Origin of the sequence: Embleya sp. AB8, assembly GCF_049739465.1 — a bacterium.
GTDB lineage: Bacteria > Actinomycetota > Actinomycetes > Streptomycetales > Streptomycetaceae > Embleya.
The window spans coordinates 173015-284931 of record NZ_JBMHHY010000003.1; the positions used below are offsets into that span (position 1 = coordinate 173015).

Below are 111917 nucleotides of genomic sequence, written 5' to 3' on the forward strand. Positions count from 1 at the left end.
CCGGCGGGCGGAACGCGGCGCGGCATGCGAGCCGCCACCGACAGGCACGACAGCCGAACCACCGACCCCACCCGAGTCCGGGACACCCATCGTGGCCGGGACGCCAGGGATGCCGGGATCGCCGACCGGTCCTGGGCCGCCGACCCCGCTCGGACTGCCCGCTGCGCCCGGCCCGCCCATCAGGCCCGGGTCGCCACCGACGCCCGGCCCGCCAACCGCACCCGACCCACCCATCGAGCCCGTCCATCCGACCGCACTCGCCCCACCACCCGAGCCTGCCCCGCCGACCGCTCCGGCCGCCCCCGCCGCCGACCAACCGCCCCGGGCGACCAGGTGCAGCAGGACCGCAGCCGGTGGCAGCAACGCCAACCCCGCCAGCAGCCCCTCGACCGGGGCCAAGTCGTGGCGGTGGGCGCCGCAGGTGCCGCACGCGCGGGTGTGTCGGGAGATACGTTTGCGCCACAGCGGTGTCGGCCGACCGTCCCAGGCCGCGATCAGCGCGGACAACTCCGCGCAGCGCGGACGCGATTCGGCAGCAAGCGCGCGGACCACCACCCGGGCCGCCGCCAACTGCTCCTTCATCCGCTGGACCCGGACCGCCGCGTGCGGCACGGACAGGTCCAGGGCCGCCGCGAGTTCGGCCCGGGTCAGGGTGCCGGCCGCCTCCAGCCACCACAGGGCGAGCAGTTCGCGGGTGTCCGCGTCCAGCCAGCGGGTCGCCTCGGCGACGTCCCGGCGTTGCCCGGACAGACCCAGGCGCAGGATGGTCAGGTCGGCGAAGTCCGGGCCCGGGTCCGGGTGTTCGGCGATCTCGTGGAGCGGGGTGGTGGCCGCGCGGCGGGTCTGCCGGCGGCGTACCTGGTTGATCGCGATGGCCACCAGCCAGGACCGGAAACGTTCGGGGTCACGCAGCCCGCCGAGCCCGGCCACCGCGGCGATCATGGTCTCCTGCACCACGTCGTCGACGTCCGCGTGCCCGTCGAGCGCGCGACCGACGATGTTGTACACCAACGGCAGCCAGTCGGCCACCAGTTCGTCCCGGGCCCGCAGATCACCGCCCTGGGCCGCGACGACCAGGGCGATGTTGTGCTCGTTGTCCACGTACGTCCACTTTCCTCGACCGGCGTGACGGATCCGCTCCGATACCTCCGCCACCCGGGAGAGCACCGGGATCGGCGCGGATAACGGAAATCGCCGAACGAGTTCCTCGAACCGACGCCCCGCCGAACGACGCCGCCGACCGACGCCGCCGAAGGGTCAGCGCCCCCGCGACGCCAGCAAGCCCTCGACCCGAGCCCGCACCTGCGGGGTGTCCAGGCCGCGGATGGTCACCGTGGTGCGCCGGCGCAGTACGTCGTCCACCGTCATTGCCCACTCGTGGTCGCGGGCGTAGGCGACCTGGGCCCAGATGTCCGGCCCGTCCGGGTGGATGCGCTCGCCCAGCGTGCGGTCGGCGCGCACCAGCGCGGCCAGGTCGTAGGCCAGATTGCCGTAGTGCGAGGCAAGATGCCGAGCCACCACCGGGTCCACGCCGTCCTCGGGTGTGGCCTCGCCGAGCAGCCGGTGTGCCACCGCCTCGGGGTTGGCCGAGCCGGGCAGCGCCACCCGGCGCAGCGGCGTGGCCATGTCCTGCTCCAGGGCCACCACGCCGGCCTTGGCCAGTTTGTCCAGGACGGTGCGGCCGATGTGCCGGTAGGTGGTCCACTTGCCGCCGGCCACCGACAACATGCCGCCGCGTCCCTCGGTGACCACCGTCTCGCGCTTGGCCTCGCTCGTGGCCCCGGCGCCGCCCGGCAGCACCCGCAGGCCGGCGAACGCGTAGGTGATGTCGTCCCGGTTCAGCTGCGCCGGGTCGACCGCGCTGCCCGCCTCGTCCAGGATCTGCGCGATGTCGGCCTCGGTGGGCGAGACCGCGCCGGGGTCGCCCTCGTACGCCTCGTCGGTGGTGCCGAGCAGCAGGTGCTCCTCCCACGGAATCGCGAAGGAGACCCGATACTTGTCGATCGGGATGGTCAACGCGGCGCGCCAGGGCTGCTGTTGGCGCAGTACCAGGTGTACGCCCTTGGACAGCCGGATGCTCGGCTCGGCGGTGGGGTCCTCCATCCGGCGCAGGTGGTCCACCCAGGGGCCGGTGGCGTTGAGCACCACGCGCGCGGCGATGCCGAATTCGGTGCCGTCGAGCCGGTCGCGCAGTTCGGCGCCGGCGATCCGGCCGCCGGCGTCCTTGCGCAGCCCGATCACCTCGGCGTGGTTGAGTACGACCGCGCCGGCCTCGACCGCGGCCCGCACGGTGGTCACCGCGACCCGGCTGTCGTTCATCTGGTGGTCGCCGTAGACCGCGGCGCGGCGCAGGCCCTCCTTGCGTAGCGCGGGCACCAGTTCGAGCGCGTTGTCCGGGCCGATCACCTTGCCCATGCCGTCGCCGAACGCGGACAGGGCGGAGTAGAGGAAGACGCCGGCGCCGAGTTTGGCCGAGCCGTGTGGGCCGTCCTTGTAGACCGGGACCAGGAAGGACAGCGGGCGGACCAGGTGCGGGGCCACGTCGCGGGCCAGGGTGCGGCGTTCGCGGTGGTTCTCGGCGACCAGCTTGAGGTTGCCGGTCTGGAGGTAGCGCAGGCCGCCGTGGACGAGTTTGGAGGATGCGGAGGAGGTGGCGCCGGCGAAGTCGCCGGCGTCGACCATGGCCACTCGCAGGCCGGTCTGGGCCGCGGTCCAGGCCACCGCCGTGCCCAGGATGCCACCGCCGATGACGAGCAGGTCGTGGGTGCCGCGCGAGAGTTCGGCACGGCTGTGGGCGCGAGCGGGGACGGTCGGATCCGTGGCGGTGCTCATCACGCGTCTCTTTCCACTGGGCCGGCTGCGGTGCGCTGGGACGCGGAGTCCCGACTCGAATCTACGTGGTCGGCATTGTCGAACGACGAACGACAGTTTTTCGCTCCGGGTCGCGCACCGTCAAGGGCCCCCGGTCGAAACGGGAGGTCGAGTCGCGTCTCGGCCGGGGCGGTACGGGTCGGTCCGGGCGGTATGGATCGGCCGGTCGGTACCGGTCAGTACGGGAAGGTGGCGCCCAGGTCGCGGGAGATCGCGCGGGCCGCGTCCCGGACCGCGGCCACCAGGGCCGGGCGCGGCACCCCGTCGGCGACGATCCGCTCCACCGCGCCGCTGATCCCCACCGCGCCCAGCGGCGTACCGCGCCGGTCGCGAATCGGCGCGGCGATGCCGGCCAGGCCCGGGACCGACTCCTCGACGTCGCTCGCCCACCCGCGATCGCGCACGAGCACGCTCTCCGCGTCCAACGCGGCCGGGTCGGTGAGCGTGCGGGCGGTGAAGGCGATCGGCGCGGCGTCGGCCAACTCGGCGCGGGCCGCCGGGTCGAGGGCGAGCAGCACCTTGCCCCACGCGGTGGAGTGCAGCGGCAACATCGCGCCGATCTCCAACACCTGCCGGCTGTCGTCCGGCCGGAAGACGTGGTGGATGACCAGTACGCCGCCCTTGTGCAGGACGCCGATCCGGACACTCTCCCCACTCGCCCGGGCCAGGTCGTCGGCCCAGACCAGGGCCCGGGCGCGCAGTTCGTGGACGTCGAGGTAGGAGCTGCTCAGCCGGAGCAGTTCGGCGCCGAGCTGGTACTTGCCGCTCTTCGGGTCCTGTTCGACGAACCCCTCCTGGTGCAGCGTGCGCAGGATGCCGTGCGCGGTGCCCTTGGCCAGACCCAGGGTGGTGGCGACCTCGCTCAGGCCGAAGTGCCGTTCGCCGCCGGCGAGCAGCCGCAGGATCGCCGCCGCGCGTTCGAGCGACTGGATGGGACCGGGCATACCAACTCCTCCATCGAGATCAGGTTGGCAATGTAGAACAGCGGTCGGAAACCGGCCGGCCGGGTGGGCGCCTCGCCCGCCGTCTCGCCCGCCGCTCGGGTACCCGCCGGTTGGGCCGGAAACGAGATGTTCACGGACCCTTGACGACGGCGCAACCTGCGGAGAACACTGCCGGACAGCGGTCGTCAATGTCGAATATGAGTCAGGCAAGTCGAAGACCGGTGACCGGTCGAGGCAACTCGACGGATCGGATCGGGCCGGCCCCGATCCGCGCGCGATCGGCGCCGCCCGGCCGCCACGTGTTCCCCCGGCGCGTCGTCCCGTCCCGATGCCGCCGGCTCCCGCTGCCTGCCGACCAGTGCCATCCACGAAGGGGCCCAGTGGTGACGAGCGACAAGATCTTCATCGGCGAGACCTTGGGTACGGCCATCCTGCTGCTGCTCGGCGTCGGTGTGTGTGCGGCGGTGACGCTCAAGCGGTCCAAGGCACAAAACGCGGGTTGGTTGGCGATCGCCTTCGGCTGGGGCTTCGCGGTCCTGTCCGGCGCGTACGCCAGCGTGTCCCTGTCCGGCGCGCATCTCAATCCCGCGGTCACCCTCGGGATCGCGGTCAAGACCGGCGAGTGGGACAAGGTCCCGGTGTACCTGGCCGGGCAGTTCACCGGGGCGGTGATCGGCGCGGTCCTGGCCTGGGCGACCTACCTGGGCCAGTTCAACGCGCACGGCGAGCCGGTACTGGGGGTGTTCGCCACGTCACCGGAGATCCGCAATCCGGTGCAGAACGTGATCACCGAGACGATCGCCACCACCGTCCTGGTCCTGGTCATCCTGACCGAGGGGCTGACCGACGGACTGGCGCTGTCCGGCACCGGGATCCTGATCACCGCACTGCTCGTGGTGGGCATCGGGTTGTCCCTGGGCGGGCCGACCGGCTACGCGATCAACCCGGTCCGCGACCTGGGCCCGCGCCTGGCGCACTGGCTGCTGCCGATTCCGCACAAGGGCGGCTCGGACTGGGGCTACGCGTGGGTCCCCGTGGTGGGGCCGATCCTCGGCGGGCTGGCCGCCGGCGGGCTGTACCGGCTCGCCTACTGATCCCCGTACGCCACCGTTTCCCTCGGATCCTTCGGAAGAGGAGCCATGTCCGACACCTACATCGCCGCGATCGACCAGGGCACCACGTCCAGCCGATGCATCATCTTCGGCGCCGACGGGCGGATCGTCGCCGTCGACCAGCGCGAGCATCGGCAGATCTTCCCGCGCCCGGGGTGGGTCGAGCACGACGCCGCCGAGATCTGGGGCGTGGTGCAGGCGGTGATCGCCGGGGCACTCGCCCAGGCGGGGCTGCGCCGGGAGCAGATCCGCGCGCTCGGGATCACCAACCAGCGCGAGACCACCGTGTTGTGGGATCGCCATACCGGGGTGCCGGTGCACAACGCGATCGTGTGGCAGGACACCCGCACCGACGCGCTGTGTCGCGAACTGGGCGGCAACGTCGGCCAGGACCGCTTCCGGGTGGAGACCGGGCTGCCGCTGGCCAGCTACTTCGCCGGCCCCAAGATCCGCTGGCTGCTCGACCACGTCGAGGGGCTGCGCGAGCGGGCCGATCGTGGCGACATCCTGTTCGGCACGATGGAGTCGTGGGTGATCTGGAACCTCACCGGCGGCCCGGCCGGCGGGGTGCACGTCACCGATGTCACCAACGCGTCGCGGACGATGTTGATGAACCTGGAGACGCTGGACTGGGACGACCGGATCCTGCGCGCGATGGACGTACCGCGCTCGGTGCTGGCCGAGATCCGCTCCTCGTCCGAGGTGTACGGCACCGCCCGGGGTGTCCTGGAGGGTGTCCCGGTCGCCTCGGCGCTCGGCGATCAGCAGGCCGCGCTGTTCGGGCAGACGTGCTTCACCCAGGGCGAGGCGAAGAGCACCTACGGCACCGGCAGTTTCCTGCTGCTCAACACCGGGCCGCGGATCGTCCAGTCGCACCACGGGCTGCTCAGTACGGTCGGCTACCGACTGGGCAAGGACGCGCCGATCTACGCCCTGGAGGGCTCGATCGCGGTGACCGGCTCGCTGGTGCAGTGGATGCGCGACCAGATGGGGCTGATCGCAACCGCAGCAGAGATCGAGACCCTGGCGCTGACCGTGCAGGACAACGGCGGCGCCTACTTCGTACCGGCCTTCTCGGGGCTGTTCGCGCCGTACTGGCGTTCGGACGCGCGCGGGGTGATCGCGGGGCTGACCGCCTACGTCAACAAGGGCCACATCGCGCGTGCGGTCCTGGAGGCCACCGCGTGGCAGACCCGCGAGGTGGTGGACGCGATGGAGCGCGACTCCGGCGTCAAGCTCGCCACCCTCAAGGTGGACGGCGGGATGACCGCCAACAACCTGCTGATGCAAACCATCGCCGACGTACTGGACGCCCCGGTGGCCCGCCCCTTCGTCGCCGAAACCACCGCCTTGGGCGCCGCCTACGCGGCGGGCCTGGCCGTCGGCTACTGGCCCGACCTCGACTCGCTGCGCGCCAACTGGCACCGCGCGGCGGAATGGACGTCGCGGATGGACGACACGACCCGAGACCGCGGCTACCGCAACTGGCGCAAGGCGGTGGACCGCACGATGGACTGGGTCGAGCAGGGCGAGGCGGGCTGACGGGGCGCCCACGACACGTGCGGCCGGGCCGGGCCGATCCGACCACGGCGGGGTGGACCGGCCGGTCGGTTTACCCCCGCCCGGCGCGGCCACCTTCCCGTCATGGCCGAACGACGCACGCCCCCGTCCCCCGCCCCCGCCGATCCGGTCGCCGCGCTGGATCGCATCGCGTTCCTGCTCGAGCGGGATCAGGCGCCCACCTATCGGGCCAAGGCGTTTCGGACCGCGTCCGCCGTGGTCGCCGGGCTCGGCGCCGAGGAGTTGCGGGACCGGGCGCGGCGGCACACGCTCGGCGAGTTGACGGGGGTCGGGCCCAAGACGGCGGACGTCGTCGAGCAGGCCCTGGGCGGGCGTGTACCGGACTACCTGGCCGACCTGGCGGCCCGGCAGTCGCCCGTGCCCACCGACGGCGCAGCCCTGCTCGCCGCCCAGCGCGGCGACTGCCACATGCACTCGGACTGGTCCGACGGGGGCAGTGCGATCGACGTGATGGCCCGTACCGCGCGCGACCTGGGCCACGAGTGGGTGGTGCTGACCGACCACTCGCCCCGGCTGACCGTGGCTCGCGGGTTGACCGCCGAGCGGCTCCGCGCCCAGCTCGACGTGGTGGCCGAACTCGCCTCCGAATTGGCCCCGTTCCGGCTGCTGACCGGCATCGAGTGCGACATCCTCGACGACGGTTCGCTGGACCAGGACCCCGAACTGCTGGACCGGCTGGACCTGGTCGTCGCCTCGGTGCACTCCAAGCTGCGGATGGAGGGTCCCGCGATGACCCGCCGTTTGCTGGCCGCCGTCCGCAATCCGCACGTCGACGTGCTGGGCCACTGCACCGGGCGGCTGCTCCGCGGCAGCGAGGGCAGGGGAGGCAAGGCACGCCCGGAGTCCGTCTTCGACGCCGACGCGGTGTTCGCCGCGTGTGCCGAGTCGGGCACCGCCGTGGAGATCAACTGCCGCCCCGAGCGCCTGGATCCGCCGATCCGGCTGCTGCGCCGTGCGGTGGCGGCCGGGGTGTACTTCGCGATCGACACCGACGCGCACGCCCCGGGCCAACTCGACTGGCAGGCGTACGGCTGCGCCCGAGCCGAGCAGTGCGCCGTACCGGCCGACCGGGTGCTCACCACCTGGCCCGCCGACCGCCTGCTCGCCTGGACGCGCGGAGCCGAGTGACCCCGCTACTCCTGCACGGCCTCCGGGGCCGCAGCCTCCGGGCCCGTAGTCGCCGAATCCGCAGCCGCCGCCCGCGCCACCGCCTGCCGCCGCCCGATCACCGCGGCCGCCGCCGCGGCGCTCCCGGTGAACGCGAGGCCCACCACCCACGGCCGGTCGAGCAGATGGCAGGTCACGTGGTCGACGGAGAATCGCCCGGGACCGGCGAGCCCGATTCCGGCGGCGACGAAGCCGAGGAAGGCCGGGTATTCGAACCCGCCGGACTGCGCGAAGAAGCCTGCGGGCGCGTGCACCGCGACCGCGCCGGCCATCGCCCCGGCCGCTGCCGCACCGGCCGCCGGGGTGGCCAGGCCCAGCGCGAGCAGCACCCCGCCGCCCGCCTCCCCCGCCCCCGCCGCGATCGCGCTCTGCCGCCCCGGCCGGTAGCCCATGTGCTCCATCGCGGCCCCGGTGCCGGCCAAGCCGTGTCCCCCGAACCAGCCGAACAACTTCTGCGCGCCGTGCGCGAACAACACCCCGCCGGTGCCCACCCGCAGTGCCAGCAGACCCACATCCTTGCGGATCGACAGGCGGGTCCGGGTCAGCGCGAAACCGTGCGGCGCCAACGGACTACGAAGCGACAGGGGGCTGCGAAGCGACAGACACATGAGCAGGCTCTTTCCTGTTTCCGGATCCCGTGGGCGGTTTCCCCAGTCTCGGTGCGGCCTCGGCCGGACCGCCTGTGTTGCTGGGCCGTCGGGAGGACGATCGCACCTCACTGCTCCCGATCCCGCGCCCGACTGGGCTGCACCCGCAGCGGCTCGCCCGGCATCTTCGGGTGGTCCGGCGGATACGGCAGGTCGCCGGCACCATGCTCGCGGGCCTGCCGGTCCGCCAGTTCCAGTGCCGGCCGCAGGTCGAAGGCGTGCTCCGGCATGTCCGCGTGCACGTCGCCGAGCCGGGCGTAGCGCTCGGGCATGGTCGCGATGTCGAAGTCGTCGGGGTGCGCGTCGTCCACCTCGGCCCAGGTCAGCGGCGCCGACACGGTCCCCCGCGCGGTGGGACGCGGCGAGTAGGCCGCGGCGATCGTACGATCGCGGGCCATCTGGTTGTAGTCGACGAAGATGCGCTCGCCGCGCTCCTCCTTCCACCACGCGGTGGTCACCCGATCGGGCATCCGCGCCGCCAACTCCCGGGCCAGCGCGATCACCGCGCGCCGTACGTCGGTGAACGCCCACTCCGGGCGCACCGGCACGTACAGGTGCAATCCGCGTCCGCCGGAGGTCTTCGGCCAGGCGGTCAGTTCGTACTCGGCGAGCACCTCGCGCATCGCGTGCGCCGCGCGGACCGCGTCGGCGAAGTCGGTGCCCGGCTGCGGGTCGAGGTCGATCCGCAGTTCGTCGGGGTGTTCGGTGTCGGCGCGCCGGACCGGCCAGGGGTGGAACGTCAGGGTGCCGAGGTTGGCCGCCCAGACCAGCGCGGCCACGCTGTCCGGCGCCATTTCGTCGGCGTATCGGCCGCTGGGGAAGGTGATCCGGGCGGTGGGGATCCACTCCGGCAGATACTTGGGCACCCGCTTCTGGAAGAACGACTCGCCGGTCACCCCGTCCGGGAAACGCTGGAGCGTGGTGGGGCGATCACGCAGGCCGCGCAGCAGGCCGCCGCCGACCGCGAGCACATAGCGGACCACGTCGCCCTTGGTGAAGCCGCGTTCGGGGTAGTAGACCTTGTCCACATTGCTCACCCGGACGGACCTGCCGTCGATCTCGAACTGCTCGGCAGCGCTCATCCCTCAGGGTAGGCAGATTTGCCCGCGTTCGTCCCGATCGGCTGCGGCCGATCAGCCGCCGGTCGCATGGTGCGCAGGCGACCGCCACACCCCCCGCGCACACTGGGCCGCATGCGCCTTCCCGTGATGCCCCCGGTCAAGCCGATGCTCGCCAAGGCCGCCGCGCGGATTCCCGCCGGCCTGCACTACGAGGCCAAATGGGACGGGTTTCGGGCGATCGTCTTCCGGGACGGCGACGAGGTACTGATCGGTAGCCGGAACACCAAGCCGCTGGATCGTTACTTCCCCGACGTGGTGGACGCGGTACGCCGCCTGCTGCCGCCGCGCTGCGTGCTCGACGGGGAACTGGTGATCGTGCTCGACGGTCGGCTCGACTTCGATCGGCTCCAGGACCGGATCCACCCGGCGGCCTCGCGGGTGAAGCACCTGGCCGAGACGACACCTGCCGCGTTCGTCGCGTTCGACCTGCTGGCGCTCGGCGACGAGGCGTATCTCTCCCGCCCGCTGACCGAACGGCGGGCCGCTCTCGAAGGCGCCCTGGCCGAGGTACCGCCGCCGATCCACCTGGCGCCGGCCACCACCGACCCGGCGATCGCCCAGGACTGGTTCGACCGGTTCGAGGGCGCCGGTCTGGACGGGATCGTGGCCAAGGACCCGGCCGGTCCGTATCTGCCCGACGAGCGGGCGATGGTCAAGATCAAGCACGAGCGCACCGCGGACTGTGTGGTGGCCGGCTATCGCGAGCACAAGTCGGGTCCGGTGGTCGGCTCGCTGCTGCTGGGGCTGTACGACGACCGGGGTCGGCTGCAACACGTGGGCGTCAGCGCCGCGTTCACCGCCGCACGCCGCGCCGAGCTGATCGAGGAGTTGGCGCCCTACAAGATGGCGGACCCGGCCGGGCACCCGTGGGCGCACTGGGCCGAGGCGCAGGCTCACGAGGCGGATCGGCTGCCGGGCACGGTGACCCGCTGGTCCGGCGGGCGGCTCTCGGACTGGGTGCCGTTGCGGCCGGAGCTGGTCTGCGAGGTGGCCTACGACCACGTACAGGGCGACCGGTTCCGGCACACCACCCGGTTTCGCCGGTGGCGGACCGACAAGGAGCCGGCCGACTGCACCTACGAGCAACTGGCCGAACCGGCCCGCTACGACCTCGCCGACGTGCTCGGCACCCGGTAGGCCACCCACCCCGGTTCACGAGGAACGGGGTGGGCGGCGCGGGTTCAGTCGCGGGCCAGGTCCACGAACAGCGCGCTGGACCAGCCGAATCCGGTGGTCGCGCGACCGGCCCGGGCTCCGGTGAGCGGGTTCCAATACTCGTACAGCCCACCACCCTCGGCGACCATCCGGACCGTACGCTCGGTCAACTCGTCGGCGACGTCCGGGTATCCCGACCGGCGCAGGCCCTCGATCAGCAGGTAGTTGACGTTGAGCCAGACCGGGCCGCGCCACATCGCGTCGGGGTCGAAGGTCGGATCGTCGAACGCGACGGTGGGCACCGGGCGTTCGCCCCAGAAGCTCGGCGACCGCAGGTCCGCGACGAGCCGATCGGCGATCTCGCGCGGCAGCCGGCCGGTGAGCAACGGCAGCAGTTCCAGCGGAGTGCGGACCGAGACCTCGCGCCCCGCCGAGACGGTCGTGAAACGTTCGCCGTTCCAGCGCCGGGCCACCAGCAACTCGGTGTGCGCCGCCGCCCGCTTACGCCAGGTCTCAGCTTCCTCGGCGCGGTCCAATGCCTCGGCGATGTCGCCCAGTACGTCGAACTGCAGGGCCAGGTAGGCGTTCAGGTCCGGGGGTTCGGCGCGTGGGCCGTAGTCCCAGACCGGGCTGTCGTCCAGGCCGCTGGAGTAGGGGTGCAGGTATTCGGCCAGCCCGTCGCCGTCGGGGTCGGAGTGGGTCAGCCACCACTCCTGGGAGCGGGCGATCGGCTCGTAGACCTCGGCCAGGAACGCGGGATCGGGGGCCGCCCGGTGGATCTTCCACACGGCCCACGCGGTCAGCGGCGGCTTGGTCACCGGGACCACGTCACCCGCGCCGCCCGCCGCCTCCCCCGGCCCGTCCGCGAGTGCCTGGCCCACGTGCTCGGCCAGTCGGGCCCGGTCCGAGCGGGGCAGGTCGGTGGTCTCGGCCAGGACGCCCTCGTCGTGCACCACGTCCGGGATCAGACCGTCGGGGCGCTGGTGGGCGAGCAGGATCCGGATCTGATCCCGGGCCAGTTCGGGGTCGCCGTGGCGCAGGGCGATGGCGTGGAAGTAGGAGTCCCAGTTCCATACGCCGACATAGCCGAACCGGGACGGAACCAGGCCCTCCCGGCCGCCCGCGCAGCGGATCGGCAGCAGGTTGATCCCCAGCGTCCACCACGCCATCGCGGCCCGCTCGCGCAGTTCGGCGCGCACCGAGGGCATCCGGTCGAACCAGGCGGTCCAGCGCGCCCGGGCGGCGGCGAGCACGGCCGGCGCGTCGACCGCGACCTCCGGGCCGACCAACACCCGGCCGCCGTCCAGGTCGAGCGCCCGCGCGGTGCCGTCCGCGTCCAGCCACTGCGCCCGGGCGCCGGTGCCGGTCAGGACGAGGGTGTCCGGGTCGGCGAAGACCAGGTGCACATCACCCGCGAAGCTGATCCGGTCCGGGCGGGCGGCCCGGATCGGCAGCGGGCCGCCGTCGGCCGAGTGGATCCGCAGACCGGTGAGCACCGTGGTGTCGGTGAGCCGGGTCTCGTACTCGGACCGGGCGATCCACAGGTCGCCGTCGTCGGCGGCCAGCACCAGGAGCCGTGATCCCCGGTCGGTGAACGGCCGTTCGCGCAGGTCGAGCGCCACCAGGTCGAGTGGGGGCGAGGGCATGTCAGCGTCCTCCCATGCCGGATGCCGCCATGCTGCTGATGATCCGCCGCTGTCCGATCACGAACGCGATCAACATCGGCACCACGGAGATCGTCGAAGCGGCGAGCAACATGCCGTAGTCCAGTCCGCCGTGTTGGCCCTTGAACGAGGCGAGCAACATCGGCACGGTGAATTTGTCCTCGGAGTTCAGGAAGATCAGCGGGTAGAGGAAGCTGTTCCAGCTGCTCAGGAAGGTGATGATGCCGAGCGCGGCGATGCCCGGCTTGATGTTGGGCAGCACGATCCGGGTGAAGATGGTCCACCGGTTGGCGCCGTCCAGGCGGGCCGCCTCCTCCAGTTCGATCGGCACCGCGCGGATGAACTGGCGCATCATGAACACCGCGAACGGGTTGGCGATCGCGGGCAGGATCAGCGCCAGGTGGGTGTCGATCCAGCCGAAGTGCGACAACATCACGTAGAGCGGCACCAGGGTGACCTGGGTGGGCACCATCTGGGTGAGCAGGAAGACCACGAACAGCGAGCGGGAGAACGGGAATTCGATCCGGCTGAAGGCGTAGGCGGCCATCGAGGCGGTCAGCAGGGTGGCTGCGACGGTGATCGCGGCGATGTAGAAACTGTTCCAATACGCGCGCCCGAAGGGCATCGCGTCGAAGGCGTCGGGGAAGTTGCTCGCGCGCCAGGGGTCCGGCAGCCAGGCCAGTGGATCCTGGATCATCTGCCCCTCGCCCTTGAACGCGGTGAGCAGCATCCAGATGAACGGGAACGTCATCAGCAGCCCGCCCACGACGAGCAGGGTGTGCAGTGCGACGGTGCCGACGCGTCGGCGGATGGCAGTGACCATCACGACCCTCCTCTCTTACGACTCGTAGTGGACGAAGCGCTTCTGCATGCCGAACTGGACGAAGGTGACCACGATCGTCATCAGGGTGAGCAGCAGTGCGGCGGCGCTGCTGGCGCCGAACTCGAACTTTTGGAAGCCCAGTTCGTAGACCTGGTAGACGATCGTGCGGGCGCCCTCGTTGTGTTTGGGGTCGACCAGTACGTAGATCTGGTCGAAGGCCTGGAACGAGCTGATCACCGCGACCACGAAGGAGAAGAAGATGGTCGGGGACAGCAGCGGCAGGGTGACGTGCCGGAAGATGCGGACCGGTCCCGCGCCGTCGATCCGGGCCACCTCGGTCAGGTGCGCCGGGATGGACTGGAGGCCGGCCAGGAAGATCACCACGTTGAGCCCGAGCGAGGACCAGATGGTCACCGCCGCGATCGCGACCATCACCCAGTCCGGGTCGTTCAGCCAGTCCGGCAGCGTGATGCCGAACCAGTCGTGCACGGTGTTGTTGAGCATCCCCAGATCGCCGCTGGCGAGGAGCATCTGCCAGATCACCGCGACGGCCACCGAACTGGTGACCACGGGCAGGAAGTAGATCACCCGGTAGATGGTCTTGCCGCGCACGTTGTTCAGCGCCATCGCGATCAGCAGCGCCAGTGCCAGGCCCACCGGCACGGTGATCAGGCCCAGGAAGAGGGTGTTGAGCACCGCGTCGCGGAAGGTGGGATCGGACAGCTGGGTGGAGAAGTTGTCGAAGCCGACCCAGGACTTCTCGCCCAGGCCGTCCCACTTCATGAAGGCCAGGATGACCGCGAACCCCAGCGGGATCAGGGTGAACATCAGCAGGGCGGCCAGTTGCGGACCGAGGAACAGGGCGGCCCACCACCGTTCCCGGCGCCGCCGGCCCCGAAGGGTCCGGCGGCGGTCGGGCGTTTCGGTGGCCGGGCGCCGTGCGTCGGTGGTGCGGCTGAGCGTGGACGTGGTCACGGCGAGCCCCCGGTCAGCGCTGTTTGCCGGCGACGAGCGAGCCGAGGTCGTTCATCGCCTGGTCGAAGCCGATCTTGCCGGTCCACAACTTCATCAGCAGTTCGTTGATGCTCGCGGTCAGGTCCGGGACACCCGCCTCCTCCGGGTAGTTGGCGAAACCGCCGTCCCGCGCGTCGATGAAGGTCTGCGCATGCGCCGGGTAGCCCTCCATCACCACGGAATCGGCGCCCTTGACCGAGGGCACCGCGTTGCCGCCGCCCTTGAGCCGCAACGACTGGCCGTCCTTGGAGACGAACTCGGACAGGAACGTCCAGGCGGCCTGCGCGTGCTTGGTGTCCTTGTTCATCACCAGGAACGAGGCGCCCACGGTCTGCGGCATCAACTGGCCGGTCTGCGACGGGAAGGGCACGATGTCGTAGTTGTCCTGCTGCCCCTTCTTGACCGTGTCGATCATCCACCGGCCGCCCGCGGTGAAGCCCACCTTGTGTTTGATGAACTGCACGTCCGCGCCGTTGCCCTCGGGCAGGTTGTCGGCGACCAGGAAGGTCTTGTCCGCGTAGCCGTCGGCCAGCGTCTTCAGTGCCTCGCGCGACTTGGCATCGGTGTTGCCGACGAACTTGCCGCCGTCGTACACCTTTCCGCCGAAGCCGTTGATCATGCTGTAGGTCGAGCCGTACCAGTTGTAGAAGATCGAGCCGGCCTTGTCGGCGGCCTTCAGCTTGCGGTTCATCTCCAGGAACGTGGCCATCGTCCACTTGCCCTGGGCGTTCAGCGCGGCCGGGTCCTCGGTGATGCCGGCGTCCTTGAGCGCCTGCTTGTCGAACCAGAGCACTTCCGGGTTGGCGTCGTTGGGTATGCCGTAGATCTGCCCGTCCTTCTTCGCGCCGCCGTAGAGGCCGTCGAAGAAGTCCGCCTGCTTGGCCTTGCTGTCGGGGGCGGCCATCTTGTCGTTGAGGGGCGTGACGACACCCGCGCCGACGAACTTGCCGATGAAGTCGTCGCCGACGTAGAAGACGTCGGGCGCGGTCTTGGAGGAGAGCTGGGTGAGCAGTTTGGAGTGGTAGGAGCTGTAGGAGGGCACCGCCTGGAGTTTCAGGGTGATGTCGGGGTGCCGCTTGCCGAAGTCCTTCTCGAACGCCTTGAACCGGGCGAGTTCCTCGGGTGAACCCCAGGTCGACCAGGTGACGGTGGTCTTGCCGGAACCTGAGCCGCTGCTGCCGCCACAACCGCTGGTGGCGACGAGCGCGGCGCCGGCGGCCAGCACGGCGACGGTCTTCGCGGTGCGGGAAAATGACACGATGTGCCTCCGGGGGGATGAGTGCGGGGGGACGTGCGCGTGCCGGGAATGGTGGGGCCGGGGTTAGTGCCGCGCCCGGCAACGTTTGCCCCGGCGCGGTGTTCGGTGCGGTGCCTCGGTGCGCCGCCGGAACGTCCTCGTACTGGAGTACTTGGACGTTTCGGCGGTGCGGCGAGGCGCCGTGCCGGGCGCCGTGACGGGGTGAACGTCGCCGGGCGCGGCACTAGGCGAGGCCGCCGCCGTCGACGACCAGGGCGGTGCCGGTGATGTAGCTGGCCGCGTCGGAGGCCAGGAACAACACCGCGCGGGCGATCTCTTCGGGCGTGCCCGAGCGGCCCATCGGGCGGTCCGCCGCGTCCGCCGCGAACGCCGTCCAGTCCTCGGCCAGTTGCCGGGCCTCCTCGCGCAACATCGGGGTGTCCGTGTCGCCGGGGTTGACCGAGTTGACGCGAATCCCCGCCGCCGCGTGGTCGATCGCGAGCGCGCGGGTCATGTTGACCACGGCGGCCTTGGACGCGCAGTAGGAGATCGCGTTGCCGCCGCCCTTGAGCCCCCAGCCGGAACCGGTGTTGACGATCGAGCCGCCGTCGGTCATCGCCGGGATCGCGTGCTTGCACATCAGGAAGACCGAGCGCACGTTGACCGCCATCACCCGGTCCCACTCCTCGACCGAGGTGCCGATCGCGTCGGCGCGCCGGATGATGCCCGCGTTGTTGAACAACACATGCAGACCGCCGAAGGTCTGTACGGCGGCGGCGACCACGTCCACGCAGTCGGCCTCGGTGGACACGTCCGCCTTGACCGCGACCGCTCGGCCGCCCTGCGCGGAGATCTCCTCGGCGGTGCGCGTCGCGGCGCTCGCGTCGATGTCGGCGATCACCACCGCCGCACCCTCGGCGGCGAAGATCAGCGCGGTGGCCCGGCCGATGCCCGAGCCGCCGCCGGTGACGACGGCGACCTTGCCGTCCAGGGATCCGGTCTTCACGTTCATCCGCTCCACTCCTCGCCGACAGGAACTATTCGATAGGGGACGCTCTCGCGGTGGCCGGTGATCACCCGGACGTAGCCGCTCAGGCGTGCGTCGATGACCGGATCCCCGGTGTCGGCCAACAGCGGCCGGCCGCCGAGCGCGGCCAGCTTGGTACGGGTGGCCAGCACGGTCAGGCCCTGTGTCCGGGCCAGTACGCGCGGGCTGATCTGCTGGTTGCCGCGGCCCAGGACGAAGCCCTGGCCGCCGATCACCGACACGATCGGGTGTGTTTCGTGCCCGGCCACCAGGTCGAGCAGGGCACGTTCGCTCAGGTCGGTGCCCAGCGGCACGCCGTCGGCGACCACGTCCACGCCGAGCAGCGTGCCCTCGGCACCCAGCGCCCGGCTCACGGCACGGGTCGTGGTGCCGGGGCCGAGAAGGTAGCGCACGCCCGGTCGCATGCCGGCGACCACCTCGCGGGCGATCCCCTCGACGGTCTCCGGTGCCGCCGTCGAGGACCCGGTCTTGCGGCCGGACAACCGAACCCGGGCCGTGGGCACGGTCAGTGTGCCGTGGAGCCGGGGGCCGACCCGGCCTTCGCGGTAGGCCGCCTCGTCCAGGTCGACCACCTCGGCCTCGCCGGTGGCTCCGGCGAACTCGGCGGCGGCGTGTCCGGCCGCTTCCGGGCCGACCGCGAAGCAGCCCGAGTAGACCTTGACCCCCGCCGGGATGCCCAGCACCGGTGCGCTCGGCCCGGCGTCCAGCACGGCCCGCGCGGTACCGTCCCCGCCCGCGAACAGCAGCAGGTCCACCGCCGCCAACGCCCGGACGCCGGCCCGGGTGTCGGCGGCCGAGGACGGCTCGCCGGGGGCGAACGCCACCAGTTCGGGCACCGCGCCGGCCGCCCGCGCGGCCTGCTCGCCCATCGCGCCGGGCACGGTGACCACGACCGCGTCCGGCCGGGCGGCCAGCAGCGCGCGCACGGCCACCGCCGCGCGCTCCCCCGCCCGGGCGGTCGCGCCGCGCGCGAGCGCCTCGCGCTGTACCTCGACACCGTCGCTGCCCTTGAGCCCCGCGGCGCCGCCGAGTCCGGCGACCGGGTTGACGATCAGGCCGACTCTCACGACAGGTGCTTGCGGACGTAGGCCCGCCAGGTCGGCGCCCACTGCTCCGGGTCGTCCAGGCAGGTCGGGTCGATCTTGTGCACGGTCTGGTGGTACGGCGCGCCCTTGACGAACTCCGGGTCGGTACGCGCCTCTTCGGCGACGTGCGCGAGGATCGCGGCGTATTCGTCCAGGTCCTCCTTGGAGTACGACTCGGTCGGCTCCAGGGTGAACGGCTCGGGCACCACGTAGGGGTGGTGGCTGGTCCAGTAGTGCACGCCGAAGTCCGAGGCGCGGACCCCGATCTCCTCCGAGTGCACCCCGGTGTCCTCGTAGAGCTGCTGCCACGAGTAGCGGACCTGCTCGAGCCGGCCCTTGTCCCACGGCGCGGAGGCGCCGGGGATCTGTAGCACCTTGTGCATCAGGTAGTTGTTGTTCAGCACCGCGGTCTCGGCGACCTGGCGCAGGCCCTCGCCGCCGAGCGTCATGATCCACGCGTAGGCGCGCACCACGTTCGGGGTGACCCCCAGGTAGGGCCGGACCTTGCCGATCGACTGCGGCCGGTCGGCGTCCAGGAAGTAGCGCTCGCCGTCGAACTCGACGGTCGGCCCGGGCATGAACGGCACCAGCTTCTCGGACACCCCGCAGGCGCCCGCCGCCGGACCGCCGCACGCATGCGGGGTGGAGAAGGTCTTGTGCAGATTGAAGTGGCACAGGTCGAACCCGGCCTCGGCGGCCCGGGTGATGCCCAGGATGCCGTTCGCGTTGGCCTGGTCGTAGCAGGCCAACCCGCCCACGCCGTGCACGAGTTCGACGAACTCGGCGATCCGCGGGTTGTAGATCCCGGTGTCCTCCGGGTTGGTGATCATCAGCGCGGCGGTCCGCGGACCCACCGCCGCCTTGAGCGCCTCGATGTCGGGGTAGCCGTCGGCGTCCGGCATCAGGGTGATCACCTCGTACCCGGCGGTCTTGGCGCAGGCCGCGTTCGAGGGGTGCGAGAACATCGTGGTGATCACCTGGTCGCGCTGCCCGCCCTCGCCGCGCGAGTCGTGGTAGGCGCGGATCATCGCGATGTTGGCGTAGATCGCCGCCGAGCCGGAGCCCGGTTGCAGGCAGACCCGGTCCAGGCCGGAGATCTCCTTGAGCATCTGCTCCAGGCGCCAGTAGATCTCCAGGACCCCCTGCACGCTCTCCTCGGGCTGCGCGGGGTGCAGCTCGGCGATCTTGGCGTCGCTGACGAACCGGTCGTTGACCTTGGGGCTGTACTTCATCGTGCAGGTGCCCTGGCCGACGTCGATGTTGAAGTCGACGCCCAACGTCTCCTGGGACAGCCGTACATAGTGCCGCAGTACATGCAGCTGGGACATCTCCGGCAGCCCGGGCGCGGTCTTGCGGCCGACCCCCTCGGGCAGCTCGACGGCGGGAACTCCCGCCGCCGGCACGCCGATTCCGCGCCGACCGGGGCTGGTCAGCTCGAAGATCACCGGCTCGTCCCAGCGCGCCTGGTGGAACCGGCGCAGCGCCGGCTTGGCCTCGATCGGCAACTTCGCGAACGCTTCTCCGACGGCACCCATCAGCCCTGCACCTCTCGTACCGCTCGCACCAGCGTGTCGATGTCGTCCTTGGAGTGCCGCTCGGTCACGCAGACCAGCAGCGTGTTCGCGTCCAGCGCGATGCCCGCGTAGATCCCGCGCCCGCGCAGCGCGGTGAGCAGCGTGTCGGTGTCGGCCACCTCGATCGCGAACTCGCGGAAGTGCACACCCTCGGCGTGCTTGACCGATACGCCCGGTACGGCGGCCAGTTCGGTCATCGCGTAGCGGGTCCGGGCCAGGATCGTCTCGCCCACCTCGCGCATCCCCTGCGGGCCCATCAGGGCCAGGTAGACACCGGCGGTGATGCCCCACAGGGCGGCGGCGGTGCCGACCCACTCCTTGCCCTCTTCGCGGATCGCGAAGGAGGTCCGGTCGTAGAAGACGTCGCCGAAGCCGTATTCGCCGGGCACGGCGGTGGGCGCGATGCCGAACAGGCGCGAGGGGAACTCGGCGACCAGGCGCTGCTCGTCCCGGGTGGCGAGGTAACCGGCGTGGCCGCCACCGTAGTTCTGGTGGATGCCGAGCGACTGGATGTCGCCGCAGACGATGTCCGCGCCGAGCGTGGCCGGCGGGGCGAGCACGCCGAGCGAGATCGGGTCGGCGCTCACCACGAGCAACGCGCCCCGGTCGTGCGCGAGTTCCGCGATCTCGGCGATCCGGGTCTCGACCACGCCGTAGCTGTTGGGGCTCTCCAGGTAGACCGCGGCGACGGTGTCGTCCACGGTGAACTCGCCCGCCTCGCCGCCGGCGGTGACCGGGATCATGGTGATCTCGAGGTCGGGGGCCAGGAAGTCGCGCAGCTTGCTCAGCTTGTCCGCGCCGATCGCCGCGGTGACCAGGACCTTGGACCGGCCGGTGTAGCGGGCGGCCATTCGCAGTGCGGTGCCGGACGCCTGGAAGCCGTCGTAGGTGGGCACGTTGACGACGTCCAGTTCGAGGAGTTCGCCCATCATGCTCACGTACTCGAACAGCGCCTGGAAACGCCCGTGGTCCTCGTACGGCTCGCCCGCGTAGGCGGTGAGGAACTCGCCGCGCGAGTTGACCTCGTCGCACACGGCGGGCACGTAGTGCGGGTAGCAACCACCGCCCAGGAAGCTGAGCGCCTCGGTGGTGTCGGTGTTGCGCCCGAGCAACCCGCGCATGTGCCGGACCAGTTCGTATTCCGACGCCATCGGCGCGGGCAGGTCCAGCGGCCGGTCCAGGCGCAGCGCGGCGGGGATGTCGGCGTAGAAGTCCTCGACGGAGTCGACCCCGATCGCGGCCAACATCTCGGCCCGCACGGCCGGTTCGGCATTGGGTATGTAGGGGTGGGTCACTTCTCTCCCTCGTGAGCGGTGCGCAGCACCACGGCGTCCCTGGGCCCGATCTCGATCGAGCCGGCCAGGTCACGCCCGGTCAGCAGGTCGGTGCCGGGGGCGCGCAGGGTCAGTGCCGCGGTGGTCGTGCCGTGATTGAGCAGGAACAGGTAGGCGGCGTCGGGGCCGACGCGCAGGCACGCCTCGACCGCCGGGGGTACGTCCGCGACCGGGCGCACGCCGGCCCGGGTCAGCGCGTCGGTCAGTACGGGGGTGACGTCCTCGAGCGCGCAGCCGACGTAGCCGACGCGGCCGTGCCGGGTGATCGCGGGCTGCCCGGCGAGGTCGCCGTCCGTGTAGTCGGCGATCGTTTCGGCGCCTTCGAGCCGCAACCACTCGGCCCAGCGGGTGGCGGTGCCCGCGGTGCCGTCGGCGTACCGCACGCCCTGCACGGCACCGTCGGCCAGCGGCCAGAACTCGTCGACGCTCAGCCCGAGCAGTTCGCGCAGCGGGCCGGGGGCACCGCCGGGGTGCACCCGGTCGGCCGGGTCCACCACGCCGCTGAACGGGCCGACGATCAGTTCGCCGGTGAACTCCCGCAACCGGTCGGCCTGTTCGTCGGTGCACAGGTAGAGGTTGGGGGCGATGACCAGGCGGTACGCGGAGAGGTCACGCCCGGCCGGGGCCAGGTCGACGGTGATGCCGAGCGCGTGCAGCGGCGCGTACCACGAGCGCATCAGCCGGAGCAGTTCGAGGCGTTTGGACGGCATCGACTCGGGGGCCTCCAGGCCCCACCACGAGTCCCAGTCCAGGAGCAGCGCGACGTCCGCGCGGCTGTGCGTGCCGGCGAGTTCGGCAAGCTTTTCCAGTTCGCCGCCCAGGCGTAGCGTGTCCTGCCATCCTCGGGTCCGGACCCCGCCGTGTGGCAGGAGGGCGGAGTGGAACTTCTCGGGGCCGTAGCGGGCCTGACGCCACTGGAAGAACATCACGCCATCGGCGCCGTGGGCGAGCGCCTGGAGGCTGTCCAGGCGCATCCTGCCGGGCGGCTTGGGCACGTTGACCTCACGCCAACTCACCGCGCTCGGCGCCTGTTCGAGCAGCAGCCAGGGGCGGCGCTTGAGCGAGCGCATCAGGTCGTAGCTGAGCGCGATGTTGACCTGCGAGGTGGGGTCGGCCGGGTCGGGGTAGGCATCGTCGCTGACGAAGTCCTCGGCGGCGGCCCACTTCCAGTAGTCCAGGCCGGGCAGGACGCTCATGAAGTTCGTGGTCACCGGGACGTCCGGGGTGACCTCGCGAAGGACCGCCTTCTCCGCCTCGAAGCACTCGAGCAGCGCGTCCGAGCAGAACCGCCGCCAGTCGAGCAGTTGCGCCGGGTTGATCGGTCCGGGGGCCTTGCGCGGCGGGTTGATCTGCTCGAAGTCGGTGTAGTGCTGGCCCCAGCACGAGGTGCCCCAGGCGTCGTTGAGGCCGGCCACGCTCGCGTAGCGGTCGGTGAGCCAGCGCCGGAAGTGCCGGGCCGACTCGTCGCAGAAACATTCGAGCGTGTGGTCCGCGTACTCGTTGCTGATGTGCCACATCGCCAGCGCGGGGTGCGCGCCGTAACGCTCCGCCATCGCCCGGGCCAGCCGGACGGTGGCCGCGCGGAAGATCGGCGAGCTGGGACAGTAGCCCTGGCGGGAGCCGAATTCGAGCCGGGTGCCGTTCGCGTCGACCGGCAGCAGCTCCGGGTGCTCGCGGACCAGCCAGGGCGGCGGGGTGGCGGTCGCGGTGGCCAGGTCGACGGCGATGCCGTGCTCGTGCAGCAGCTCGAGCACGCGATCCAGCCAGCCGAAGTCGTATTCGCCGGGCCGGGGTTCCAGGCGTGACCAGGAGAAGACCGCGACGGTCGCCATATTCACGCCGGCCTCGACCATCAGCTTGGCGTCCTCGGCCCAGACCTCCTCCGGCCAGTGCTCGGGGTTGTAGTCACCCCCGAACAACAGCCCGGGCACTCGCGTCAACCGCACGTCGACCTCCCGTTCATGTATTCTGTATTCATAATTCAAGGTGTGTGCAGTGCGTCATGTCAAGCACCAGTTATCGGCGCCGATCGACACAAGGAGTAACCAACCCATGGCCATCCAGCGGCGACCCCTGCGCGAGCAGATCCGCGAGGAGTTGCTTCTGCGCCTCGACAGAGGCGACTTCGCGGCAGGCAAGGACATCAACGAGGTGGTGCTCGCGGCCGAGTTGGGGGTGAGCCGCACACCGCTGCGCGAAGCCCTGATCACCCTCGCCGGCGAGGGTGTCCTGGAGAGCAATCAGGGGCGCGGCTTTCGCTTCGCGCCGGTCAGCGGCAAGGAGTTCCGCGAGTTGTGCGAGATCGTCGCGGGCCTGGAGTCGCTCGCCCTCGAACTCTCCGATCCGAACGAACTCCGGGAGATGGCACCGGAGTTGCTCGGCCTGGCCCGCGGCTTCCCGGATCCGGTGGCGGAGCAGTCGGAGATCGAGTGGCACGACGACGAATGGCACGACCTGCTGCTCAGCCGCTGTCCGAACGAGCGCCTGCTCGACCTGGTGACCAGTGTCAAGGCGGGGATGCGGCGCTACACGCACCTGATCGCGGGCGAGGACACACTGTTGGAGCGCGAGGCGGAGGAACACTGCCGCATCGCCGAACACCTGCGCGGCGGTGACGTAGCGGCCGCCACGGCCGCCCTGCGCAACAACTGGATCAACGGAATGGAACGCATGATCAGCCGCATCCCGGTGGCCCCGGAGCAGGGCTGATCGTCCCCGGCAGGCTCGCCGGGGGCCGGCCCGGTGCGAAACATGCGCGGATCTCGATCCGCCGCGACGAGCGGGCAGCTCGGGGGGTCGAATGCCGCCACCGTGTGGGCGGGGCACGCGGGCGCGGTACCGGCGCGGGTCCCGGGCCCGGGCATTGACCGATCCCTGGCCCGGGCCCGCGACGGTCGCCCGGAAGTGCCCGGCGCCCACGCCGCGCGAGCGTGCGCGCCGGTTACTTCTCCAGCTCGGGGCGGACCTTGAGGGTCAGCGCCGCCGCGCCGTCCAGCGTCGTCGTATTGAGCCCGTACACGACACCCACCACGTCCGAGTCGACCCACAGGCACGTGGGCAACGACCTACCGTTCGAGGTGATCGTGGTGCAGCGCATCAGGCCACCGAGCGGGCCGGCGTCCACTTCGCGCACGCTGCCCACCTCCGCCGACGACTGCTTGTCGGCGCCCTCGCGCATCCCGCCGAGGAACCCGTCCATCACCTTCGCCTGCGACAGTTGCGGCGACATGTTCGCCATCAGCATGACCACCACGCTCGGCGTGCGATCCCCGGGCGCGGCGTAGGCGGCGACCTTGGAACCCGGCACCGAGGTCTTGCGAGCGGTGACCTGCGGCGGATAGTCGTCGTCGGTCAGCTTGTCCATGCCCGCCACCCGCGCGGGGGTGTCCACCGTGCGCTTGGGCGCGGCCGACGTGGTCGGCGGCCGGGTGGGCAGCACCGGCGGCGCCGGTGCTGCGGACGTCGGCGGCGGGGTCGGCTGATTCGTCACCGGGAGCGACGTGGTGGGTTTGGCCGCCGCGTGCTTGCCGTCGTCCGAGGAGAACGCCCCGGTCGCGCCGAGTACGGCGACGGTGCCCACGGCCAGGACGCCCACCACCGCGCCGACGATGGTGCCGACCCGCGGCCCCCGCCGCGGCGGCGGTTGCGGCGCGCCGTATCCGGGCGGCCCGTACGCCCACTGTCCGGGCGGCGGCGGCGCGCCGTAGGGCTGCTGCGCTCCGGGCGGCGGGCCGTAGGGCCCACCGGGTGGTTGCGGCTGACCGTAGGGCTGCGGGGGCGGCGCCCCGTACGACCCGGGCGGGGGCCCGTAGGGCCCGGCACCGTTCGGCGGGGGCTGCTCGCCACCGGCCGGATGTTGAAACGACACGATCCTCTTCCCCGTTACGACTGCGTTCCCTGCGAACCGCAAAGCGCCAACCATCCTGCCCCACCCGCTCGACACGCCGGCCGGGTGGTCCGGCCCGCGACGTCCCCGCAGGGCGGCGGGATTCCCGGCGGCAGCCGGCCGGGATCAGTGCGGTGATCGACGCGACGGCGCGCCGGGGTTGTCCAGGCGGTGCTCGCGACACGGGGTGGATCACGGGGTGCATACGGAACAGGGGCACAGGGGGCACGATCGCGATGACGCACCCCGAGCCGCCGTCAGCCCGTGACGGCCGCGTCGATCCGGGGCGCGAGGCCCGCGAGTTCGGCCAGCCGGCGGGCCGAGTCCAGCCGCCCCGCCCGGTCGTGGGTGCTCGTGGTGACCAGGAACTCGTCCGCGCCGGTACGAGCGAACAACGCCGCCAGCTCGGCCCCGACCGTCTCGGCGGTGCCGTGGATCTGCCCGCGCAGCGCCGCGTCCAAGTGCTCCCTGGCCCGCCCCGTCGGCGCCGCCGCCCGGATCTGCGCGGCCGAGATCAGCGGCGGAAAGGTACCCCGAGTGCGCGAATACGCGGCGGCCCACGCCTCCGGCAGCAGCAGGTCGTCCGCCGCCTGCGCGCTGTCCGCCACCGCGACCGTCCCGGCGATCACCACATACGGCCGCGCCGACCACGCCGACGGCCGAAACCCCGCCCGGTAGCGCTCGATCGCGCTCAGCATCCGGTCCTCGCCGATCGCCGTGGCCACCACGAGCGGCACCCCGGCGCCGGCCGCGTGGTCCGCGCCCGCCCCGGTGGCCAGCACGAACGGAGCCGGGCGCAGTCCCTCGGCCGGGCGCGCGTGCACACCCGGGTGCACGTCCTGCGTACCCAGGAAGTAGCCGAGCAGCTCGGCCAGTCGCTCCGGGAAGTCCTCCGCCGCGTCCTTGCCCCGGCCGAGTGCGGCCCGGATCCCGTCGGTGAAGCCCACCGACCGCCCCACGCCCAGGTCGATCCGCCCCGGATACAGCGCCTCCAGTACGCCGAACTGCTCGGCCACCACCAGGGGTTGGTGGTTGGGCAACATCACCCCACCGGTGCCCACCCGAATCCGCTCGGTGACCGCCGCCACCGCCGCGGCGAGCACCGTCGGCGCCGACCCGGCCACGCCCGGCACGCTGTGATGCTCCGCGACCCAGAACCGGTGGTAGCCCAACCGCTCCACCTCCCGGGCGAACGCCACGGCATGCCGCAGCGCCGTCGCGGGATGCTCGCCTTCGAGCGTCAGCGACCTGTCGAGCACGGAGAACCGGACATCCGGCGGCAACACGTTCACACGAGTCCCAACACCCGACCGCCCGGGGAATTCCCACCCCACCGGACCCGAACAAGCACCCGCGAGCACCCGCAGGGACACGCCCCGGGGTCAACGTTCGCGCAGGTAGGCCGCCGCGACCGAACGCAGGTGCGCGTGCCGGCCCTCGTAGGCGCGCTGCCGGCCGAGCACCGCCTTGGGCAGCTTGGCCACCATCGTGTAGTTGGTGTCGCACACATTGGCCGCCGGAGCCAGGCCGGCCTGGCTGACCAGCTGGTAGGCGTCCAGCAGTTCCAGGTCGAGCAGGCCCGCCGTCCAGTCCACCAAGTCGCGCTGGCTGATCCGGAAGGCGTCCTCGAGCGGCCGGGCGGATCCGGTGGTGAGCAGGTGGTCGTCGTTCTCCAGGCGCGGCGACACCGGCGCGCCGCCCTTGATCAGGTCGACCACGATCACCGTGCGCATCGCCGCCTCCACCGCGGTCCCGCACAGCTCGCCCTCGCCCTGCCGGGCGTGCCCGTCGCCGATCGAGAGCATCGCGCCCGGGACGTTGACCCCGAAGTAGGCGGTGGTGCCGGCACGCATCTCGGGGGTGTCCATGTTGCCCCCGTGCGCGCCGGGCGTGATCGACATCAGCGTCTCGCCGGCGGCCGGCGCGACGCCCACCGTGCCGTGCATCGGGTCCAGGGGCAGTTCCACCGAGAAGTCGCTCTCCCGGGCCCGGAACCGGCAGGTGCCCGCGTCGGCGTCCAGGTCGTAGACCCAGACCCTTTCCTCCAGCGGCGCGTGCAACATCGCGGTGGTGTGCGTCGCGGTCAGCGCGCCGAAGTGCGGGAAGGTACTGGAGATGCCCCAGTCCCGGGCGGGCGCGATGTCCACGAAGTGCACCGCGAGGGTGTCCCCGGGTTCGGCGCCCTCGACCGCGATCGGGCCGGTGACCGGGTTGAGGTACGGGAACGTGCACACCGCGCTGGGCAGGTCGTCGATGCCCTTGACGTTGCCGCCGAAGCAGTCCTCGGTGGACAGTTCGACGATGGTGCCGGGGCGCACGGTGATCAGCGGGCGGCGCCCGCCGAAGGTGTACGCGTACTGGTGGTAGGTCGGCTTCAGCGAGACGACTTCGAGCAGGGTCATACGGGCTCCTCGGCCGCGTCGATGGCGGAGATCCGGGGTCGGCGGCCAGCCAGGACCAGTCCGGACAGCAGGGCCAGGCCGATCGCGAACCAGACCATGCCCAGGCGTTTCGCGTGGCCGTCGGCGTTCCAGACCACGTAGGCCAGGATCGCGAAGCCGAGCGAGGGGGCGATCAGGTGTCGCCAGTAGTCCCGGCTCTTGTGCCTGATCAGGTAGTGCACGACCACCGATACGTGCAGCACCAGGAAGGTGGTCAGCGCGCCGATGTTGACCAGGCTGCTGAGCGTGGTGATGCCGTCGTCGCGGGTGCTGGTGTACAGCCCCAGCGCCAGTGAGATGGCGGCGGTGAGCAGCGTGGCGTTGACCGGCACCCGGTGCTTGGGGTGGATCTTGGCCAGGAAGGACGGCAGTTGCCGGTCCCGGGCCATCGCGTAGAGCAGGCGTGAGGTGGCCGCCTGGGCGACCAGCGAGTTGGCGAAGCCCCACGCGATCGCCGTGGCCACGGCGGTGAGCTTGGCCAGCCAGCCGCCGGCCGCGACCCGGGCCGCGTCGTAGAAGGCGGTGCCGTCCGGGTCGCCGTTGTCGATCAGCGCCTTGGGGTCGGGCACGAGCAGCGAGGCCACCCAGGTCTGCACGATGAACAGGGTTCCGGCCAGGAGCAGTGCGGCGACCATCGAGCGGCCGATCGCCTTGGCCGAGTCCTTGTTCTCCTCGGAGAGCATGGAGATCCCGTCGAAGCCCAGGAAGCTCAGCGCCGCGATCGAGACGGCGCCGAAGACCAGGCTCCAGGAGAAGGTGTCGCTGTTGTAGATCGGGGTGAAGTCGAAGCCCCGGCCCTTGCCGTCCAGCAGTGCGACCACGCCGATCACGATGAACACGAGCAGGATGATCAGCTCGCCGATCAGCATGATCTTGTTGACCTTGGCGGTCATCTCCACGCCGAGGTAGTTGACCGCCGTGTTCAGCAGGACGAAGCCGACCACCCACATCCACACCGGGATCGAGCCGACCAGCGAGTGCATCGCGACGGCGGCGATCAGGTAGAGCAGGCCGGGGACCAGGATGTAGTCGAGCAGGATCATCCAGCCGGCCAGAAATCCCACCGGGGCGGCGATGCCGCGACCGGCGTAGGAGTAGACGGATCCGGCCATCGGGAACGCCTGGGACATCTGCGCGTAGGACAGCGCGGTGAACATCATCGCGACCATGCCGACGACGTAGGCGAGCGCGACCATGCCGCCGGAGCCTTCGAACACGCCGCCGAAGATGCCGAACGGCGCGATCGGAACCATGAAGACCAGCCCGTAGACGAGCAGGTCACGAAAGCTCAGGGAGCGGCGGAGCTCCTGCTTGTAGCCGTACTTCTCGATCGATTCGGGCTGCCCGGCGGATCCGGGCAGGGATCTGGGCGGGGAACCGGGCAGCGAGCCGGACGTCGATCCGGGCGCGGGGACTTCGCTCATGGTGGTCTCTCCTCGGGACGACCCCGAGGGGTCTCGGAGGAGACCCTAGAACCAGTTATTTCCGAATGGAAGTACTTTCCGGTCACGGAAGCACGGCGAAATCCAGCCCCTCGGCCCGCGCCAGGTGCACCCGCCGAGGCGGCGGACCCAGCGGCGAACGAGCCCACGCGCCGCGCGTGTCCGCCGGGTCACCCGCGAACAGGGACCGCACCGCCGCCGCCAACCCGTGCGGCGCCAACGCGTCGCGCGCGGCCAGCGCCGCGACCAGATGCAGCCCGTCGTACAACCCCTCGGCATAGGCGTCCAGCACCGGTGCCTCCGGCCCGAACAGCGCCCGGTGCCGCTCGGCCAGGCCGAGTCGGCGATCGTCGGTCTGCGACGCGAACGACTGCATCACCGCGTACATCGCCCCGGTGTCGTCCCCGCCGTAGGCCAACAGCCCGTTCTCCTCCAGCGAACCGGACAGCCGGACCAGGATCCGGTCCAGGCCCGCGTGCCGCAACGCCCGGTTGAAGTCGACCAGATCACGGCCGATCAGGCTCAGCAGCAGCGCATCCGCCCGGGTCACCCGCAACCCGGCCAACAACTCGTCCAACCCCGCCCGGACCGCGCCGAAGCCGACCCGTCGCTCGTACACCACGCTGCTGCGCGCCTGGGCGATCAGGCCGCCCGCCACCCGGTGGATCGCCTGCGGCCAGATGTAGTCGTTGCCGATCAGCGCCCACCGGCGCAGCCGATGATGCTCGGTCAGCCAACCGATCGACTCGCGCAACTGGCGCAGCGGGTCGACCCCGGTGCACACCACGCCGGGCAGCCGGGTGCCGCCCTCGTGCGGCGGGGTGAAGATGTACGGCGTGCGGCCGGCCACCACGGTCTCGATCGCGCGATGCACATCGCTGGTGTGGAAGCCGACCAGGACGTCCACCGCCCCGGCGGCGCCGAGCAGTTCGACCTCGGCCGCGACCCGGTCCGGCGGCCCGCCCGCGTCCACCAGGACCAGCTCCAAGGGGCGGTCGCGTACCCCTGCCGCGGTATTGATCTCGTGCGCCGCGAGCAGCGCCGCGTCCACCGCCGACGGCCCGATGATGCCGAGCGCACCGGACTGGGGCACCACGAGTCCCACTCGAAGCACGTGCGGATTCCGCTCGGAATGCAACGCGTCGAGCGGTTCGATCAGGACTGTCTCGACCTCGACGCTCATCAGGCGAGTAAGTATGCTCCTGGGATCGGTCCGGTGAAGAGGTGATGAGGATGTCTGCCGGCAAAGTCGCCGAGCAAGCCGTCGCACCCCCGCTGCTGATCGAGATGTTGACCGTCGCGCAACGTCGCCTCGCCCGCACGCTGACCCTCGCGTTGGCCGAGGAGGACTGCACCTTCGACCAGTGGCTGGTGCTGCGCGCACTCGGCGACGGGGCGGGCCGGCCGATGGGCGAGTTGGCCCAGACCCTGCTCATCCCGCAGGCCAGCCTGACCCGGATCGTCGACTCGCTGGTGGACGGCGGCTGGCTCTACCGCCGCCAATCCGGCACCGACCGCCGCCGGATCACCGCGCACCTGTCCCGGCGCGGCCACGACCGCCTGACCCGCCTGACGGCCCTGGCCGAGGCACACGAGGCGGCGGTACGAGCCACCTGCGCGTCCGACGACCCGGCCGCGCTGCTCACCCACCTCGCGGCCGGCCCACCGAGGCCCTGACCGACCCGGCGGCGCTGCTCGCCTATCCCGCGGCCGGGCTGCCCGGGTCCTGTCCCGTCGGCCCCGCCGCGTCGACCCGATCGCGACTGGCGGCCAGGTGGTGAGCCGTCGCGCCGACCCGCCGGGCGGCCACCTCGGCCGGGACTCCGCTCGCCACGATTCGGCCGCCGTCGGCACCGCCGCCGGGGCCCAGGTCGATCAGCCAGTCCGCGCCGGCGATCACATCCAGGTCGTGCTCGACCACCACCACCGTGTTGCCCGCCGCGACCAACCCGTGCAACTGCCGCATCAGCAGCTCGACATCGGCCGGATGCAGCCCGGCCGTCGGCTCGTCCAGCACATAGAGCGTGTGCCCGCGCCGGGCCCGCTGCAGCTCGCTCGCCAACTTGATCCGCTGCGCCTCGCCGCCGGACAACTCGGTCGCGGGTTGCCCGAGCCGCAGATACCCGAGCCCGACCTCGCGCAACATGGCCAAACTGCGCGCGGCGGCGGGCACCTCGGCCAGGAACTCGAAGGCGGCGTCCACGGTCAACCCGAGCACGTCCGCGACGCTCCGCCCCCGGTAGGCCACCTCCAGCGTGGCCGGGTTGTACCGCGCGCCATGACAGGTCGGACACGGCGCGTACGTCCCGGGCAGGAACAACAACTCGACCGCGACGAACCCCTCCCCCGAACACGTCTCGCACCGCCCGCCCGCCACGTTGAACGAGAACCGACTCGCGGTCCACCCGCGCTCGCGCGCCGCGTCGGTGTCCGCGAACAACTTGCGCACGGTGTCGAACAGCCCGGTGTAGGTGGCCAGATTCGACCTCGGGGTGCGCCCGATCGGCTTCTGATCCACCCGCACCAGCCGGTCGATCACCTCCAGCCCCTCGACGAAGCGAACCTCGCCGGACCAAGCCTGCCGACCGTCCGCCCCCTCGCCCTCCTCCGCCGCGCGCGTGCCCAACCGCTCCGCCGCCACCTCCGCCAACACCCCGCCCACCAGGCTCGACTTGCCCGACCCGGACACCCCCGTCACCGCCGTGAACACCCCCAGCGGAAACCGCACCGCCAGGTCGCGCAGGTTGTGCAGCGTCACCCCGCCCAACGTCACCCACCCGACCGGCGCCAACGGCTCCCGCGCCGGCGGCGCACCGGCCGGGAACAGGAACCGTCGCGTCGCCGAACCGGCCACCTCACGCAACCCGCCCGGCGGGCCGCTGTACAAAATCCGCCCGCCGCCCTCGCCCGCCCCCGGCCCGACGTCCACCAGCCAGCCGGCCCGCCGGGCCACCGCCATCCGATGCTCCACCACGAACAACGAATTGCCCGCCGCCCGCAGCCGATCGAGCACCACGAGCAGCGCCTCGGTATCCGCCGCGTGCAACCCCGCCGACGGCTCGTCCAGCACGTACACCACCCCGAACAGCCCCGACCGCAACTGGGTGGCAAGCCGCAACCGCTGCAATTCGCCCGAGGACAACGTCGGCGTCTCCCGATCCATGCTCAGATAGCCGAGCCCCAATTCGACCAACACCGCGATCCGGGCCACCAGATCGGCACAGATCGTCTCGGCCGGCTCACCCTGCGCCGACGCCCCCGCCCCCGCCAACACCTGCGCCGCCTCGACCAGCGGCAGCGCGACCAGCGCGGCGATGTCGTACCCGGCGAAGGTCACCGCCAACGAAGCCGGCCGCAACCGCCGACCGTGGCACACCGGACACGGCCCACTGCGCAGGAACCGCTCCACCCGCTTGCGTTGCGTCGCGCTCTTCGAGGTCGCGAACGTCTTCAACACGATGCGGCGCGCGCTGCTGTACGTCCCCTGGTAGTCGCGCTGGATGCGGTTCGCCTCGCGCACCGGCTGTACGGTGACCACCGGTTGGTCGTCGGTGAACAGGATCCACTCCCGCTCCACGCCGGGCAGTTCGCGCCACGGCCGGTCCACGTCGTAGCCGAGCGTGGCCAGGATGTCCCGCAGATTCTTCCCGTACCACGCACCCGGCCACGCGGCGATCGCGCCGTCCCGGATCGATTTGCTCGGGTCCGGGACCAGGGACGCCTCGTCGACGTCGTGCACCCGGCCCAACCCGTGGCAGTTCGGACAGGCGCCGGCGGCGGTGTTCGGGGAGAACGCGTCCGAGTCCACCGGTGCGGCGCCCGGCGGATACGTGCCCGCCCGGGAGAACAACATCCGCAGCGAGTTGGACAACGTGGTCAGGGTGCCCACGGTCGAGCGCGAGGTCGGCGCGGACCGCTGTTGGCGCAGCGCGATGGCCGGCGGCAGTCCGCTGATCTCGTCCACGTGCGGCGCGCCGACCTGCTGGATCAGCCGCCGCGCATAGGGCGCGATCGACTCGAAATAGCGCCGCTGCGCCTCCGCGTAGAGCGTCCCGAACGCCAGTGAGGACTTGCCCGAGCCGGACACCCCGGTGAACACCACGAACTCGTCGCGCGGGATGTCCACATCCACGTTCCGCAGATTGTGCTCCCGCGCGCCACGCACCCGAACGTACGGATCGTGCTCGCCCATCGTCTCCCGCCCCTCGCCACACCGACCGGAAGGTTGTCGTATGCCCGCCGAACGAACCCGACGAACCGTACGGCGCCGGCGCTGGTGATCGTCGGGATCCACCGCTACGGTCGGCGCGCGCCGGTTGCTCCGGTGTCGGAAAGCCGTGTTGCGAGGGGGCGTCGATGGGCCTGGACACGATCGATCCACGAACGCCGGTGCTGGTCGGGGTGGGTACGGCCGAGCAGCGCCTCGCCGAGGCCGGCGCCGGGGTGGGCGAGCTGGAGCTGATGGCCCGGGCCGTGGAAAACGCCGGCGAGGGCCTGAGCGGCGGGCTGCTCCGCGCGGTCGGCCGCGTCCTCGTGCCGCGCGGGACCTGGCGGCACGGCGATCCGGGGCGGTGGCTGGCCGATCGGTTGGGGCTCGTCGACGCGCACCCCGCTTTGGCCGAACTGGGGGTCCTGCAACAGTCGTTGCTCACCCGGGCGAGCGCCGACCTGGCCGCCGGCCGAGCCGACGCGGTGCTGGTGGTCGGCGGCGAGGCGGCGCACCGCCGGCTGCGCGCCCGAATCGCCGGACTGGACCTGGCCGACCCGGTCGCCGACGGGGTGCCGGACACGGTCTGGGCGCCGGGCGCGGACATCCTGGCCCGGGTCGAGATCGATCGCCATCTGGCGGTCCCGGCCCGGCAGTACGCCATCCTGGAATCGGCGATCGGCGCCGCCCGCGGCCTGTCCCCGGCGGCCGGCGCCCGCGAGATCGCCACGCTCTACGCGGACTTCTCCGCCGTCGCCGCCGAGGCCGGCCACTCGATCCGGGGCCGGGCGCTCGCCGCCGACGAACTGCTGACCCCCACCGGGCGCAACGCGTGGCTGGCGAGTCCCTACACCAAGTGGCACTGCTCGCAGCTCAATGTCGACCAGGCCGCCGCACTGCTCCTGTGCACGGTGGAGACCGCCCGTCGATTCGGCGTGCCGCGCGAGCGCTGGGTGTTCCCGACGGTGGCGGCCGAGGCGAACACGATGGTGCCGGTGGTGGCCCGACCGGATCCGGACCGCTCCCCCGGGTTCGCCGCGATCGGCGCGGCGCTCGGCCCGGGGGTCGCCGACGTGCGGCACGTGGACCTGTACAGCTGTTTCCCGGCGGCGGTCCGGATCCAGCAGCACGAACTGGGCCTGACCGGGCGGGCGGGCCGGGAGCTGACCGTCACCGGCGGGATGGCGTTCGCCGGTGGGCCGCTGAACAACCACGTGTTGCGGGCCACCGTGGAGGTGGCCCGGCGGGTCCGCGCGGAGGGCGGCGACGGCCTGGTGACGAGCGTGTCCGGGATGGTGACGAAGCAGGCCGGCGCGTTGTGGTCGGCACGCCCGGCGGCCGGCGGCTTCCGGGCGATCGACGTGAGCGCGGAGCTGCCGAGCCGGCCGGTGGACGCGGACTACGTGGGCCCGGCGCGGGTGGTGGGGTGCACGGTGGCGTTCGACCAGGGAGCGCCGACGGTGGCGATCGTGGTGGTCGAGGGTCCGCACGGCGTGCGGTCGGTGGCCACGTCGACGGCCCCGGACCTGCTCGCCTCGATGCGGGTCGACCCGTGGGTGGGCCGCCCGGTACGGGTGAACGGCGGCGACCTGTCGGCCTGAGCCGATTTCACCGCGTGCGCGGCCCCGACCCGGGTATCGGGGAAGCAGCAGCATCATCGCGCCGCGTCCGGCCCGCCCCCGGACCGCGCTCTCCCGAGGAGGCCACCGTGACCACCCCCTGGCCGGACCCACCGTCCCCGATTCCGCACCCCCCGCCCCCGCGCCCCCTCCCGAAGCCGGGCCCCGAGCCGCTGCCCCCCGACCCGGGCTCACCACCCCCACCCGACCCGGACCCCATCCCGAACCCGGGCCCACTGGATCGCCCCCGATCGACACCGAGGTGACGGCCCTGGGGCCGACCCACACCGGAGGGCGGTCCCCCGCCCGGTTCGTCCGTCCGCCCGTCAGCGGATCGGTACGTCCGACAACGTCCGGGCGATGACCAACCGCTGGATCTCGCTGGTGCCCTCGAAGATGGTGTAAATGGCGCTGTCCCGGTGCATACGCTCGACCGGGTATTCGCGGGTGTAGCCGTTCCCGCCCAGGATCTGCATCGCGGCCGAGGTCACCCACTTCGCCGTCTCGCCCGCGTACAGCTTGGACATCGAGCCCTCGGCCGCGGTGAAGGGCTGGTTCGTCGCGGCCATCCACGAGGCCCGCCAGGTGAGCAGGCGGGCCGCATCGATGCGGGTGCGCATGTCGGCGATGGTGAAGGCGACGCCCTGGTTGTCGATGATCGGCCGGCCGAACTGCTCCCGTACCTGCGCGTATTCGAGCGCCACCTCGTACGCGGCCCGGGCGATGCCGACCGCCTGTGCGGCCACCGCCGGCCGGGACGACTCGAAGGTGGCCATCGCCGCGTTCGACCGCGCCGACCCACCGGACCTGGCCCGCGCGATCCGCTCGTCCAGCCGGTCCTTGCCGCCGAGCAGGCAATCACCCGGGACGCGGACGTTGTCCAGGACCACCTCCGCCGTGTGCGACGCGCGGATCCCGTGCTTCTTGAACTTCTGGCCCTGGGAGAGCCCGGGCGTGTTCGGCGGGATCACGAAGCCGGCCTGCCCGCGCGAGCCCAGCGCAGGATCGATGGTGGCCATCACGACGTGCACGTGCGCGATGCCGCCGTTGGTGGCCCAGGTCTTGACCCCGTTGAGGATCCAGTCGCCGGTGGCCTCGTCGTACGTCGCACGGGTACGCATCGAGGACACGTCCGACCCGGCGTTGGGCTCGGAGGAGCAGAACGCGGCGACCCGCACATCGTCGGGCGTACCGAACAGTTCCGGTGCCCAGGTGATGATCTGCTCCTGGGTGCCGTTGGCCACCAGGCCGGCCGCGGCCAGCGCGGTGTCGGTCAGGGCCAGGCCCAACCCGGCGTCGCCCCAGAAGAGTTCCTCCATGATCAGCGGCATGCTCAGGCCGGTGGGATCGAACGCCTGGGTGGTGAAGAAGTCCAGCGAGTAGAGTCCGACCTTGGCGGCTTCCTGGATGATCGGCCAGGGGGTCTCCTCCCGCTCGTCCCACTCGGCGGCGGCCGGGCGCATGGTGTCGGCGGCAAAGGTGTGCACCCAGTCGCGGATGGTGGTCTGGTCCTCGTTCAGGGCGAGGCTGAAGGCGGTCATGGGTGGTGGGACCCCCGGGCATTCGTCGAATTGTTACCGGCTGGTAGCTTGAGTGTGTCGCCGCCCGTCGAGAGCGTCAAGAGGGCCGGAAACACCGGCCGATCGAGCCGCGCACCACCCCGACCGGCAAGCTGTGCCCTCGACGAAGGGTGAAGCCGGATGACCGGGAACAACGCGGTACAGGCGGTACAGGCAATACACGGAAGCATGTTCGGCCTCGCCTACGGCGACGCGCTGGGCGCACCGACCGAGTTCCTCTCCTACGCGCAGATCGTGCGCCGGTACGAGTTGCCCGGCCCGATGGACCTCGAAGGTGTGCCCGCCCTGGTCACCGACGACACCCAGATGGGCCTCGCGGTGGCCTACGCCCTGATCGACGCGCGCGCGAACGGCGAGACGTTGACCGCCGAACGACTCACCCCGCTCCTCGTCGAGCGGTTCGTCACCTGGTGGGGCTCCCCCGACAACACCCGCGCACCGGGCAACACCTGCATGTCCGCCTGCGCGGAGCTGGCCGCCGGCCGGGCCTGGCCGGACGCCACCCGCCGCGGCTCCAAGGGCTGCGGTGCGAACATGCGCGTCACCCCGCTCGGCCTGATCGCCGACCTCGACGAGGCCACCCGCTGCGGCGCGGCCCAGCTCCAGTCCGCGATCACCCACGGCCACCCCACCGCACTGGCCGCCGCCGACCTGACCGCGACCGCGGTCTCCGCGCTGCGCACCGGCCTGCCGATCGCCGAACTCCCCACCCACCTGCGCGCGCACGCCCACGCGCAGCGCGAGACCTACCGGGCCGACTGGCTCGGCGAGACCCTGTGGCAGGGCCCGTTCGCGGACACTCCGGAGGGCTTCATCGCGCGCGGCTGGGACGAATGCCTGGCCGTCCTGGACCGGCTCGACCAGGCGGTCCGGGAGGGCGACCGACGCGCCGACCCGTGCCACATCACCGGCGCCGGCTGGATCGCCGAGGAGGCATTGGCCACGGCCGCGCTGTGCGTCCTGCTCTACTCGGACGACCCCCGCTCGGCCCTCGCCCGCGCCGCCGCCACGTCCGGCGACTCCGACTCGATCGCCGCACTGGCCGGCGCGATGCTGGGCGCCGCCCACGGCATGGACGCGTGGCCCGTCGAGTGGCTCGACCGCATCGAGTACCGCACCGAACTCACCGAGGTATCGGCCGCCCTGGCCCAATAACCGGGATCGCCCACCCGTTCGGCGTCGTCGGCGCAACTCCTGCGAGGATTCGAGGATGGGAAAGATCCATGCCGCCGACCGGGCGGCCTTCGCGTGGGTGGCCTCGCATCATGTGCCGTGGGCGAACCGGGCGTTGCCGGCCCTGTCCCGGGCGGCCAATCATTCGCGCCTGTGGGTGGTGACCGGTGCGGGAATGGCGCTCTCCGGTGGGCGCGGCGGACGCCGGGCGGCAGTGCGCGGGCTCGGCTCGCTGGCGTTGGCCTCGACCATGACCAACGTGGTGCTCAAGAGTTGGGTACGCCGGCCCCGACCGGTGCTCGACGCCGTACCGATGGCCCGGCGGCTCGACCGGCAACCGTGGACGACGTCGTTCCCGTCGGGGCACGCGGCATCCGCGGCGGCCTTCGCCACCGGCGTTGCGCTGGAGTCGCGTCCGCTGGGCGTGGCGGCAGGCGCACTGGCCGGGTCGGTGGCGTTCTCCCGGGTGTACACGGGCGTCCACTATCCGGGCGATGTACTCGCGGGGGCGGCGCTCGGCGCGGGCGTCGCGGCGCTGACCCTGCGCTGGTGGCCGACCCGACCGGTCGAGGCCGCGTCGGCGCCGCCGCCGCGCGGGAAGGTTCCGGCGCTGGTCGAGGGCCACGGCCTGGTCGTCGTGGTCAACGGCTCGGCCGGTCCCGAGGGGGGCACCGCGCAGCGCCTGCGCGAACTGCTGCCCGGCGCCGAGGTGGTCGAACGCGGCCACGACGGCGACCTGATCGCCCTGCTCTGCGAGGCGGCCCGCGAGGCGCGGGTGCTGGGCGTCGCGGGCGGCGACGGCAGTGTCAACGCCGCCGCCCGGATCGCCCTGGACCGGGGCCTGCCGCTCGCCGTCTTCCCGGCCGGCACCCTCAACCACTTCGCCGGCGACCTGGGGTTGACCCACCTGGACGACACCGCGCACGCGCTCGCCGCGGGCGAGGCGGTCCTCGTCGACGTGGCCGATCTCCAACGCGACCACTCGCACCCGTTCTCCGCCGCCGACGGCGAGGAACTGGGCCCGGAACTCTTCCTGAACACCTTCTCGCTCGGCGTCTACCCCGATCTGGTGCGCTTCCGCGAGGAGTTGGAGGGCAGGATCGGCAAGTGGCCGGCCATGCTGGTCGGCCTGGTCCGAGTGCTGCGCGACGCGGGGCCGGTCAAGATGCGGGTCGACGGCCGCCCCCGCTCGCTCTGGCTGCTCTTCCTCGGCAACGGCCGGTACGCCCCGGAGGGCTTCGCACCGACGTACCGCCCCGACCTCACCGACGGCCTGCTCGACGTACGCATCGTCGACGCCTCCCGCCCGCTGGCCCGCACCCGCCTGGTGGCCGCCGTACTGTCCGGGACGCTCGGCCGCTCACGCGTGTACGAGGCGTCCACGGCCCGGACGGTCCGCCTGTCCGAGATCCAGGAGGGCGCGGAGCTCGCGGTGGACGGCGAGGTACGCCCGGGGGCATCCCAACTCCGGATCGCGAAGGGGCGACGGCTGACGGTGTACCGGCCGGAGGGAGCGCAGCGGGATTGAGATGACGGGGGGTTGGCTCGGTCCACCGCCAACTCGGCTCGATCCGCGCCGACTTGCGAGTATGGGTCCGCGCCGGTCGGCGCCGGCGAACCGTGGCCCGGCCGGCGTGCGTCCCGGGGGTGCGGGGGTCGCGATCCGGGGCACCGCTACGGTATGGGGCCGCCACCGGTCGACCGGCCGGATGGCGAGCACGCGAGCAGGTTTCGATCGGGGGCAGTGGTGGGGGTTTCGGGGGCGATATCCGGGCCGGCCGGACGCGTTGCGGCGGTCTTGGCGGCGGGGCGACTCGCGGCCGGAGTGGTGTCGTTGGTGGCGCCGCGCGGCGGAGGATGGCTACGGCCGATCGCGGCCCGGGAGGCGTCGGCCCTGGGCCGTGGCCTCGGCGCGCGCGATGTACTGCTGGGCGCGGGCGTACTGCGCGCCCTGGCCGCCGGCCGCGGCGGCGCCGAGTGGGCCTGGCTCGTGGTCGCCTCGGACCTGGCCGACGGGGCGGGCGGCGCCACCGAATGGCGACGCCTCACGGCCGCGGAACGCACGTGGGTGGGCGCGGTCTTCGCCTTGGCCGCATGCGAGATGGCGGTGGCCGTGGCGTTGGCCGCGACGAACGTGGACAACGTGGACGTCGAGAAGGCGTGGGACGCGCTGACGTAGTGGGTTGCCGAATTCGGGCGGGTGGTCGGTTGGTTGGTCGGTTGGTCGGTTGGTCGAGCGAGCTCAGGCAGGGGCCTTCAGCCCGAGAGCCGGGGAATACCCCCGCAGGGGGCGCGCGGGCGCTGAGGCACAATCGCGCCATGGCCATCACACTCAACCACACCATCGTCCCCGCCAAGGACCACAATGCGGCGGCCCGTTTCTTCGCCACGATCATGGGCCTGGAACAACTACCGCCCGACGGCGCCGACGGCCACTTCGCCCCGGTCCGGGTCAACGAGGGGCTCACCCTCGACTTCATGATCGCCCCCGCCGCCGAGGGACATCACCTGGCCTTCGACGTCGACCCGGTCACCTTCGACGCCGTCCTGAGCCGACTCCGGCAGGCCGAAATCCCGTACGGCAACGACCCCGCCGACCCCACGAACGGGCGCATCGACCACCCGTTGTGTGCCCGAGGCCTGTTCTTCGCCGACGACTCGGGAAACCTGTACGAGGTCATGTCCCCGTCCTGAACCTGCGATCGGCCACGCTCCGGGCCACCCCGCATCGATCGGCGCCGCCTGCGCACGCAGCCGATGCGGCCACCGAGGCGGACGGACACCGCCCCGGCCCGGAGCGTCCTGGCCGGTGGGGTAGGCGGTCTCATGGACGACCGGCGGGCGGCCTCGCGGGCGACGGGCGATGGGTGGGCGGCCTCGTGGACGACGCGCGACGGGCGACAGGGCTGCGGGACCCGGCCCCGGCCGGCCGGTGACCCGCCCGATCGGCGCTGCTCACGACTCCGGACACGGGCTTCCCCCCAAGCCGCCTGCCCGACGCCACGTCGCACAGGCTCGACGACGGCAAGGCAACCGATGGACGGCGAACGCCGCCCACCACCAAATGGTTTGGTTCAACGGAGTATCCGTTCGGCGCCCACCGCCGTGACAGGTCAAGTCCTGCCCTGTCACGCCGCGCCGTCGTGTGCCCGAACCGCCACGCCGCACCGCACCGCCCGTCGGGCCACCGAGCACCGGCGACGCAACAACCCACACAGCCCAATCACCGGCCGAGCGCTCCGCCGCCGACGCGGGCCCACCACCCACCACCTCGCGCCGCGCCGCTCACCCGGAGTCCACGCCGAACTCACCACCCGGGCCCAGCCGTTCCCACCACGTCCCGCCCTGCCCGGAACCGGCTGCGCCGCGACCCGCCCCCGCCGGGCCTCCCCTGACGCCCGTGCCTCCGGCGCACTGGGGTGTCACCCGTTTGCCCTATGCTCAAGTCCCATGGTTGCGCGGCCGTTGGGCGAAATTGTCGAGGCAGGATGGGCCAAGGCCCTGGAACCCGTGGCGGGTCGAGTGGCCGCCATGGGCGACTTTCTGCGAGGAGAGATTGCCGCCGGGCGGCGATACGTGCCGGCGGGTGCGAACGTACTGCGGGCGTTCACCCAGCCGTTCGCGGACGTACGAGTGCTGATCGTGGGTCAGGATCCCTATCCCAATCCCGGACACGCGGTGGGACTGAGCTTCTCGGTCGCGCCCGAGGTACGGCCGCTGCCGGGTTCGCTGATCAACATCTTCACCGAGATGAGCCGCGACCTGGACCTCCCCACGCCGACCAACGGTGACCTGACCCCGTGGGCCGCCCAGGGCGTACTGCTGCTGAACCGAGCCCTGACCACCGCCCCCGGCCGGCCTGCCGCACATCGCGGCAAGGGCTGGGAGGAAGTCACCGAGCAGGCCATCAGGGCGCTCGCCGAGCGCGGCACGCCACTGGTGTCGATCCTGTGGGGCCGCGACGCCCGCAACGCCCGTCCCCTCCTCGGCCCGGGCGCGGCGGTGGTCGAATCGGCCCACCCGTCCCCGATGTCGGCCTCCGGCGGCTTCTTCGGCTCCCGCCCGTTCTCCCGCACCAACGAACTTCTCGCCGCCCAGGGCGCCCAACCGGTCGACTGGCGCCTGCCGTAGGGGGGCGCAGCGGCGCTGCCGTAACGATGCCGAGTGGGCCCGAGTCGCTTCGGTAGCAACCCCGGGCCCAACCCGAGCGCGCGTCGCCGGCGCCAAGACTGACCGGTCCGGGGGCCGGGCCGGGCCGCGAGCGAAGCAGGCCGACAAGCAGGCGGGCGGGCAGGACCGGGTCCGCACCGCGTCCGCGCAGCCAACCGCGCCGCGACGCCGGGGGCGCCGGCGCAGCAGGCAAGGTCGACCGACCCGCCATCACTCACCGCAATCATCCATCACTCCCCGTCACCAGCAACGGGACCGCACCCGATCTGGATAGGGTGGCCGCCGGTACAACCGGTCATGGGCCACCGCCGGTCGGGGCCGTCGCTTGGAGGAACCTTCTTCGATGTCAGGCAATAGCGTTCCCGGCCAGGGGGGTGCGCCGCAGCGCTCCTCCGAGGCGTTGCCGCCGCGTTCCAAATTGGCGATCACCGCGAGTCGGGTGACCGCGGCCATCTCGCGACGCGCCGGCAAGGGCAGCGGTTCGGTGATCGGCGGCAAGCTCGCCCTGCGGCTCGCCCCGGACCTGCTCGCGCAGTTGTCCGTGGGCCTGCAGGTGGTGCTGATCTCCGGCACCAACGGCAAGACCACCACCACCCGCCTGGTCGCCGAGGCGATGCGCGCCGCGGGTCCCGTGGTGTCCAACGCGCTGGGCGCGAACATGCCGGCGGGCATCACCTCCGCCCTCGCCGGCGCGGGCAACGAGGCCCGCTACGGCGTGATCGAGGTGGACGAGAAGTACCTCGCCGGCGTCGCCCGCGACTCCGACCCGGTCGCGATCGCGCTGCTCAACCTCTCCCGCGACCAACTCGACCGGGCCGCGGAGACTCGAATGCTGGCCGAGAAGTGGCGCGAGGGCCTGCGCGGGCGCGACGCGATCGTGGTCGCCAACGCCGACGACCCGCTGATCGTGTGGGCCGCCTCCTCCAGCAAGGACGTGTTGTGGGTCGCCGCCGGGCAGACCTGGCAGGAGGACTCCTGGTCCTGCCCGCAGTGCGGTGGCGTGATGCAGCGTCCCGGCGAGGACTGGTTCTGCTCGCAGTGCGACTTCCGCCGCCCGTCCCCGAGTTGGTCGCTCGCCGGCGAGCGGATGGTCGACCCCGACGGCCGCATCTGGCCGCTGCACCTGCAGCTGCCCGGCCGGGCCAACCGCGCCAACGCGGTCACCGCCGCCGCCATAGCGTCCCTGTTCGGTGTCCCGGTCGAGGCCGCCCTGGAGCGGATGAAGCACGTGACCGCCGTGGCCGGCCGCTACGACGTGGTCGACTACAAGGGCCGCAAGCTCCGGCTGCTGCTGGCCAAGAACCCGGCCGGCTGGGTCGAGACGTTCTCCCTGATCGACCCCCCGCCGACCCCGGTCATCCTGTCCGTCAACGCGCTGGACGCGGACGGCAAGGACACCTCCTGGATCTGGGACGTCGACTTCACCCAGCTCGCCGGCCGCCCGCTGTTCGTACTCGGTCAGCGCCGCCTCGACCTCGCGGTGCGGCTGGAGGTCGCGGGCCTTCAGTTCCAGGTCTTCGAGACGGCCGCCCAGGCGGTCGCGGCCTGCCCGCCGGGCCAGATCGAGGTCATCGCCAACTACACGGCGTTCCAACAGCTGCGCAAGACGATCAAGGAAGCGGCACAGGCATGATCGGTGAGAGCAGGCTGCGCCTGGTCTGGATCTACCCGGACCTGCTCAGCACATATGGCGACCAGGGCAACGCGCTGATCGTGGAGCGCCGTGCGCAGCTGCGCGGCATCGAGGTCGAGCGCGTGGACGTGCGCTCCGACCAGGCCGTGCCCACCTCCGGGGACATCTACCTGATCGGCGGCGGCGAGGACCGTCCGCAGCGCCTGGCCGCCGAGCGGCTGCGCCGCGACCCGGGCCTGGCCACCGCCGTCGGCGCGGGCGCCGCGCTGCTCGCGGTGTGTGCCGGCTACCAGATCATCGGCAACGAGTTCATCGACGACCTGGACCAGCCCGAGGCGGGCCTGGGCCTGCTGGACGTACGCTCCGGCCGCGGCGCGCCCGGGAAGCGCTGTGTCGGCGAGGTGCTGGCCGAGGTCGACCCGGCACTGGGGCTGCCGGTGTTGTCCGGGTTCGAGAACCACCAGGGCGTCACCCACGTCGGCCCCGGCGCCAAGCCGCTGGCCAAGGTCACCCACGGCAACGGCAACGGCACCGGCGACGGCACCGAGGGTGCCTACGCGGGTCGGGTGATCGGCACGTACATGCACGGCCCGGTGCTGTCCCGCAACCCGGCGCTCGCCGACCTGCTGCTCACCTGGGCCACCGGCGTACCGCTGACCCCGCTCGGCGACCACTGGCACGAGCAGCTCCGCTCCGAACGCCTGCGCACGGTACGGGCCGCCGCCTCGAACTGAGGCCGGTACCAAGGCAAGGGGCCCGGATACCGCCGATCGAGCGGTATCCGGGCCCCTTGTCCATCGTGCGCGTGGGAGCGTCAGCGCGTGTGCACCGCGCCGTGCGGATCCTCGCAGTGCGCGCGCGTGCTGCCGATGGCCAGCACCGCCGGGTCGGCGTGGTCGACCTGAAGCGTCGTGTGGGTGATCGCGTACCGCTCGCGCAGCCGCCCCTGGAGTCGGTCCCGGACCCGGTGGCAGTCGTCGCCGGGCTCGACCAGTACGTGGGCGGACAGCGCCGGGAAGCCGGACGTGATGGTCCAGATGTGCAGGTCGTGGATCTCGGTGACACCGTCGACCGAGGCCAGATCCGTACCGACCGCGTCCGGGTCGATGCCGGTCGGTGCGGCCTCCAGGAAGATCCGCCACGATTCGCGGACCAGCGTGATACCGGACTTGAGCATCAGCGCGGCGACGATCAGCGAGGCGATCGCGTCCGCGCGGGCGAAGCCGGTGGTCAGTACCACGACGCCGGAGACCAGCGTGGCGATGAACGCCCACAGGTCGTTGAGGATGTGCTGGTAGGCGCCCTCGACGTTGAGGCTGGACCGGTTGGCCCGGGAGATCAGCCACGCCGCGACCACGTTGATCACGATGCCGACCGCGGCGGTGACGATCACCAGGCCGCCCTCGACGTCCGGCGGCGCGATCAGCCGGCGGATCGCCTCGTAGGTGAACCACACCGCCAGGACCAGGAATGTGATGCCGTTGATCTGCGCGGACAGGATCTCCGCGCGCTTGAACCCGTACGTCCAACGGCCCCGCGCCGGCCGGGCCGCGAGCCGCATCGCCACCAGCGCCAGGCCGATCGCGAACGCGTCGGTGACCATGTGGCCGGCGTCGGTGATCAGCGCCAGGGAACCGGCCAGGATGCCGACCGTGACCTCGATGACGATGAACGCGCCGATCAGCACGAGTGCTGCGGTCAGGTAGCGCCGATCCGCGTCCGCGGCCACCCCGTGCGAATGACCGGCGTGCCCGGACCCGCCGTGGTCGTGCCCGTCGTGCCCGTCGTGTTCGCCATGGTCCGCGTGCTCCGCCGCCGGTTTCCCGGCGGCGTTCTCGTTCTCGCGGGTGGTCATCAGGCCCCTCCGGGGATCTCGGTCGCGCAGCCGATGTGATCGGTGGCGGGCGCGTGGCCGATGTGCGCCAGCGCCACGTCCAGAAGCAGACGTACGTGGGCGTCCGCGAGGCGGTAGTAGGCCATCCGGCCCGCCCGCCGCACCGTCACCACCTGGTGTGCGCGCAGCAGCCGCAACTGGTGCGAGACCGCCGACTCGCCCTGCCCGCACGCGGCGGCCAGGTCGCGTACGCACAACTCGCCCTCCAGAAGGGCGACCAGCAGGGTCAACCGCCCCGGATCGCCGAGGAGGGCGAACACATCGGCGGTCTCCGCCAGATGCGGCCCGTCGGGAAGCCGCGACCGCACCGAGTCCACCAGATCGGCGTTCACCGGCTGCGCCATCGGGCCACCTCCGTCCTCACGTCCATGCCCATTTCACGTCGACTCCGACATCGTAACGTCTGAACAGCTCTTCATACGAGCACGGGAAGAAAGATAGGGGTCGGGGGTATCGATCCGCAAGCGGGGACACCGACCGAATCGCGCCGACGGGAGGGCGCGGGCGCGTGGATCGCGGCGGGCGGTGTGGACGCGGCGGCGCTGAGCACCGGTCGGGTCGGTTTCGCGGGTGTGCCCGCCGCGAAGCCGACCCGTCGGGCCGGCCCGGCGAGCATGTCGAGGTGCCGGTTCGGCCGCACCCGGCGGAGACCGGCGTACCTTCGGCCACGGCACGGCCGCGCACTCCGGCGGCCCCGGCCGATCCCGGAGTGGGCGCCGGGCGGGGGCGCGCGGGGCGGGTGTCACGCGTAAGGGTGGACCCGGGCCGGCCGCCCCTGGCGCGCGCTGTGCGTGGGCGGCGCGCTCGCCAGGGCGTTTCGCCGGCGTACGCCCCCGAACGCCCCGCCGAGCGGCGTGTGAAAGTGTCGCAACCCGGACGCGGTCGGTGTCGGAATCGGTACGCTCCGAGGGAATTCCCTCGGAAGATCCGTACACCCGCCATCGGGGACATCATGAGTCACGCCAGGCGCCGCAACGGTGCCGTGTCCGTCCATCGCGTCACCGCCACCGGCTCGGGAGGCGCGGTATGACCGTGCTCAACGATGCCCATCCGGTGTGTCGGTTCGATCTGCCGCCGCACGAGGCGGAGGTGTCCGCGGCTCGGCGCAAGGTGGTCGCGATCGCCGTCGGGTGGGGCATGCCCGCCCACGGCGATCTGGTGGACACCCTGCGTCTGGTCGTGTCCGAGCTGGTGACCAACGCGGTCCGGCACGCGGGGGTGTTGACCCCCGCGATCGCGGTCACGGTGCGTGGCACGGCCGAGGGCGGCGTGCAGGTGGGGGTGCACGATCGACACCCGTTCTGCCCCAAGGCCCTGTTGCAGACGGTCGACGACGACAGCGGGCGGGGCCTGCTGATCGTCAAGGCCCTGGTCACGGAGGCCGGCGGATACGCGGGGATCCAGCCGGATGCCGGCGGCGGCAAGACGGTGTGGGTCACCCTGCCGCTGCGCTGAGTCCGGCGGCACGTCGGCGCGAGTGGCGGCCGGCCCCGGCTCGACCGGGCGAAGCGGAGCGCGCGGGAGTCACAACTTCAGCTCGAACCGCTGCTCGACGGCGTCGATCCCACAGAAACGGGCGGGGTGTTCCTCGGTGAGCGTGAACCCGGCCCGGTCGTACAGGTACCTGGAGGCGCTCAGCCCGGCGATCGTCCAGAGGTACACGCCGACCGCCTCGCGCCGCCGGGCCTCGGCCAACGCGGTGTCCAGGAGCGCCCGGCCGACGCCTTGCCCCCGGGCCGCCGGATCCAGGACCACCCAGCGCAACCGGGTCCACCCGCCCTCCTCCCGAGTGAGCCCCACCGCCCCGAGCACCCGCCCCGCACCCTCGGCCACCCACATCCGCCCGGGCCCGTCGCCCCCTTCCCGAGCCCGGGCCAGCACCAGTTCGGCCATGCCGGCGGCGACTCCGGCCTCCATGGTGGCGTCCATCCCGTATTCGTCGCTGTACAGCACCCCGTGCAACGCGGCCACGGCCCCCAGGTCCCCGGGCCGCGTCGCCTCCCGAATGTGCACGGCGTGCTCCGTCGATGCCGAATCCATATCTGGAAACCCCTCTACTGAAACAGTCGTTTCAGTAGAGGATAGGCAGATGCCCACCGCCGCGAAACCCCCCACCTCGGCCCGCCGCGACGAACTGCTCGCCGCGAGCGTGACCTATGTCGCCGAACACGGCCTGGCCGATCTCTCGCTTCGCCCGCTGGCCCAGGCGATCGGCTCCAGCCCGCGCGTCCTGCTCTACCTGTTCGGCTCGAAGGACGGCCTGGTCCAGGAGATCCTGAACGCCGGCCGAGCCGAACAACTGACCCTGATCGAGCGCGCCGACGACCACCCGGGCTCGGCCCGGGAAACCCTCGACCACCTGTGGACCTGGCTGATGGCCCCCGAACGCCGAGGCGCCCTACGCCTGTTCTTCGACGGCTACGTGCACTCCTTCAACGGCGAAGCTCCCTGGTCCGACTTCGCCACCAGATCCCTCGACGAATGGCTCCCGCCACTGAGCCGAGTCCTGGCCGACCACAACGTCCCGCCGACCCTCGTCCTGGCCGTCCTCCGGGGCCTCCTCCTGGACCACGTGGCGGCGAGCACCCCGGAGGACCACCGACGCATCCACTCGGCCTGGACCACCTTCCTGGACCGGACCCTCCCGACGGCCCCGACCGACTGACGGCGGGCGCCGCGCCGCTCAGCCCGCCAGGAGCTTGGCCTCCTTTTCCGGGGGCAGGCCGACGACCGGGCGGTCCGGGCGCTGGGGGACGATGCCGTGTACCGATTGCAGCCACGTCCAGGTGTCGGCGACGGTTTCCGCGACCGGGCGCACACGCAGGCCGGCGGCCAGTGCCTTGCGGACGTCGCGGCGGTGGATGCTGTCGTAGTCCTCGCCCGGGGGGACCCAGATCGGCAGTTCGATCCAGGGTTCGACGCCGGCGGCCAGGATCGTGTCGGCGTCGGTCCAGCGCAGCTCGGCATCGGAGCCGGTGACCCGCACGCACAGGTCGAGCAGTTCGCCCATGGTGGTGTGGCCGCTCGGACCGATCAGGTTGTAGCCACCGGAGCGGCCCGCCTCGGCGGCGTCCAGGGACCAGGCAGCCAGGTCGCGGGCGTCGATGTACTGCAACTGCGAATCCCGCGGGCCGGGGGCCGGCACCGGGCCGCCGCGGGCGATCCGGTTCAGCCACCACGGGAGTCGGCCGATGTTCTCGCGCGGGCCCAGGATCAGGCCCGCGCGCGCGTGCACGTACCGGTCGCCGAAGGCCTGCTCGACGGCGATCTCGGCGCCGCGCTTGGCCCGGGGGTAGGCCACCTCGCCATCGTCGGGCTCGGCCTCGACCAGCGGGGCCTCCTCGCCGAGCCCGGCGGCTGTCGGGTACTCGTACACCGAGCAACTGGAGATGTAGACGTAGCGCCCGGCCCGGTCGGCCAGCAGGTTCGCCGAGTCGCGGACCACACGCGGGGCGGCGCTCCAGGTGTCCAGGACCACGTCCCACTCGCCGTCGGCCAACGCGGCCAGGCCGCCCTCGGTGGTCCGATCGCCGACCAACGCGCGCACGCCGTCCGGAAGTTCGTATCGACCCCGGTTGAACGCGGTCACCTCCCAGCCGCGGGCGAGCGCCTCGTCGGTGACGGCCCGGCCCACGAACTCGCTGCCACCCAGAATCAGAATTCTCATGATCCGACTCTGCCCGTGCACACCGGTTCGGGGAACCACCTCCGCTGTGGGCGGATTCGCTCTCAGCGTAAGCGGCTCAGCCGACCGCCCCGCGCGGACACGGCCGGCCCGAGTCCTCGCGGCCCGTCGACTCCGCCGCGTCCTGCTCCGCCAGCTCCCGGTCCAACAGCCGCAACAACCGCAGCAGTTCCGCCCGGTCGGCCTCGCCGAGCCGTTCGAACACGGCCGCGCCCGCGCCCTGTCGAATCGCCCGGATCCGGCGCAGCTCGGCCCGCCCCTGCTCGGTCGGCTCGACCAGCGTCGCCCGCCGATCCAGCTCGGAGGTACTGCGCCGGACCAGCCCACGCGCGGCCAGGTCGTCCACCACGGTGGTCGCCGAACGCGGCACGATCTCCAGGCGCGCCGCCAGATCCGCCATCCGCAGCGGCTCCCCGGCGTGCGCGAGCACCTTCATCGCGTGCGCCTGCGCGGGGGTGAGCCCGAGCGGGGCAAGCTCGCGGCCGGCGCGGATCCGGATGCGCTTGGCCAGGCGCATGAACAGTTCGCCGATGGGCGCCGAGCTGGATTCCGGCGAACTCACGCGTGTCACGTCCCGGGTAGCGGGATCCGATCGGATCCGGGTACCCCATTGTCGCCTCAGCCCCGGCTGCCTATTCGGGCGGCTCCCGAGGGACGGCGTGTCCCTCCGCTTCGCTCCGGGCCACACCGTCCAACCTGGCGGCTCCGCCGCTCTCCGCGCTTCGCGCGTCGATCACTTGGGCGGGCCCGAGTCGTGGGCGCTGACGCGCCGAGTGGTGGGACGCGGCTCGGGGGCGGATCGTTCGATCACCGGGGCCGGCCGCACGAAGGGCGTGTCGCGCGGGGCCTGCTCCCGACGCGGGCCGCCCGCGCGCAGCACGACGTCCAGCACCCGGTCGATGTCGGCCGCGTATCCCCCGGACGCCCAGGCCGCGTTGGCCTCCACCACCGCCCAGCCCAGGTCCGTGTCGCCCACGTCCACCACGATCGCCGACGGCAGTTCGGCGCCGGCGGCGGCGAGCACGTCCGCACCGAACGCGAGCGCGTCCCGGCCCTGCGCGCAGGCCCGGATCGGGGCGATGTCCAGGTCGCCCGCCACCGCGTAGCGCGACGCCGCGTGCACGACTCCGTCCAGGCAGAACAGCCGATACTCGGCCCGGAACGTGATCGCCTCGCTGACCAGCACCACCGTGTCCGGGTCCGCCGCGTCGCTGCCGGGCAGCCCGGTGCCGTCCCGGTACACCTTCGCCGCGAACGACTTGTCGTTGGGCGGCTTGACGAACATCGGCCGGCGCAGCGTCCACGCGTGCCCGAGCGTGGTCGCGGTGACCTCCCGCCGGGTCAGCTCGCGCGGCAGGTTCGCCAACCAGTCCTCGGGCGCCTCCAGCAGGCCCAGGTCCAGCTCGCGCGCCAACGCGTCCGCGAACAGGGGGCCCGCGTACAGGTGTGCGCGGGTGCCGACCAGGTCCGCCGGTGCGCGCCAGGTGTGCAGGCGCCGTACCGGCAGGTCGCGGCGGTGCGCGGCGCTCGTCAGGGCCCGGTCGGTGTCGGTGCTGCGTGGGGCGAGGATCAGGACGCGGTCGGGGGTGGTCATGCGGGTCAGGGTGTCGGGTGCGGGTACGGCGGGGCGAGTGTTTTTCCGAATCGGCCACGTGGCATGGTTCGGGCATGCTTCCCCTGGTCCATGCCATTCGTTACGTCACGCCCATGCGTGAGGGTGGTTCGCTGCCCGGGCTCGTCGAGGCCGACGATCTGGGCACCTACGTCGTGAAGTTCCGCAGTGCCGGGCAGGGCCCCAAGGTGCTCGTCGCCGAGGTCGTGGTGGGCGAGCTGGCGCGCCGGCTCGGGTTGCCGGTGCCGGCCCTGGTGCGGGTCGAGGTGGATCCGGTGATCGTGCGCGGCGAGCCGGATCAGGAGGTCCAGGAGCTGGTCCAGGCCAGTGCCGGGCTGAACCTGGGGATGGACTTCCTGCCCGGCTCGGCCGACTTCACCCCCGCCACGTGGGAGCCGGACCCCGAACTGGCGGCGCGCGTGTTGTGGCTGGACGCGTTCACCTCGAATGTGGACCGCTCGTGGCGCAACCCGAACCTGCTGGTGTGGCACGGCCGGTTGTGGCTGATCGACCACGGCGCCGCGCTGTGGTTCCACCACGCGTGGCAGGCCGCCGGTGCCGCCGCGACCCGCCCGTTCGACGCGTCGGACCACGTGCTGGCCGCGCTCGCCGGCCCGGGCCTGGTCAAGGCCGATGCCGAACTGGCGCCGCGGATCACCCGCGAGTTGCTCACCGAGGTGCTCGCCCTGGTCCCGGACGAGTGGCTGGCACCGGGTGACGCCGAACGTGCGCTCGGCCTCGACGATCCGGACGCGCTGCGTGCGGCATACATCGCGCACCTGCTGGCCCGGGCCGCCGCGCCGCGTACCTGGCTGCCGGAGATCACGCCCGAGGTGAGCGCGCGACAGGGTCTCGCGCAGCCGTCGAACCGTCCCGATTGGCTCAGGTGATGGTGATGGTGACCGTGACGACCACGACCACGACCACGCGGCGCGAGTTCTTCGAGTACTCGGTCATCCGTCTGGTACCGCGGGTGGAGCGCGGCGAATGCCTGAACGTCGGCGTCGCGCTGTACAGCCAGGCATTCGGTTTCCTGGGCGCGCGGACCCACGTCGAGCAGTCCAGGCTGTGCGCGCTCGACCCGGAGGCCGATGTCAGCCAGGCCCGAGCGGTGCTGGCCGCATGGGAGTTGGTGTGCGCGGGCAGCGAGGCGGCCGGCGCGCCGGGGGCCGAGCCGGTCGGGCGGCGGTTTCGCTGGCTGACCGCGCCGCGCAGCACGATCGTGCAACCGGGCCCGGTACACGGGGGGTTGACCGCGAATCCGGCCGCGGATCTGGATCGGCTCTTCGATCTCCTGGTGTTGTGACGATGCGGTGAGTCACGATCGGCGCCGTGGGTGCCGACCCGGGTTGCCGGCCGGGTTGTCACCTGCCGCGATCTGTCGGTGGCGGGACCTGCTGCGCTACCGTGCCCAGCACCGGTTCGTGTCTTCCCGGGCCCCGAGGCTGGAGGCGACGATGCTCCGTACGTACGGTCCACAGAGTCGGGGCATGGTGGTCTGCACGCTGGTGCTGCTGACCGTCCTGGGTCTGTACAGCGCGGTCTACGACCCGGTCGCCTGGACGTGGTTGGTGTGGTCGCTGCTGGCCATCGTCACCGGGCTGTTGGTGGCCACCGATCGGGGCGTATGACCGATCGGGGCCGCGCCCGGAGCTCGGCGTGCCGAAGTAGGCCATAGCGCCCATCCGCTGCCCGGCGCCCGCCGAGCCGCCGGGGCCGCCCGCGGCCACCTCCGGAGTGCCCGCGACCGAGGGGATATCGACGGATATCCGCCGCCTCGATCCCCTTTGCGGGGCTGGGTCGGTTACCGGTCGGTTGTCGAGTCTCCACAAGTATTAGGACGTCCTCTTTATCGGTGTCGATACCCGCCCGCCGATCATTCCCTGACAGCGTTGCGGATCAAGTGGCCGACGCGCGAGCGCGAGTGGGTCACCGGTGTCGTGTTTCCACAAGGCTTCGACAGAGCTGGGGTGCGTTTTATGACGCTCGGCAAGACCGATGTGGTGGTGACGGGGATGGGCGCGACCACGCCGTTGGGCGGGGACGTGCCGTCCACGTGGGCGGCCCTCCTCGCGGGCGAGTCGGGAATCGACACCCTGGCGGATCCGTGGGCGGCCGATCTGCCGGTCAAGATCGCCGGGCGCATGCGGGTGTGCCCGGAGACGGTGCTGGACCGGGTTCGGGCCCGACGCCTGGACCGATGTCAGCAGGCCGCCCTGGTGGCGGCGCGCGAGGCGTGGGCGGACGCGGGCGCGCCGACGGTCGAGCCGGAGCGGTTCGCGGTGGTGGTCGGCACCGGCATGGGCGGCGCGATGACGATGCTCGCGCAGCACGACGTGCTGGCCGCGTCCGGGGTGCGCCGGGTGTCGCCGCACACCGTGCCGATGTTGATGCCCAACGGGCCGGCGGCGCAGGTGAGCATGGAGTTCGGCGCGCGGGCCGGTGCGTACACCCCGGTCAGCGCGTGCGCGTCGGGCTCGGAGGCGATCGCCTACGCGCTCGACCTGATCCGGCTCGGTCGCGCCGACGTGGTGATCGCGGGCGGCGCCGAGGCGACGATAGGTCCGCTGCCGATCGCGGGCTTCGCCCAGGCGGGCGCGCTGTCTCGGCACGACGGCGACCCGACCACCGCCTCGCGGCCCTTCGACGCCGGGCGCAGCGGATTCGTGATGAGCGAGGGGGCCGCGCTGCTGGTCCTGGAGCGGGCCGAATTCGCGGCGGCGCGCGGGGCGTTCGTGCACGCGCACCTGGCCGGCGCGGGAGTCACCTCGGACGCCAACCACATCACCGCCGGCTACGGCCCGGGCCAGGTCCGGGCCCTGCGGCTGGCCATGGCCGAGGCGGGGGTCACCGGCGCGGACGTGGACCACATCCAGGCGCACGCGACCTCGACCCCGGCGGGCGACGTCCTGGAGGCGGCCTCGATCACCCAGGCGATCGGTACGCACGCGGCGGTCACCGCGATCAAGTCGATGCTCGGCCACCTGTGCGGCGCGGCCGGCTCGATCGCCGCGGTCGCGGCGGTGTCGGCGGTGCGCGACGGCGTCATCCCGGCCACGATCAACCTCGACTCCCAGGACCCCGACATCGACCTGGACGTGGTCGCCAAGGAATCCCGGGTGGGCCCCGTCAAGGTGGCGGTGGCCAACGCGTTCGGTTTCGGCGGCCACAACGCCGCGTTGGTGTTCACCGCCGCCAACTGACCTTCGGGACACCACAGTCCACCGACCCCGGTCGTCCGCCGCGCAGGCGGTCCGACCGGGGTCGGGTGCGTCCGGATCCGGGCGCGGTGGGCGCCGACGAAAATCGGGTGCGGTGGTGGTAGTTGGTCCACCAGGATGTGGGACGATGACTTTGTCGAGAAACTCATCCGCATCAGCGGAATCAGGAATCTCGCTTGCCTCATTCGTTGCCAGGCTGACAGACATGAAGAGCACGGGGACTACCGTGAGCAGGGGAAAACACACCGACGAGGCCGCCGGCCGGGTCGCGAAGTCCGGTTCGATCGCCGCCTTCGCGCGCTTCGTGGCCTTCGGTGGCGGTACCGGGATCGCGTCCTCGGGGGCGCTGGTCGTGCTGACCGGGACGATGCCGATCGCGGTCGCCAACGCGTTCGTGACCGTGATCTCCACCGTGGCGGCCACCGAGTTGCACAGCCGGTACACCTTCGGCGGCGGCCGGGCCGGATTGCGCGCGCACGGCCAGTCGGCGCTGAGCGCGGTGGTCGCGTATCTGTTCACCACCGCCGCCGTGCTCGGCCTGCACACGGTCGCCCCGGGCGCGGGTGTCCTGGTCCAACAGGGCGTCTACCTGGGCGCGTCCGGCCTGGCCGGGATCGGCCGATTCGCGGTCCTGCGCCTGTTCGTCTTCACCCGCCCCGGCACCCGCCCACGCCCGGTGCGGGCACTCGCCCGCGCCCAGGTCATCGCCGCGGCCTAGCCCCGGGCGCGGCAACTCGGCGGCGGCTCAGCGAGGCTCGAGCGACCACCACTGCGAGGGGTGGTCGGTGTCCTCCCATTGGCGTACGTTCCCGCCCGGTTCGGTGCCGTGGTCGGCGACCTCCAGGAGCAGTCCACTGACGTAGTTGATCAGCGTGACCCGACCCGGCGCATCCGGGTGCTGCTCCAGGATCCACTCCTGCGCGCCGAAATTGTTGGCCCGCCACAGCTGTACGTTGGCCCCGTTCTCCACGGAGGCCCCGCTCACGTCGAGCCGCTTGCCACCGGCGACGTGTTCCAGGTGGTAGACCGCGCCGCCCGGGTGCACGGCGCCGATCCGCCAGTGTTGCGCGGCGGTGCCGTCCTCGACGCCCTGACACACATTGGCCCCGCTGCCGGTCCGGCCTCCCTCGACCTCGAGCACCAGCCCGCTGTGCACGTTGCGCACCACGTACACACCCTCGTCGATACCACCCACGCCGCGCCCCTCGCCACCGTCCACGATCTTGAACCAACCACCCTGGCACGCCCCTCCGACACCTCGCACGCCGGCTACCGCCACGGTCCCGCCGGAGACCCAGGAAGACGACGAGGCCGCGCGTCGGCACATTCAGGCGGGTGACTTCGGCTTCACCGGGTGGACGGACAGCGCCGGCAACTCGGTGATCCGCTGGCCGAATCCGCTGAATCGCCCGAATCCGCCGGGTGAGCCACGCGCAAAATGGCGCCGCCCGCTGCTCCCGTAGCGGACGGCGCCTGATCTGGGGCCGGGTGTGGGCTACTTCCCCGTGTAGTCGACCTGGAGTTCCTTGATGCCGTTGATCCACGCGTGCCGCAGCCGCCGAGGCTCGGCGGCCTTCGTGATGTCGGGCATCGCGTCGGCGATGGCGTTGAACATCAGGTTGATCTCCATCCGGGCCAGCGACGCGCCCAGGCAGAAGTGCGGGCCGCCGCCGCCGAAGCCCAGGTGCGGGTTCGGGTTGCGGGTGATGTCGAACCTGGTCGGGTTCTCGAACACGTCCGCGTCGTAGTTGGCCGAGCTGTAGAAGATGCCGACCCGCTGCCCCGCCTTGATCTCCTGCCCGCCCAGCACGGTGTCCTGCGTCGCGGTGCGCTGGAAGGACATCACCGGCGAGGAGTAGCGCACGATCTCGTCCGCCGCCGTCTCCGGCCGCTCCGCCTTGTACAGCTCCCACTGGTCGGGGTTGTCGAAGAACGCCAGCATCCCGTGGGTGATCGCGTTGCGCGTGGTCTCGTTGCCGGCCACCGCCAACAGCAGTACGAAGAAGCCGAATTCGTCCGAGGACAGGCTGCCGTCGGATTCGGCGGTGATCAGCCGGGTGACGATGTCCTGCGCCGGGCACGCCTTGCGCTCCTCGGCCATCCCCATCGAGTACAACATCAACTCGGCGGCGGCCTGCGCGCCCGCGTCCTGGGACTCGGCGTACTCCGGGTCGTCGTAGCCGAGCATCTTGTTCGACCACTCGAAGATCTTCTTGCGGTCCGCCTGCGGTACGCCGATCAGCTCCGCGATCGCCTGCAACGGCAGCTCACAGGCGACCTCGGTGACGAAGTCGCCGGAGCCCTTGCGCTTGGCGTCGGCGACGATCTGCGCGGCGCGCTCGGTCAGCGCGGCCTGCAGCGCGTTGATCGCCCGGGGGGTGAAGCCGCGCTGGACGATGCTGCGCAGCCGGGTGTGCTCCGGCGGGTCGATGTTGATCATGATGAGCTTCTGCGCATCGATGTTGGACATGTCCATGCCCTCGGCGAATCGGATGATCGCCGTGTTCTTGTTCGTCGAGTAGATCTCCGGCTTGGTGGAGACCTCCTTGACGTCCGCGTGCCGGGTGACCAGCCAGTAGCCGTCGTCGCCGAAGTTGGACACCTCGGGCGTCTGCGGGACCCACACCACCGGGGACGTGCGGCGCAGCTCGGCGAACTCGTCGAGCGGGATGCGCGTGGTGTACAGGTCGGGGTCGGTGGGGTCGAAGCCGTGGTCGAGGACCGGACACGTCATGGTGGAACTCCCGTTGCCGGAGGGTGTGCGAGGTCGCCGCGGGAACCGGCCGGGGACGGGTGCCGGAAAACGCGGTGGTGGTGCCGTGCGGGTGGTGCGATGGGGGTGATTCGATGGGGGTGGTGCGATAAAGCCGGTGCCGTGAAGTTGGTGCGGTGAAGTCGGTGCCGTGCGGTCTGTGTGTCGGTGCTGCCGGTCAGGCTCCGGCGACCGCGCCCGGCGAGCGGCGGCGCGGGCCGAGGAGTTTGCGGACCACGCCGCGCAGGATGCGGCCGAGTTCGTCGTCGGGCAGGTCGGGGAAGGCGGCGACGGCGGAGTAGATGCCGCCCATCGCCACCGCCGTGGACACGCGGTACTCGATCGAGTCGTCGACGTCGTCGAGGACCTCGCGCACCCGCGCGGTGATCGAGGCGAGTCGGGGCTGGATGGCCGGATGGCGTCCGATTGCCACGTCCCGATCGAGGATGACCGCGAGGGTGCGGTATCGGATCAGGAAGTCGACGTAGCCCTCGAACAGCAGACGCTGACGGGCGGTGGTGCCGCGTCTGCTCTCGGCGACCTCCAGCACCCGGTCCAGATCGTTCAGGGCCGGGCGCAGGAGGGCGTCGAGCAGTTCGTCCTTGGTACGGAAGTGGTAGTAGAGGGCCGCCTTGGTCACCCCGACCCGGTCGGCGATGGCCTGCAACGAGGTGCCGGCGAACCCGTGTTCGCCGAACAGTTCCTCTGCCGCCTGGAGCACCCGGTCATAGGTGTCCTCCGGTGCCGGGATCGCCACGGGGCCCCCTTCCTGTTGGCCAAGAAGATACGTCGACCTTTGCCAATCAACAAGGCTGATGGACCGTCAATTTTCATCTCCGTACCGTTGTTCACCCGGAAACCGGCTTGCCGAACGGCCAGGAACGAGGACCCGCCGACTGACGATCGGGTCGGGCCGGGCACCGTGTCCGACCCGATCGGCCCCGGGCACCCGGGCGAACGGGCGGACCGCGCCGGGGTCGCGGCGGTAGGTTGCCGGCATGAGCGACTTCGACGCCCGCATCGAGGCGGAGCGACACCGGTCGGCGCACCCGCCCGGGCCCGACGAGCCGGCCCCGACCGGGCGGCGCGAGGACTGGATGCACGCCATCGCCCGGATCGAGGTACTGCTGGCCGCGACGGCGGAGGAGTTCGAGCGCCGGGGCGTCGCGGCGCTGCCGGTGGTGGCGTTGCCGCCGAGGAAGGGCCTGTTGCGCGCGATCCCGCAACGGGCGGCCGTGATCGACCGGCGCCGGCCGGTGTTGGACCTGTTCTCGCTGGACCGCCAGGGCCGCCCGTTCCTGGAGTCGGGCGCGCTGCGCGCGGAGGAGATCTGGCTGCGGGTGTCGCACCCGGGACGGGCCCACGCGTTGCGGGCCGCACTGCTGCGGGCCGACCTGACGCCGGACACGCTGATCCTGTGTCAGGGACCGGCGATCACCCTGGATCCGGACGAGGCCACGCGTACGGGCCGGGCCGGCGACCGATTCGGCGTCGCGGCCGACGGCGCACTGCTGGTGTATCCGGCGCCGGGTACGGGTGGCGGCGCCCCGGTCCCGCTGGTGGCCGCGTTGGCGGCGGCGGTCGACGGCGGGCGGTGACCGGCGTGCCGTGATCGCGCGCCTGCCAGGCCCGCGTCGGGGACTTCACGTACAGCCCCCGACACGTACCCAAACCCCCGACCACTCCCCGCGCCCACAGAGCGGCCTACAGCGCGGCCCACAGCACGGCCCGCAGCCGCCGGGGCGGGTCCGCAAGCCTCCGCCAAGCCCGTTCAGGTACGCGTGGCCAGCCCGAACACGACCACGTCGAGCAGTCGGGGCAACCGCTCGGGATCGGCCACCGCGCGCTGCTCGTGTGCCCACGCGATCCCGTGGGCCAGGGTGAACAACGCGTCGGTGTCGATGTCCGGCCGGACCTCCCCAGCCGCCTGTGCCCGGGTGAGCAGGTCGGTCCCGGCGGCCCGCATCGCATGGCACGAGGCGTACAACTCGGACGTCTCGTCGGCGAGCGTGCTCATCAACGTCGCGCTCATCCCCCGGAACGTCCCGGCCCCCTCGATCATCAGCCGCAGCCACGTGACCAACGCGTCGCGCGCGGCCGCCGTGTCGCGCAGCGCCCGAGCCCGCGCGGTGAGGTCGTCGTACCGGTCCCGCACCACCGCCTCGACCAGCGCGTCACGGGTGGGGAAATGCCGGTACAGCGTGCCGATCCCGACCTCGGCCCGGCGGGCCACCTCCTCGAGCGAGGCGTCGATCCCGTGCTCGGCGAAGACCACCCGGGCCTGTGCGAGCAGCCGCTCGTAGTTGCGCCGGGCATCGGCGCGCATCGGTCGAGTCATCACTGCCTCTCGCACGGTCGGACGGTCGGACGGTCCGACGTTGTCAAACGGAGCCTGCCTCCATATGGTGATGAAGGCAAACCGGAGGCACCCTCCGAACCAGCCCGGGGCGCAGCCATGCCCAGGTCAGCGTCCCGCCCGCGTCCCCCTCCCTCCCCGTCTCCGTCCCTCCCCGTCCCCGTCCCGTCGCACCCCACCCCCACCCCACCCCAGCAGAAACGGAAGCCGCATCCCATGACGCACGACAAGGCCGCTCTCGGCCGGCTCGGCCTGTGGACCTTCGCCTTCGACGGCCGGCCCTCCGGCGCGGTCCGCGAGGCCGCCGCCGAAATCGAGGAACTCGGCTACGGCGGCCTGTGGTTCGGCGAGGGCATCGGCCGCGAGGCGACCAACCAGGCCCAACTCCTCCTGTCGGCGACCCGTACCCTCCCGATCGCCACCGGCATCGCGATCATGTCCGAGCGCACCCCGCGCCTGATGGCCGCCACCGAACGCACCCTCAACGAGGCGTATCCGGACCGCTTCGTGCTGGGCCTGGGCGGCCACCGCGCCGCCGGCCAGCAGCACCGGGCGGGGATGCCCGAGGCGAACACCGCCCCCGCCGTCGCGACCGTCGGCGCCTACCTGGACGAGATGGACGCCGCCGTCCTGCTCGGCCCCCCGCCCGAGCGCCCCGCCCGCCGGGTGCTGGCCGCCCTGGGCCCCGGCATGCTCGGCCTCGCCGGCCGCCGCACCTGGGGCGCGCACACCTACCTGGTCACCGTCGAGCACACCGCCCTGGCGCGCGCCACGATGGGCCCGGACCCCTATCTGGCGGTCGCCCTCACCGTCGTCCTGTGCTCGGACTCGGCGTCGGACCGGGCCCAGGCCCTGGACGTCACCCGCGGCTTCGTCACCGGCTACCTGGCCGCCCGACACCAGGTGAACAACCTGCGCCGACTCGGCTTCAGCCAGGCCGAACTCGACGGCGCGGGCAACCGCCTGACCGACGCCCTGTTCGCGATCGGCGACACCGACACCATCGCCAAGCGGGTCCGCGAACACCTGGACGCCGGCGCCGACCACGTCTGCCTCCAGGTCCTGACCGCCGACCAGGGCCGCATCCCGCTCACCGAGTGGCGCGAACTGGCCGGACTGGTCGCCGAGTTCGCATAGCCCGCCGGGCGCCTCGAGGAACCGCATCGGGTAGCCGAACCACCCTCGGCCGCCCCGCCGAAACCACCCCGGCCACCCCGGCCACCACGCCCGCCGCACCGCCCACCGCTCACCGCGCCCACCCCGCCGCCCGCCAAACCCCGTCCCCCGCACCCGAGTCGGTGATCGCGTCGGCCAACGACGCGAAGCCGTACGTGCGTTCCGGGTCCCAGTCCGTGCTGCGCAACAACCGCTCCCGCATGCCCGCCCAGCCCGGCGCCGCACCCGCCACCACCCACACGTCCGGCGCCTGCGCGGTCAGCCGCAGCGCCGGACGCAACCAGGACGCGGCCTGCTCCGGCCAGGAGACCACGGCCACCACCTCCCCCGGCCAGGCCGCCGTGAGCGCGTGTGCGGCGGCGGTGGACGCCCGGTCCCGGCCGTGTCCGATCGCCAGTGTCCGACACCCGGCCAACTTGCCCAGCAGTTCGGCGAGTTCGTCCTCGGTGTGCGGCGCGGGCGGGCTACCCCGCCAGCGCGCGTACTCGGCCGGGAGGCATACCGCGCACGGGCGGAACCCGGCGGCGATCGCGTCCACCTCGTCGGCGAAGAACACCCGGGTCCCGACGTAGCCGCCGCGTTCGATCGCCCGCAGCGCGCTGCGGCAGTCCAGGCGCCCGTACAGCCGCCCGTTCGTGGTCCCGCCCAGCGTGCCGGGTATCGCGCTGGGCCGGCGCCGCCCGTCCGCCCCGATCAGCGTGTACACGTCGGTCACGCCGCGTCGTGGAAGACGAGGCCGAGCGTGCGCCGCAGCCCGGAGCGGACCGTGCTGACCCCGTGCCGCATCGGCGCGGCCGACCAACCGCGCGCCGAGCGGATCGGCCGGTCCCGCGTGGTGAAGATCAGCCCGTGGCCCTGCGGCAGGCTGATCGCGGTGCCCCGCGACTGGGCCCGGAAGCGCTGCTCGGCCAGCAGGAACTCGCCGCCCGTGTAGTCGACTCCGGGCTCGTCCAGGCCGATCACCACCTGGAGCGGGAAGACCAGGTCGCCGTACAGGTCCCGATGCAACGCGTTCCAGTCCCCCGGCCCGTAGCGCAGCAGGATCGGTGTCGGCCGTTGTTGGCCCGCCGCATGACACATCGTCAGCCACTCGTCCAGGGTGTCCGGCCAGGGCGCGGGCCGGCCCAGGCGGGCGGCCCACGCACGGGCGATCGGCAGCAGGTGCGGATAACACGACGCGCGCAGCGCGGCGATCGGCTCCGGCACCGGCGCCGCGAAGTAGCGGTACTGGCCCGCCCCGAACCGATGTCGGGCCATCTCGATGGTGGCACGGAAGAGTTCGGGGCGGTCGTACAGCTCGGCGATCTCGCGGCAGGCGTCCGGATCCAGGATCCGGTGGGTCAGCGCATAGCCGAACTCGTCGACCTGCGCCGCGAGTTCCGTGCCGGCCGCCGGTTCGGCGGCGAACAGCGTGTCCACGGCGCTCACCCCAGGCGCGCGGGCAGCGCGCCCTCGTGGTCGAGCAGGTATTCCTTGCGGTCCAGGCCGCCCGCGTAGCCGCGCAGCGTGCCGTCCGCGCCGATCACCCGGTGGCACGGCCGGACCAGGAGCAGCGGGTTGGCGCCGATCGCGCTGCCCACCGCCCGCACGCCGGCGCGCGAGGTGCCCACCCGCTCGGCGATCGCGCCGTAGTTGGTGGTGGTGCCGTACGGGATTTCGTCCAGCGCGGCCCAGATCCGCTCCTGGAACGCCGAGCCGCGCGACGCCAGCGGCAGGTCGAAGTCGCGCAGGTCACCCGCGAAGTAGGCGGTGAGTTGGCGAATCACCTCGGCGAACGGCGCCGCGTCGGCCTGCGAGTCGGCGGGCACGACGGCGCCGCCCCGCTGTCCCGGCACGGACACCGAGGCCAGTGCGAATGTGCCGTCGGGGCGGTCCTCGCCGATCAGCAGCAACTCGCCGAGCGGGCTGTCGAGGGTGGTGTGCACGGTCATCATCGAGTCCTTCGTCGTGGGTGCGGCGATGGGGTGTGTCCCCCGGCCGCGAGGCACCGGTCACAGGTGCTTCCGCTATCCACTGTGCGCGATCGACGGCCGACCGTCCGGCGGGAATCGGACATCGCGTTACGACCGGATCGACGCCCGCCGGACGCGCGTCGACCAGGCGAAAACCCGTCGTGATCGGTTCCTGCTCCGGCAGGATGTATCGATGCTCGAAACGAACCGACTCCTGCTCCGCCGCTGGCTCCCCGAGGACCTGCCCGCGCTCACCGCGCTGAACGCCGATCCGGAGGTGATGCGCTACGTGGGCGATGGCCGACCACGCACCCCCGAGGAGAGCGCCGCCGCCCTGGCGAAGTACGAACTCGACTGGGAATCAAGAGGATTCGGCCTGTTCGCGATCGAACTGCGCGCCCCGGAGCCGGGTCCGGTCGGCGCCCTGGTCGGCTGGGCCGGCCTGGCCGTACCGGAGTTCCTGCCCGAGATCATGCCCGCCGTCGAGATCGGCTGGCGGCTGGCCCGCCCGTACTGGGGCTTCGGCATCGCCACCGAGGCCGCCCGCGAAATCCTCCGCTTCGCCTTCGAGTACGCCCGCCTCCCGCGCCTGGTCGGCATCTGCCACCTCGACAACACCCCGTCGGCCAAGGTCATGGCCAAGCTGGGGATGACCGAGGAGCGCCGCACCACCGTCCCGGCCCACGGCAAGCCGGTCCTGGTCACCGAACTGACCCGAGGTCACTACCTCCGCAACCAGACCTGACCCGGCACCCGCCCGGGCCGGCCGAGTCGGCCCGCCCCGGGCGAAGTCCGGCGCCGGAGGGACCGTGGTCGGGCCCTCCGGCGCGGGCCACCGGCCCCGGTCAGCCCGAGACGCAGAATTCGTTGCCCTCGGGGTCCTGCATCGTGGTCCAGGTCAGGCCCGGGGCGCTGCGCTCGGCGACCACCGTCGCGCCGAGGGCGACCAGGCGTTCGATCGCGGCCGGGCGGTCGGGGGTGGAGAAGTCGACGTGCACGCGGTTCTTGCCCGCCCGCTCCTCCGGCACCCGCTGGAAGCCGAGCCGCAGCGGCTTGGCTGCGAGCATCACAAAATCGCCGTAGTCCTCGGCGATCTCCACTCCCAGCGCGGTCGCCCACCAGGCCGCGAGCCGGCCCGCGTCGGCGCAGTCGATCGTGATCATTTCCGGTGTGAGGTCCATGGCCGCACGGTATGAGACGGCTCCGACATTCCCGCCGCGCAGCGCCGCCTCCGGAGTGTCGCAGGGCGCACCGACAGTGCGGATCCGGGTCACCCGGGGCCGGGCGTGGGCCGCATTCGGCCAATCCTCCGTCCGTCGTGATCGACCGCTCCGGACCGGCCCGACTTGACGAGCAGGTGAGTAAGTACTCACCATGGAATCGCGAGGTGAGTGAACACTCACCAACTTCGGGAGGCAACACCATGAGACTCACCGTTCTCGGCGCGACCGGCGCCACCGGCGAACACGTACTGCGTCAGGCCACCGCCGCCGGCCACAAGGTCACGGCCGTGGTCCGCGGCTCCTCCCGCCCCACGTTCCAGCACCCGAACATCGAGGTCGTCCGGGCGGACGTGACCGATCCGGCCGACCTGCGCGCGGCGATCGAGGGACACGACGCGGTGTTGTCCGGCATCGGGCCGCGCAGCCGCAAGGCCGCCCCGATCGCCGCCCCCGCGACCGCCGCGATCCTGACCGCGATGGCCGACACCGGCGTTAGGCGCCTGGTCACGGTCAGCGCCGCACCGGTGGGCCCGACCCCGAGTGAGGATTCGGTGTTCGTCCGCCGCGGACTCATCCCCGTCCTGCGCGCGATCTTGAAGAACGTGTACGCGGATCTGGACGCGATGGAGGCCGAGTTGGACCGCAGCGCCGCCGACTGGACCGCGATGCGCCCGCCGAAGCTGACCAAGGCCGCGGTCACCGGCACCTACCGCACCCACATCGGCGGCAACGTCCCGCGCGGCAGCACCATCTCCCGTGCCGACCTCGCACACGGGATGCTCGCGGTCCTGACCGACCCGGCCACCTTCCGCCGGCCGGTGGGCATCGCGTACTGAGCGGGCGCGCCGCCGCACCACCGTCCGCCGGATCGCGGCCGCACCGCCGCGCCGTGCACCCGTGCGAACCTCGGCCGCCCCGGGTACACGCCGCCGATACCGAAAGCCGGTGACCAGCGCCGGCGGCGTCGGACGGACCACCCTCGGCCCGACCGACGCCGACCAACCGCCGGGCACCGATCCCGGCGCCCGGTCAACCACCCCACTACCCGTGCGCGTTCTCCGCCGACGGCAACATCGTGCGCGGGTCCTGCCCCGCGAACCACATCCCGATCACGATCGCCGCCGTCGCCTCCAGATAGCCCACCCGGTCCAGCCCGCCGACCGGCAGCGGCACCGACTCGAGGTCCGCGACCAGCGTGTGGGCCACCGCCAACGCCGCCTCGTCGTCACCGCACACCGGCACCGCGAGCCCGACCGCGTGCGGCCCCGCCCACACCCCTGCCGCGCACAGGTGGAACGCCTTGACCACGTGCGCGTCCGGCGCCGCGTCGGCGAGCGTGCGCGCCGCCGACGGGCCGCCGTCCGTGCTCAACATCAGCCCGCCGGGCCCCGGCAGGATCGGGTTCGAGCAGTCCAGGAGCGGCTTGCCCGCGAGTCGCGTCGCCAGCGCCGGGATCACCTCCCCCGTCGCCGCATGCCCGACCGCCACCAGCACCGCTTCACCGTGCTCCGCAGCTTCGGCGAGCGTGCCCGTCCGCGCCCCGATCCGCTTCGCGAGCGCGTCCGCCCGCTCCGCCGAGCGGGCCCCGATCAGCACGTCGTGCCCGGCCCCGACCCACTTGGCGCCCAGCGCCGCCGCCATGTTGCCCGCACCCAATATCCCGATTCGCACAGCGTTTTCCTCACGTTCCCAGACGTTCCGGCGGTTGAACTCCGACAACCGAACGCTAGGCAACCCGATCGATACCATTCGGTAGGCATCGAAGTGCGAGAATGGCACGCATGACCGAGCACGAAGGCGAGTACGTCGCCGACTGCCGCGCCCGGATCGGCTTCGACCTGCTGACCAATCGCTGGAACAGCGTGGTCGTCTACTCGCTGGCCGAGGGCCCGATGCGGCCGAGCGCACTGGTCGCCCGCATCGGCGGGATCAGCGCGAAGGTACTCAACGAGACGCTGCGCCGGCTGGAGTATCACGGCCTGGTCGTCCGCCGGGCCTACGCCGAGGCGCCACCACGCGTCGAGTACGCGCTGACCGATCTGGGCGAGTCCCTCCTGATCCCGTTCCGGGCCCTGGGCGACTGGTCCCTCGAACACGGCCACCGCGTCCTGGCCGCCCAGGACGCGGCGGACGCGGCGGCGTGGTCCGAGGCGGACACCGGCTAACGGCGGCCGAGCCGGCTCGCCGGCACCGCGGTCACCAGTGTCGTGGCCGCGATGGTCAGCGCGGTCAGCTCGCCCGCGCGGTGGAAGTCGGCGCCCACCGACAGGTAGAGCGTGCCGAAGCAGGACACCCCGAGCACCTGGCCGAGCTGAATCATCGTCACCATCAGCCCCGACGCGTCCGAGGCCTGCGGCAGCGGCACCCGGCGCAGCGCGAGCGTCATCACCGGGCTGTATGCGATGCCCAGCCCGAAGCTGCCGAACACCATCGCCGCGAGCAGCACCGGCAACGCCTGCCCGGTGCCGAACACCCAGGCGATGGCCGCGAAACCGAGCGCGCCGATCGGCAGCCCGATCATCGGCAGCCGCGGATGCCAGGCCGCGGGGAGCAACTGCCGGCGCAACGACACCGCGGCGAAGACCACCGAGGACGGGATGAAGGTCAGGCCGGCCTGCAACGCGCTGTAGCCGAGCCCGCTTTGCACATACAGCGCGGTGGTGAACATCAATCCGCCGAACGCCGTCATCGCCACCAGGAGCGCGATCGAGCCCGCCACCACCCCGGGCACCCGCAGCAGCGAGACCGGGATCAGCGGTGCGGGCACCCGCCGTTCGACGACCGCGAACAGCGCGAACAACACCACGCACCCGCCCAGGCTGACCCATCCCCAGGTCGGCCAGTCCAGTTCGTGCCCCATCACCAGCGGCACGACCAGCGCGAGCAACGCGGGCGCGAGCAGGGCCACTCCCGGCACGTCCAGGCCGCGCGCCGCCGAACTGCCGCCGGTCGGCAGCGCCCGCCGGGCGAGTATGTACAGTGCGATCCCCACCGGGATGTTGATCAGGAACACCGGCCGCCAGGACAGGCCGAACAGGTCGGCGCTGACCAGCAGTCCGCCGAGCACCTGCCCGGCGACCATGCCGCCCGAGATGGTCGCGGCATAGCGGCCCATCGCCCGCGCCCGGTCGGGTCCGGTGTACGTGGCCTGGATCAGATTGAGCACCTGAGGCACCATCAGCGCGGCCCCGCCGCCCTGGATCGCGCGGGCCGCGATCAGCGAACTCTCGTCCCAGGCAAGGCCGCACAGCAGGGACGCGAGGGTGAAGGTGAGCAGGCCGAGGCCGAAGATCCGGCGGAAGCCGAGCCGGCCGCCGAGTCGGGAGCCGGTGACGATGAGCATCGCGTAGACGATGGTGTAGCCGGAGACGACCAGTTGCAGACCCGCGCCGCCGGTGTCCAGGTCGGTACGGATGGTGGGGCCGGCCACGTTGACGACCGACGTGTCGAGCAGGGCCATGAACTGTGCGGTGAGCAGCGCCGTCAGCAGGAGCGGATGGGCGCGCCGCGCCGTGACCGGCGCCGCGGTGGTGGTGGTCATGCGGAGAGCGTGCGGGTCGCCGGATCCTGTTGCCGAGAGCCTGTCGATCCTGGTACCGAGAGCACCTGGCAGCGGAACGGAACAGCGGACAGGATGGCCGAATGAGCACCAACACCGCGAGCCGGCGCACCGAACTGGGCGCGTTCCTGCGCAGCCGGCGCGAGCGCCGCGCGCCGGAGGACGTCGGCCTGCCGCCGGGCCTGCGCCGCCGTACCCCGGGGCTGCGCCGGGAGGAGGTGGCGATGCTCGCCGGTGTGGGGGTGACCTGGTACACGTGGCTGGAGCAGGGTCGCCCGATCAACGCGAGCGTCCAGGTGCTCGACGCGGTCGCCCGCACCCTCGGTCTGGATCGGGCCGAGCGTACCCACCTCTACCGGCTCGCCCAGGTGCCGTGGGAGGTCGAGGCGCAGCCGGCCGTGACGCTGCCGGGCGAGATCCAGGAGATCCTGGACGGGCTGGTTCCGCACCCGTCCGCGGTGTACAACGCCCGGTTCGACCTGCTCGCCTGGAACGCCGCGTACGCCAAAACCTTTCCGGGGTTGACCGAGCAGCCGCCCGAGGAACGCAACGTGATCTGGGCCTCGTTCATGTCGCCGAACGAGTGCAATCCGTTCATCGACCGGGGGTACGAGGAGCCGCGCATGGTCGCCGAGTTGCAGACCTCGTTCGCGCGGCATGTCGGCGAGCCGGAATGGGAGTCGTTCGTTCGGCGACTGGCCGACCGCAGCCCGGAGTTCGCCCGGTTGTGGGCGCGCCGAGAGGTCACCTCGGGCACTCGGCACGTGAAGCGAATCCGCCATGTCGCGGTCGGGCGGATGGACCTCGCGAGCACCCGGCTGATGTTGAGCGTGCCGGAGATCCGGCTGGTGGTCTACACCCCGGCCGACCAGCGGACCCGGGAGCGGATGGCCGAATTGCTGGCCCTGCCGGAGCCGCGCTGGTGTTGCGAGCACTGCCGGGAGCAGTCGTTGCGGGCCGGCGCCGCCCGCTCGGCCCGGACCGGCGCGCCCGAGCGGCTCGGTGGCCGCGGGTGACCGCGCGCGGCGCCGGCATCGAGGTGCCGACCTTCGCCGACGCCGGGCAGCGTGGGCGCTGGTGGCAGGCTCGGCGGACGGCGTTGGCGCATACGTTGCGGCTGTGTCTGGCCGGACCTTCCGGCGACGCGCTGGTGTTGCGCGGGAGCGTACCGTTGACCGCGTGGCTGGGCGCGGCGGCCCGCGAACCGGGCGACCTGGACTGGGTGGTGTCGCCGTCGTGGGTGCGGCCGGTCGACACGTTCGACCCGCATCCGTATGTCTCGGGGCACGCGCAAGTCCAGCACTGGCCCGAGGTCTTCGCCGGCGCCGGCGCGGGCGACCTGTGGTGCGACGAGGAGTTCGACACCCGGGGTGTCCGGGCCTGCCCGCCGCCGGAGGGGACGCACTGGCTGCGCGAGGAGGGTTCGCCGGACGACGACGATCACGGACTGTCCGAGGACGGCGACGAGTTGCTCGGTGCGCCCGACGACGAGCTGCGCGCGGCCCTGGCCCGGTGTCCGGACGCGGGCGGCGGGGTCGTACTGGACGGCAACGGCGTGCGCTGGGACCCGATCGGGTCGTATGGCGGCGGCGACTACGCGGGGATGGGCGGCGTGCGACTGACCATCCCGTGGCACGCGGACGGGCTGCCGGGTGGCACGGTCGCGGTCGACTACGCGCTCGGCGAGCCGCTGCCCGAGCCGCCGCGCTGGACGGTGATCCCGGGCGCGGATGGGCCGCCGGTGGCGGTGTCGGCGGTGACCCCGGCGCTGTCGTTGGCCTGGAAGCTGCATTGGCTGCGTACAGACGCGGCCGACGAGCGGGGCGCCGGTGCCAAGGATCTGTACGACGCGGTCCTGCTCGCCGAGTCGCCGCATCCCCCGCCGACCCCGGAACTGCTCCGCCGGGTGCTCGGCACGGAGCCCGTCGCGGCGGGCGAGATCGGCGGGTGGGCGGTGCCGGACTGGGCGCGGTTCCGGGCCGGGCAGCCCGGGGTGCGTGGCGGGGTGGAGAGCTGGCTCGGGCGGTTGGCGCGGGCGCTGGAGCCGGGGTAGCCCGTCGGGCTCGGGGAGGCGCCTCGGATGCCGTACGACGCCTCAGATGCCGTACGACACCGTCACCGGAGCGTGGTCCGACCAGCGCTCGGCGTAGGTGTTCGCCCGCTCGGTGACGGCGGTGGTCGCCACGTCGGCCAGCTTCGGGGTCGCCGCGTGGTAGTCGATCCGCCAGCCGGCGTCGGTGTCGAACGCCTTGCCCCGGTAGGACCACCACGAGTACGGCCCGGGGCCGTCGGGGTGGATCCGGCGGACCACGTCGTGCCAGTCGGCCTCGCCGAACAGCCCGTCCAACCAGGCCCGCTCCTCGGGCAGGAAGCCGGACTTCTTGACGTTGCCCTTCCAGTTCTTGATGTCGTGCTCGGTGTGCGCGATGTTCCAGTCCCCGCACACCAGTGCCTCGCGCCCGTCGATCGCGGCCGTCGCCCGCAGCACCTTCAGGTGTGCGAACAGGCCGGCCATGAATCGGGTCTTCTCGTCCTGCTTGGGCGTCTCCGCCTCGCCGGTGGGCAGGTACAGGCTGGCCACGGTCACCTTGGGCAGGTCGACCTCGATCCACCGGCCGGCCGCGTCGAACTCGGCCGAGCCGAACCCGATCCGCACGGCGCCGGGCTTGACCCGGCTGTAGACGGCGACCCCGGCCCGGCCCTTGGCGGCGGCCGGCGCGTAGTGGGCGTGCCACCCCTGCGGGTCGCGCACCTCGGCGCTGAGCTGGTCCGGAGTGGCGCGTACTTCCTGGAGGCACACCACGTCGGCGTCGGTCCGGTTCAGCCACTCGGTGAAGCCCTTGCCGGCGGCGGCGCGCAGCCCGTTCACATTGACGGTGGAGACGGTGATCATCGGTGCAGATTAGCCCGTTTCGGGACGCCGCGAGGGCGGGGGTGCCCGCGGCGGTCGGTTCAGCCCGACAACGCGGCGTGCAGCGGCAGCCAGGCCGCGCCGGCGCAGCGCTCGGCCACCTCGGCGGGGGTGACCCACTCGGCCGCGGCACACTCCGAGGCCGGATCCGGGCGGGTCGGCGCGCCCGGATCCGCCAGCCGCACCGTGTGGAAGGCCTGGAACGCCCGGGTCGGGTAGCCGTAGTCGGCCGGCGGCGGCGCGAGCAGGGTGATCCGCTGGCCGCCGAGCAGCGTGAGCCGCCCGGGGTCCAGGCGCAGTCCGGCCTCCTCGGCCAGCTCGCGCGCCGCCGCCTGCGCCGGCGTCTCGCCCGGATCCAGGTGCCCACCCGGCGGCTCCCAGCCACGCCCCGGCCGGTCCACCAGGGTCAACAACGTGCGCCCGAGCCGGTCCAGGACCAGCACGAAGGCCGTGGTCACGAGGTAGCCGGCCGGCACCTCGGCGCAGCGGACCACCTCCAGGCGATGCGCGACGGGGATCCAGGGCACGGTCAGCGATGCGAGCACGGTGGACACCATCCGGCCATCCTCGCGCCTCGCGGTGAGCGGGAGCAGGTCACGGGCAGGCGGAATGCGTCACACCGCCGTACGCCCACCCCGCCGTACGCCTCACCTCGCCTCGACGGCGAACGTCCGGCCCTGCGCGTCCCCCTCCACCACGTCCACGTAGGTCCGGGCCACGTCGACCGCCGGCGTACCGTCCGCCGGGTCCATCCCCAACGCGACCAGCGTCTCCCGGACCCAGCCGGGGCTGACCGCGTTCAACCGCAGCCCGCGCGGCAGTTCGATCGCGGCGGAGTGGACGAACGCCTCCAGGCCCGCGTTGACCAGATAGCCGAGCGAACTCCCCGGCACCGGCTCGGCGAACCGCCCGCTGGTGAGCGTGATCGAACCGCCGTCCCGGACGTGGGCGAGCGCGCGCCGGACCAGATTCACCTGCCCGAGCAACTTGCCCTCGACGCCGCTCCAGTAGTCCGCGTCCGCCGGGGTGTCCAACGGGGACAGCCCGCCGCTCGCCGCGGCGACCACCACCGCGTCCACCTCTCCGACCTCGGCGAGCAGCGCGTCGAGCGAGGCCGGGTCGGTCATGTCCACCCGCACCGGGCCGCGCCGCGAGGCCCGGATCACGTCGTGGCGCGTGGCCAGTTCGTCGGCGACCGCTGCGCCGATGGTGCCCGTCGCGCCGATCACGAGAATGCGCATGATGTGTCCTCTTCCTCTTCCTGTTCCGTGGTTCGTGCGGTGGGCGGCGGTGCCGGATGTCGACCCGCTGCCGCTGCCGCCGGGAACCAGATTGCGCCGGGCGCGAAGCGGCATCCAGGGCCCTGCCGGAGGTACCCCTACGGTGCCTACACCCGACAGGTGCAGGCACGGCACGGCCGGATCGGGGAGACTGGCGATCATGGACGCACACACGGAGTTGGGTGAGTTTCTGCGCTCGCGACGGGCCCGACTGCGGCCCGAGGACGCGGGGTTGCCGACCTTCGGCGGACGTCGGCGGGTACCGGGCCTGCGCCGGGAGGAGTTGGCCCAGCTGGCCGGGGTGAGCGCCGGCTACTACACGCGACTCGAACAGGGCCAGAGTCCCAACGCCTCGGACGCGGTACTCGACGCGGTCGCCCGCGTGCTGCGCCTGGACGACGCCGAGCGGGCGCACCTGTACACGCTGGCCCGGCCCAAGCCCAAGGCCCGCCGCCGGGCGGCCCGGCCCGAGCAGTTGCCACCGGGGGTCCGGGTGATGATCGACTCGTTCGGCGACGTGCCGGCCCTGGTGATGGGCCGATTCCTGGACGTGCTGTGCTGGAACCCGATGGCGCACGCCCTGCTGGCCGGGCATCTCGACTTCGACGCGCCGAACCGCCCCGCCGAACGTCCCAACATCGCCCGAATGATGTTCCTCGACCCGCACATGCGCGAGCTCTACCCGGACTGGTCGTACAAGGCCCGATCCACGGTCGCCGACCTGCGACTTATCGCCGGGCGCCGGCCACAGGCTCCTGGGCTGACCGGCCTGATCGGCGAACTGACGGTCGGCAGCCAGGAGTTCGCCAAACTGTGGGCCGCGCACACGGTGGGCGACTGCGGCCCGGACGCCCGTGCGTACCACCACCCGTTGGTGGGCGAGATGACCCTGCTGACCCAGCTGCTGACCCTGGCCAAGGACGAGGACCAACGCGTCGCGGTCTTCAACGCCGAGCCCGGCTCGCCGTCCGAGGCGGCACTCCACCTGCTGGCCGACCTGGTCGCCGGCGAGTCGCGGCCCGGCTCGGGTTCGGCGCAGGCCAGGCCGGGTGCGGTGGCACCGTGATCCGACGAGGGCGCCGGCCGACCGGGCCCGAAACCGGCTCTGCCGACGCCGGCCCATCTCGGCTCGCCTCAGGTCACCTCGGGCCGCCTTAGCCGGCCTTGGCTCGCCTTAGGTCACCTCAGGGCGGCTTAGGTATGGCGCCAGGGCCCAGGGGTGCGATAAATGCGGCATCCGCCTCATGTGTGGGCCCCCACTGGGGCGCGAAGCTGTTACCACGAGCCGGGGAGACCGGGTCGAAGTAACAGAAGGTGGACACAGTGATCGAGTACGAGCTTTACCAGGCCCGTCAGCAGGAGCTGCTCAGCGTCGCCCGTCAGGACCGGTTGGTTCTCGCGGTGCTGCGCACCCGGCGCGCCGCCGCGAAGGCCCGGCGGGCCGAGCGGGTGGAGCATGAGGCGGTATACAGCGCGGCGGCCGTCGAGTCGGTGCGCATGCGCCGCAACCTGCAGCTGCTCGCCCGGTGACGGCGACGATGGCGCCCGGCACGCGGCCCGGTCCGGTCGGCCGATGTCGAAACCGACCGAACCGAGCAGCACGACGGAACCGCAAACCCGTAGCACCGAAGAGCACCTGGCGACCCCGAGTGGACATCGATCCCTCGGGGTCGCCGCACGTTCGGCGGACACCGTGTCGGGGTTCGCCCCCGGAGTCGGAGCACGCGGCGGCGGAAACATAGCCCCCGGCAACCCCGGTCAGCCGCCCGCGCGGGCCAGGAAGCCCCGTACATCCGCCGCGAGCGCGGCCAGCTGCTCCCCCGCCGAGAGCACCGTGGTCACCGAGGCCACCCAGCGCCCGTCGCCGGCTCGCCACGGCCGCAACTGCCAGGTCAGCTCCACTCGCCCGGCGGACCGGAAGACCGCGCTGAGCGTCAGATCACGATCGTCGGTATGCCAGCTCCGCTCGCCGTCCCAGCCGCCGAAGTCGCGGGCGAGGTCGGTCAGGAAACCGTCAATCTCGTTCGCCTCGCCGGTCCAGCCGACCACCCGGTCGAGGTGGGCGGTCAGGCCGCGCGCGTACAGCTCGACGGTGTAGTGCACGAGCCGCGACGCCGTGTAGTCCACGATCGGCCCGTCGTCCGGGCTGACCGCGCCGCGCAGACATATCCGCGCGTCCCGGTCGTCGTTGCATCGGACGGTCACGTCGTACGGCTCGTTCGAATCGTTCGGCCCGCCGGCGTCGTTCGCCGCGTCGAAGTGGGGATGCATCCGCCGAACCGTAGGGCAGACCACCCGCCGCCGTCATTCCGGTTATCACCGGCCGGTCGCACGCCGCCGCGAACCAGTGCCGTGCCCGGCGACGTTTGCCCCGGTGCGGTGTTCGGTGCGGTGCCTCGGTGCGCCGCCGGAACGTCCTCGTACTGGAGTACTTGGACGTTTCGGCGGTGCGGCGAGGCGCCGTGCCGGGCGCCGTGACGGGGTGCACGTCGCCGGGCGCGGCACTGGACTCCGACACACCGGAGTCGCCCGGCGGCCACGCCCGGCACCGCGCGGGCACGGTGACCCCGGTGTGTCGGAGCCACCGCACCCTACGGACTACCGGGGTTGCGCATCACCTGCCGGCGGCGGTACGGGCGGATCGGGACGATCCGCCGCCCGTTTCATCGAGAGCGCGACCCGACGCCGGACGAGATCGTTGTCCAGGATCCGAACCAGCACCTCGTCGCCCTCACGAACCACCTGCTCGGGGGACTCGACCTCGCGGTCGGCCAACTCGACGATGTGCACCAGCCCCTCGACGCCGTCCGCCACGCGCACGAACGCACCGAAGGGCACCAGTTTGGTGACCGTCCCCGAATCGGCCCGGGTGGGCACGGAATTGCCGCCCCCACCCGGCCGCTTCGTCTCAGCCGCGGACCCGTTCCACCCGGCCCTCGTGCCAGACCGGGCCGTCCGTCTCGCGGACGTTGCCGTCCTGGCCGAAGACCAGGAAGCGGTCGAAGGAGGAGGCGAACCAGCGGTCGTGGGTGACCGCGAGGACCGTGCCGTCGAAGGCTTCCAGGGCGTCTTGGAGCGCCTCGGCCGAAACCAGGTCGAGGTTGTCCGTCGGCTCGTCCAGGAGCAGCAGATTGGCACCGGAGAGTTCGAGCAACAGCACCTGGAATCGGGCCTGTTGGCCGCCCGAGAGGGTGTCGAAGGGCTGCTCGGCGCCGTACGCCAGTTCGTAGCGGTCGAGCACCTTGGCCGCACCCTCGCGGCCCAGACCGCTGCGGTGTTCGTCACCCCGGCCGAGGATGTCGACCAGCGTCCTGCCGACGAACTCCGGATGGTCGTGGGTCTGCGCGAACCACCCGGGCCGCACGCGCGCACCGAGCCGGGCCCGGCCGGTGTGCGCCACCGGCGCGATCACCGTGTCGCCGACCGGTTCGTGCTCGGCCTCGGGATCGGTGCCGCCGGCCGCGAGCAGCCGCAGGAAGTGCGACTTGCCCGAGCCGTTCGAGCCGAGCACCGCGACCCGATCGCCGTACCAGACCTCGGTGTCGAACGGCCGCATCAGGCCGGTCAGTTCGAGCCCCTCGGCGACCACCGCGCGCTTCCCGGTCCGCGAGCCGCGCAACCGCATCTTCACGTCCTGCTCGCGCGGGATGTGCTGCGGCGGCCCGGCCTCCTCGAACTTGCGCAACCGGGTCCGGGCGGCCTGCAACCGCGAGGCCAGGCCGTCGTTGTACGCCGCCTTGTTCTTGTACATCAGCACCAACGCCTTGAGCTTGGCGTGCTCTTCGTCCCAGCGCCGGCCGAGTTCCTCGAAGCGCTCGAAGCGCGCGCGTCGGGCCTCGTGGTAGGTGGCGAACGAACCCCCGTGGATCCAGACGGTGTTGCCCGCCGCGCCGAGTTCGATGGTGACGATCCGGTCGGCGGCCTGGGCGAGCAGTTCGCGGTCGTGCGAGACCAGCAGGACCGACTTCTGGGTCTCCCGCAGGGATTGTTCGAGCCAGCGCTTGCCGGGGACGTCGAGGTAGTTGTCCGGCTCGTCGAGGATCAGCACCTGGTCCGGGCCGCGCAGCAGCGCTTCGAGGGCGAGCCGTTTCTGTTCGCCGCCGGACAGTGTGCGTACCTCGCGCCACTTGGCGCCGTCGTAGGTGGTGCCGAGCGCCGCCTGGCAACACTGGTCCCACACCGGCTCGATGTCGTAGCCGCCGGCGTCGCCGAACTCGGCGAGCGCGCCGGCGTAGCGCATCTGGTGCTTCTCGTCGTCGTGCTCCATCAGCGCGAGTTCGGCCTCGTCGACCGCGCGCATCGCGTCCCGGATGCGCGGCGGGGCGAGCGAGACGAGCAGGTCGCGCACGGTGGAGGCGTCCCGGATCCGGCCGACGAACTGCGGCATGACGCCGAGGCCGCCGGTGCGGGCGACCGCGCCGCTGTCGGGTTTCAGCTCGCCGATGATGATCCGGAGCAGCGTGGTCTTGCCCGCGCCGTTCGCACCGATCAGCGCGACGGTGGTGCCGTCGCCGACCCGGAAGGAAACCTCGTCCAAAAGGACACGGCCATCCGGCAGGGTGAAGGCGACGGTATTGACATCGATGTAGCCCATGGCGTGCGCGCGTCCTTCGTCCTGCGGTGGGGTGGATCCGGGCGTGACGTTCCTTCCTACCCGGTCCGGGTCGGACGGGCCAACATATTTCGGGCTCCGGGAGCCGATTCCGGGCCCGGAATCGGCTCCCGGGCTTTCGCATGGTGCGGCCATTGCCTCGCGTATCGCGGACTGCGACCGTGACCGCTCGCCCGTTTCGGGGTCGTCGTACCCGGGGCCGCGCACACGCGGCGCCATCCGGACCTGGTCGTCGGGGCGCTGGGGCGGTGGTCGGGAGGTGGCTGAATCGGGGCGCGGGGGTTCCCGTTCCGGATACTGACGCAGCGTCAAGTTTCTGTTCGGTAATGGCGCTATCGCCTCCGAATGGTCGCCCCCACGATCGGTTGGCAGCCTGCTCCGGCCGGGTTCGACCTCTTCGACCCAGGGCGGTTTTCCGCCCCGCAGGACGGGAAACCAAAGGGCACCGAACGGGACGGGAGGGGACCTGACCCCCCTGCTGCGCGACGGCGCACCCCCGTCCCGTGGGTAGCAAAAGCCCCCGGCGGCCGGGTCCACTCCCCCGTGCCCGGCCGTCAGGGGGTCTGCCCTTTTCGGCGACTCCGCCGCTGTCCGCGCTTTGCGCGCCGACCCGCCCCCGGCCGCCCTCGACGCGCGTCGATCCCGCGCAGATGCCGCGTTTCGCTGTACCCGATCCCGCGCCGCCGGCTCCCCGCGCCGACTCCCACCGACCCATCAGGATCAACCCACAAGACACCACCTGACGTGTGTGATCATCATTCCGCTCGTCCGGTTAATCTGGGCCGCATGATCGAACCCCGCGTCGCCCTCGTCACCTGCGCCGAGTTGCCCGATCTCGATCCGGACGAGCGGCTGCTGTTCGCTCCGCTGGCCGCGCGGGGCATCCGGGTCGAGGCCGCCGTGTGGACCGATCCGGCGGTCGACTGGGCCGCTTACGACCTGGTGATCCTGCGCTCGGTGTGGGACTACCCGGACCGGCGCGAGGAGTTCATCGCCTGGGCCGCGAGCGTTCCGCGCCTGGCGAATCCGGCGGCGGTGGTGACCTGGAACACCGACAAGACCTACCTGCGCGACCTCACCCGGGCCGGCCTGCCCGTCGTCGAGACGATGTGGCTGGAGCCGGACTCGACCGTCACGCTGCCCACCTCGGGCGTACACGTCGTCAAGCCCGCGATCAGCGCCGGGTCCCGCGACACCGAACGCTACGATCTGGCCTCGCCCGAGGAACGTGCCCTCGCCGCCGGCCACGCCACCAGCCTGCTGGCGGCCGGCCGTACCGTCATGGTCCAGCCCTACCTGGCGGCCGTGGACACCGTCGGCGAGACCGCGCTCGTCTACTTCGACGGTGTCTTCAGCCACGCCGTACGCAAGGGCCCGATGCTCGACGGCGACGCCGAACTGATCGACGGCCTCTACCGAGCCGAGGAGATCGCGGCCCGGGAACCCTCCGCCGCCGAATTCGCGATCGCCGCCCGGGTACTCACCGAGATCCCGTTCGCTCCGCTGCTGTACGCGCGCGTCGACCTGATCCCGGGCGCCGACGGCACGCCCACCGTGCTCGAACTGGAACTGACCGAACCGTCCCTGTTCCTCGCCTACGCCCCCGGCGCCGCCGACCGCCTCGCCGACTCGATCGTGGCCGCACTGCACCCGTAGCCGCATACCGCGAGAGCGGCACCTCGGCAGCGGCGCGCCGAAATCGCCCTTGCAGGAAGGCGATGCGATGACCCGCCCGACCGGCGCCCGGGCCGATCTCCGCATCCACCGCATCCACCGCATCCGTCACCGGCTCACCGGCTCACCGGCCCGAGCCCGCTCGGCCGGTCGGCGGTATGTCCTCGGTGCGGCCGTCCCGGCCGAGGGACGATGGACGTATGGAGCACGACATTTCCCTCGAATGGGACAGCGGACCGACGGCCGACCTCCGCCCGCCCACCGAGGTGTACGCCTCCATCGGCCTCCCACACCCGGAACCGGAAGCCGCCGCGGCCGCCGGCCCGGGTGCCCCCATCGGCACCATCCGCGCCCGGCAGGCCGGCCGACTCCTCGGGTGGGTGACCCTGTACGGCGACGGTGAGTCCCGGGTCGGCGCCCAGGGCGAACGCGCCGACCGGCTCGCCCGGCGCCTGGTCCGCGGCGCCCACGTCGGCGATCCCCCGCCAAGCGCCGAGGAACGTGCCGCCGCGGTCGGGATGTACCGCGAGGCCGCCGAGCAGGCCCGCTCGGCCGGTGCCCGGATCCTGCACTGGAGCGGCACCGACACCGCCCCGGAAGGCAACGCCGCCCGAGCCCTCGGAGCCCGCGTCACCGGCGAGATCGCCCGCATCTGGACGGTCGACCCACGCACCTGGTGGGCCCCCGGCGGCCTGCCCGCGGTACGGGTCCGCGCGCTGTCGGCACCGCGGGTGGGCGTGATCGGCGAAGGCGCGGAGCTCACCGCCGACGTCGCCGGCAGCCGGGCCTACACCAACGCGGCCGAGGCGATCACCGCCCCCGGCGTCACCGCCGACATCCTCGGCGCCGTGCTCGCGGAACTGGTGGAGTTGCTCCGCCGAACCCACCCCGACGTCACCGAACTCGCCGTCTTCGAATTCGACGCCGACCCCGAGGGCGCGGTCCGCCACGCCCTCCCCCGCGCCGGCCTACGCATCGAACACCGCCTCCTGGACTTCGAACTCCCGCTCACGTAGGCCCCGACCCGACCGACCAACCCACCGGACCGCCCGCGCGTGCTCACCACGGCCGAGTCTGCGGCCCCGGCAGCGGCCGCAACCCCGGCCACGCGGTCAGCAACCGCCCACGCAAGCGCCCCGCCAGCACCCCCAGTTCGCGCAGCGGCTCGTGGGCCGTGTCGGCGACCACGCCCAGGCGGTGGACGAGTCGCTCGCGGGCCGAGACGTAGCCCCACCGGAAGTCCTCCACCGGCACCCGGGCCAACTGGTCGACGTCGTCCCGGTGCGCCCGTTCCACCAACGCGTCGCCGCGGATCAGCCAGCCGGCACCCGCGTCGGCGAGCCCCGCCATCGGGTCGAGGTCCCGGCCGGTACACGCTCGCCACCTCGCCGCGTACACCGCCTCGACCTCGCGCAACGGCGCGCCGGTGACCGACATCGCACACCAGCACGTGGGGAACCCGGCCCGGAGATAGGCCAGTTCGACCAGCCCATCGCCCAGTGCGGCCTGCTCGAAGTCGATGAACCGAACCCCGTCGGCGGTGCGCAGCTCGTTGCCCGGACACGGATCGCCGTGCACCAGGGCATACCGCCCGGCCGGAGCCAACCGCCCGAGCAGCGCCGCCAACTCGTCCGGGACCCCCGCCGGGATCGGCACGTCCAGCGTCGCGGCCAGCTTCAGGAACGACTCCGCGTCGGCGGCCGTCGGCGCCGCCCAGGCCGGCAGCGCACCCGCGTCGGCCGGACCGGTGAGCGCGTGCAGCCGGGCCAGTGCGTCCGCGTAGCCCGGCATCCAGTCGTCGGTAGGGCCAAGGTCGTCCAGGAACTCCAGGATCATCACACACTCGTCGGGATCGGTACCGAGCACCCGCGGACCGACCCGGCCACGCTCGGCCAGCCGCAGCCCGGCCACCTCGCGCGCGAACCGCTCGGACGCGCCGTGCCGCCGGTCGCCCGCTTCGAGGATCTGCTTGACGATCGCCCGCTCACCGCCGAACTCCACCCGCCACACCCGCGAACGCGGGCTGCTGTCCAGGAGTTTCACCTTCTTCGGCACCCCGAACTCGGCCCGCAACGTGTCGCCGATCGGCATCCTGTAGCTCATGGGACAGTCACCATATCCATCCGCCACCGGCCCGACCGAGCACCCGCCGACCGAGCGGACCGCCGGCGGCGCCGGCGCGCCCCGAGCCGGCAGACTCCTCGCGTGGAGATCGACGGCGCCCCCGCGCACCCCGAGGACCTGGCCGCATTGGCGCTGAGCAACCTCGGCCATTTCACGTCCATGCGAGTCGCCGACGGTCGGGTGCGCGGCCTCGATCTGCACCTGGCCCGGCTGGTCCGGGACTGCCGCGCCGTGTTCGACGCCGAACTCGATCCGGACCGAGTGCTCGCCCTGATCCGCCGGGTCGCCGCCGATCGCGCCGGGGCGTTCGTCGTCCGCGTCACCGTGTTCGACCCGGCGATCGGGCCGACCACCGTCACCGCCCCCGCCACGCCACACATCCTGGTCACCACCCGCCCGGCCGGACCCGAGGCACCACCACCGCTGCGCGTCCTGCCCTCGGCCTACCGGCGCGACCTGCCCGAGATCAAGCACGTGGGCCTGTTCGGCCAACTGCAACAGCGCCGCCGGGCGATCCTGGCCGGCTACCACGACGCGCTGTTCGTCGAGCCGAACGGCCGGATCGCCGAGGGCGGCACCTGGAACATCGGCTTCGTCGTGAACGACCACCTGGTCCGCCCGGACGCCCCCTGCCTGCGCGGCGTCACGGCGGACCTGCTGTACGCCCGACACCCGGCCCCGACGCGCGCCCTGCGAGTCGACGAACTACCGGACGTCCAGGCCGCGTTCGCCACCAACGCGGCCATCGGCGTATGCCCGATCGCCGCCGTCGGCGAGCACGAACTGCGCACCGACCACCCGCTGCTGAGCACATTGGCCGACACCTACCGCGCCCTCCCGGGCGATCCGCTGTGAGGACGACGCCTCAGAGGTGTCACGGGTAGTCGAAGAAGCGGATCCACCACGTCGGTCCGTCCTCGACCGTGTAGTGATCGGCGAGCCGACTCGCACCGTCGTACGTGCTCCGCAACACATCCTCCGGAACGACGCGATACCCGAGGTCGTCGAGCCCGGCGGCGGCCCGCTCCAGGTCCGCCGGCGACACGTACGCGGGCGCCGCGCCGATCGGGTGGTCGTCCGGCGCGTCCACCCCCAATGCCGCCAGGCCGCCGAAGTTGCTGACCACGACGGTGATCCGACCGGTCCCGGACAGCGCCGCCGCCGGGACCACGATCGCGCCGTGCCGACTCGCCGCCCGGGCCTCCCCCTCGACCGGGCACCGACACCCGAAGTCCGCCTCGAGGCGACCCACCAGGCGGTCGAACCGCTCGCGCGTGGCGACCGGGTCGTAGTCGGCGGGAGCGGTCAGGTGCTCCGGGTCGTCCAGGGCACGCAGCAGTACCCAGGCGTCGTCTTCGTCGAGCAACATGTGTCAACCGATCCGTCCGGTGCGCGGCGCGTGCCCATACCCGGACCCCAGGCCGCGCACACGCGCGCATGGACAACACGATGATCTCGGCCGGCCGATATTCTCGGCTCCCGCGGCGTCGGGTCGCGATTGCCACGAAGGAGCCGAGATGACCGCCTTGGACCCGGCCATACCCGAGTCGGCCGGCCCCGAGTCGGCCCACTCCGAGCGGGTCGACCGAACGCGGTTGCAGCGGCGTACCATCCGCACCCTGATCGCCGCGCAGGTGGTCGGCGGCGTGGGCATGGGGTCGGCGCTGACCGTCGGCGGGCTGCTCGCCGAGGATCTGTCCGGGTCGAAGAGCTGGTCGGGTTTCGCGACCACGGCGATCACCCTGGGCGCGGCGGTGTTCGCGATACCGATGTCCCGCGCCGCGTCCCGGCACGGGCGCCGCGTCGCGCTCACCGCCGGCTGGGGGTTGGCCGCGATCGCCGCCGGCGGGGTGATCGTGGCCGCGGTCCTGGGCTGGTTCCCGCTGCTGATCGCGGCGCTCCTGGTGTTCGGCGCGGGTAGCGCCGCCAACCTCCAGTCCCGGTTCGCCGCGACCGACCTGGCCGACGACGCGGGGCGGGCCAAGGCGCTGTCCGTGGTGGTGTGGTCGACCACGCTCGGCGCGGTCCTCGGGCCCAACCTGAATCAGCCGGGCGCGGTGGTGGGCCGGGCGCTCGCCCTGCCGGAGTTGGCCGGCCCGTTCCTGTTCTCGATCGCCTCGTTCGCCGGCGCCGGGATCATCCTGTGGGTGGCGCTGCGCCCGGATCCGCTGTTGATCGCGCGTGCCGACCTCGGCGATCGAGAGCCGCAGCGGGGCGATCTGCGCGGCGCGTTCGCGGTGATCCGCCGGGCGCCCCGGGCGCTGCTCGGGCTGGCCACGGTGTCGTTCGGACACGTGGTGATGGTGTCGGTGATGGCGATGACCCCGGTGCACATGAAGGACCACGGCACCGCGTTGACCCTGGTCGGGCTGACCATCAGCTTCCATATCGCCGGGATGTACGCGTTGTCCCCGGTGGTGGGCTGGGCCGCCGACCGGTTCGGCCGGGTCCCGGTGATCCTGGCCGGCCAATTCGTGCTCCTGCTCGCCGTGTTCACCGCGGGCACCTCGGGCCACTCCACCTGGCGCACCATGGTCGGGCTGGTCCTGCTCGGCCTCGGCTGGTCGTGCAGCCTGGTCGCGGGCTCCGCCCTGCTCGGCGAATCGGTGCCGGCCGCCGCCCGGCCGGGCGTCCAGGGCCTGTCCGACCTGCTGATGAACCTGGCCGGCGCGGTGGGCGGCGCGGCCTCCGGCACGGTTTTGGGGCTGGCCGGCTACGGCGGCCTCAACCTGGTCGCGGGCCTGGTCACCGCCCCGGTCCTGTGCGTCGCGGCGGGCTTCGCGCTGGGTCGGTCCGGCCGCCGGATCGCCTGACCCGCGCGCGGACCCGGCCGGCGCCCCGCCTCGGATGGCCCGCCCCGGTCGTGAGCGGTGATCGATCACCATATGTTTGGACGAAATGTGCCAAATGGTCGCGGGTTTCCTCCCGGGCCTTCCCGGAAGGGGCAACCATGGTGCAGCGGGTGGTCGTCGTCGGAGCAGGATTCGCCGGGTTCGAGACGGTACGCAAGCTGGAGCGGTCGCTGGGGCCACGCGAGGCCGAGATCGTGCTCGTGAGCCCGATGGACTACATGGTCTACCGGCCCCTGCTGCCGCAGGTCGCGGCCGGCGTACTGTCCTCGCGGACCACCGCGGTGCCGCTGCACCGGATGTTCAAGCGCACCCACGTGGTGCCCGGCGGCGCGATCGGGGTGGACCTGGCGGCCAAGGTATGCGTGGTACGCAAGATCTCCGGCGACGTCACCAACGAGCACTACGACCGGCTCGTGCTCGCCCCGGGCAGCGTGACCCGCACCTTCGACATCCCGGGGCTGACCACCTACGGGCACGGCATGAAGAACCTGGCCGAGGCGGTGTATCTGCGCGACCACGTGATCGCCCAGTTGGAGATCGCCAACTCCAGCACCGATCCGGCCGAGCGGGCCTCGCGCTGCCAGTTCATCGTGGTCGGCGGCGGCTATGCGGGCGTCGAGACCGCCGCGTGCCTGGAGATGCTGACCACCAACGCGTTGCGGCACTTCCCGCGCCTGGACCCGGCGCAGGTGCGCTGGATGATCGTGGACGTCGCACCGCGGCTGATGCCCGAACTCGGCGAGAACCTGGGCAAGGCCACGTTGCAGATGTTGGCCAAGCGCGGCGTGGACGTGCGGCTCGGGATCAGCGTGCAGGAGATCACCGAGGACTCGGTGACGCTGACCACCGGCGAGAAGTTGCCGTGCCGGACGCTGGTCTGGACGGCGGGCGTCACGGCGAGTCCCCTGGTCGACACGGTGGGCACCGAGTTGGTGCGTGGCCGGCTCGCGGTGGCCGCCGATCTGGCCGTGCCCGGTCACTCGGACGTGTTCGCGCTCGGGGACGCCGCGGCCGTCCCGGACCTGGCCAAGGGCGACGGCGCGATCTGCCCGCCCACCGCGCAGTACGCCCACCGGCAGGCCAAGGTCGCCGCGGCCAACGTGGTCGCGTCGCTGCGCGGGCAGCGGCTGAGCCCGTTCCGGCACAAGGATCTGGGCCTGGTGGTCGACCTCGGCGGCACCCAGGCGGTGGCCCGGCCGCTCGGCTACGAGATGCGCGGGCTGCCCGCCCAGGCGATCACGCGTGGCTACCACCTGATGACGGTGCCGTCGATCCGGGCCCGCACCCGGGTGCTCTCCAACTGGGTCCAGCACGCGTTCGCCGGCGACGACCTGGTCCGCCTCGGCTTCATGTCCGACCAGGACGGGCGCATGGGCAACCTGGAGAAGACCGACGCCTACCTGTCGGCGGACGAGATCGCCGCGCGCACCGGATCCCGGTCGGCACACCCGTGAGTGCGATCACTCGTCGCGCTCGCCGCGTTCTTCGGTTCGGTTGCCGGCACCGCGTTCGCTGCGTTCCTTGAGGCCGGCCGCCTCCATCCGTAGATAGCGCCGGGTCAGGCCGCCCGCGAGCAGGTCCACCACCGGGGTGAGCAGGCCCTCCTGGCGCAGCGTCAGCCGGACCGTGACGCCCTCGCCCGGCTCGATCCGGTGTTCGGCGATCGTGGTAACCCCGCCGCCCCGGGAGATCCAGGTGAACGCGCGGCCCTCCTCCAGGTCGGTGACCAGCCACTGCGCCGCGGGCAGCCGCGGCTGCTTGATCCGCACCCGGCTGCCGACGTCGAACGGCTCCCGGTCGAGCCGGCGCACCATCCGCATCGACGCGGTCCAGGTGGGCCACTGCTCGACGTCGCTCAGGATCGCCCAGACCCGCTCGGGCGTCGCGTCGATGTGGATGCTCTCGTGGTAGGCCATCGTGCTCCCCCATCCCGCCGGCGAACGTGCCGGTCACCGTAGGGCCATGGTCCACAGCGGACCGCGACCGGACAAGAGGGCCGGGTCCGGTCCGGCGGATCCGGGTGCCGCGAGTGGTCGGGGCGGGTACACGGGGGCCATGAACGACAAGCACGCGGCGGCCCGGCTGCGGACGACGCTGGTGGAACGGTTGCGGCTGATCGGGAGCGTACGCACCGAGGCGGTCGCACACGCCATGTCCGAGGTGCCGCGCGAGCTGTTCACGCCCGGCTCGACCTCGCTCACCGAGGCGTATCGGGACCGCGTGGTGGTGTTGTCCGTCGACGAGCGCGGGCTGCCGGACAGTACGGTCAGCCAGCCGGCGATGGTCGCGCTGATGCTCGAACAGCTGGCCGTACGGCCCGGGATGCGGGTATTGGAGATCGGCACCGGGAGCGGCTACAACGCGGCGCTCCTGGCCACGCTGGTCGGCCCGACGGGCGAGGTGGTCAGCATCGAGGTGTCCGCCGAACTGGCGGGCGCGGCGGCGCGGCGGCTGGCCGGGCTCGGCGTGCGGGTGGACGTGCGGGCCGGGGACGGCTGGGAGGGGGTCGCCGATCGGGCGCCGTTCGATCGTATCGAGGCCACCGTGGGGGTGCCGGATCTGCCGCCGGCGTGGGTCGAGCAGCTCGCGCCGGACGGGGTGCTGGTCACGCCGATGTGGCTGCGGCCCGGGTTGGAGTTGGCCATCGCCTGGGAGCGGGCCCCGGACGGGACGCTGACCAGTGTGTCGGTCACCCGCTGCGGCTTCCTGCAGTTGCGCGGCCCGCACGCCGGACCGGGCCGCACCCACGCGCTGACCGGGGACCTCGCGGTGATCGGCGAGGATCTGCCGCCGGCCGCGCTGGACGTGCTGCGCGAGTTGCTCGACCACGGCGCCGTGGACGCGGGGCCGGTGCTCGGCCCGGTGGACACCCGGCTGACCGGGTTCGCGTTGGCCGAGCCGCGTTCGGTGTTGTTCCTGGGCCACCCCGGGGACGGGACGACGTGGGGGTTGTTCGACCCGAAGTTGCCCGCGCTCGCGGTGCTGATGCGGGATCGGATCCTGGTCTACGGCGACCGGGACGCGGCGGTCGAGTTGTACTACGGGGTGGCGGGCGCGCCGGTGGTCAACGCGGAGCGGCTGCGGGTCGAGGCGGTTCCGGTGGGCACGAACTTCCCGGCCGCGCCGGCCTCGGCCGGGCGGTCGTGGACGGTGGAGCGGGACCACCACCACTACCGCCTGACCGAAATCTGACCACCGGGCGCCCGCTACTCGGCGCCGCCTGGCGCTACTTGGGGGTGCGCAGCAGGCAGAACTCGTTGCCCTCGGGGTCAGGGTTCACTGGGGCAGCGCGCGGACCACCTGGCCGAAGCGGGCGGACCCGGTCAACGTGGCGTGTTCCGGGCCCTTCCACTCCACCTCCAGCTCCTCGAGGATGCCCTCGTGCCACCAGAAGATGCCGGTGGACAGCGGCTGTTGATCCCGGGTCAGCGCCTGTGCGGTCTTGACGACGAACCCGGCCATGCCGACGGTGCGCTGCGAGTTGAGCGGCAGTGCGAGCAGGTTGTTGTCGGTCGGCAGGACGACCAGCGCGCCCGCGCGCAGCGGGTCGCCGATCGCCTCGCCGAGCCGGAAGACCTGGGCCGAGCCGGGCCAGCTCTGCCCGTTCAGCGAGTGCAGCGTGCTGCCGGTGGTCTCCATCGGCATGCCGCCGTAGCCCTCCGTGCGCAGGTTGGTCGCGGCTTGGAGCCAGACGTCCTCGATCGCGAACCCCCAGTGCTGCACCATCGGCGCCTCGATCGTGACAGCCGTCCCGTCCGGCCCCTTGACGCACGCCACCGCGACGATCTCGCCCCGGTCACCGAGCGGCCACAGCACGGCCTGCGCGCCCAGGTGCGGCCCGGGTCGGCCGACCATCAGCCGCAGGTCCTGCCGGATGCGCTCCGGCGGCGCGCTCATCAGGACGCCGCGCACGTCCTGCCCCCAGGCGGCGTTCTGCTGGTTGCGGGACTGGCGACGAAACAACGCCACGGAAGACTCCTCGAACGGCGGTGGCGGGCGGGCCTGACAAGTCATAGTCAACACCCCCCGCCCGACGCAACATCAACCGCCGGGGCCGGACATCGGGACCGGGGCTTGAAGACGCTCACTATGCCTGGCGGGTGGGCATCACGATGATTTGGCGGAGGTTGACGTGGCGGGGGCGGGTGGCCACGTAGGACACCAGGTCGGCGATGTCGGCGGCGGCGAGTGAGCCGACCGCGTCGAACATGGAGTCCAGTTGGCCGCTCAGTGCCGGGTTGTCGATGTGCGAGCCGAGTTCGGTGTCGGTCAGGCCCGGCTCGATGTTGGTGACCCGGACGTCGCGCGGGCCCAGTTCGGTGCGCAGCGACGCGGACAGGAAGGTGAGCGCGGCCTTGGTCGCGCCGTACACGGCGTAGTTCGGGAAGGTCACGTGTGCGCCGATCGAGGAGATGTCGATCAGGTCGGCGCCGCGCCCGTCGGCCGCCGCGGCGACCAGGTCGGCGGTGAACGCGCGGATGATCCGCAACACGCCGGTGAGGTTGGTGTCGATCATCCGGGTCCACTCGTCGATCCGGCCGTCGTCGAGCGGGTTGGGCAACATCACCCCGGCGGCGTTGACGACCAGGTCGACCCGGCCCAGTTCGGCGCGGACCCGGGCGGCGCCGGCGTCCACGGACGCCTGGTCGGTGACGTCGACCGGGACGGCGAGGGCGGTGCCGCCGGCGGCGGTGAGTTCGGCGGCGAGGTCTTCGAGGCGGTCCTTGCGGCGCGCCAGCAGCGCGACGTGCGCACCCTGCTCGGCGAGCAGGCGCGCGGTCGCGGCGCCCATGCCGCCGGCGGCTCCGGTGACGACGGCGATCCGACCGGCGAGGGGGGTGGGGTGGCTCACGGGATTCTCCAGGGGTGGGTGGTGTCCGCGGGGTGATTCCTGCCGACTCGGGTCACTCTGCCCGGTTGCCCGGGTCGACACCCAGAGCACACGTTTTCCTGGGTCCGCCGGTACTACCTTCGTGGTCGGCGCGGGGCGGGCCGGCGCCGGCGCGGCGCTAGAGTCCGAGGATGAGCGACGCGTCCTTCGAGCAACTCGGCGACTTCCTGCGTGCGTGTCGGGCCCGGGTCGGGCCCGAGGAGGTCGGGCTGCCGGTGTTCGGCCGCAAGCGTCGGGTGGCCGGGTTGCGGCGCGAGGAGGTGGCCCAGCTCGCGGGGGTGAGCGTGGACTACTACGTACGCCTGGAGCAGGGCCGCGGGCAGCACGTGTCGGACCCGATCCTGGACGCGATCGGGCGGGTGTTGCGCCTTGACGCGACCGAGTACGCGCACATGTGGGACCTGGCCCGGCCGACTCGGGTGAGCGCACGGCGGGTCGCGCCCTCGACGGCGCGGCCGGGGGTACAGGCGCTCCTCGACCGGATCGACGCGCCGGCGGTCGTGCTGGGCCGCTGTATGGACGTGTTGGCGTGGAATGCGCCCGCCGACGCGATGATGGCGCTGAGCGCGATGGCGCCGCACGCGCGCAACATGGCACGGCACACGTTCCTGTCGCCGGACGCGGGCCGGTTCTATCCGGAGTGGGAGCGGGTCGCCGCGGACACCGTCGGGTATCTGCGACTGGACGCGGCGCGCCACCCCGGGGACGCCCGAATGGCCGCGCTGGTCGAGGAGTTGGCGGCGGGCAACCCGCGCTTTCGGCCGCTGTGGGAGGCACACCGGGTGGCCGACAAGACGCACGGTACGAAGACCGTGCACCCGGTCGGTGGCACCGCGCAGGAGCTGACCTACGAGACGTTGGCCTTTCCCGGGGACGCCGATCTGCTCCTGCTGGTCTACACGAGCGGCCCGCGCGCCGAGCCCGCCCGCGCGGACGTGGCCACGGCCGCTCGGCAGAACTGATCTCCGGGGCCTGGCCGGTATCCGCGCGGCGCGCTACGCGCTCAGTTCGCGTTCCAAGGGGACGCGGAATCTGGGGGTCACGCAGGTCCCGGCCAACCATGCGGCGTGCCGGGCCAGTTCGGCCTCGATCGCCTTGGTCGCGGCCGGTTCGAGGTCGACCAGGGCGCGCCAGACGAGTTCGCCGTCGGGGCGGGTGGCCCAGCCGCCGACGACTCGGCCCCGCCACCACACGGTGGGGCCGATGTTGCCCATCCGATCGAACAGGCGCTCGCGCAGTTCGGGGGTGATGTACCAGTCCCGGTCCTTCCAGCCCATCGGTGTCGCGTCGAGCGCGGGGAGCAGTGCGGCCCACGGCTCCGCAGCCGGCGTCGGCGCCTCGTCGCCGGGCAGGACGTAGCCCACCGTGCCGTTGTCCAGGCGGACCTCGACGGCCCGGATCGCGGCGAGGGCGTGTCGGGTGTCGGCCAGGGTCCAGCCGGTCCACCACTTGAGGTCGTCCAGTGTCCCGGGCCCGAACGCGGCCAGCCAGCCGCGCACCAGTTCGGCCTTGGCCTCCGTCTTGCCGATCGCCGGCAGCGGCGGCGCGATCGTGTAGCGGAACCGGCTGGACAACCACGACCCCTGCGGCTCGGCCCGGACGATCCGGCCCTCGCAGGACAGGGTGAACAACAGCCGGGTGGACACGCCCACGTCGGCCTCGTACGGCTTGCCGATCGCGACCCGGATCTGGGTGCGCAACAGCGGCACCACCTCGCCCAGTTGCACGGCGGTGGCCTCGCCGAGGTCGGTGAGCGCGGCCACCGTGTCCGCCTCGACCCGGTCCAGCCAGGCCTCGTCGTAGCCGCCGGAGGCGAGGAACTGGAGCATCACCCGGCGCTGGGTGACCGCGACCGCGTCGGTGCTGGAGCGTTGGACCACGTGCACGAGTTCGCGCGGGACCACGTATACGGTGCGCCGCATGCCGGGCATCCGGACCAGGGACCGGTCCCGGTAGAGGGCCCGGCGCACCTCGTCGATCGACGGCGCGGCCAGGCGCGCGCAGGTGGAGGCGTAGACCGTGGCCGGATCGGTGGCGTGCAGCAGGAGCACGGCCCGGACCGCTTCCTCCGCGCTCACGGCGCGCGCGCCGGGCGCCAGCCGGTGCCGAGTGCCCAAACGCGCTCGTCGTTCGTCGTCGGTGATCCGTGGCAGCGCAGAGGTCATGGGCCGACCATAGGGGTCCGATCCGACATGTGGCCGGGAATCATGCGGCGCGGCGATTCCGGATCGCTTTAGCGTGACGGGGTCGGTACACGGAAGAATCGAGTACCGAGTTCCCTGTGGTTCCGTGTAGTTCCCTGTACCGCCGCACGTTCGGGTGAAGGAGTCAGCATGCCGTCTGCGGGATCGCCCCGGTTCGATTGGCGTCGATGGACGCGCCCTCGCGGGCCCTCGGCCAACCCGGTCGGGCCGCAACCGCCCAAGTCCGGAAACCGGGTGGTGATCGGCGCGGTGATCGTCGGGGTGATCGTGATCGTGGTGGCGCTGCTGCTCGATTCCGGTGGTGGCGACAACACGAGCTCGGCGTCGAGTACGTCCTCGCCGGGCGCGTCGAAATCGGCGCACCCGTCGACGAGCGCGAGCGGCACGGCCGCGCCCTCGCCCACCTCCACCGTCAAGCTGGCGGTGATCGCACGTCAGGCGATCGGTCTGGAGATACGGGAGAAGCCGGGCAAGGGCAAGACCATCGCCGAGGTGAGCACGGGCACCGAGCTGACCGCGACCTGCCGGGCCAAGGGACCGGTGAACGTCTACGGGTGGCGCGGCGGCAAGAGCGATCAGTGGGTCCTGGTGACCACGAGCCAGGGGACGGGCTACGCGCCGGAGGCGTGGTTGGAGACCACCGGGTCGGCGAAGGACGTGCTGCCGCCCTGCTGACCGGCCGGGGCCGGCGCCGGGTGTGGCATCGGCCGCGCCGCGGACCGGCCCCGCATCCGCTCGCGGCCGATCAGCCACGGGCTCAGCGGGGTGTGCGCGACCAGCCACGTGAACGCGGCCGAGCCGAGCGCGACCACGCTCACCAGCACGGCGGTGTTCACCGCCGCGGACCACGGGAGCGCGGCGGCGAAGCCGTTCAGTTCGAGCAGTCGCAGGATCATCGGGTGCACCAGGTAGACGCCGAAGGCCAATTGCGCCCCCAGTGCGGCGGCGCGCCGGCTGGGCACGGGGCCGCCGGCCCGCTCCCAGCGGGTGGCCAGGGCGTAGAGCGCGAGCACCGCGACCGGGCCCCACAGCAGGCTCACCGGCTGGGTGGCCATCGACGCGGTCGCGGTGTCCCGGCCGCCGGCCACGGTGTGCCGGTACCAGAACAGGGTCACCGCGAGCGTCGCCAGGGTGCCGAGCCAGATGGTCCGGGTGTGCCCGACGACCCATGCGTGGAACGTGTCCAGGTGTACCGCGGCCAGCGCGCCGGCCATCACGAAGAACCCGTAGGTGGGCAGCAACATCCCGCCGTGCACCCGGTACCACTCCAGCGGGCCGCTCAGCGGCGTCTGGTGGAACAGCACGATCAGCGCGGCCAGTTGCACCACGCCGGTGGCCACGAGCAGCAGCGAGTGCCGGCCGGTGGTGGCCCGGACCAGCTTGACGAACAGCGGGAGGAGTGCGGCGATCTGCAGCGAGACGAGCAGGAAGTAGAGGTGGTACCAGGAGCCGCCCCAGATGATCCCGCCGCGCAGGTCGGCCAGCGCGCCGGGCAGGTCCCGGGCGATCCGCGGATGGTCGCCGAGCACCCAGTAGGCGGTGGACCACAGCAGGTAGGGCACGCCCAGGAGGCGGAACCGCTTGCCGAGGAAGGCGCGCACCCGCAGGGGCCGGTGGTAGACGCTGTGGAAGAGCACGAAGGTGCTGACGAAGAAGAAGATCGCGCGGGTGGAGTGCAGGACGAGTTGGGTGAACGCGGGGCGCTCGCCCGGGAAGGGGTAGGTGACGCCGATGACGTGGACGACGATCACGCACAGGAAGGCGATGTCGCGGATCAGGTCGACGCGGTGCAGGTGCGGGCGGCGGACGGAGGCGGGGGCGGCCCCGGGGGCGGGGGTGGCCGCGGGGTGCGCGCCGGCGCGCACGGGCGCCGGGGCCGGGCGCGGGCCCCGGGGTCGTTTGGCGGCGGTGTCGAAGTAGAGGGACATCAACAAGCGCCTGCCCGGAAAACGCCGGCCACCGCGGCGCCGGTCCGCCGCTTTCTCGGGTGCGCGACGGGGGGTCGTGCCCTGCGCAGGGGGTCCGAGCCGGATCGAACCGCAGGACGCGGGATGCCACAACGCGGAAAGTCCATGCGGGCAGCATGGCCGCGCTTCATGAGTGAATGATTAAAGCCGCTTGGGAACCACCTTGACGTTCGGTCGGCTTCCGGCAAAGACCGGCCGGCGCACGGGGTGCGCGCCGGGCGACGGACTTGCCGAGGATGTGCCGAGGATGTGCCGGGGAACGGGAGGTCGGCGGGGATCGGCGGGTGGTCAGCGGGTGGTCGGGGGCGGGTCGTCCGGGACGAATACGGCGCGGTCGCGGTGGAAGGTCATGGTGCCGGCGGTGGAGCCGTCCCAGCCCAGGCCGCCGGGTTCGTAGCGCTTGCTGACGGTGGCCCACCACAGGTTGGACGTCATCACGTGGCCGACCTCGTCGAGGTAGGCGCGCATCCCCGGTTCACCGCCGTGCGGGCCGGCCATGATTTGGTCGCGCAGGTCGAGGAACTTGCGTTCGGTGGCGTCGATCAGGCCGCAGATCTTGTTCATCGCGCCCTCGAGGTCGAGCCCTTCGGCCTCGCCGAGGTAGTAGACCAGGTTGACCCGGTCGTCCATGACCAGTTCCTTGCGATACGAGACCAGGTCGTTGATCAGCGTGTAGCCGTCGATCGCGGTGTCGTGGATGGCGACCATCTCGGGTGTGCGAAAGGCCTCCTGGGACAGGGCCACGCCCGGGACGCCCTCCTCGGCGAAGCCGAACAGCCAGCGCACCCCCAGGCTGTGCCGGCGGTCGTCCATGTAGGTGTCGTAGTCGGATATCCCGGCGTCCCGCCAGCTCTCCAACTCGGTGGTGAAGCCGTGTGCGAAGTCCTCCATGTAGGACACGAAGCGGGTCCAGCGGGCGGCCGGCATCCGCTCGCGCAGCCAGGAGAAGTCCTCGCGCAGCGGCGTCGAACCGTCGCCCCAGCCGAGCAGATCGGCCATGAACCGGCCGAAGACATTGCGGGTGGCGAACGAACTGCCGCCCAGGCCCGCCTTGTCGACGAGGCTGTTCTCGATGCCGATCAGATAGTTCATCACCTTGGCCGTGGTGAGCGCGAGTTCGTAGTCGGCGTGCGGAACGGACAGGGATACCAGCAGGGTTCCGTCCACGTTCTTGTCGATGCGAGTCGCGTCGCCGGCGTAGGCGAAGCCGAGGTGGCGGTGTGCCCACCAGCGGGATTCGCGCATCAGTCGGTCGGTTTCGGGATGGAACGTCATCGGCAACAGGTTCGCGAGCTTCGGCAGGTGGAAGCTGATCGGGAGGTCGACGACGGTGGGTGTGCTCACGCCGGGCTCCTTTCGCCGGTCTGCGTCGGGGTGGTCCTGGCTGCACCGCGGGCTCCGGCGATGCCGGGCCCGGGGGCGCGCAGTGTCGAGGGATACGCCGCCTGGACGCCGGGGCCGCGCGGGGCGCCCGGTCGGCGCGAGCGCGTGGCCAGCCGATTGCCGATGTGGCCCAGGGCGAGCAGGGTGAAGTGGTCGGCCAGGCAGGGGATCACGTAGAGGAACGGTCTGGTGCCCAGCATGTCCGGGACGGAGTCGATGCCGCCGTCCGGGCGTTGCGCGTGCATCAGGTGTTCGAGGCCGCGCGCGACCGGGCGGGGGTCGGCCTGCCGGCACAGCGCGATCAGCGCGTACGCGGTGCTGATCGCGTCGCTGGGGTCGCCGGGTTGTTGGCCCCAGCCGCCGTCGGCGTTCTGGCCGTCGCGGACGGCGGTCAGCGACCGTTTGACGGTGGCGCGGTAGGCGTCCGGGCCGCACGCGTCGGTGGCCAGGAGGGCGCGGAAGATCGCGTGGTAGCGACTGCGACTCCAGTCCGGGTCGAAGGTGCCGTCCGGGTGTTGCGCGCCGGCCAGGAACCGGCGTGCGGCGGTGATGCGTTCCACGTGGCGCGAGGCGCGTACGCTCAGCGCGTTGACCGCGGCGGCGGTCATGCACGCCTCCGACGGAGCGCCCACGATGTAGGTGGGGAATCCCCCGTCCGCGCCCTGGTAGGACCACAGGGCGCGTAATCCGGAGTCGATCGTGCGCCGGTAGCGCACCGGGTCGGTGGCGTGCAGGAACTCGATCGCCACCGAGGTGTCGTCCACATCCGCGAGCGCCGCGGCGTCCGTGTACGACCAACCGCCGTCCACCCGCTGCCCGGCGGCGAGGTGGTCGCCGATCCGCCGGCGGACCTCGTACGGGGCGCCGGAGGCGTCCAGCGCGACGCCCGCGGTGACCGCGCACCAGGTGTCGGTGTCGGTCACGAACGGCACACCGCCGTCCGCACGTTGGTGTACGAGTGCCTTGGCCACGCCGTTGACGATCAGCCCGTCCAGGTGCGGCCGGTCGGCGAGCGCGTGCAGCACGAGCAGGTGGACGAGCAGATTGCCCTCCCACACCCCGGGCGTCTGCTGGGTGTCCACGAGCAGCCGCAGTTCGGCGTGGGTGACCCGGTCGGCGTGCCCGGTGAGATCGGCGAGCGCGACCTTGAGCGCGACGGTTTGTACGTGCGCCCACGGATGCAGGTTGCCGGTGTCGAAGGCGTTCGGGTCGAACGGTCTGCGGGCCGCCCGGCGCGGCGGCCCGAGCAGGGTCAGTACGGTCTCCAGGAGGACTCGCTTGCGGGCGGTCAGGAACGCCGGCGCGCGCTCCAGGAAACGGTCGAGGAGGTGGCCGGCGCCGTGCTCGTCCGGGTCGTCGGCGTGGCGCAAAGCGATCGTCGCGAGCAGCCGGTCCAGCGGTTCGGCACCGTCCAGGCGCCCGGCCAGGAATCCGGCGACCCGCCGGTGGTGGTCGGCCTCGAGACCGGCGCGCTCCAACAGCCGAAGGAGCAGCGCCGATTCGAGCACCCGGCTACGGCACGGGCCGCGTACGGCGCCGTCCGGCCGCACCGAGTCGGCGACCCGCCGACGCAGCCGCGCGGTGGCCACGGGCAATTCGGGGACGAACAATTCCGCAGGCCACCGCGGCAAGCGGCTGTCTCGCACACGCATCGGTCAGCGCCTCCCCCACACGTCCTGTCGCAAGTTGTGCCGTGGTAACCGGGGTCGTCTTCGGGTAGGGCGCCGAGTGGGGAATGGGTGACACGTTGGGGTACCCGGCGCGGAATGCCCGCCCCGGCGCTCGCGCGACCCCCATCGCCCGGACCGGGTGTGTTCTCAACGAAATCACCCGAAGGTGTGAATGCGGAAGCCTGTACTCGTTTGTTGTCTGAATTGGTGAGTTATCGCCATCAAATGTGCTGGAAATGAACGCCTATTGACGGCACTTCACAGGGTCGACAGCAGCCCTTCCAGTCCGGGCGTGGTCCGGGAGGGCGCGAATTCGACAACGTCGTATGTCGCCGCGCCCGCGCGCCGGAACGGATCCTCCGCGAGCACGGCGTCCAACACCCCCCGATCGGCGGCCCGCGCCAGGATCACCCCACCGGTCCGCGGGACCCGGCGCCCGGAGGCAAGCAGCGTGCCGTCGGCGTAGTACCGGTCGAGCCAGGCCAGGTGGCCGGGCAGGAGCGCGTCGATCTCCTCGACCGGAACGACGTAGGTCAGCGTGATCACGAACATGCCCCCGATCGTATGGCGTGGCCGGTGGGCGAGAGGGCGGACTCGCCAAGCGAGGCCGGATCTGGGCGCACGGACCTCGGCGGGTGGCCTAAGGGTGGGGGCAATTCGGGTTATTCAAGGGCTTATCGGCCTGGGATCGCCGGGCCCGGGCGGGGCGGAAGTTCGGCGAGAGGCCGGGAATGATCGGTGAGGGGCGTGGGTTGTATGGGACGGTCGGTGAGATCGGTGCCCCCGGGCCCACTCATAGCCACTGTGGACTACCGTCCGGCTGGAGCCACAGTGAGCCGCTCGCCGCGAGGCGGCCCGTCTCACCGACCGTCGGCTCACCGACCGTCGTCCCGGGCGCTGCTCCATCAGCGCGACGAAGGTGGCGAACTCCCCCCGCGCGAGGCGCGACTTTGATCGAGCAAATCTGGCCGATCGGCCGAGTCGAGATCAATTCCCGTCAGTAGATTGCTGCTTATGCGCAAGATCCTCGACATTTTCGGCACTCTCGTGGTGCCCGGCCGTGCAGTGTGGCTTCTTGCCGAAACGCTTTTGCCCGCCGAGCGGGGGAACCCCGAATCCCCGACGAGATCGAACGGATGAACCGGACCGGGGCAAGCCGGCGGCCGGAAGCGTAAACGCGAGCCGAATTCCCTCCGAACGGTGGGTGCCCGAGCGCCCCTCCCCACCCGAGAGCCGGCAACCGGCCCCGGTACGCGGAGCGGCCGGGCGAACGGCGCGGCACGGACCGGTGGCACGGACCGGTGGCGCGGACAAGTGGACGGACCGACGGCGCGGAAACATCTTGTTGGTCCGACGGCAAGTGCGTCATCCTCCTGGCATGATCACTCCCGAAACCAAGAGCTGGACGTGGGTGCTGGAGACGGCCTGTCCCGATTGTGGACTGGACACCCCGACCGTCCCGCGCACCCGGATACCCGCGCTGACCCGCGCGAACGTGGCCGCGTGGCACGAGTTGCTCGTTTCCGGCGGCGACGAGTTGCGGATCCGGCCCGAGCCGGACACCTGGGCCCCGATCGAGTACGCGTGCCATGTCCGCGACGTGTTCGGCATGTTCGACGAGCGCCTGCGCCTGATGCTGGCCGACAACGCCCCGGACTTCCCCAACTGGGACCAGGACGCCACGGCGGTCGAGTCCCGCTACGCCGAGCAGGACCCCGTCCGGGTCGCCGGCGAGCTCGCGGCGGCCGGTGCCACGTTGGCCGACGCGTTCGCGGCGGTGGCCGAGGACCAGTGGTCCCGTACCGGCAGGCGCAGCGACGGCACGGTCTTCACCGTCGAGTCACTCGCCCGCTATTTCATCCACGACCCGGTCCACCACCTGTGGGACGTCACCGGCACCCGAGCCGCCTGACCGGACGTCCGGCCGGCGCACCCCGACCGCGCCGGCCGGAACACCTCAGCTCCCGCCGGACACCGCGAGTTCTCGCCCCAGCGCCTCGGCCACCGCGTCCCGGACCTCAGCCTCCGTGGGCGTCGGCCGGCCCGCCTCGGCGGCCGGCTCCGCCAATGACGTCATCGTCGTGTCCGGCAGCGCACAGGCGGTGAACGTGCTGAACGCGGTCAGGTCGGGGTCGATGTTGAGGGCGAAGCCATGGCTGCTGACACCGCGTCGGATCCGCATCCCGATCGAGGCCAGTTTGCGGTGGTCCGGCGTCCAGATGCCCACCAGGCTCGCCGCGCCCGCCAGCGTCTCGCGCCGGATCGCCGGAAAGCCGAGCCCCGCGAGGGCGGCGAGCAGGCCGTTCTCCACGCGACGGACCAGATCCCCCGGCCCGAGCGCCCGTACGTTCACGACCACGTACCCGATCAGCTGACCCGGTCCGTGATAGGTCGCGTGTCCGCCCCGATCCACCTCGACCAGCGGAATAGGCGACGCCGGATCCGGCAGGTCGGCGGCCGGCGTGCGCGAGCTGTACGTGATCACCGGCGGGTGGGTGAGCAGGAACAGCCGATCGGGCGCCGCGCCCTTCTGTCGCTCGACCACCCAGCGCGCCATCTCCGCCTGCGCCACCCGGTAGGACACCTCGCCCAGGTCCACCCGGACCGGCCCGGCCGGGTTCGCGATCTCCGTCGACATGTCCGTGCTCTCCTACCTACCGTTCGCCGGGTCGGCGCCAGCGCATCGCGGTGGCGAAGGACAGGTCGACGAACTCCGCGTCCGGGAACACCTCGGCGTAGCTCTCGCGATACTGCGTCCGGGTCAGGTAGTGGTCGGACATCAGGTGGTCCAGCCACACCGCGCCGGTGCGGAAACGGTACAGCCACCATGCGTCCCGGGCCCGCAACCGGCGCACGTCCCGGGCCAGTTCGCGGACCGCGCAGACGACGTACTGCCGGCGCGTGGCCTTCGGCACCGCGGCCACGGTGTCCACCAGGACGATCTCGCCACCGGGGCGGACCAGCGATTCGAGGTGGGCCAGGGCGGCGGCCAGGTCCGGCAGGTGGTGCAGCGTACCCACGCTCAGGACCAGGTCGAAGCCCTCGGCGTCGTGTACGTCGGTGAGCGAGGCGACCTCGTACCGGATCCGCTCGTGCGGTCGGCGCACCCGGGCGACCTCGATCAGCGGCGCGCTCAGGTCCGCGGCCAGCACCTCGGTATAGGACGCGGCCAGCGCCAGGGCGTGTCGCCCGGATCCGCAACCGGCGTCCAGCGCACGCTCGCCGGTGAGTTCGAGGGTGGCGAGCCACTCGCCGAGTGGGTCGCACAGTCCCGCATAGCGGTCGTAGTCGCCCGCGAAGGCGTCGAACAACCGGGGGTCGGCCTTGAGCGGTTTCATTGACTTGGTCAAGAATGGCTTGCGTGTCCCGAACCACGTACGGGTTCCGAACCACGCGCGCGTCGCCGACCAGGCCCGCGCGCCGAACCACCGACGCGCCGGCGAACGTCGCTCGTCTCGCTCGTCGGCGATCTCGCGGTCGACCGGCCGATCGACGAACGCCCCATCGGCGAGCACCCGATCGGCCACCGGGCGTTCCGCGTCGATCGACGGTGCCGGGATCCGCTCCGCGCTCTTCGGTTCCCCGGTCGCCCGGTCCGACGCCGTGCGACTCGAAACCCTTCGCCCCTCAATCATGCCGAGGATGACGCCCCCATGTCCTTCGTACTCGTCGACAAGCCCCGCCCCCACATCACGCTCATCACCCTCAATCGACCGGACCGCATGAACGCCATGGCCTTCGACGTCATGGTCCCCTTTCGTGAGGCTCTGGAAGCCGTGAGTGCCGACAACGATACGCGTGTCGTCATATTGACCGGCGCCGGGAGGGGTTTCTGCTCCGGCGCGGATCTGGAGAATTCCGGGCGCATCCCCGGTATCAAGGGCCTGACCCGAACGAGCATCGCCCGTCGTTCGATGGAGATCCTGGACGACGTGATCCTGGGCTTGCGCCGGATGCATCAACCGGTGATCGGCGCGATCAACGGCCCCGCGATCGGCGGCGGCTTCTGCCTCGCCACCGCGACCGACATCCGAATCGCCACCGACACCGCGTACTTCCGGGCCGCCGGCATCAACAACGGACTCACCGCGAGCGAGCTCGGAATCAGCTATTTGCTCCCCCGGGCGATCGGGTCGTCTCGGGCATTCGAGATCATGTTGTCCGGGCGGGACGTGGACGCGACCGAGGCCGAGCGGATCGGCCTGGTGTCGCGCGTGGTGCCGGGCGAGAAGTTGCTCGACGACGCGTACGAACTCGCCGAGCGAATCATCGGGTTCAGTCGAGTGGGGGTGGAAGTGACCAAACGGTTGCTGTGGTCGGGGCTGGAGGCCGGCAGCATGCACTCGCACATGGAGCACGAGGGGCACGCCCAGTTGTACGTACGACTGACCACCGAGAACTTCGAGGAGGCCATTCGGGCGCGCAAGGACAAGCGGCAACCGGAGTACAAGGATTGACCGATATTCGGCCGGATGCCGGCGGGCGAGCAACGCGATGCCGGTGGCGATGTCGCCGGCGATGTCGGTGTCACATGTCCGTAATTACTTGGTCCGGACTTCATACGTTGAGTGAATGTTGAACATGTGTTGACCGGGAACGGGCAAGCTCAGGCTCATAGTGCGGCGGTCCGTCCCGAGCCGGGTGGACCGCCGGCCACACCACGGGGGTGTGAGCGAGATGCGAGGAGAGTTTCCGTGTTGCACGGAAGGAACGACGAACTGGCCGCGATCACGGCGCTGCTGCAACGGACGCGGGCCGGTGACGGTGGCGCGATCGTGCTGCGCGGGGCCGCGGGGACGGGCAAGACGACGCTCCTGGCCGAGGCGGCGTGGGCGGCGAAGGGGATGACCGTGCTGCGCACGGCGGGCCCGTGCGGTGCCGGTGCGCTCCCCTATACGGCGCTGCGCCAACTGCTGGTCACGCTGCACCCGAGGATCGGCCGACTGCCGCACACCCGGGCCCAGGCCCTGCGCACCGCCCTCGGCCTGGCCCCCGGCGCGGCGGACCGCGGCGTGGTGGCCGCGGCGGCCTGCTCCCTGGTGCTGATCGCGGCGCGCGAACAGCCGGTCCTGCTCCTCGTCGACGACGCCCACTGGCTCGACGCCGCCTCCGCCGCGGTGATCACGTACATCGCCGGCCGCGCCGAGGGCCTCCCACTCGCAGTCCTCCGCACCACGAGGGAACGCGGGGGCGCGGGGGCGGCGATGCCGAAGGCCGAGCCGGGGGACCCGTCCGGGGTGGGGTCGAGCACGCGGGGGTGGAACGCTGCGGTCGGCGGGTTGGGGACCGGCGGTGCGGCCGGGGCCGAGGTGCGGGCCGGGGCTGAGGCCAGGGCCGGGGCCCGGGCTGAGGTGGGGTCGGGGGAACGCGGCGTTTCGGTCGGCGTGTTGGGTACGTCCGAGGAGTGCGTCGGCGGCGGGGCCGACACCGGGGAGCCGACGACTGGCGACGCGTCGGCTGCGGCCGGGATCGTGCCGGACGTGACCGGACGCGCTGCTTCGGTCGGCCCGTTGGGTGCGGACGGCGTCGCCGATGCGAGGCGTACGACGCCCGACGACACATCGAACGCGGCCGGGGGCGGGCCAGACGCCACGGAACGCCACACCTCGGTCGGCGCGTTGGGTACGAGCGGTGCGGCCGACGGCGTCGAAGCCGACGCCGGGCAGGCGGCTCCCGGCGACGCCTGGGCTGCGGCCGGGATCGTGCCGGATGCGACGGAACGCGACGCTTTGGTCCTGACGTTGGGTACGCCGGGCGAGACCGTCGGCGTCGGGGCCGACGCCGGGCGGGCAAGACCTGACGACACCTCGACCACCGCCGGGGGTGCGCCCACGGCGACCGAACGTACCGGCTCGGTCGGCGCGTTGCGTGCGGTCGGTGGGCCGCCCCGGGTCCTTGCCGAGGTGGCGGGTGTGGGTCGGTCGGTGGCCTCGGTCGGCGGATCCGGATCGGCCGGCGTTGCCGAGTCCGGTGCCGGGTCGCGAGGCGGACGCCTCGAAGCGGCGCCAAACGATGGGATGTTCCGAACGGGTGCAGCCAATCGGGCGACAAGCCCCGGATCGGCCGACGTACGTCACGCGGCCGCCCACGACGCCACCCACGGTGCCACCGACGGCACATCGACCCCGCGCGACCAGGGCGCCGGGGGCGGCGCGGGCCGGGTAGCGGCGGAGGCCGCCCGGCCTGCGGCCCCCGAAGCGAGCAGCGTCCACGCCGATGGCGACGGCGCGGCAACGCGGCCGCCGCACCGCCAAGACCGGCCTGCCGAGCGCGACTTCCGGGCGGCGGCGGAGGCCGTCCGAGGTGTCGTGACGGGCGAGGTGGGTACCGACGAGGCCGCGGCGGCGGCCGAAGCTCGGCGCGCGCGGGCCGAGGGCGGCTTCTTCGATGCGCCCGGGCCGAGCGGCTCGGTGGCCGAGGGTCACCCGGACGGCGGCTTCGACGGGAACGACGCCACCGGGCATGGGGGTTCCGGGCCGGAGGCCGCCCGGCACGCGGATTCGTACGCGCGAACCGCCGGTACGGATGTCTTCTGGGGTGCGGAAACCCGCGCCGGAACGTGGGACCCACGGACGACCGGCGCGCGGGCCGGCGCCGCCGACCAAGGCGGAGGAGCGTCGGACGCTCGAGCCACCGGCGCAAGCCCCCGGACCGGCCGGGGCTCGGGATCCTCGGACACACGAACCACCGACACGGGTATCGGGGCCGGGGCCGGGGCCGAGGCCGGAGCCGGAATCGGAGCCCGGGCGGAGGCCGGGCGAGGCTCAGGGGCGTCGGACGCGCGAACAGCCCGCGCGAATGCCCGGTTCGCCCGGAGCGTGGGGGCCTCGGATGCACGGACCGCCGACGCACGTGCCCGGGCCGGCCAGGGCGCTGGCGCCTCGGACGCACGGACCGCCGACGCACGTGCCCGGTTCGCCCAGGGCGCAGGCGCCTCGGACATGCGGACCGCCGATGCGGCTGCCGGCGTCCGCGCCGCAGCCGGGCCAGGCCCTCGGTTGGTGGACGGGCGGAGCGGCGGTCGGGACTGGGCCGACGCCGATGACGCCGCCGCCGGCCGCGACCGGGCGACCGGGGCCCGTCCGGATCGGGTCGGGCGGGATGTGGCCGCCGGGGATGGGCCGTTCGCGGGGCTGCCGGAGGACGCGCGGCGGCTCGTTGCGTTGGCCGCGCTCGAACCGGCGGCCGATCTGGACCAGTTGGCCGTAGCCGGGCGGCGGGTCGGGATCGGGCGTGGGGCGCGGCTCGCCGTATTGCGGGCCGGCCTGGTCGACGCCGCCGAGCACCGGGTGCGCTTCCGGAGCGCGTCGGTCCGCGAGGAGGTGCGCCGCTCGCTCAGCGCGGCAGAGCGCCGCTCTCTTCACGGAGCACTGGCCTACGCCGCGAGCGGTGCTCTCGCCTACCGGCGACCGTGGCACCTGGCCGCGCTCGCCACCGGCCCCGACGCCGAACTGGCCGCCGCCCTGGAAGCCGGCGCCGGCCGCACCCGCCGGGAACTCGGCGCCGGTGCCGCCGCCGCGACCTGGGAGCAGGCCGCCCGCCTCACCGCCGACCACCCGACCGCCCGCCGCCGTTACGTCGCCGCCGCCTATGCCGCGTGGGAGGCCGGCTTCCCGGTCCGCGCCCGTACCCTGCTCGACACCGCCGATGCCACCGATGTCGAGGGCGGCGCCGACGAGGGCTCCTCCGCGCACTCCTCCGGCACCGCGATCCGGCTCCGCGCCGCACTGCGCCACGCGGAAGGGCACCGCTCCGAAGCGGGAGCACTGCTCTTGGACGCGGCCCATGGTCGCGCCGCGCTCCTCCTCGCCGCGACCGGCGCCGCATGGGAGGCCGGCGACCGCGCCCGGACCACCCAGGCCCGGGCCGCGTTGTCCGCACTGCCCCTGGCCTCCGACGACCCGCTGCGTACGGTGGTGGCCGCGCTCGGCGCCGACGGCGTCTCCCCCGCGATGGTCGCGCCGGCCACCCGGGCCCGCCTGTACGGCCTGGGCATCGCCCTGTGGGAGGTGACCCCCCTCGCGGTCCACGCGGCGGCCACCGACCAGGCCGCCTACGAGGTCCTGCTCGACGAGGCCGCGGTCCTGCGTACCCACGGCGCCCGCGGCGCCCTGGCCGCCGCCCTGATGCCGCTCGCCGTCGCCGGCGCCCTGTCCGGCCGCGCCGTCGAGGCCGAGACGCACGCCGCCGAGGGCCTGCGGCTGGCCCGGGCCACCGGCCAGGGCACGCTGGCCGCCTGGTTCCTGGCCGCGCTCTCGATGGCCGCGACCACCCAGGGCCGGATCGCCGAGGCCCGCGACGGCGCGTGGCAGGCGTTGCGGCTGACCGGCACCAAGGGCCTGACCCCGGTCGGCGCATACGCCCTCTACGCACTCGCGGTCGTCGAACGCGCCGAGGGTCGCACCGAAGCCGCCTGCGAACTCCTGGCGACCGCGCTGGCCGCCCCCGCCGGCGCCCTGATGGAGGTACGCATCCGCGCCGAACTCGCCACCGCCGGCCCCAACCGCACCGGCCTGGCCGCCCTCCCCCCACGCCCGACCCACGCCCAACTCCCGGGCCTGACCCTCACCGGCCGCATCCCCCGCACCCCCCAACTGGCCGCCGGCGGCGCGTAGTAGCCCGCCACCGGGCGAGTCGGGCCTTGGGTGTTGTCCTCAATCGCCGGACGGGCCGGGGTTGGCGTGGCACGGACGGTCGGGGCGGGCCGGATTCGTTCTCCCGAAGCCCAACCCCACCCGCTCAGCAGCACTGCACCCGCGCCTCGGCCCGCCCGAAGTCCCCCGCCGCAAACGCCCGCACCGGGATCGTGAAGTAGATCGTTCCGGCGTCGCCCCAGCCCCAGTCGAGGGCCACGTCCTCGGCGAGTTGGAGAAGATGGATCGCGGGGCCGTCCTCGTCGCGGCGGGTCACCGCCAACGTGTACGACGTGTCCGGCCAGCCGAAGGCGCAGTGATCGCCGGCGGTGTTCCCGTCGAAGTCGCCCAGCTCGGTGAGAATGAGCGAGGCCGCGCCCCAGTGTTCCTCGGCGTCGAACGTGACGTCGTCGTCCACGACATCCCAGCAGTCCGGGAGCATCGTCGACCCGGCCGCGTGCACCGGGGTGGCCGGATAGCTCCTCGCCGGCTCGGGCGCGCCCGTCTCGATCGCCCGCGCGGCGTCGGCGGGAATCACCCGGCAGGCCTCGGGCCGGGACGCGTCCAACTTGGCGTACTCCTCGTACGGCAGCTCCGGATCGAGGTAGAAGAAGTTGAGCAGGCCCGGCCGGGTGGGCAGTTGCTCCCCGAGCCGGTCGGCGAGGGCGTCGGTGTCGAGTACGGCGTGCAGGGACAGCGGGACACCGTCGAGTTCGGGCCAGGGGGTGCCCGGTTCGAGCAGGGCCAGTCCGCCGAGCCGGGATCGACCGGTGGCCGGGGCGTCGTTCGTCGGCCGGAGCAGCCGGAAACCGGGGCGGGCCAGGGCCGCGAACTCCCGGCCCACCTGCTCGCCGAGCCGTTCGATGCACACCCGGAGCATCCCGGCGGGGTCGTCGAATTCCATGCCGGAATCCTCTCAACACCCGTGCGCCGGAGGTGGATCGGCTCGGCTCGGCCACACCCGACGCGAGCCGCCGATGCCGCGGTCGCGGTGGTGCGGGCGGTACCGCCGACCCCACCGCCCCTACACCGGCTGCCCCTGCGGCCGGATCACCATCGTGTTCACGTCCACGCCGGCCGGTTGCTCGATCGCCCACACGATCGCGTCCGCCAATTGTTCGGCCGTCAGGAGGATGTCGTCGTCGGGCGCCCCGCCGAGGGCGTCCCAGAACGGAGTCTCCACTCGACCCGGCGCGACCAGGGTCACCCCGACGCCGTCGGCGGTGACCAGCCGGCGGGTGTTCTCGGCGAGGCCGGTGACCGCCCATTTGGTGGCGCCGTACAGGTTGCCGGGTGAGTGGATGAAGCCGGCGACGCTGCCGATCAGGACGATCCGGCCGCGCGTCTCCCGAAGCGCGGGCAACGCCGCGTTGATCAGCAGCGCCGGGCCGAGCACGTTGGTCAGCACCATCTCGCGCCACTCGGCGGGATCGCCGTCGGCCACATTCGCCGGCGTCCCGAAACCGGCATTGGCGACCACGGTGTCCAACCGGCCGTACGCCGCGACGGTGGCCGCGACCGCCGCCGCGACCGCTTCGTGGTCGGCCGCGTCGCCCGGCAGGGTCAGCAGACCGCCCGGGTGGCCGAGTTCCTCGGCGAACCGGTCCAGCCGGCCCACGTTCCGCCCGGTGACGGCCACGCGCCCGCCCAGATCGAGCAACTTCCGCGCAGCCGCCGCCCCGATGCCGCTGGAGCCCCCGGTGATCAAGGTGACAGAAGAGTTGGTCATCCACCGCACACTAGGACTTCGAGTGCTCTCCAAGTCAATTCCCGCGCCGGGTCGCCCCCGGACACGTTCGGTCGCACACCGCGACCACCGGCGCACCCTCGATCACGGGACGTCGTTCGTCCGATCATCACGAATCCCATCGCAGCGGACACCGCGCCCGGCGCGCCCGCGACTTCCCTCGGCCGGCCGCCGGATGGCGGACTTCTTCGCCGGACACCTGGGTAGATCGTCGGCGTGACGGAACGTGGCGCGATCGAGGAGTGGGACACCCGGCTGGGCTGGATGTGCGCGCTCGTATCGGACGACGAGATCGCGCATCGCCGCGCGCTCGACCGGTATCTGCGGGTGACCCGGGACACCCGAGAGGCACGCGCCGCCTACGACGCCATCGTGTTGCGCGTCCCACGCTCGGTCTCCGCCGAGGACGCGGCCTGGCGGCGCTTCCGTACCGCGTGGGAGGCCACCCCCGCCGCCGCGTTGCTCGCCGAGCCGCCGACGCCGGGCGAGGTGCCCGATTGGGGCGGCCTGCCGTACGCACTGACCTATCTCGAATGGGAGGCCCGCTTCCCCATCGAGTGGACCCGGCACGCCAAGGTGTGGAGCACCAAGCAGCGGCTGATCCGGCTGCTCGCCGTCCCCGGCCACCACGAACCAGCCCGGGCCCGCCTGCTCGACCTGGTCGAACTGGTGGTGTATCGCCGGCATCGCTGCAAGGACCGCGACTACTCCCGGATCGCCCGCGTCGTGGACGGCGAGGACCTGCGCGCCCGCCTGGAGAAGGCGCGTGCCTCGGGCGAGGCGTGGACCAGGGACCAGGCGGGCCACGTGTTGTGGTTGTTGCGCAACCCACACATCCCGATCAACCGCACCAACTGGTTCCGCTGGTTGTCCGCCTCCACCGCCGAACGACTCGACGGTACGCTCGACGGCCGACCCGACGGCGGACTCGAACCACCGCCCCCGCTCCCCTGACGAGCCGTCATTCGCCGTACAGGGAACGGGTTCCCGCCATAGGTTGTGCTGCGGAAACCGCGGCGACAACCATCCGGGGGGCACCATGGGCCAAGCCGATCACAGACGCGAGCCGAATCACCCGACGACGTTCGTCCCGAAACCGAACGTCCCCAAGCCCAACCCCCCGAGCCCGAACGCCCCGATACCGGAGGCGCCGGTCCGGTGACCGCGGCCCCGGAGACCGGCCGCGCACCGCACGTCCTGGTCGTGGACGACGACCCCTCCATCCGCCGCGCCCTGGAGCGCGGCCTGCGCCTGGCCGGCTACCACGTCACCCTCGCCGCCGACGGCACCCGCGCCCTCGAACTGATCGCATCCGGCCCGCGGTTCGACCCCGAGCCGGCATCCCCGCCGCAGGTGGTGGTCCTCGACGTCGCGATGCCCGGCGTCAGCGGCATCGAGGTGTGCGCCGAACTGCGCGCCCGAGGCACCGAGACCCCCGTACTGATGTTGTCCGCCCGGGACGAGACCGCCGATCGCATCGCGGGCCTGGAGAGCGGCGCCGACGACTACCTGGTGAAACCCTTCGATCTGCGCGAACTGGACCTGCGCTTACGGGCGTTACTGCGCCGCCGACCGCCCGGCCCGCCCGGCGAACCGGTGTTGCGGGTCGGCCCGGTCGCGCTGGACGTGGGCGCGCACATCGCGACCTGCGCCGGTGTGCAACTGGAGCTGACCCGCCGCGAGTTCGCCCTCCTGGAGGTCTTCGTCCGCAATCCGGGCCTGGTGCTGACCCGGGATCGGCTCCTGGACCGGGTCTGGGGCTACGACTTCGACGTGCGCACCGACGTGGTCGACACCTTCGTCAGCTACCTGCGCCGCAAGCTGGAGGCGGACGGTCGACCCCGCGTGCTGCACACCGTGCGCGGCGTCGGCTTCGTACTGCGCACGGCGGGTGGTGCCCCGTGAAGTTGTCCACCCGGGTCGCCCTGTCCGTGGCCGTCCTGGTGCCGCTGCTGGTCCTGGGCGCCGGCACGCTGGTGGTGCGCTGGGCCCGGCACGATCTGAGCCAACGCCAGGACCGGCAGTTGCAGCAGCGGGCCGAGCGACTGGTCCCGATTTCCCGGGCGTTGGCGCGGACCGACCTGGACGACCGCCAACAGGCGCTCCGGGCCCGGCAGTACCGGATGCTCGGGCTGACCCTGGACGTCGGCATCCGACTGGACACCCCGGACGGGCCACTGACGGTGGGACCACAACCGGCGGAGGACGCGCCGCTGCCCGCCCGCGCGCCGTCCCCGGTGACCGTGCGGGCGGACGGCCGTTCGTGGCGGATGGTGACCCGGCCGCTGCCGACCGGGCCGCTGTACGTGTTCGTCCCGTCGGGCGAACCGGCCGCGCAGGCCGCGCTGTTGCGCCGGCGGGTGTATGTGGTGACGGCGTTCGCGGTGCCGGTGTCGGGGCTGGCCGGGTTGACCGCGGGCGCTGCGGCCACCCGGTCGTTGCGCGCGTTGCGGCGCCGGGCGGCCGGGTTGGCTCCGGACGGCGGCGCGCACGACGCGGTACACGTGCCCTCCGGCGTGGTGGAGGTGGACGAACTCGGCCGCACGCTCGACGACGTGCTCGGCCGCTACGCCGCGCAGACCGCCCGGACCCACGAAGCCCTGGAGACCGCACGCTCGTTCGCGGCCACCGTCGACCACGAGCTGCGCGGCCCGCTGACCGGGATGCGCACCGATCTGGACGTCCTGGCCACCTATCCGGACCTGCCCCCGGCCGAGCGCGAGGAGGTGTTGGCGGATCTGCGGGTGGGCCACGAGCGGGTGTTGTCCGTGCTGGCCGCGCTGCGCGCGCTGGCCCAGGGCGACCTGGTGGACGCGACGGCGTTCGGGCCGGTGGAGTTGGGCGAGGTGGTGCACGCGGCGGTCCGGGCCGCGCCCGCCCGGCGGCCCGGCCTCGACGGGCCCGCCGAGGTGCACGTCGAGGCGCCGCACGAGGTGGTCGTGTTCGGGCTCGCGGCGGGACTGCGGCTGCTGGTGGACAACCTGGTGGGCAACGCGCTGGTGCACGGCGCGAATCGGGTGCTGGTGAAGGTGTTGCCCGGGTTGGACTGCGGCGTGGTGTGCGTGGACGACGACGGGCCCGGGATCGCACCGGAGCTGCGCGAGGTGGTGTTCGAGCGGTTCCGGCGCGGCCCGGACAGTCCCGGCGCGGGCCTGGGCCTGACCCTGGTGGCGCAGCAGGTGGCGCTGCACGGCGGCCGGATCACCGTGGGCGTGCCGCCGTCGGGGCACGGCACCCGGGTCGAGGTGGTGCTGCCCCTGCGCGCCGATCCGGACGCGGCCCGCGAGCGGGCCTGGCTGGGAGTGCGCGGGCGGCAGCCGGCCGGGCCGGCCGTGGTGATCCCCGCCGCACGCCCGCCGGCCGCCGGGGCGGTCGCGAAATCCCTTTCCCCGTCCGCCGATTCACAGAGTTCCCACAAGAATCACGGCTAGCCTCGCGCTACGCCGTGCCCGCCCGGGGTGGGGCGGGCCCGGCGTTTCGGGGAGGCCGCGAATGCGTGTACCCCATCGCGGGCGAGGCGCGTGCCTCGCCGCGTCGACGACCTCACGGGCGCGGTACCTCGCGCCTTGCGTGTGTGCGGGCGCGCCCGGTGGCGGCGGCCACCGGGCGCCCGCCCCTCACCCGAAGCCGGCACGCACCGACCGACCCCCGACCCTCATCGGGGAGCCGGGCACGCCGACCCGGCGGCGCGCCCGTCGGCGGCCGGTGATCCACCGAGAAGACGTCCCGACCCCGCGTCGGCGGCCCGCATCGAAGGTGTACCCGCGCACGACCGGCCTGGGGGCGGTCCGGACGCGGCGGGTCGCCCGACCTTCGGGCCCGACGGGGTGAGTCGCGGACTCGCGCCGCCCGGGACGGCGGCGGGTGTCCTCGCGGCGGTCCCGGCGACACTCATCGCCCGGGCCGCGCGCGGCGACGGGGCGAGGGCGGCACGGGCCCACCCGAATCGGGGACGACCGCGCCGGCGGTCGGCCCCGGGCCCGTGCCACCGGCCACCCTCACGGGGGTCGTGGCCGGCGCGCGCGGATCACCACCCGATCAATAGCGTCGAAGCAAACAATGGGGTCGAAGCAAAACCGGGAGATCAAAGCTGGAGATACCGCAACACCGCCATCACCCGCCGGTGATCGGTGTCCGAGGGCGGCAGGTCGAGCTTGGTGAAGATGTTGCCCACGTGCTTTTCCACCGCGCGCTCCGTCACCACCAGCTTCTTCGCGATCGCCGCGTTCGTCCGTCCCTCGGCCATCAGGCCCAGTACCTCGTGCTCGCGCGGCGTGAGTGCGCTCAGCCCGCCCGCGCGCAGCCCCGCGCCGAACAGCTGGGTGACCACCTCGGGGTCCAACGCAGTGCCGCCGGCCGCGACCCGCTCCAGCGCGTCGGTGAAGTCCCGGGTGTCCACGACCCGTTCCTTGAGCAGGTAGCCGACCCCCGCCGCGTTGCCGCCGAGCAGTTGGGCGGCATACCGGGTCTCGATGTACTGCGAGAAGACCAATACGCCGATCCCGGGATACTCCCGGCGGATGTCGATCGCCGCCCGCAGGCCCTCGTCGGTATGCGTGGGTGGCATCCGAATGTCGACGACACACACGTCGGGCCGGTGTTCGGCCACCGCCAGGCGCAGCGCGTCGGCGTCGGCGACGGCCGCCGCCACCTCGTGATCGCGGTCGAGCAGCAGTTGGACCAGGCCGTCGCGCAGGATCGCGGCGTCCTCGGCAATGACGATACGCATGGGCTCGATCGTCCCACGCCCGGACCACCGCTCCGCGCCTGGTTGCCGCGTACCAGCGGTTCGGGTCCCGGCCCCCGCCGGCGCTCACCCGTGGACGGGCAGCTCGACCAGTACCTGGGTGGGCCCGCCGATCGGGCTGACGATCCGCAGTACTCCGTCCACCGTGCGTACCCGCTCGACCAGTCCGGTCAGGCCACTGCCCCTGCCCGCATGCGCGCCGCCGCGGCCGTTGTCGGTGACCGACAGGCGCAGCAGGCCGCCCCGGACGCTCACGTCGACCACTGCGGCGCTCGCGCCGGAGTGGTGTGCGACGTTGGTGAGCAGTTCGGCGGCGCAGAAGTAGGCGATGGTCTCGATCGTGGCGGGCGGGCGGACGGGGATGTCGGTGCGTACCTCCACCGGTACCGCACTGCATGCGGCCAGCGTGGCGAGCGCGGCGTCCAGGCCCTGGTCCAAGACCGGCGGGTGGATGCCCCGGGCGAGGTCGCGCAGTTCGACGATCGCCTCGCGGGCGTTGCCGAGCGCGCTGTCCACCAGGGTGCGGGCGCGATCCACGTCCATCGGGCGTTCGGTGTCCTCGGCGTCCAGTTTCTCCTTGGCCATGCTCAGGTTCATCGCGAGCGCGACGAGTCGGGCCTGCGCGCCGTCGTGCAGGTCGCGTTCGATCCGGCGCAGCGTCGCGGCGGAGTCGTCCACCGCGATCGCCCGGGTCTCCTCCAGGTCGGCCACCCGCTGCTCGGATTTGGTCGGCCCGAGCAGGGCGGGGATCAGCAGCCGGTCGAGCATGACGATGGCCCGCACCACCCACGGCGCGATCAGCAGGACCAGCACGCCGGACGCCATCACCGCCAGGTGGCGCGGCCAGGTGTCGAAGTACGTGTCGCCGATCTGCACCATCGAGTGGTGTACGACCCCGTGTCGATCGGTGTTGCGCGGTTTGATGGCGGCGACGAGCAGCGGCTCGGCCAGCAGGACCAGCCCGTAGCCCCAGAACATGCCGGTGATCACGAAGGTGGCCACGCCCAGCGGGAATTTGATCAGGTTGTACGCGATCGCCCGCCAGCCCTCGGCGTTGCCGAGCGCGGAGCCGAGCAGGCCGAGGGGTCCACGCTTGGGCCGGAAGGGAGTGAGCGGCGCCACCTCGACGCCGAGCAGCGCGCGGGCGAGTCCTCGATGCAGCCCGCCGTACGCCCGGGCGCCCATGACCAGCAGCCCGAGCAGGGGCAGGCCGATCAGGGTGATGGTGAGCACGACGCCGGCCGCCCCGAAGACGAAGGTCAGGCCGAAGCCCAGCACCGCGAGCGGCAGGGCGAGCACGGCGTAGCCGGCCTCGGCCCACGTTCGGCGGGTGAACGGGGCCTTCAGGAACGTGTGCATGCGGGGCATCCTCGGGGCGAAACGGCGGCGACGTCGGCTCGGTGGCGAGTGTCCATGGTCCCCGCCGCGGGTGATCCGCCGCGAGGGTGACACCCCCCGACCTCGCGGTTCGGTTAGCCCCACCTCCTCGTGTCGGATATTTCACCATGCCCGCGTCACCGCGTGGTGCGCCCACCCCCGCCGCGTACCGCCGCCGCCACCGCGTCGGCCAGCGGTTCGATCTCCTCGGTGGTCAGCGTGGCCACGGTGATCCGCAGTCCGGGCGGCGAGGTGATCCGAAAGCGCGCGCCGGGGGCGACCGCCCAGCCCCGGGCGAGCAGCCCGGCCACGGCGGCGGTCTCGTCGGGGACCTCGATCCAGACGTTGATCCCGGTCGGTCCGACCGCGGTGACCCCACGTTCGCGCAGTGCCTCGATCAGGCCCCTGCGCCGGACGCGGTACGTCTCGCGCGCCGCCCGGGTCCGCTCGGCGACCTCGGCCGAGGTCCACGCGTGGGCGACCGCGTACTGCACGAGGTGGCTGACCCAGCCGGGGCCGAGGCGTTGCCGACCGGCGATCCGGTCGACGGTGACCGCGTCGCCGGCCACGATCGCGCAGCGCAGGTCGGGTCCGTAGGCCTTGGAGGCGGAGCGGATGTGCGCCCAGTGGGTGCCGACGCCGGTGAGGGTGTGCAGGTCCCGGCCGCAGATGTCGTTGCCGTGGTCGTCCTCCAGGAGTACGACGTGTGGGTGCGCGGCCAGGATCGGGCGCAGCGCGGCGGCCCGTTCGGCGGATACGCAGGCGCCGGTGGGGTTTTGCGCGCGGGCGGTGACCACGAACGCGCGGGCGCCCGCGCGCAGTGCGGCCTCGGTGGCGGCGGGGTCGGGGCCGGCCGCGTCGACCGGGATCGGGCGGGGGGTGAGGTTGAGCGCGGCGAGCAGGTCGAGCAGGTTGCCCCAGCCGGGGTCCTCGACGGCGACCAGGTCGCCGGGGCGCAGGTGCGCGGACAACGAGCGCTCCATGGCGTCGAGTGCGCCGGAGGTGGCGACCAGGTGCTCGGCGCGCACGCCGACCGCGCCCAGGACGGTGCGGGCCGCGGCGGCGAACGGCTCGTAGAGCGCGCCGTGCCGGTAGAGCGGGCGCCAGTGGGCCGGGTCGGGGAAGGCGGGCGAGGGCAACAGTTCGGGGTCGGGCTCGCCGGCGGAGAGGTCGCGGGTGCCGGCCGGCGCCACCGGTCCGAGGTCGTTGCGCGGGGTGCTGGCCGGGCGGGAGCGGATCCGGGTGCCGGCTCGGCCGTGGGTCTCCACGATGCCGCGCTCCCGCAGGGTGCGGTACGCGGCGGCGACGGTGTTGGCATTGACGCCGAGTTCGGCGGCGAGCGTGCGCACGGGCGGCAGCGCGTCGCCGGGGGCGATCTCGCGCGCGTGCAGGTCGCGCTCGACGGATGCGGCGATGTCGGCGGCGGTGCGACCGGTGGTGGCCATGCTTCTCCTGCGTCTGGGCGCGCTCGGTGCTCGGTGCGGCCGCGGATCGTCCGGTGATCCGCACGTCCGTGGATCCTCGGAGTATGCCGTTGACAGTCTCCGCCGAGCCGGGCTTTATTGTACTACCCCAATCTTCAGATTGAACTAGTACAAAGGATCTTGGCGATGACGGACTACCCCGCCACTCCGGGTACCACCCCCAACCGGCACCGCGACCGGATGCGCTACGACGTCGACGTCGTGCACTCGATCCTGGACGCCGGGTTCCTGGCGCACGTCTCGTTCAGCGTGGACGGTCGGCCGCAGCTGATCCCGCTCGCGTTCGGCCGCGACGGCGAGCGCCTCTACCTGCACACCTCCAGCGGCGGGCAGCTCGCCCTCGCGGTGCGGGCGAGCGGCGCCGAGGGATTGCCCGTGGCGGTGGCGGTCACCCACGTCGACT

104 protein-coding genes and 1 pseudogene (2 of these 105 running past the window's edge) are annotated in these 111917 nt (G+C 72.4%); 45 read left to right on the forward strand and 60 right to left on the reverse strand.

Annotated elements, in window-relative coordinates; all coding sequences use genetic code 11:
* The 3 genes from ABIA38_RS05565 to ABIA38_RS05575 all read right to left on the reverse strand — a co-directional run.
* Positions 1-1101: the 5' portion of a sigma-70 family RNA polymerase sigma factor gene (locus tag ABIA38_RS05565; RefSeq protein ID WP_424637279.1), read on the reverse strand. The gene continues 648 nt to the left of window position 1, outside the view; 1101 of the gene's 1749 nt are visible here — the first part of the coding sequence; it begins with the start codon at positions 1099-1101; the stop codon falls past the left edge of the window.
* 156 nt (positions 1102-1257) lie between these two features.
* Complete coding sequence (locus ABIA38_RS05570) at positions 1258-2832, reverse strand: FAD-dependent oxidoreductase (RefSeq protein ID WP_424637280.1); 1575 nt, start codon at positions 2830-2832, stop codon at positions 1258-1260.
* A gap of 215 nt (positions 2833-3047) precedes the next feature.
* On the reverse strand, positions 3048-3815 hold the full coding sequence (locus ABIA38_RS05575; protein WP_424637281.1) for an IclR family transcriptional regulator: 768 nt from the start codon (positions 3813-3815) through the stop codon (positions 3048-3050).
* A gap of 383 nt (positions 3816-4198) precedes the next feature.
* On the opposite strand from ABIA38_RS05575, the gene ABIA38_RS05580 reads away from it, so the two are divergent.
* The 3 genes from ABIA38_RS05580 (at position 4199) to ABIA38_RS05590 (ending at position 7636) form a co-directional block, all read left to right on the forward strand.
* A complete protein-coding gene (locus ABIA38_RS05580) occupies positions 4199-4909 on the forward strand; it encodes an MIP/aquaporin family protein (protein WP_424637282.1) in 711 nt (236 codons plus the stop codon).
* Positions 4910-4954: 45 nt separating this feature from the next.
* Complete coding sequence (glpK, locus tag ABIA38_RS05585) at positions 4955-6469, forward strand: glycerol kinase GlpK (RefSeq protein ID WP_424637283.1); 1515 nt, start codon at positions 4955-4957, stop codon at positions 6467-6469.
* A gap of 102 nt (positions 6470-6571) precedes the next feature.
* Entirely contained in the window at positions 6572-7636 is a 1065-nt protein-coding gene (locus ABIA38_RS05590; protein WP_424637284.1) for a PHP domain-containing protein, read from the forward strand.
* Positions 7637-7641: 5 nt separating this feature from the next.
* Here ABIA38_RS05590 and ABIA38_RS05595 read toward each other — a convergent pair whose 3' ends face one another.
* Positions 7642-8241: a DoxX family protein gene (locus tag ABIA38_RS05595; RefSeq protein ID WP_424637285.1), complete on the reverse strand. Its 600-nt coding sequence runs from the start codon at positions 8239-8241 to the stop codon at positions 7642-7644.
* A gap of 149 nt (positions 8242-8390) precedes the next feature.
* Entirely contained in the window at positions 8391-9404 is a 1014-nt protein-coding gene (ligD, locus tag ABIA38_RS05600) for a non-homologous end-joining DNA ligase (protein WP_424637286.1), read from the reverse strand.
* A 111-nt stretch (positions 9405-9515) separates the two neighbouring features.
* On the opposite strand from ligD, the gene ABIA38_RS05605 reads away from it, so the two are divergent.
* The gene (locus tag ABIA38_RS05605; protein WP_424637287.1) at positions 9516-10580 is read left to right on the forward strand and encodes an ATP-dependent DNA ligase; all 1065 of its coding nucleotides are present in this window, start codon (positions 9516-9518) and stop codon (positions 10578-10580) included.
* Positions 10581-10624: 44 nt separating this feature from the next.
* Here the strand turns inward: ABIA38_RS05605 and ABIA38_RS05610 are convergent, their stop codons facing one another.
* From ABIA38_RS05610 to ABIA38_RS05650, 9 genes are all read right to left on the reverse strand, one after another.
* Positions 10625-12244 carry an amylo-alpha-1,6-glucosidase gene (locus ABIA38_RS05610; RefSeq protein WP_424637289.1) on the reverse strand — a complete coding sequence of 540 codons (1620 nt, stop codon included), beginning with the start codon at positions 12242-12244 and terminating at the stop codon, positions 10625-10627.
* 1 nt (position 12245) lies between these two features.
* The gene (locus ABIA38_RS05615; protein ID WP_424637291.1) at positions 12246-13085 is read right to left on the reverse strand and encodes a carbohydrate ABC transporter permease; all 840 of its coding nucleotides are present in this window, start codon (positions 13083-13085) and stop codon (positions 12246-12248) included.
* A gap of 15 nt (positions 13086-13100) precedes the next feature.
* On the reverse strand, positions 13101-14060 hold the full coding sequence (locus ABIA38_RS05620) for a carbohydrate ABC transporter permease (protein ID WP_424637292.1): 960 nt from the start codon (positions 14058-14060) through the stop codon (positions 13101-13103).
* A 13-nt stretch (positions 14061-14073) separates the two neighbouring features.
* Positions 14074-15357 (reverse strand): ABC transporter substrate-binding protein, encoded by a 1284-nt coding sequence (locus ABIA38_RS05625; RefSeq protein ID WP_424637293.1) that lies wholly within the window; start codon positions 15355-15357, stop codon positions 14074-14076.
* A 223-nt stretch (positions 15358-15580) separates the two neighbouring features.
* The gene (locus ABIA38_RS05630) at positions 15581-16348 is read right to left on the reverse strand and encodes an SDR family NAD(P)-dependent oxidoreductase (RefSeq protein WP_424637294.1); all 768 of its coding nucleotides are present in this window, start codon (positions 16346-16348) and stop codon (positions 15581-15583) included.
* Positions 16345-17451, reverse strand: a complete 1107-nt coding sequence (locus ABIA38_RS05635; RefSeq protein ID WP_424637295.1) for an ATP-NAD kinase family protein — start codon at positions 17449-17451, stop codon at positions 16345-16347. The genes ABIA38_RS05630 and ABIA38_RS05635 overlap by 4 nt, the downstream gene beginning before the upstream one ends.
* Positions 17448-19004 carry an aminomethyl-transferring glycine dehydrogenase subunit GcvPB gene (gene gcvPB, locus ABIA38_RS05640; protein WP_424637296.1) on the reverse strand — a complete coding sequence of 519 codons (1557 nt, stop codon included), beginning with the start codon at positions 19002-19004 and terminating at the stop codon, positions 17448-17450. The genes ABIA38_RS05635 and gcvPB overlap by 4 nt, the downstream gene beginning before the upstream one ends.
* On the reverse strand, positions 19004-20338 hold the full coding sequence (gene gcvPA / locus ABIA38_RS05645) for an aminomethyl-transferring glycine dehydrogenase subunit GcvPA (protein ID WP_424637297.1): 1335 nt from the start codon (positions 20336-20338) through the stop codon (positions 19004-19006). The genes gcvPB and gcvPA overlap by 1 nt, the downstream gene beginning before the upstream one ends.
* Complete coding sequence (locus tag ABIA38_RS05650; protein WP_424637298.1) at positions 20335-22323, reverse strand: beta-galactosidase; 1989 nt, start codon at positions 22321-22323, stop codon at positions 20335-20337. The genes gcvPA and ABIA38_RS05650 overlap by 4 nt, the downstream gene beginning before the upstream one ends.
* A gap of 106 nt (positions 22324-22429) precedes the next feature.
* Between ABIA38_RS05650 and ABIA38_RS05655 the strand changes: the two genes are divergently transcribed.
* Positions 22430-23086, forward strand: a complete 657-nt coding sequence (locus tag ABIA38_RS05655; protein WP_424637299.1) for a GntR family transcriptional regulator — start codon at positions 22430-22432, stop codon at positions 23084-23086.
* A 232-nt stretch (positions 23087-23318) separates the two neighbouring features.
* Here ABIA38_RS05655 and ABIA38_RS05660 read toward each other — a convergent pair whose 3' ends face one another.
* From ABIA38_RS05660 to ABIA38_RS05680, 5 genes are all read right to left on the reverse strand, one after another.
* Positions 23319-24245, reverse strand: a complete 927-nt coding sequence (locus ABIA38_RS05660; protein WP_424637300.1) for a hypothetical protein — start codon at positions 24243-24245, stop codon at positions 23319-23321.
* Positions 24246-24520: 275 nt separating this feature from the next.
* Positions 24521-25555 carry an MsnO8 family LLM class oxidoreductase gene (locus tag ABIA38_RS05665; RefSeq protein ID WP_424637301.1) on the reverse strand — a complete coding sequence of 345 codons (1035 nt, stop codon included), beginning with the start codon at positions 25553-25555 and terminating at the stop codon, positions 24521-24523.
* A 90-nt stretch (positions 25556-25645) separates the two neighbouring features.
* Positions 25646-26665 carry an acetamidase/formamidase family protein gene (locus tag ABIA38_RS05670; protein ID WP_424637302.1) on the reverse strand — a complete coding sequence of 340 codons (1020 nt, stop codon included), beginning with the start codon at positions 26663-26665 and terminating at the stop codon, positions 25646-25648.
* Entirely contained in the window at positions 26662-28128 is a 1467-nt protein-coding gene (locus tag ABIA38_RS05675) for an APC family permease (RefSeq protein WP_424637303.1), read from the reverse strand. Before ABIA38_RS05675 ends, ABIA38_RS05670 begins: the two co-directional genes overlap by 4 nt.
* An 82-nt stretch (positions 28129-28210) precedes the next feature.
* Positions 28211-29329, reverse strand: a complete 1119-nt coding sequence (locus ABIA38_RS05680) for an ABC transporter substrate-binding protein (protein WP_424637304.1) — start codon at positions 29327-29329, stop codon at positions 28211-28213.
* Between the two features lie 50 nt (positions 29330-29379).
* Between ABIA38_RS05680 and ABIA38_RS05685 the strand changes: the two genes are divergently transcribed.
* Entirely contained in the window at positions 29380-29823 is a 444-nt protein-coding gene (locus tag ABIA38_RS05685; protein WP_424637305.1) for a MarR family winged helix-turn-helix transcriptional regulator, read from the forward strand.
* Positions 29824-29845: 22 nt separating this feature from the next.
* Here ABIA38_RS05685 and ABIA38_RS05690 read toward each other — a convergent pair whose 3' ends face one another.
* On the reverse strand, positions 29846-32338 hold the full coding sequence (locus ABIA38_RS05690; protein ID WP_424637306.1) for an ATP-binding cassette domain-containing protein: 2493 nt from the start codon (positions 32336-32338) through the stop codon (positions 29846-29848).
* A gap of 164 nt (positions 32339-32502) precedes the next feature.
* On the opposite strand from ABIA38_RS05690, the gene ABIA38_RS05695 reads away from it, so the two are divergent.
* A complete protein-coding gene (locus tag ABIA38_RS05695; protein WP_424637307.1) occupies positions 32503-33954 on the forward strand; it encodes an acetyl-CoA acetyltransferase in 1452 nt (483 codons plus the stop codon).
* Positions 33955-34298: 344 nt separating this feature from the next.
* On the opposite strand, the gene ABIA38_RS05700 is transcribed toward ABIA38_RS05695, so the two are convergent.
* Positions 34299-35513, reverse strand: a complete 1215-nt coding sequence (locus ABIA38_RS05700; RefSeq protein ID WP_424637308.1) for an acyl-CoA dehydrogenase family protein — start codon at positions 35511-35513, stop codon at positions 34299-34301.
* Between the two features lie 159 nt (positions 35514-35672).
* Between ABIA38_RS05700 and ABIA38_RS05705 the strand changes: the two genes are divergently transcribed.
* The 7 genes from ABIA38_RS05705 (at position 35673) to ABIA38_RS05735 (ending at position 43262) form a co-directional block, all read left to right on the forward strand.
* Positions 35673-36707 carry an ADP-ribosylglycohydrolase family protein gene (locus tag ABIA38_RS05705; protein WP_424637309.1) on the forward strand — a complete coding sequence of 345 codons (1035 nt, stop codon included), beginning with the start codon at positions 35673-35675 and terminating at the stop codon, positions 36705-36707.
* 55 nt (positions 36708-36762) lie between these two features.
* Positions 36763-38253 carry a phosphatase PAP2 family protein gene (locus ABIA38_RS05710; protein ID WP_424637310.1) on the forward strand — a complete coding sequence of 497 codons (1491 nt, stop codon included), beginning with the start codon at positions 36763-36765 and terminating at the stop codon, positions 38251-38253.
* Between the two features lie 219 nt (positions 38254-38472).
* Entirely contained in the window at positions 38473-38904 is a 432-nt protein-coding gene (locus tag ABIA38_RS05715) for a hypothetical protein (RefSeq protein ID WP_424637311.1), read from the forward strand.
* A gap of 140 nt (positions 38905-39044) precedes the next feature.
* Complete coding sequence (locus tag ABIA38_RS05720) at positions 39045-39419, forward strand: VOC family protein (protein ID WP_424637312.1); 375 nt, start codon at positions 39045-39047, stop codon at positions 39417-39419.
* A gap of 756 nt (positions 39420-40175) precedes the next feature.
* Positions 40176-40856 carry a uracil-DNA glycosylase gene (locus ABIA38_RS05725; protein WP_424637313.1) on the forward strand — a complete coding sequence of 227 codons (681 nt, stop codon included), beginning with the start codon at positions 40176-40178 and terminating at the stop codon, positions 40854-40856.
* A 382-nt stretch (positions 40857-41238) separates the two neighbouring features.
* Complete coding sequence (locus tag ABIA38_RS05730) at positions 41239-42528, forward strand: MurT ligase domain-containing protein (protein WP_424637314.1); 1290 nt, start codon at positions 41239-41241, stop codon at positions 42526-42528.
* Positions 42528-43262, forward strand: a complete 735-nt coding sequence (locus ABIA38_RS05735; protein ID WP_424637496.1) for a type 1 glutamine amidotransferase — start codon at positions 42528-42530, stop codon at positions 43260-43262. Before ABIA38_RS05730 ends, ABIA38_RS05735 begins: the two co-directional genes overlap by 1 nt.
* An 80-nt stretch (positions 43263-43342) precedes the next feature.
* Here ABIA38_RS05735 and ABIA38_RS05740 read toward each other — a convergent pair whose 3' ends face one another.
* Entirely contained in the window at positions 43343-44383 is a 1041-nt protein-coding gene (locus ABIA38_RS05740; protein WP_424637315.1) for a cation diffusion facilitator family transporter, read from the reverse strand.
* Positions 44383-44766, reverse strand: a complete 384-nt coding sequence (locus ABIA38_RS05745) for an ArsR/SmtB family transcription factor (protein ID WP_424637316.1) — start codon at positions 44764-44766, stop codon at positions 44383-44385. The genes ABIA38_RS05740 and ABIA38_RS05745 overlap by 1 nt, the downstream gene beginning before the upstream one ends.
* A 682-nt stretch (positions 44767-45448) precedes the next feature.
* On the opposite strand from ABIA38_RS05745, the gene ABIA38_RS05750 reads away from it, so the two are divergent.
* The gene (locus ABIA38_RS05750) at positions 45449-45877 is read left to right on the forward strand and encodes an ATP-binding protein (RefSeq protein ID WP_424637317.1); all 429 of its coding nucleotides are present in this window, start codon (positions 45449-45451) and stop codon (positions 45875-45877) included.
* A gap of 69 nt (positions 45878-45946) precedes the next feature.
* Here ABIA38_RS05750 and ABIA38_RS05755 read toward each other — a convergent pair whose 3' ends face one another.
* Entirely contained in the window at positions 45947-46435 is a 489-nt protein-coding gene (locus ABIA38_RS05755; RefSeq protein ID WP_424637318.1) for a GNAT family N-acetyltransferase, read from the reverse strand.
* 76 nt (positions 46436-46511) lie between these two features.
* Between ABIA38_RS05755 and ABIA38_RS05760 the strand changes: the two genes are divergently transcribed.
* Positions 46512-47087 carry a TetR/AcrR family transcriptional regulator gene (locus ABIA38_RS05760; RefSeq protein ID WP_424637319.1) on the forward strand — a complete coding sequence of 192 codons (576 nt, stop codon included), beginning with the start codon at positions 46512-46514 and terminating at the stop codon, positions 47085-47087.
* A gap of 18 nt (positions 47088-47105) precedes the next feature.
* Here ABIA38_RS05760 and ABIA38_RS05765 read toward each other — a convergent pair whose 3' ends face one another.
* The 3 genes from ABIA38_RS05765 to ABIA38_RS05775 all read right to left on the reverse strand — a co-directional run bounded on the left by ABIA38_RS05765 (position 47106) and on the right by ABIA38_RS05775 (position 49701).
* Positions 47106-48089 carry an NAD-dependent epimerase/dehydratase family protein gene (locus tag ABIA38_RS05765; RefSeq protein ID WP_424637320.1) on the reverse strand — a complete coding sequence of 328 codons (984 nt, stop codon included), beginning with the start codon at positions 48087-48089 and terminating at the stop codon, positions 47106-47108.
* 76 nt (positions 48090-48165) lie between these two features.
* The gene (locus ABIA38_RS05770) at positions 48166-48669 is read right to left on the reverse strand and encodes a MarR family winged helix-turn-helix transcriptional regulator (RefSeq protein ID WP_424637321.1); all 504 of its coding nucleotides are present in this window, start codon (positions 48667-48669) and stop codon (positions 48166-48168) included.
* 171 nt (positions 48670-48840) lie between these two features.
* Entirely contained in the window at positions 48841-49701 is an 861-nt protein-coding gene (locus ABIA38_RS05775) for an ATP-grasp domain-containing protein (protein WP_424637322.1), read from the reverse strand.
* Positions 49702-49775: 74 nt separating this feature from the next.
* Between ABIA38_RS05775 and ABIA38_RS05780 the strand changes: the two genes are divergently transcribed.
* The 5 genes from ABIA38_RS05780 (at position 49776) to ABIA38_RS05800 (ending at position 53658) form a co-directional block, all read left to right on the forward strand.
* The gene (locus ABIA38_RS05780) at positions 49776-50609 is read left to right on the forward strand and encodes a HipA family kinase (RefSeq protein ID WP_424637323.1); all 834 of its coding nucleotides are present in this window, start codon (positions 49776-49778) and stop codon (positions 50607-50609) included.
* Positions 50610-50614: 5 nt separating this feature from the next.
* Positions 50615-51025, forward strand: a complete 411-nt coding sequence (locus ABIA38_RS05785; RefSeq protein ID WP_424637324.1) for a DUF3037 domain-containing protein — start codon at positions 50615-50617, stop codon at positions 51023-51025.
* 151 nt (positions 51026-51176) lie between these two features.
* Positions 51177-51350 (forward strand): hypothetical protein, encoded by a 174-nt coding sequence (locus tag ABIA38_RS05790; RefSeq protein WP_424637325.1) that lies wholly within the window; start codon positions 51177-51179, stop codon positions 51348-51350.
* Between the two features lie 348 nt (positions 51351-51698).
* Positions 51699-52922: a beta-ketoacyl-[acyl-carrier-protein] synthase family protein gene (locus tag ABIA38_RS05795; RefSeq protein WP_424637326.1), complete on the forward strand. Its 1224-nt coding sequence runs from the start codon at positions 51699-51701 to the stop codon at positions 52920-52922.
* A gap of 244 nt (positions 52923-53166) precedes the next feature.
* Entirely contained in the window at positions 53167-53658 is a 492-nt protein-coding gene (locus ABIA38_RS05800) for a GtrA family protein (RefSeq protein ID WP_424637327.1), read from the forward strand.
* Positions 53659-53685: 27 nt separating this feature from the next.
* Here the strand turns inward: ABIA38_RS05800 and ABIA38_RS05805 are convergent, their stop codons facing one another.
* From ABIA38_RS05805 to ABIA38_RS05815, 3 genes are all read right to left on the reverse strand, one after another.
* Positions 53686-54135: an RICIN domain-containing protein gene (locus tag ABIA38_RS05805; RefSeq protein WP_424637497.1), complete on the reverse strand. Its 450-nt coding sequence runs from the start codon at positions 54133-54135 to the stop codon at positions 53686-53688.
* 300 nt (positions 54136-54435) lie between these two features.
* Positions 54436-55674: a cytochrome P450 gene (locus ABIA38_RS05810; RefSeq protein WP_424637328.1), complete on the reverse strand. Its 1239-nt coding sequence runs from the start codon at positions 55672-55674 to the stop codon at positions 54436-54438.
* A gap of 196 nt (positions 55675-55870) precedes the next feature.
* Positions 55871-56449, reverse strand: a complete 579-nt coding sequence (locus tag ABIA38_RS05815) for a TetR/AcrR family transcriptional regulator (RefSeq protein ID WP_424637329.1) — start codon at positions 56447-56449, stop codon at positions 55871-55873.
* A gap of 241 nt (positions 56450-56690) precedes the next feature.
* Between ABIA38_RS05815 and ABIA38_RS05820 the strand changes: the two genes are divergently transcribed.
* On the forward strand, positions 56691-57290 hold the full coding sequence (locus ABIA38_RS05820; protein WP_424637330.1) for a hypothetical protein: 600 nt from the start codon (positions 56691-56693) through the stop codon (positions 57288-57290).
* Positions 57291-57463: 173 nt separating this feature from the next.
* On the opposite strand, the gene ABIA38_RS05825 is transcribed toward ABIA38_RS05820, so the two are convergent.
* On the reverse strand, positions 57464-58045 hold the full coding sequence (locus ABIA38_RS05825; RefSeq protein WP_424637331.1) for a TetR/AcrR family transcriptional regulator: 582 nt from the start codon (positions 58043-58045) through the stop codon (positions 57464-57466).
* A gap of 219 nt (positions 58046-58264) precedes the next feature.
* Here ABIA38_RS05825 and ABIA38_RS05830 point away from each other — a divergent pair, with 219 nt between their 5' ends.
* Positions 58265-59185 (forward strand): TIGR03620 family F420-dependent LLM class oxidoreductase, encoded by a 921-nt coding sequence (locus ABIA38_RS05830; RefSeq protein WP_424637332.1) that lies wholly within the window; start codon positions 58265-58267, stop codon positions 59183-59185.
* 109 nt (positions 59186-59294) lie between these two features.
* Here the strand turns inward: ABIA38_RS05830 and ABIA38_RS05835 are convergent, their stop codons facing one another.
* The 3 genes from ABIA38_RS05835 to ABIA38_RS05845 are packed head-to-tail and all read right to left on the reverse strand — an operon-like array spanning position 59295 to position 61155.
* Entirely contained in the window at positions 59295-59939 is a 645-nt protein-coding gene (locus ABIA38_RS05835) for a hypothetical protein (protein ID WP_424637333.1), read from the reverse strand.
* Positions 59936-60652 carry a 2OG-Fe(II) oxygenase gene (locus ABIA38_RS05840; protein ID WP_424637334.1) on the reverse strand — a complete coding sequence of 239 codons (717 nt, stop codon included), beginning with the start codon at positions 60650-60652 and terminating at the stop codon, positions 59936-59938. Before ABIA38_RS05840 ends, ABIA38_RS05835 begins: the two co-directional genes overlap by 4 nt.
* Positions 60649-61155, reverse strand: a complete 507-nt coding sequence (locus tag ABIA38_RS05845; RefSeq protein ID WP_424637335.1) for a methylated-DNA--[protein]-cysteine S-methyltransferase — start codon at positions 61153-61155, stop codon at positions 60649-60651. Before ABIA38_RS05845 ends, ABIA38_RS05840 begins: the two co-directional genes overlap by 4 nt.
* 214 nt (positions 61156-61369) lie before the next feature.
* On the opposite strand from ABIA38_RS05845, the gene ABIA38_RS05850 reads away from it, so the two are divergent.
* Entirely contained in the window at positions 61370-61921 is a 552-nt protein-coding gene (locus tag ABIA38_RS05850) for a GNAT family N-acetyltransferase (RefSeq protein WP_424637336.1), read from the forward strand.
* Between the two features lie 100 nt (positions 61922-62021).
* Here ABIA38_RS05850 and ABIA38_RS05855 read toward each other — a convergent pair whose 3' ends face one another.
* Positions 62022-62357, reverse strand: coding sequence for a VOC family protein (locus ABIA38_RS05855; RefSeq protein ID WP_424637337.1), 336 nt, complete (start codon positions 62355-62357; stop codon positions 62022-62024).
* Between the two features lie 242 nt (positions 62358-62599).
* Here ABIA38_RS05855 and ABIA38_RS05860 point away from each other — a divergent pair, with 242 nt between their 5' ends.
* A complete protein-coding gene (locus ABIA38_RS05860) occupies positions 62600-63235 on the forward strand; it encodes an NAD(P)-dependent oxidoreductase (RefSeq protein WP_424637338.1) in 636 nt (211 codons plus the stop codon).
* Positions 63236-63440: 205 nt separating this feature from the next.
* Here the strand turns inward: ABIA38_RS05860 and ABIA38_RS05865 are convergent, their stop codons facing one another.
* The gene (locus ABIA38_RS05865; protein WP_424637339.1) at positions 63441-64070 is read right to left on the reverse strand and encodes an NADPH-dependent F420 reductase; all 630 of its coding nucleotides are present in this window, start codon (positions 64068-64070) and stop codon (positions 63441-63443) included.
* 110 nt (positions 64071-64180) lie between these two features.
* Here ABIA38_RS05865 and ABIA38_RS05870 point away from each other — a divergent pair, with 110 nt between their 5' ends.
* Entirely contained in the window at positions 64181-64564 is a 384-nt protein-coding gene (locus tag ABIA38_RS05870; RefSeq protein WP_424637340.1) for a winged helix-turn-helix transcriptional regulator, read from the forward strand.
* On the opposite strand, the gene ABIA38_RS05875 is transcribed toward ABIA38_RS05870, so the two are convergent.
* Complete coding sequence (locus ABIA38_RS05875; RefSeq protein ID WP_424637341.1) at positions 64561-65940, reverse strand: MFS transporter; 1380 nt, start codon at positions 65938-65940, stop codon at positions 64561-64563. The genes ABIA38_RS05870 and ABIA38_RS05875 overlap by 4 nt on opposite strands.
* A 101-nt stretch (positions 65941-66041) precedes the next feature.
* Between ABIA38_RS05875 and ABIA38_RS05880 the strand changes: the two genes are divergently transcribed.
* Together ABIA38_RS05880 and ABIA38_RS05885 are read left to right on the forward strand one after the other, a co-directional pair.
* Entirely contained in the window at positions 66042-66974 is a 933-nt protein-coding gene (locus ABIA38_RS05880) for a helix-turn-helix transcriptional regulator (protein WP_424637342.1), read from the forward strand.
* Positions 66971-68011, forward strand: coding sequence for a nucleotidyl transferase AbiEii/AbiGii toxin family protein (locus ABIA38_RS05885; RefSeq protein WP_424637343.1), 1041 nt, complete (start codon positions 66971-66973; stop codon positions 68009-68011). Before ABIA38_RS05880 ends, ABIA38_RS05885 begins: the two co-directional genes overlap by 4 nt.
* A 42-nt stretch (positions 68012-68053) precedes the next feature.
* Here the strand turns inward: ABIA38_RS05885 and ABIA38_RS05890 are convergent, their stop codons facing one another.
* The 3 genes from ABIA38_RS05890 to ABIA38_RS05900 form a co-directional block, all read right to left on the reverse strand.
* Positions 68054-68851 carry an exodeoxyribonuclease III gene (locus ABIA38_RS05890; protein WP_424637344.1) on the reverse strand — a complete coding sequence of 266 codons (798 nt, stop codon included), beginning with the start codon at positions 68849-68851 and terminating at the stop codon, positions 68054-68056.
* A 59-nt stretch (positions 68852-68910) separates the two neighbouring features.
* Entirely contained in the window at positions 68911-69426 is a 516-nt protein-coding gene (locus ABIA38_RS05895) for an NUDIX domain-containing protein (RefSeq protein ID WP_424637345.1), read from the reverse strand.
* 90 nt (positions 69427-69516) lie between these two features.
* Positions 69517-70110, reverse strand: coding sequence for a short chain dehydrogenase (locus ABIA38_RS05900; RefSeq protein WP_424637346.1), 594 nt, complete (start codon positions 70108-70110; stop codon positions 69517-69519).
* 199 nt (positions 70111-70309) lie between these two features.
* On the opposite strand from ABIA38_RS05900, the gene ABIA38_RS05905 reads away from it, so the two are divergent.
* Together ABIA38_RS05905 and ABIA38_RS05910 are read left to right on the forward strand one after the other, a co-directional pair.
* Positions 70310-71215 (forward strand): helix-turn-helix transcriptional regulator, encoded by a 906-nt coding sequence (locus ABIA38_RS05905; RefSeq protein ID WP_424637347.1) that lies wholly within the window; start codon positions 70310-70312, stop codon positions 71213-71215.
* A gap of 257 nt (positions 71216-71472) precedes the next feature.
* Positions 71473-71679, forward strand: coding sequence for a hypothetical protein (locus ABIA38_RS05910; protein WP_424637348.1), 207 nt, complete (start codon positions 71473-71475; stop codon positions 71677-71679).
* Positions 71680-71907: 228 nt separating this feature from the next.
* Here the strand turns inward: ABIA38_RS05910 and ABIA38_RS05915 are convergent, their stop codons facing one another.
* The 3 genes and pseudogenes from ABIA38_RS05915 to ABIA38_RS05925 all read right to left on the reverse strand — a co-directional run bounded on the left by ABIA38_RS05915 (position 71908) and on the right by ABIA38_RS05925 (position 74743).
* Positions 71908-72420, reverse strand: coding sequence for a DUF6228 family protein (locus ABIA38_RS05915; RefSeq protein ID WP_424637349.1), 513 nt, complete (start codon positions 72418-72420; stop codon positions 71908-71910).
* Between the two features lie 384 nt (positions 72421-72804).
* A pseudogene (locus ABIA38_RS05920) lies at positions 72805-73005 on the reverse strand (S1 RNA-binding domain-containing protein); the annotation flags it as partial.
* Positions 73006-73057: 52 nt separating this feature from the next.
* On the reverse strand, positions 73058-74743 hold the full coding sequence (locus ABIA38_RS05925; protein ID WP_424637350.1) for an ABC-F family ATP-binding cassette domain-containing protein: 1686 nt from the start codon (positions 74741-74743) through the stop codon (positions 73058-73060).
* An 804-nt stretch (positions 74744-75547) separates the two neighbouring features.
* On the opposite strand from ABIA38_RS05925, the gene ABIA38_RS05930 reads away from it, so the two are divergent.
* Both ABIA38_RS05930 and ABIA38_RS05935 read left to right on the forward strand, forming a co-directional pair.
* Positions 75548-76417 (forward strand): ATP-grasp domain-containing protein, encoded by an 870-nt coding sequence (locus tag ABIA38_RS05930; protein ID WP_424637351.1) that lies wholly within the window; start codon positions 75548-75550, stop codon positions 76415-76417.
* A gap of 218 nt (positions 76418-76635) precedes the next feature.
* Entirely contained in the window at positions 76636-77451 is an 816-nt protein-coding gene (locus tag ABIA38_RS05935; protein WP_424637352.1) for a hypothetical protein, read from the forward strand.
* A gap of 43 nt (positions 77452-77494) precedes the next feature.
* On the opposite strand, the gene ABIA38_RS05940 is transcribed toward ABIA38_RS05935, so the two are convergent.
* On the reverse strand, positions 77495-78538 hold the full coding sequence (locus tag ABIA38_RS05940; RefSeq protein WP_424637353.1) for a phosphotransferase family protein: 1044 nt from the start codon (positions 78536-78538) through the stop codon (positions 77495-77497).
* A 102-nt stretch (positions 78539-78640) separates the two neighbouring features.
* Between ABIA38_RS05940 and ABIA38_RS05945 the strand changes: the two genes are divergently transcribed.
* Positions 78641-79414, forward strand: coding sequence for an aminotransferase class IV (locus ABIA38_RS05945; protein WP_424637354.1), 774 nt, complete (start codon positions 78641-78643; stop codon positions 79412-79414).
* 19 nt (positions 79415-79433) lie between these two features.
* Here the strand turns inward: ABIA38_RS05945 and ABIA38_RS05950 are convergent, their stop codons facing one another.
* On the reverse strand, positions 79434-79928 hold the full coding sequence (locus tag ABIA38_RS05950; RefSeq protein WP_424637355.1) for a hypothetical protein: 495 nt from the start codon (positions 79926-79928) through the stop codon (positions 79434-79436).
* Between the two features lie 148 nt (positions 79929-80076).
* Here ABIA38_RS05950 and ABIA38_RS05955 point away from each other — a divergent pair, with 148 nt between their 5' ends.
* Positions 80077-81372: an MFS transporter gene (locus ABIA38_RS05955; RefSeq protein ID WP_424637356.1), complete on the forward strand. Its 1296-nt coding sequence runs from the start codon at positions 80077-80079 to the stop codon at positions 81370-81372.
* Positions 81373-81509: 137 nt separating this feature from the next.
* Positions 81510-82865: an NAD(P)/FAD-dependent oxidoreductase gene (locus tag ABIA38_RS05960; protein WP_424637357.1), complete on the forward strand. Its 1356-nt coding sequence runs from the start codon at positions 81510-81512 to the stop codon at positions 82863-82865.
* A gap of 6 nt (positions 82866-82871) precedes the next feature.
* Here the strand turns inward: ABIA38_RS05960 and ABIA38_RS05965 are convergent, their stop codons facing one another.
* A complete protein-coding gene (locus ABIA38_RS05965; protein WP_424637358.1) occupies positions 82872-83327 on the reverse strand; it encodes an SRPBCC family protein in 456 nt (151 codons plus the stop codon).
* 139 nt (positions 83328-83466) lie between these two features.
* Between ABIA38_RS05965 and ABIA38_RS05970 the strand changes: the two genes are divergently transcribed.
* Positions 83467-84603 carry a methyltransferase domain-containing protein gene (locus tag ABIA38_RS05970; protein ID WP_424637359.1) on the forward strand — a complete coding sequence of 379 codons (1137 nt, stop codon included), beginning with the start codon at positions 83467-83469 and terminating at the stop codon, positions 84601-84603.
* Between the two features lie 84 nt (positions 84604-84687).
* Here ABIA38_RS05970 and ABIA38_RS05975 read toward each other — a convergent pair whose 3' ends face one another.
* Together ABIA38_RS05975 and ABIA38_RS05980 are read right to left on the reverse strand one after the other, a co-directional pair.
* Positions 84688-85380: a hypothetical protein gene (locus ABIA38_RS05975; RefSeq protein ID WP_424637360.1), complete on the reverse strand. Its 693-nt coding sequence runs from the start codon at positions 85378-85380 to the stop codon at positions 84688-84690.
* A gap of 118 nt (positions 85381-85498) precedes the next feature.
* Positions 85499-86263, reverse strand: coding sequence for an SDR family oxidoreductase (locus ABIA38_RS05980; RefSeq protein ID WP_424637361.1), 765 nt, complete (start codon positions 86261-86263; stop codon positions 85499-85501).
* A gap of 170 nt (positions 86264-86433) precedes the next feature.
* Here ABIA38_RS05980 and ABIA38_RS05985 point away from each other — a divergent pair, with 170 nt between their 5' ends.
* Positions 86434-87264: a helix-turn-helix transcriptional regulator gene (locus tag ABIA38_RS05985; RefSeq protein WP_424637362.1), complete on the forward strand. Its 831-nt coding sequence runs from the start codon at positions 86434-86436 to the stop codon at positions 87262-87264.
* 33 nt (positions 87265-87297) lie between these two features.
* Here ABIA38_RS05985 and ABIA38_RS05990 read toward each other — a convergent pair whose 3' ends face one another.
* On the reverse strand, positions 87298-88467 hold the full coding sequence (locus tag ABIA38_RS05990) for a winged helix DNA-binding domain-containing protein (protein ID WP_424637363.1): 1170 nt from the start codon (positions 88465-88467) through the stop codon (positions 87298-87300).
* Between the two features lie 168 nt (positions 88468-88635).
* On the opposite strand from ABIA38_RS05990, the gene ABIA38_RS05995 reads away from it, so the two are divergent.
* Entirely contained in the window at positions 88636-89181 is a 546-nt protein-coding gene (locus ABIA38_RS05995; RefSeq protein WP_424637364.1) for a hypothetical protein, read from the forward strand.
* On the opposite strand, the gene ABIA38_RS06000 is transcribed toward ABIA38_RS05995, so the two are convergent.
* From ABIA38_RS06000 to ABIA38_RS06015, 4 genes are all read right to left on the reverse strand, one after another.
* Positions 89118-90434 (reverse strand): acyltransferase, encoded by a 1317-nt coding sequence (locus tag ABIA38_RS06000; RefSeq protein WP_424637365.1) that lies wholly within the window; start codon positions 90432-90434, stop codon positions 89118-89120. The two genes, ABIA38_RS05995 and ABIA38_RS06000, sit on opposite strands and share 64 nt — an antisense overlap.
* 327 nt (positions 90435-90761) lie before the next feature.
* Complete coding sequence (locus tag ABIA38_RS06005; RefSeq protein WP_424637366.1) at positions 90762-91817, reverse strand: terpene synthase family protein; 1056 nt, start codon at positions 91815-91817, stop codon at positions 90762-90764.
* A complete protein-coding gene (locus ABIA38_RS06010) occupies positions 91814-93466 on the reverse strand; it encodes a prenyltransferase/squalene oxidase repeat-containing protein (RefSeq protein WP_424637367.1) in 1653 nt (550 codons plus the stop codon). Before ABIA38_RS06010 ends, ABIA38_RS06005 begins: the two co-directional genes overlap by 4 nt.
* Positions 93467-93784: 318 nt before the next feature.
* Positions 93785-94078 (reverse strand): YciI family protein, encoded by a 294-nt coding sequence (locus ABIA38_RS06015; RefSeq protein ID WP_424637368.1) that lies wholly within the window; start codon positions 94076-94078, stop codon positions 93785-93787.
* 826 nt (positions 94079-94904) lie between these two features.
* Between ABIA38_RS06015 and ABIA38_RS06020 the strand changes: the two genes are divergently transcribed.
* Positions 94905-95438: a DinB family protein gene (locus ABIA38_RS06020; RefSeq protein ID WP_424637369.1), complete on the forward strand. Its 534-nt coding sequence runs from the start codon at positions 94905-94907 to the stop codon at positions 95436-95438.
* Between the two features lie 45 nt (positions 95439-95483).
* Here the strand turns inward: ABIA38_RS06020 and lipB are convergent, their stop codons facing one another.
* Entirely contained in the window at positions 95484-96164 is a 681-nt protein-coding gene (gene lipB, locus ABIA38_RS06025; protein ID WP_424637370.1) for a lipoyl(octanoyl) transferase LipB, read from the reverse strand.
* Between the two features lie 16 nt (positions 96165-96180).
* Positions 96181-96876 (reverse strand): class I SAM-dependent methyltransferase, encoded by a 696-nt coding sequence (locus tag ABIA38_RS06030; RefSeq protein ID WP_424637371.1) that lies wholly within the window; start codon positions 96874-96876, stop codon positions 96181-96183.
* A 303-nt stretch (positions 96877-97179) separates the two neighbouring features.
* Here ABIA38_RS06030 and ABIA38_RS06035 point away from each other — a divergent pair, with 303 nt between their 5' ends.
* Both ABIA38_RS06035 and ABIA38_RS06040 read left to right on the forward strand, forming a co-directional pair.
* Positions 97180-97983 carry an enoyl-CoA hydratase gene (locus ABIA38_RS06035; protein ID WP_424637372.1) on the forward strand — a complete coding sequence of 268 codons (804 nt, stop codon included), beginning with the start codon at positions 97180-97182 and terminating at the stop codon, positions 97981-97983.
* Between the two features lie 237 nt (positions 97984-98220).
* Positions 98221-102141: an AAA family ATPase gene (locus ABIA38_RS06040; protein WP_424637373.1), complete on the forward strand. Its 3921-nt coding sequence runs from the start codon at positions 98221-98223 to the stop codon at positions 102139-102141.
* A 124-nt stretch (positions 102142-102265) separates the two neighbouring features.
* Here ABIA38_RS06040 and ABIA38_RS06045 read toward each other — a convergent pair whose 3' ends face one another.
* Together ABIA38_RS06045 and ABIA38_RS06050 are read right to left on the reverse strand one after the other, a co-directional pair.
* On the reverse strand, positions 102266-103063 hold the full coding sequence (locus ABIA38_RS06045; protein ID WP_424637374.1) for a DUF1963 domain-containing protein: 798 nt from the start codon (positions 103061-103063) through the stop codon (positions 102266-102268).
* Positions 103064-103183: 120 nt separating this feature from the next.
* Positions 103184-103888, reverse strand: a complete 705-nt coding sequence (locus ABIA38_RS06050) for an SDR family oxidoreductase (RefSeq protein ID WP_424637375.1) — start codon at positions 103886-103888, stop codon at positions 103184-103186.
* Positions 103889-104122: 234 nt separating this feature from the next.
* Between ABIA38_RS06050 and ABIA38_RS06055 the strand changes: the two genes are divergently transcribed.
* The 3 genes from ABIA38_RS06055 to ABIA38_RS06065 all read left to right on the forward strand — a co-directional run bounded on the left by ABIA38_RS06055 (position 104123) and on the right by ABIA38_RS06065 (position 107337).
* Complete coding sequence (locus ABIA38_RS06055; protein WP_424637376.1) at positions 104123-104860, forward strand: hypothetical protein; 738 nt, start codon at positions 104123-104125, stop codon at positions 104858-104860.
* A 204-nt stretch (positions 104861-105064) separates the two neighbouring features.
* Positions 105065-105811: a response regulator transcription factor gene (locus ABIA38_RS06060; RefSeq protein WP_424637377.1), complete on the forward strand. Its 747-nt coding sequence runs from the start codon at positions 105065-105067 to the stop codon at positions 105809-105811.
* Positions 105808-107337: a sensor histidine kinase gene (locus ABIA38_RS06065; RefSeq protein ID WP_424637378.1), complete on the forward strand. Its 1530-nt coding sequence runs from the start codon at positions 105808-105810 to the stop codon at positions 107335-107337. Before ABIA38_RS06060 ends, ABIA38_RS06065 begins: the two co-directional genes overlap by 4 nt.
* A gap of 653 nt (positions 107338-107990) precedes the next feature.
* On the opposite strand, the gene ABIA38_RS06070 is transcribed toward ABIA38_RS06065, so the two are convergent.
* The 3 genes from ABIA38_RS06070 to ABIA38_RS06080 all read right to left on the reverse strand — a co-directional run bounded on the left by ABIA38_RS06070 (position 107991) and on the right by ABIA38_RS06080 (position 111475).
* The gene (locus ABIA38_RS06070) at positions 107991-108635 is read right to left on the reverse strand and encodes a response regulator (protein ID WP_424637379.1); all 645 of its coding nucleotides are present in this window, start codon (positions 108633-108635) and stop codon (positions 107991-107993) included.
* Positions 108636-108719: 84 nt separating this feature from the next.
* The gene (locus tag ABIA38_RS06075) at positions 108720-110012 is read right to left on the reverse strand and encodes a sensor histidine kinase (protein ID WP_424637380.1); all 1293 of its coding nucleotides are present in this window, start codon (positions 110010-110012) and stop codon (positions 108720-108722) included.
* Positions 110013-110167: 155 nt separating this feature from the next.
* Positions 110168-111475: an aminotransferase class I/II-fold pyridoxal phosphate-dependent enzyme gene (locus ABIA38_RS06080; RefSeq protein ID WP_424637381.1), complete on the reverse strand. Its 1308-nt coding sequence runs from the start codon at positions 111473-111475 to the stop codon at positions 110168-110170.
* A 165-nt stretch (positions 111476-111640) separates the two neighbouring features.
* Between ABIA38_RS06080 and ABIA38_RS06085 the strand changes: the two genes are divergently transcribed.
* Positions 111641-111917 carry the 5' end (the start) of a pyridoxamine 5'-phosphate oxidase family protein gene (locus ABIA38_RS06085; RefSeq protein WP_424637382.1) on the forward strand. Its footprint extends 380 nt past the window's final position, so only the first 277 of its 657 coding nucleotides appear in the window; its start codon is at positions 111641-111643; its stop codon lies off the right edge, out of view.

What these genes read in the sequence shown, in the direction of transcription:
- ABIA38_RS05570 (WP_424637280.1), bottom strand. Translation starts at nt 2,832, where the DNA reads ATGAGCACCGCCACGGATCCGACCGTCCCCGCTCGCGCCCACAGCCGT.
- ABIA38_RS05575 (WP_424637281.1), bottom strand. Translation starts at nt 3,815, where the DNA reads ATGCCCGGTCCCATCCAGTCGCTCGAACGCGCGGCGGCGATCCTGCGG.
- glpK (WP_424637283.1), top strand. Translation starts at nt 4,955, where the DNA reads ATGTCCGACACCTACATCGCCGCGATCGACCAGGGCACCACGTCCAGC.
- ABIA38_RS05590 (WP_424637284.1), top strand. Translation starts at nt 6,572, where the DNA reads ATGGCCGAACGACGCACGCCCCCGTCCCCCGCCCCCGCCGATCCGGTC.
- ligD (WP_424637286.1), bottom strand. Translation starts at nt 9,404, where the DNA reads ATGAGCGCTGCCGAGCAGTTCGAGATCGACGGCAGGTCCGTCCGGGTG.
- ABIA38_RS05605 (WP_424637287.1), top strand. Translation starts at nt 9,516, where the DNA reads ATGCGCCTTCCCGTGATGCCCCCGGTCAAGCCGATGCTCGCCAAGGCC.
- ABIA38_RS05610 (WP_424637289.1), bottom strand. Translation starts at nt 12,244, where the DNA reads ATGCCCTCGCCCCCACTCGACCTGGTGGCGCTCGACCTGCGCGAACGG.
- ABIA38_RS05615 (WP_424637291.1), bottom strand. Translation starts at nt 13,085, where the DNA reads ATGGTCACTGCCATCCGCCGACGCGTCGGCACCGTCGCACTGCACACC.
- ABIA38_RS05630 (WP_424637294.1), bottom strand. Translation starts at nt 16,348, where the DNA reads ATGAACGTGAAGACCGGATCCCTGGACGGCAAGGTCGCCGTCGTCACC.
- gcvPB (WP_424637296.1), bottom strand. Translation starts at nt 19,004, where the DNA reads ATGGGTGCCGTCGGAGAAGCGTTCGCGAAGTTGCCGATCGAGGCCAAG.
- ABIA38_RS05655 (WP_424637299.1), top strand. Translation starts at nt 22,430, where the DNA reads ATGGCCATCCAGCGGCGACCCCTGCGCGAGCAGATCCGCGAGGAGTTG.
- ABIA38_RS05670 (WP_424637302.1), bottom strand. Translation starts at nt 26,665, where the DNA reads ATGACCCTGCTCGAAGTCGTCTCGCTGAAGCCGACCTACCACCAGTAC.
- ABIA38_RS05675 (WP_424637303.1), bottom strand. Translation starts at nt 28,128, where the DNA reads ATGAGCGAAGTCCCCGCGCCCGGATCGACGTCCGGCTCGCTGCCCGGT.
- ABIA38_RS05680 (WP_424637304.1), bottom strand. Translation starts at nt 29,329, where the DNA reads ATGAGCGTCGAGGTCGAGACAGTCCTGATCGAACCGCTCGACGCGTTG.
- ABIA38_RS05685 (WP_424637305.1), top strand. Translation starts at nt 29,380, where the DNA reads ATGTCTGCCGGCAAAGTCGCCGAGCAAGCCGTCGCACCCCCGCTGCTG.
- ABIA38_RS05690 (WP_424637306.1), bottom strand. Translation starts at nt 32,338, where the DNA reads ATGGGCGAGCACGATCCGTACGTTCGGGTGCGTGGCGCGCGGGAGCAC.
- ABIA38_RS05695 (WP_424637307.1), top strand. Translation starts at nt 32,503, where the DNA reads ATGGGCCTGGACACGATCGATCCACGAACGCCGGTGCTGGTCGGGGTG.
- ABIA38_RS05700 (WP_424637308.1), bottom strand. Translation starts at nt 35,513, where the DNA reads ATGACCGCCTTCAGCCTCGCCCTGAACGAGGACCAGACCACCATCCGC.
- ABIA38_RS05705 (WP_424637309.1), top strand. Translation starts at nt 35,673, where the DNA reads ATGACCGGGAACAACGCGGTACAGGCGGTACAGGCAATACACGGAAGC.
- ABIA38_RS05710 (WP_424637310.1), top strand. Translation starts at nt 36,763, where the DNA reads ATGGGAAAGATCCATGCCGCCGACCGGGCGGCCTTCGCGTGGGTGGCC.
- ABIA38_RS05720 (WP_424637312.1), top strand. Translation starts at nt 39,045, where the DNA reads ATGGCCATCACACTCAACCACACCATCGTCCCCGCCAAGGACCACAAT.
- ABIA38_RS05725 (WP_424637313.1), top strand. Translation starts at nt 40,176, where the DNA reads ATGGTTGCGCGGCCGTTGGGCGAAATTGTCGAGGCAGGATGGGCCAAG.
- ABIA38_RS05730 (WP_424637314.1), top strand. Translation starts at nt 41,239, where the DNA reads ATGTCAGGCAATAGCGTTCCCGGCCAGGGGGGTGCGCCGCAGCGCTCC.
- ABIA38_RS05740 (WP_424637315.1), bottom strand. Translation starts at nt 44,383, where the DNA reads ATGACCACCCGCGAGAACGAGAACGCCGCCGGGAAACCGGCGGCGGAG.
- ABIA38_RS05745 (WP_424637316.1), bottom strand. Translation starts at nt 44,766, where the DNA reads ATGGCGCAGCCGGTGAACGCCGATCTGGTGGACTCGGTGCGGTCGCGG.
- ABIA38_RS05750 (WP_424637317.1), top strand. Translation starts at nt 45,449, where the DNA reads ATGACCGTGCTCAACGATGCCCATCCGGTGTGTCGGTTCGATCTGCCG.
- ABIA38_RS05760 (WP_424637319.1), top strand. Translation starts at nt 46,512, where the DNA reads ATGCCCACCGCCGCGAAACCCCCCACCTCGGCCCGCCGCGACGAACTG.
- ABIA38_RS05765 (WP_424637320.1), bottom strand. Translation starts at nt 48,089, where the DNA reads ATGAGAATTCTGATTCTGGGTGGCAGCGAGTTCGTGGGCCGGGCCGTC.
- ABIA38_RS05775 (WP_424637322.1), bottom strand. Translation starts at nt 49,701, where the DNA reads ATGACCACCCCCGACCGCGTCCTGATCCTCGCCCCACGCAGCACCGAC.
- ABIA38_RS05780 (WP_424637323.1), top strand. Translation starts at nt 49,776, where the DNA reads ATGCTTCCCCTGGTCCATGCCATTCGTTACGTCACGCCCATGCGTGAG.
- ABIA38_RS05785 (WP_424637324.1), top strand. Translation starts at nt 50,615, where the DNA reads ATGGTGACCGTGACGACCACGACCACGACCACGCGGCGCGAGTTCTTC.
- ABIA38_RS05790 (WP_424637325.1), top strand. Translation starts at nt 51,177, where the DNA reads ATGCTCCGTACGTACGGTCCACAGAGTCGGGGCATGGTGGTCTGCACG.
- ABIA38_RS05795 (WP_424637326.1), top strand. Translation starts at nt 51,699, where the DNA reads ATGACGCTCGGCAAGACCGATGTGGTGGTGACGGGGATGGGCGCGACC.
- ABIA38_RS05810 (WP_424637328.1), bottom strand. Translation starts at nt 55,674, where the DNA reads ATGACGTGTCCGGTCCTCGACCACGGCTTCGACCCCACCGACCCCGAC.
- ABIA38_RS05820 (WP_424637330.1), top strand. Translation starts at nt 56,691, where the DNA reads ATGAGCGACTTCGACGCCCGCATCGAGGCGGAGCGACACCGGTCGGCG.
- ABIA38_RS05830 (WP_424637332.1), top strand. Translation starts at nt 58,265, where the DNA reads ATGACGCACGACAAGGCCGCTCTCGGCCGGCTCGGCCTGTGGACCTTC.
- ABIA38_RS05845 (WP_424637335.1), bottom strand. Translation starts at nt 61,155, where the DNA reads ATGACCGTGCACACCACCCTCGACAGCCCGCTCGGCGAGTTGCTGCTG.
- ABIA38_RS05850 (WP_424637336.1), top strand. Translation starts at nt 61,370, where the DNA reads ATGCTCGAAACGAACCGACTCCTGCTCCGCCGCTGGCTCCCCGAGGAC.
- ABIA38_RS05855 (WP_424637337.1), bottom strand. Translation starts at nt 62,357, where the DNA reads ATGGACCTCACACCGGAAATGATCACGATCGACTGCGCCGACGCGGGC.
- ABIA38_RS05860 (WP_424637338.1), top strand. Translation starts at nt 62,600, where the DNA reads ATGAGACTCACCGTTCTCGGCGCGACCGGCGCCACCGGCGAACACGTA.
- ABIA38_RS05870 (WP_424637340.1), top strand. Translation starts at nt 64,181, where the DNA reads ATGACCGAGCACGAAGGCGAGTACGTCGCCGACTGCCGCGCCCGGATC.
- ABIA38_RS05875 (WP_424637341.1), bottom strand. Translation starts at nt 65,940, where the DNA reads ATGACCACCACCACCGCGGCGCCGGTCACGGCGCGGCGCGCCCATCCG.
- ABIA38_RS05880 (WP_424637342.1), top strand. Translation starts at nt 66,042, where the DNA reads ATGAGCACCAACACCGCGAGCCGGCGCACCGAACTGGGCGCGTTCCTG.
- ABIA38_RS05890 (WP_424637344.1), bottom strand. Translation starts at nt 68,851, where the DNA reads ATGATCACCGTCTCCACCGTCAATGTGAACGGGCTGCGCGCCGCCGCC.
- ABIA38_RS05895 (WP_424637345.1), bottom strand. Translation starts at nt 69,426, where the DNA reads ATGGTGTCCACCGTGCTCGCATCGCTGACCGTGCCCTGGATCCCCGTC.
- ABIA38_RS05900 (WP_424637346.1), bottom strand. Translation starts at nt 70,110, where the DNA reads ATGCGCATTCTCGTGATCGGCGCGACGGGCACCATCGGCGCAGCGGTC.
- ABIA38_RS05905 (WP_424637347.1), top strand. Translation starts at nt 70,310, where the DNA reads ATGGACGCACACACGGAGTTGGGTGAGTTTCTGCGCTCGCGACGGGCC.
- ABIA38_RS05915 (WP_424637349.1), bottom strand. Translation starts at nt 72,420, where the DNA reads ATGCATCCCCACTTCGACGCGGCGAACGACGCCGGCGGGCCGAACGAT.
- ABIA38_RS05925 (WP_424637350.1), bottom strand. Translation starts at nt 74,743, where the DNA reads ATGGGCTACATCGATGTCAATACCGTCGCCTTCACCCTGCCGGATGGC.
- ABIA38_RS05930 (WP_424637351.1), top strand. Translation starts at nt 75,548, where the DNA reads ATGATCGAACCCCGCGTCGCCCTCGTCACCTGCGCCGAGTTGCCCGAT.
- ABIA38_RS05935 (WP_424637352.1), top strand. Translation starts at nt 76,636, where the DNA reads ATGGAGCACGACATTTCCCTCGAATGGGACAGCGGACCGACGGCCGAC.
- ABIA38_RS05940 (WP_424637353.1), bottom strand. Translation starts at nt 78,538, where the DNA reads ATGAGCTACAGGATGCCGATCGGCGACACGTTGCGGGCCGAGTTCGGG.
- ABIA38_RS05950 (WP_424637355.1), bottom strand. Translation starts at nt 79,928, where the DNA reads ATGTTGCTCGACGAAGACGACGCCTGGGTACTGCTGCGTGCCCTGGAC.
- ABIA38_RS05955 (WP_424637356.1), top strand. Translation starts at nt 80,077, where the DNA reads ATGACCGCCTTGGACCCGGCCATACCCGAGTCGGCCGGCCCCGAGTCG.
- ABIA38_RS05960 (WP_424637357.1), top strand. Translation starts at nt 81,510, where the DNA reads ATGGTGCAGCGGGTGGTCGTCGTCGGAGCAGGATTCGCCGGGTTCGAG.
- ABIA38_RS05965 (WP_424637358.1), bottom strand. Translation starts at nt 83,327, where the DNA reads ATGGCCTACCACGAGAGCATCCACATCGACGCGACGCCCGAGCGGGTC.
- ABIA38_RS05970 (WP_424637359.1), top strand. Translation starts at nt 83,467, where the DNA reads ATGAACGACAAGCACGCGGCGGCCCGGCTGCGGACGACGCTGGTGGAA.
- ABIA38_RS05985 (WP_424637362.1), top strand. Translation starts at nt 86,434, where the DNA reads ATGAGCGACGCGTCCTTCGAGCAACTCGGCGACTTCCTGCGTGCGTGT.
- ABIA38_RS05990 (WP_424637363.1), bottom strand. Translation starts at nt 88,467, where the DNA reads ATGACCTCTGCGCTGCCACGGATCACCGACGACGAACGACGAGCGCGT.
- ABIA38_RS05995 (WP_424637364.1), top strand. Translation starts at nt 88,636, where the DNA reads ATGCCGTCTGCGGGATCGCCCCGGTTCGATTGGCGTCGATGGACGCGC.
- ABIA38_RS06000 (WP_424637365.1), bottom strand. Translation starts at nt 90,434, where the DNA reads ATGTCCCTCTACTTCGACACCGCCGCCAAACGACCCCGGGGCCCGCGC.
- ABIA38_RS06015 (WP_424637368.1), bottom strand. Translation starts at nt 94,078, where the DNA reads ATGTTCGTGATCACGCTGACCTACGTCGTTCCGGTCGAGGAGATCGAC.
- ABIA38_RS06020 (WP_424637369.1), top strand. Translation starts at nt 94,905, where the DNA reads ATGATCACTCCCGAAACCAAGAGCTGGACGTGGGTGCTGGAGACGGCC.
- lipB (WP_424637370.1), bottom strand. Translation starts at nt 96,164, where the DNA reads ATGTCGACGGAGATCGCGAACCCGGCCGGGCCGGTCCGGGTGGACCTG.
- ABIA38_RS06035 (WP_424637372.1), top strand. Translation starts at nt 97,180, where the DNA reads ATGTCCTTCGTACTCGTCGACAAGCCCCGCCCCCACATCACGCTCATC.
- ABIA38_RS06045 (WP_424637374.1), bottom strand. Translation starts at nt 103,063, where the DNA reads ATGGAATTCGACGACCCCGCCGGGATGCTCCGGGTGTGCATCGAACGG.
- ABIA38_RS06050 (WP_424637375.1), bottom strand. Translation starts at nt 103,888, where the DNA reads ATGACCAACTCTTCTGTCACCTTGATCACCGGGGGCTCCAGCGGCATC.
- ABIA38_RS06070 (WP_424637379.1), bottom strand. Translation starts at nt 108,635, where the DNA reads ATGCGTATCGTCATTGCCGAGGACGCCGCGATCCTGCGCGACGGCCTG.
- ABIA38_RS06075 (WP_424637380.1), bottom strand. Translation starts at nt 110,012, where the DNA reads ATGCACACGTTCCTGAAGGCCCCGTTCACCCGCCGAACGTGGGCCGAG.
- ABIA38_RS06080 (WP_424637381.1), bottom strand. Translation starts at nt 111,475, where the DNA reads ATGGCCACCACCGGTCGCACCGCCGCCGACATCGCCGCATCCGTCGAG.